The 112,774-nt window shown below is 45.4% G+C and carries 139 protein-coding genes and 4 pseudogenes (2 of these 143 cut by a window edge); 81 read left to right on the top strand and 62 right to left on the bottom strand.

Features of this window, described 5'->3' with window-relative positions; all coding sequences use genetic code 11:
• The 10 genes from RS881_RS38215 to RS881_RS38170 form a co-directional block, all read left to right on the top strand.
• Positions 1-606, top strand: the 3' end of a protein-coding gene (locus RS881_RS38215; protein ID WP_315815575.1) for a hypothetical protein. 924 nt of this gene lie to the left of the window's left edge; the window shows 606 of its 1,530 coding nt (coding positions 925-1,530); its start codon lies beyond the left edge, outside the window; the stop codon is at positions 604-606.
• Positions 596-1,189, top strand: coding sequence for a LolA3 family protein (locus RS881_RS38210; RefSeq protein WP_315815574.1), 594 nt, complete (start codon positions 596-598; stop codon positions 1,187-1,189). Before RS881_RS38215 ends, RS881_RS38210 begins: the two co-directional genes overlap by 11 nt.
• Before the next feature lie 207 nt (positions 1,190-1,396).
• Positions 1,397-1,588: a hypothetical protein gene (locus tag RS881_RS38205; protein WP_315815573.1), complete on the top strand. Its 192-nt coding sequence runs from the start codon at positions 1,397-1,399 to the stop codon at positions 1,586-1,588.
• A complete protein-coding gene (locus RS881_RS38200) occupies positions 1,582-2,658 on the top strand; it encodes a DUF6443 domain-containing protein (protein ID WP_315815572.1) in 1,077 nt (358 codons plus the stop codon). The genes RS881_RS38205 and RS881_RS38200 overlap by 7 nt, the downstream gene beginning before the upstream one ends.
• A complete protein-coding gene (locus RS881_RS38195) occupies positions 2,612-3,217 on the top strand; it encodes a hypothetical protein (protein ID WP_315815571.1) in 606 nt (201 codons plus the stop codon). The genes RS881_RS38200 and RS881_RS38195 overlap by 47 nt, the downstream gene beginning before the upstream one ends.
• Positions 3,109-3,477: a hypothetical protein gene (locus RS881_RS38190; RefSeq protein ID WP_315815570.1), complete on the top strand. Its 369-nt coding sequence runs from the start codon at positions 3,109-3,111 to the stop codon at positions 3,475-3,477. The genes RS881_RS38195 and RS881_RS38190 overlap by 109 nt, the downstream gene beginning before the upstream one ends.
• A gap of 16 nt (positions 3,478-3,493) precedes the next feature.
• Positions 3,494-11,548, top strand: a complete 8,055-nt coding sequence (locus RS881_RS38185; RefSeq protein ID WP_315815569.1) for an RHS repeat domain-containing protein — start codon at positions 3,494-3,496, stop codon at positions 11,546-11,548.
• A 289-nt stretch (positions 11,549-11,837) separates the two neighbouring features.
• Complete coding sequence (locus RS881_RS38180; RefSeq protein WP_315815568.1) at positions 11,838-12,629, top strand: RHS repeat-associated core domain-containing protein; 792 nt, start codon at positions 11,838-11,840, stop codon at positions 12,627-12,629.
• A complete protein-coding gene (locus RS881_RS38175) occupies positions 12,620-13,045 on the top strand; it encodes a hypothetical protein (RefSeq protein ID WP_315815567.1) in 426 nt (141 codons plus the stop codon). The genes RS881_RS38180 and RS881_RS38175 overlap by 10 nt, the downstream gene beginning before the upstream one ends.
• Positions 13,042-13,824, top strand: a complete 783-nt coding sequence (locus RS881_RS38170; RefSeq protein WP_315815566.1) for a toxin-antitoxin system YwqK family antitoxin — start codon at positions 13,042-13,044, stop codon at positions 13,822-13,824. The genes RS881_RS38175 and RS881_RS38170 overlap by 4 nt, the downstream gene beginning before the upstream one ends.
• Before the next feature lie 12 nt (positions 13,825-13,836).
• Here the strand turns inward: RS881_RS38170 and RS881_RS38165 are convergent, their stop codons facing one another.
• The gene (locus RS881_RS38165; protein ID WP_315815565.1) at positions 13,837-14,550 is read right to left on the bottom strand and encodes a 2OG-Fe(II) oxygenase; all 714 of its coding nucleotides are present in this window, start codon (positions 14,548-14,550) and stop codon (positions 13,837-13,839) included.
• A gap of 166 nt (positions 14,551-14,716) precedes the next feature.
• Here RS881_RS38165 and RS881_RS38160 point away from each other — a divergent pair, with 166 nt between their 5' ends.
• Both RS881_RS38160 and RS881_RS38155 read left to right on the top strand, forming a co-directional pair.
• Positions 14,717-14,863, top strand: a complete 147-nt coding sequence (locus RS881_RS38160; protein WP_315815564.1) for a hypothetical protein — start codon at positions 14,717-14,719, stop codon at positions 14,861-14,863.
• On the top strand, positions 14,854-15,021 hold the full coding sequence (locus tag RS881_RS38155; RefSeq protein ID WP_315815563.1) for a VOC family protein: 168 nt from the start codon (positions 14,854-14,856) through the stop codon (positions 15,019-15,021). Before RS881_RS38160 ends, RS881_RS38155 begins: the two co-directional genes overlap by 10 nt.
• A gap of 78 nt (positions 15,022-15,099) precedes the next feature.
• Here RS881_RS38155 and RS881_RS38150 read toward each other — a convergent pair whose 3' ends face one another.
• A complete protein-coding gene (locus RS881_RS38150; protein WP_315815562.1) occupies positions 15,100-15,531 on the bottom strand; it encodes a TfoX/Sxy family protein in 432 nt (143 codons plus the stop codon).
• Positions 15,532-16,789: 1,258 nt separating this feature from the next.
• On the opposite strand from RS881_RS38150, the gene RS881_RS38145 reads away from it, so the two are divergent.
• Together RS881_RS38145 and RS881_RS38140 are read left to right on the top strand one after the other, a co-directional pair.
• On the top strand, positions 16,790-17,773 hold the full coding sequence (locus RS881_RS38145) for a hypothetical protein (RefSeq protein WP_315815561.1): 984 nt from the start codon (positions 16,790-16,792) through the stop codon (positions 17,771-17,773).
• Between the two features lie 333 nt (positions 17,774-18,106).
• Entirely contained in the window at positions 18,107-18,313 is a 207-nt protein-coding gene (locus RS881_RS38140) for a hypothetical protein (protein ID WP_315815560.1), read from the top strand.
• A 182-nt stretch (positions 18,314-18,495) separates the two neighbouring features.
• Here RS881_RS38140 and RS881_RS61875 read toward each other — a convergent pair whose 3' ends face one another.
• The 4 genes from RS881_RS61875 to RS881_RS38125 are packed head-to-tail and all read right to left on the bottom strand — an operon-like array spanning position 18,496 to position 19,758.
• Positions 18,496-18,669 (bottom strand): hypothetical protein, encoded by a 174-nt coding sequence (locus RS881_RS61875; protein ID WP_425476305.1) that lies wholly within the window; start codon positions 18,667-18,669, stop codon positions 18,496-18,498.
• Positions 18,645-18,992: a hypothetical protein gene (locus RS881_RS38135; protein WP_315815559.1), complete on the bottom strand. Its 348-nt coding sequence runs from the start codon at positions 18,990-18,992 to the stop codon at positions 18,645-18,647. Before RS881_RS38135 ends, RS881_RS61875 begins: the two co-directional genes overlap by 25 nt.
• A gap of 35 nt (positions 18,993-19,027) precedes the next feature.
• Positions 19,028-19,210 carry a hypothetical protein gene (locus RS881_RS38130; protein WP_315815558.1) on the bottom strand — a complete coding sequence of 61 codons (183 nt, stop codon included), beginning with the start codon at positions 19,208-19,210 and terminating at the stop codon, positions 19,028-19,030.
• A gap of 5 nt (positions 19,211-19,215) precedes the next feature.
• Positions 19,216-19,758: a hypothetical protein gene (locus RS881_RS38125; RefSeq protein ID WP_315815557.1), complete on the bottom strand. Its 543-nt coding sequence runs from the start codon at positions 19,756-19,758 to the stop codon at positions 19,216-19,218.
• Positions 19,759-20,148: 390 nt separating this feature from the next.
• On the opposite strand from RS881_RS38125, the pseudogene RS881_RS38120 reads away from it, so the two are divergent.
• From RS881_RS38120 to RS881_RS38065, 13 genes and pseudogenes are all read left to right on the top strand, one after another.
• Positions 20,149-20,477: pseudogene (locus RS881_RS38120) on the top strand (hypothetical protein).
• 112 nt (positions 20,478-20,589) lie between these two features.
• Positions 20,590-21,189, top strand: a complete 600-nt coding sequence (locus RS881_RS38115; RefSeq protein WP_315815555.1) for an RNA polymerase sigma-70 factor — start codon at positions 20,590-20,592, stop codon at positions 21,187-21,189.
• Positions 21,190-21,226: 37 nt separating this feature from the next.
• Complete coding sequence (locus RS881_RS38110; protein WP_315815554.1) at positions 21,227-22,384, top strand: FecR family protein; 1,158 nt, start codon at positions 21,227-21,229, stop codon at positions 22,382-22,384.
• Positions 22,385-22,696: 312 nt separating this feature from the next.
• Complete coding sequence (locus tag RS881_RS38105; RefSeq protein WP_315824733.1) at positions 22,697-22,945, top strand: STN domain-containing protein; 249 nt, start codon at positions 22,697-22,699, stop codon at positions 22,943-22,945.
• A 159-nt stretch (positions 22,946-23,104) separates the two neighbouring features.
• Positions 23,105-23,854 (top strand): TonB-dependent receptor plug domain-containing protein, encoded by a 750-nt coding sequence (locus RS881_RS38100; protein ID WP_315815553.1) that lies wholly within the window; start codon positions 23,105-23,107, stop codon positions 23,852-23,854.
• A gap of 193 nt (positions 23,855-24,047) precedes the next feature.
• The gene (locus RS881_RS38095) at positions 24,048-25,877 is read left to right on the top strand and encodes a SusC/RagA family TonB-linked outer membrane protein (protein WP_315815552.1); all 1,830 of its coding nucleotides are present in this window, start codon (positions 24,048-24,050) and stop codon (positions 25,875-25,877) included.
• Positions 25,878-25,996: 119 nt separating this feature from the next.
• The gene (locus RS881_RS38090) at positions 25,997-26,215 is read left to right on the top strand and encodes a hypothetical protein (RefSeq protein WP_315815551.1); all 219 of its coding nucleotides are present in this window, start codon (positions 25,997-25,999) and stop codon (positions 26,213-26,215) included.
• A gap of 14 nt (positions 26,216-26,229) precedes the next feature.
• Positions 26,230-26,559 (top strand): RagB/SusD family nutrient uptake outer membrane protein, encoded by a 330-nt coding sequence (locus RS881_RS60475; RefSeq protein WP_350340291.1) that lies wholly within the window; start codon positions 26,230-26,232, stop codon positions 26,557-26,559.
• A 41-nt stretch (positions 26,560-26,600) separates the two neighbouring features.
• Positions 26,601-26,966 carry a hypothetical protein gene (locus RS881_RS38085; protein WP_315815550.1) on the top strand — a complete coding sequence of 122 codons (366 nt, stop codon included), beginning with the start codon at positions 26,601-26,603 and terminating at the stop codon, positions 26,964-26,966.
• 73 nt (positions 26,967-27,039) lie between these two features.
• A pseudogene (locus RS881_RS38080) lies at positions 27,040-27,389 on the top strand (RagB/SusD family nutrient uptake outer membrane protein).
• An 85-nt stretch (positions 27,390-27,474) separates the two neighbouring features.
• On the top strand, positions 27,475-28,488 hold the full coding sequence (locus tag RS881_RS38075; protein ID WP_315815548.1) for a hypothetical protein: 1,014 nt from the start codon (positions 27,475-27,477) through the stop codon (positions 28,486-28,488).
• 469 nt (positions 28,489-28,957) lie between these two features.
• Positions 28,958-30,835, top strand: a complete 1,878-nt coding sequence (locus RS881_RS38070; RefSeq protein ID WP_315815547.1) for a beta-L-arabinofuranosidase domain-containing protein — start codon at positions 28,958-28,960, stop codon at positions 30,833-30,835.
• Between the two features lie 321 nt (positions 30,836-31,156).
• Positions 31,157-31,306: a hypothetical protein gene (locus tag RS881_RS38065; RefSeq protein WP_315815546.1), complete on the top strand. Its 150-nt coding sequence runs from the start codon at positions 31,157-31,159 to the stop codon at positions 31,304-31,306.
• A 507-nt stretch (positions 31,307-31,813) separates the two neighbouring features.
• Here the strand turns inward: RS881_RS38065 and RS881_RS38060 are convergent.
• Together RS881_RS38060 and RS881_RS38055 are read right to left on the bottom strand one after the other, a co-directional pair.
• The gene (locus RS881_RS38060; protein ID WP_315815545.1) at positions 31,814-32,098 is read right to left on the bottom strand and encodes an SRPBCC domain-containing protein; all 285 of its coding nucleotides are present in this window, start codon (positions 32,096-32,098) and stop codon (positions 31,814-31,816) included.
• Between the two features lie 596 nt (positions 32,099-32,694).
• Positions 32,695-32,976 carry a hypothetical protein gene (locus RS881_RS38055; protein ID WP_315815544.1) on the bottom strand — a complete coding sequence of 94 codons (282 nt, stop codon included), beginning with the start codon at positions 32,974-32,976 and terminating at the stop codon, positions 32,695-32,697.
• Positions 32,977-33,866: 890 nt separating this feature from the next.
• On the opposite strand from RS881_RS38055, the gene RS881_RS38050 reads away from it, so the two are divergent.
• From RS881_RS38050 to RS881_RS38010, 9 genes are all read left to right on the top strand, one after another.
• Positions 33,867-34,250 (top strand): hypothetical protein, encoded by a 384-nt coding sequence (locus tag RS881_RS38050; protein WP_315815543.1) that lies wholly within the window; start codon positions 33,867-33,869, stop codon positions 34,248-34,250.
• 787 nt (positions 34,251-35,037) lie between these two features.
• Positions 35,038-35,865: an AAA family ATPase gene (locus RS881_RS38045; protein WP_315815542.1), complete on the top strand. Its 828-nt coding sequence runs from the start codon at positions 35,038-35,040 to the stop codon at positions 35,863-35,865.
• Between the two features lie 68 nt (positions 35,866-35,933).
• The gene (locus tag RS881_RS38040; RefSeq protein ID WP_315815541.1) at positions 35,934-36,407 is read left to right on the top strand and encodes a hypothetical protein; all 474 of its coding nucleotides are present in this window, start codon (positions 35,934-35,936) and stop codon (positions 36,405-36,407) included.
• A gap of 400 nt (positions 36,408-36,807) precedes the next feature.
• A complete protein-coding gene (locus RS881_RS38035; protein ID WP_315815540.1) occupies positions 36,808-37,194 on the top strand; it encodes a hypothetical protein in 387 nt (128 codons plus the stop codon).
• A gap of 317 nt (positions 37,195-37,511) precedes the next feature.
• The gene (locus RS881_RS38030; protein ID WP_315815539.1) at positions 37,512-38,348 is read left to right on the top strand and encodes a hypothetical protein; all 837 of its coding nucleotides are present in this window, start codon (positions 37,512-37,514) and stop codon (positions 38,346-38,348) included.
• A gap of 516 nt (positions 38,349-38,864) precedes the next feature.
• The gene (locus RS881_RS38025) at positions 38,865-39,314 is read left to right on the top strand and encodes a hypothetical protein (RefSeq protein ID WP_315815538.1); all 450 of its coding nucleotides are present in this window, start codon (positions 38,865-38,867) and stop codon (positions 39,312-39,314) included.
• Between the two features lie 283 nt (positions 39,315-39,597).
• Positions 39,598-40,077 (top strand): M13 family metallopeptidase, encoded by a 480-nt coding sequence (locus RS881_RS38020; RefSeq protein WP_315815537.1) that lies wholly within the window; start codon positions 39,598-39,600, stop codon positions 40,075-40,077.
• A 130-nt stretch (positions 40,078-40,207) separates the two neighbouring features.
• Positions 40,208-41,314, top strand: coding sequence for a M13-type metalloendopeptidase (locus RS881_RS38015; protein WP_315815536.1), 1,107 nt, complete (start codon positions 40,208-40,210; stop codon positions 41,312-41,314).
• A 46-nt stretch (positions 41,315-41,360) separates the two neighbouring features.
• Complete coding sequence (locus RS881_RS38010; RefSeq protein ID WP_315824732.1) at positions 41,361-41,591, top strand: M13-type metalloendopeptidase; 231 nt, start codon at positions 41,361-41,363, stop codon at positions 41,589-41,591.
• Positions 41,592-41,800: 209 nt separating this feature from the next.
• Here the strand turns inward: RS881_RS38010 and RS881_RS38005 are convergent, their stop codons facing one another.
• Positions 41,801-42,844, bottom strand: coding sequence for an NAD(P)-dependent alcohol dehydrogenase (locus RS881_RS38005; protein ID WP_315815535.1), 1,044 nt, complete (start codon positions 42,842-42,844; stop codon positions 41,801-41,803).
• 229 nt (positions 42,845-43,073) lie between these two features.
• On the opposite strand from RS881_RS38005, the gene RS881_RS38000 reads away from it, so the two are divergent.
• Together RS881_RS38000 and RS881_RS37995 are read left to right on the top strand one after the other, a co-directional pair.
• Positions 43,074-43,466 (top strand): DOMON domain-containing protein, encoded by a 393-nt coding sequence (locus tag RS881_RS38000; protein WP_315815534.1) that lies wholly within the window; start codon positions 43,074-43,076, stop codon positions 43,464-43,466.
• Positions 43,467-43,589: 123 nt separating this feature from the next.
• Entirely contained in the window at positions 43,590-44,126 is a 537-nt protein-coding gene (locus RS881_RS37995) for a serine hydrolase domain-containing protein (RefSeq protein ID WP_315815533.1), read from the top strand.
• Here the strand turns inward: RS881_RS37995 and RS881_RS37990 are convergent.
• Complete coding sequence (locus tag RS881_RS37990) at positions 44,062-44,547, bottom strand: serine hydrolase (protein WP_315815532.1); 486 nt, start codon at positions 44,545-44,547, stop codon at positions 44,062-44,064. The two genes, RS881_RS37995 and RS881_RS37990, sit on opposite strands and share 65 nt — an antisense overlap.
• Positions 44,548-44,656: 109 nt before the next feature.
• Between RS881_RS37990 and RS881_RS37985 the strand changes: the two genes are divergently transcribed.
• From RS881_RS37985 to RS881_RS37950, 8 genes are all read left to right on the top strand, one after another.
• Complete coding sequence (locus tag RS881_RS37985) at positions 44,657-45,220, top strand: helix-turn-helix domain-containing protein (protein ID WP_315815531.1); 564 nt, start codon at positions 44,657-44,659, stop codon at positions 45,218-45,220.
• Positions 45,221-45,602: 382 nt separating this feature from the next.
• On the top strand, positions 45,603-46,232 hold the full coding sequence (locus RS881_RS37980; RefSeq protein WP_315815530.1) for a succinate dehydrogenase cytochrome b subunit: 630 nt from the start codon (positions 45,603-45,605) through the stop codon (positions 46,230-46,232).
• 2 nt (positions 46,233-46,234) lie between these two features.
• Complete coding sequence (locus RS881_RS37975; protein WP_315815529.1) at positions 46,235-46,732, top strand: FAD-binding protein; 498 nt, start codon at positions 46,235-46,237, stop codon at positions 46,730-46,732.
• Positions 46,726-46,998 (top strand): FAD-binding protein, encoded by a 273-nt coding sequence (locus RS881_RS37970; RefSeq protein WP_350339992.1) that lies wholly within the window; start codon positions 46,726-46,728, stop codon positions 46,996-46,998. The genes RS881_RS37975 and RS881_RS37970 overlap by 7 nt, the downstream gene beginning before the upstream one ends.
• 73 nt (positions 46,999-47,071) lie before the next feature.
• Positions 47,072-47,335, top strand: a complete 264-nt coding sequence (locus tag RS881_RS37965) for a hypothetical protein (protein WP_315815527.1) — start codon at positions 47,072-47,074, stop codon at positions 47,333-47,335.
• Positions 47,336-47,361: 26 nt separating this feature from the next.
• Positions 47,362-47,655 carry an FAD-binding protein gene (locus RS881_RS37960; protein ID WP_315815526.1) on the top strand — a complete coding sequence of 98 codons (294 nt, stop codon included), beginning with the start codon at positions 47,362-47,364 and terminating at the stop codon, positions 47,653-47,655.
• Complete coding sequence (locus RS881_RS37955; RefSeq protein ID WP_315824731.1) at positions 47,613-48,137, top strand: hypothetical protein; 525 nt, start codon at positions 47,613-47,615, stop codon at positions 48,135-48,137. Before RS881_RS37960 ends, RS881_RS37955 begins: the two co-directional genes overlap by 43 nt.
• A 188-nt stretch (positions 48,138-48,325) precedes the next feature.
• Positions 48,326-49,066, top strand: coding sequence for a succinate dehydrogenase/fumarate reductase iron-sulfur subunit (locus tag RS881_RS37950; protein ID WP_315815525.1), 741 nt, complete (start codon positions 48,326-48,328; stop codon positions 49,064-49,066).
• 40 nt (positions 49,067-49,106) lie between these two features.
• Here RS881_RS37950 and RS881_RS37945 read toward each other — a convergent pair whose 3' ends face one another.
• Both RS881_RS37945 and RS881_RS37940 read right to left on the bottom strand, forming a co-directional pair.
• Complete coding sequence (locus RS881_RS37945) at positions 49,107-49,499, bottom strand: LuxR C-terminal-related transcriptional regulator (protein ID WP_315824730.1); 393 nt, start codon at positions 49,497-49,499, stop codon at positions 49,107-49,109.
• Positions 49,477-49,764: a response regulator gene (locus RS881_RS37940; protein ID WP_315815524.1), complete on the bottom strand. Its 288-nt coding sequence runs from the start codon at positions 49,762-49,764 to the stop codon at positions 49,477-49,479. Before RS881_RS37940 ends, RS881_RS37945 begins: the two co-directional genes overlap by 23 nt.
• Before the next feature lie 142 nt (positions 49,765-49,906).
• Between RS881_RS37940 and RS881_RS37935 the strand changes: the two genes are divergently transcribed.
• The 3 genes from RS881_RS37935 to RS881_RS37925 all read left to right on the top strand — a co-directional run bounded on the left by RS881_RS37935 (position 49,907) and on the right by RS881_RS37925 (position 52,210).
• On the top strand, positions 49,907-50,881 hold the full coding sequence (locus tag RS881_RS37935) for an SMP-30/gluconolactonase/LRE family protein (protein ID WP_315815523.1): 975 nt from the start codon (positions 49,907-49,909) through the stop codon (positions 50,879-50,881).
• Between the two features lie 177 nt (positions 50,882-51,058).
• Entirely contained in the window at positions 51,059-51,733 is a 675-nt protein-coding gene (locus tag RS881_RS37930) for a Crp/Fnr family transcriptional regulator (protein ID WP_315815522.1), read from the top strand.
• A gap of 63 nt (positions 51,734-51,796) precedes the next feature.
• On the top strand, positions 51,797-52,210 hold the full coding sequence (locus RS881_RS37925) for a RidA family protein (RefSeq protein ID WP_315815521.1): 414 nt from the start codon (positions 51,797-51,799) through the stop codon (positions 52,208-52,210).
• 171 nt (positions 52,211-52,381) lie between these two features.
• Here the strand turns inward: RS881_RS37925 and RS881_RS37920 are convergent, their stop codons facing one another.
• From RS881_RS37920 to RS881_RS37910, 3 genes and pseudogenes are all read right to left on the bottom strand, one after another.
• A complete protein-coding gene (locus RS881_RS37920) occupies positions 52,382-53,122 on the bottom strand; it encodes a formylglycine-generating enzyme family protein (protein WP_315815520.1) in 741 nt (246 codons plus the stop codon).
• Positions 53,123-53,219: 97 nt separating this feature from the next.
• Positions 53,220-53,345 (bottom strand): hypothetical protein, encoded by a 126-nt coding sequence (locus tag RS881_RS37915; RefSeq protein ID WP_315815519.1) that lies wholly within the window; start codon positions 53,343-53,345, stop codon positions 53,220-53,222.
• A 101-nt stretch (positions 53,346-53,446) separates the two neighbouring features.
• Positions 53,447-53,868 (bottom strand): annotated as a pseudogene (locus RS881_RS37910) (glycoside hydrolase family 11 protein); the annotation flags it as partial.
• 338 nt (positions 53,869-54,206) lie between these two features.
• On the opposite strand from RS881_RS37910, the gene RS881_RS37905 reads away from it, so the two are divergent.
• From RS881_RS37905 to RS881_RS37865, 9 genes are all read left to right on the top strand, one after another.
• Positions 54,207-54,755, top strand: coding sequence for a sigma-70 family RNA polymerase sigma factor (locus RS881_RS37905; RefSeq protein WP_315815517.1), 549 nt, complete (start codon positions 54,207-54,209; stop codon positions 54,753-54,755).
• 84 nt (positions 54,756-54,839) lie between these two features.
• Positions 54,840-55,511, top strand: a complete 672-nt coding sequence (locus RS881_RS37900; RefSeq protein ID WP_315815516.1) for a FecR domain-containing protein — start codon at positions 54,840-54,842, stop codon at positions 55,509-55,511.
• On the top strand, positions 55,475-55,903 hold the full coding sequence (locus RS881_RS37895; protein WP_315815515.1) for a FecR domain-containing protein: 429 nt from the start codon (positions 55,475-55,477) through the stop codon (positions 55,901-55,903). The genes RS881_RS37900 and RS881_RS37895 overlap by 37 nt, the downstream gene beginning before the upstream one ends.
• A gap of 89 nt (positions 55,904-55,992) precedes the next feature.
• A complete protein-coding gene (locus RS881_RS37890; protein WP_315815514.1) occupies positions 55,993-56,247 on the top strand; it encodes a carboxypeptidase-like regulatory domain-containing protein in 255 nt (84 codons plus the stop codon).
• Positions 56,244-57,008 carry a TonB-dependent receptor plug domain-containing protein gene (locus RS881_RS37885; protein WP_315815513.1) on the top strand — a complete coding sequence of 255 codons (765 nt, stop codon included), beginning with the start codon at positions 56,244-56,246 and terminating at the stop codon, positions 57,006-57,008. Before RS881_RS37890 ends, RS881_RS37885 begins: the two co-directional genes overlap by 4 nt.
• Positions 56,900-58,927, top strand: coding sequence for a TonB-dependent receptor domain-containing protein (locus RS881_RS37880; protein WP_315815512.1), 2,028 nt, complete (start codon positions 56,900-56,902; stop codon positions 58,925-58,927). The genes RS881_RS37885 and RS881_RS37880 overlap by 109 nt, the downstream gene beginning before the upstream one ends.
• 30 nt (positions 58,928-58,957) lie before the next feature.
• A complete protein-coding gene (locus RS881_RS37875) occupies positions 58,958-59,362 on the top strand; it encodes a hypothetical protein (protein WP_315815511.1) in 405 nt (134 codons plus the stop codon).
• Positions 59,356-60,372 carry a hypothetical protein gene (locus RS881_RS37870; RefSeq protein ID WP_315815510.1) on the top strand — a complete coding sequence of 339 codons (1,017 nt, stop codon included), beginning with the start codon at positions 59,356-59,358 and terminating at the stop codon, positions 60,370-60,372. Before RS881_RS37875 ends, RS881_RS37870 begins: the two co-directional genes overlap by 7 nt.
• Positions 60,373-60,375: 3 nt before the next feature.
• Positions 60,376-61,728, top strand: a complete 1,353-nt coding sequence (locus tag RS881_RS37865; RefSeq protein WP_315815509.1) for an alkaline phosphatase family protein — start codon at positions 60,376-60,378, stop codon at positions 61,726-61,728.
• A gap of 171 nt (positions 61,729-61,899) precedes the next feature.
• Here the strand turns inward: RS881_RS37865 and RS881_RS37860 are convergent, their stop codons facing one another.
• The gene (locus RS881_RS37860; RefSeq protein WP_315815508.1) at positions 61,900-62,607 is read right to left on the bottom strand and encodes a hypothetical protein; all 708 of its coding nucleotides are present in this window, start codon (positions 62,605-62,607) and stop codon (positions 61,900-61,902) included.
• Between the two features lie 120 nt (positions 62,608-62,727).
• On the opposite strand from RS881_RS37860, the gene RS881_RS37855 reads away from it, so the two are divergent.
• From RS881_RS37855 to RS881_RS37840, 4 genes are all read left to right on the top strand, one after another.
• Positions 62,728-63,372 (top strand): NAD(P)H-dependent oxidoreductase, encoded by a 645-nt coding sequence (locus tag RS881_RS37855; RefSeq protein WP_315815507.1) that lies wholly within the window; start codon positions 62,728-62,730, stop codon positions 63,370-63,372.
• Between the two features lie 120 nt (positions 63,373-63,492).
• Entirely contained in the window at positions 63,493-63,843 is a 351-nt protein-coding gene (locus tag RS881_RS37850) for a hypothetical protein (RefSeq protein WP_315815506.1), read from the top strand.
• Positions 63,844-64,082: 239 nt separating this feature from the next.
• The gene (locus RS881_RS37845) at positions 64,083-64,379 is read left to right on the top strand and encodes a hypothetical protein (RefSeq protein WP_315815505.1); all 297 of its coding nucleotides are present in this window, start codon (positions 64,083-64,085) and stop codon (positions 64,377-64,379) included.
• Positions 64,367-65,317 (top strand): spore maturation protein, encoded by a 951-nt coding sequence (locus RS881_RS37840; RefSeq protein WP_315815504.1) that lies wholly within the window; start codon positions 64,367-64,369, stop codon positions 65,315-65,317. Before RS881_RS37845 ends, RS881_RS37840 begins: the two co-directional genes overlap by 13 nt.
• A gap of 168 nt (positions 65,318-65,485) precedes the next feature.
• Here the strand turns inward: RS881_RS37840 and RS881_RS37835 are convergent, their stop codons facing one another.
• The 19 genes from RS881_RS37835 to RS881_RS37750 all read right to left on the bottom strand — a co-directional run bounded on the left by RS881_RS37835 (position 65,486) and on the right by RS881_RS37750 (position 77,355).
• Positions 65,486-66,040, bottom strand: a complete 555-nt coding sequence (locus tag RS881_RS37835) for a hypothetical protein (protein WP_315815503.1) — start codon at positions 66,038-66,040, stop codon at positions 65,486-65,488.
• Between the two features lie 370 nt (positions 66,041-66,410).
• Positions 66,411-67,037: a hypothetical protein gene (locus RS881_RS37830; protein WP_315815502.1), complete on the bottom strand. Its 627-nt coding sequence runs from the start codon at positions 67,035-67,037 to the stop codon at positions 66,411-66,413.
• The gene (locus RS881_RS37825; RefSeq protein WP_315815501.1) at positions 66,998-67,552 is read right to left on the bottom strand and encodes a hypothetical protein; all 555 of its coding nucleotides are present in this window, start codon (positions 67,550-67,552) and stop codon (positions 66,998-67,000) included. Before RS881_RS37825 ends, RS881_RS37830 begins: the two co-directional genes overlap by 40 nt.
• Positions 67,537-67,701: a hypothetical protein gene (locus tag RS881_RS37820; RefSeq protein ID WP_315815500.1), complete on the bottom strand. Its 165-nt coding sequence runs from the start codon at positions 67,699-67,701 to the stop codon at positions 67,537-67,539. The genes RS881_RS37825 and RS881_RS37820 overlap by 16 nt, the downstream gene beginning before the upstream one ends.
• Positions 67,689-67,994 (bottom strand): hypothetical protein, encoded by a 306-nt coding sequence (locus RS881_RS37815; RefSeq protein WP_315815499.1) that lies wholly within the window; start codon positions 67,992-67,994, stop codon positions 67,689-67,691. The genes RS881_RS37820 and RS881_RS37815 overlap by 13 nt, the downstream gene beginning before the upstream one ends.
• Positions 67,995-68,059: 65 nt before the next feature.
• Positions 68,060-68,875, bottom strand: coding sequence for a DUF4397 domain-containing protein (locus RS881_RS37810; protein WP_315815498.1), 816 nt, complete (start codon positions 68,873-68,875; stop codon positions 68,060-68,062).
• Positions 68,876-68,905: 30 nt separating this feature from the next.
• On the bottom strand, positions 68,906-69,958 hold the full coding sequence (locus RS881_RS37805; protein WP_350340290.1) for a SusD/RagB family nutrient-binding outer membrane lipoprotein: 1,053 nt from the start codon (positions 69,956-69,958) through the stop codon (positions 68,906-68,908).
• A 26-nt stretch (positions 69,959-69,984) separates the two neighbouring features.
• Positions 69,985-70,587 (bottom strand): SusD/RagB family nutrient-binding outer membrane lipoprotein, encoded by a 603-nt coding sequence (locus tag RS881_RS37800; RefSeq protein WP_315815496.1) that lies wholly within the window; start codon positions 70,585-70,587, stop codon positions 69,985-69,987.
• A gap of 22 nt (positions 70,588-70,609) precedes the next feature.
• Positions 70,610-70,852, bottom strand: coding sequence for a hypothetical protein (locus tag RS881_RS37795; RefSeq protein WP_315815495.1), 243 nt, complete (start codon positions 70,850-70,852; stop codon positions 70,610-70,612).
• Between the two features lie 11 nt (positions 70,853-70,863).
• Positions 70,864-71,229, bottom strand: a complete 366-nt coding sequence (locus tag RS881_RS37790) for a hypothetical protein (protein WP_315815494.1) — start codon at positions 71,227-71,229, stop codon at positions 70,864-70,866.
• The gene (locus tag RS881_RS37785) at positions 71,223-72,782 is read right to left on the bottom strand and encodes a TonB-dependent receptor (RefSeq protein WP_315815493.1); all 1,560 of its coding nucleotides are present in this window, start codon (positions 72,780-72,782) and stop codon (positions 71,223-71,225) included. Before RS881_RS37785 ends, RS881_RS37790 begins: the two co-directional genes overlap by 7 nt.
• Positions 72,742-73,662, bottom strand: coding sequence for a TonB-dependent receptor plug domain-containing protein (locus RS881_RS37780; RefSeq protein WP_315815492.1), 921 nt, complete (start codon positions 73,660-73,662; stop codon positions 72,742-72,744). Before RS881_RS37780 ends, RS881_RS37785 begins: the two co-directional genes overlap by 41 nt.
• A gap of 194 nt (positions 73,663-73,856) precedes the next feature.
• Positions 73,857-74,297 (bottom strand): DeoR/GlpR family DNA-binding transcription regulator, encoded by a 441-nt coding sequence (locus tag RS881_RS37775; protein ID WP_315815491.1) that lies wholly within the window; start codon positions 74,295-74,297, stop codon positions 73,857-73,859.
• A 42-nt stretch (positions 74,298-74,339) separates the two neighbouring features.
• Positions 74,340-74,603 (bottom strand): DeoR family transcriptional regulator, encoded by a 264-nt coding sequence (locus tag RS881_RS37770; protein ID WP_315815490.1) that lies wholly within the window; start codon positions 74,601-74,603, stop codon positions 74,340-74,342.
• Between the two features lie 1,194 nt (positions 74,604-75,797).
• Positions 75,798-75,953: a hypothetical protein gene (locus RS881_RS37765; protein WP_315815489.1), complete on the bottom strand. Its 156-nt coding sequence runs from the start codon at positions 75,951-75,953 to the stop codon at positions 75,798-75,800.
• Between the two features lie 221 nt (positions 75,954-76,174).
• Positions 76,175-76,384, bottom strand: a complete 210-nt coding sequence (locus RS881_RS37760; protein ID WP_315815488.1) for an IS3 family transposase — start codon at positions 76,382-76,384, stop codon at positions 76,175-76,177.
• A 23-nt stretch (positions 76,385-76,407) separates the two neighbouring features.
• A complete protein-coding gene (locus tag RS881_RS60470) occupies positions 76,408-76,581 on the bottom strand; it encodes a DDE-type integrase/transposase/recombinase (RefSeq protein WP_350339991.1) in 174 nt (57 codons plus the stop codon).
• Entirely contained in the window at positions 76,530-77,024 is a 495-nt protein-coding gene (locus tag RS881_RS37755; protein ID WP_315815487.1) for an IS3 family transposase, read from the bottom strand. Before RS881_RS37755 ends, RS881_RS60470 begins: the two co-directional genes overlap by 52 nt.
• Before the next feature lie 25 nt (positions 77,025-77,049).
• Positions 77,050-77,355: a transposase gene (locus RS881_RS37750; protein WP_315815486.1), complete on the bottom strand. Its 306-nt coding sequence runs from the start codon at positions 77,353-77,355 to the stop codon at positions 77,050-77,052.
• Between the two features lie 27 nt (positions 77,356-77,382).
• Between RS881_RS37750 and RS881_RS37745 the strand changes: the two genes are divergently transcribed.
• The 3 genes from RS881_RS37745 (at position 77,383) to RS881_RS37735 (ending at position 80,003) form a co-directional block, all read left to right on the top strand.
• Positions 77,383-78,138 (top strand): RHS repeat domain-containing protein, encoded by a 756-nt coding sequence (locus RS881_RS37745; RefSeq protein ID WP_315815485.1) that lies wholly within the window; start codon positions 77,383-77,385, stop codon positions 78,136-78,138.
• Between the two features lie 448 nt (positions 78,139-78,586).
• Positions 78,587-79,306, top strand: a complete 720-nt coding sequence (locus tag RS881_RS37740) for a hypothetical protein (RefSeq protein WP_315815484.1) — start codon at positions 78,587-78,589, stop codon at positions 79,304-79,306.
• A 481-nt stretch (positions 79,307-79,787) separates the two neighbouring features.
• Positions 79,788-80,003 (top strand): hypothetical protein, encoded by a 216-nt coding sequence (locus RS881_RS37735; protein WP_315815483.1) that lies wholly within the window; start codon positions 79,788-79,790, stop codon positions 80,001-80,003.
• Between the two features lie 1,179 nt (positions 80,004-81,182).
• Here RS881_RS37735 and RS881_RS37730 read toward each other — a convergent pair.
• The 3 genes from RS881_RS37730 to RS881_RS37720 all read right to left on the bottom strand — a co-directional run bounded on the left by RS881_RS37730 (position 81,183) and on the right by RS881_RS37720 (position 82,526).
• On the bottom strand, positions 81,183-81,377 hold the full coding sequence (locus tag RS881_RS37730; protein ID WP_315815482.1) for a hypothetical protein: 195 nt from the start codon (positions 81,375-81,377) through the stop codon (positions 81,183-81,185).
• A 232-nt stretch (positions 81,378-81,609) separates the two neighbouring features.
• Entirely contained in the window at positions 81,610-81,849 is a 240-nt protein-coding gene (locus tag RS881_RS37725; RefSeq protein ID WP_315815481.1) for a hypothetical protein, read from the bottom strand.
• Between the two features lie 89 nt (positions 81,850-81,938).
• Positions 81,939-82,526, bottom strand: coding sequence for an RHS repeat-associated core domain-containing protein (locus RS881_RS37720; protein ID WP_315815480.1), 588 nt, complete (start codon positions 82,524-82,526; stop codon positions 81,939-81,941).
• A 1,141-nt stretch (positions 82,527-83,667) separates the two neighbouring features.
• On the opposite strand from RS881_RS37720, the gene RS881_RS37715 reads away from it, so the two are divergent.
• Positions 83,668-83,919 carry a hypothetical protein gene (locus tag RS881_RS37715; protein ID WP_315815479.1) on the top strand — a complete coding sequence of 84 codons (252 nt, stop codon included), beginning with the start codon at positions 83,668-83,670 and terminating at the stop codon, positions 83,917-83,919.
• A 483-nt stretch (positions 83,920-84,402) separates the two neighbouring features.
• Here the strand turns inward: RS881_RS37715 and RS881_RS37710 are convergent.
• From RS881_RS37710 to RS881_RS37630, 17 genes and pseudogenes are all read right to left on the bottom strand, one after another.
• A pseudogene (locus RS881_RS37710) lies at positions 84,403-85,748 on the bottom strand (ISNCY family transposase).
• A 499-nt stretch (positions 85,749-86,247) separates the two neighbouring features.
• Positions 86,248-86,763 (bottom strand): RagB/SusD family nutrient uptake outer membrane protein, encoded by a 516-nt coding sequence (locus RS881_RS37705; RefSeq protein WP_315815478.1) that lies wholly within the window; start codon positions 86,761-86,763, stop codon positions 86,248-86,250.
• Positions 86,764-86,949: 186 nt separating this feature from the next.
• Complete coding sequence (locus tag RS881_RS37700; RefSeq protein WP_315815477.1) at positions 86,950-87,840, bottom strand: RagB/SusD family nutrient uptake outer membrane protein; 891 nt, start codon at positions 87,838-87,840, stop codon at positions 86,950-86,952.
• Positions 87,841-87,934: 94 nt separating this feature from the next.
• Entirely contained in the window at positions 87,935-89,176 is a 1,242-nt protein-coding gene (locus RS881_RS37695) for a TonB-dependent receptor domain-containing protein (RefSeq protein WP_350339990.1), read from the bottom strand.
• Positions 89,164-89,916: a SusC/RagA family TonB-linked outer membrane protein gene (locus tag RS881_RS37690; protein WP_315815476.1), complete on the bottom strand. Its 753-nt coding sequence runs from the start codon at positions 89,914-89,916 to the stop codon at positions 89,164-89,166. Before RS881_RS37690 ends, RS881_RS37695 begins: the two co-directional genes overlap by 13 nt.
• Before the next feature lie 38 nt (positions 89,917-89,954).
• Positions 89,955-90,722 carry a TonB-dependent receptor plug domain-containing protein gene (locus RS881_RS37685; RefSeq protein WP_315815475.1) on the bottom strand — a complete coding sequence of 256 codons (768 nt, stop codon included), beginning with the start codon at positions 90,720-90,722 and terminating at the stop codon, positions 89,955-89,957.
• Positions 90,723-90,735: 13 nt separating this feature from the next.
• Complete coding sequence (locus tag RS881_RS37680) at positions 90,736-91,104, bottom strand: carboxypeptidase-like regulatory domain-containing protein (RefSeq protein ID WP_315815474.1); 369 nt, start codon at positions 91,102-91,104, stop codon at positions 90,736-90,738.
• Between the two features lie 105 nt (positions 91,105-91,209).
• Positions 91,210-91,380 carry a DeoR/GlpR family DNA-binding transcription regulator gene (locus tag RS881_RS37675; protein WP_315815473.1) on the bottom strand — a complete coding sequence of 57 codons (171 nt, stop codon included), beginning with the start codon at positions 91,378-91,380 and terminating at the stop codon, positions 91,210-91,212.
• A complete protein-coding gene (locus RS881_RS37670; protein ID WP_315815472.1) occupies positions 91,377-91,898 on the bottom strand; it encodes a DeoR/GlpR family DNA-binding transcription regulator in 522 nt (173 codons plus the stop codon). Before RS881_RS37670 ends, RS881_RS37675 begins: the two co-directional genes overlap by 4 nt.
• A gap of 413 nt (positions 91,899-92,311) precedes the next feature.
• The gene (locus RS881_RS37665; RefSeq protein WP_315815471.1) at positions 92,312-92,767 is read right to left on the bottom strand and encodes a hypothetical protein; all 456 of its coding nucleotides are present in this window, start codon (positions 92,765-92,767) and stop codon (positions 92,312-92,314) included.
• A 351-nt stretch (positions 92,768-93,118) separates the two neighbouring features.
• On the bottom strand, positions 93,119-93,526 hold the full coding sequence (locus RS881_RS37660; protein ID WP_315815470.1) for a hypothetical protein: 408 nt from the start codon (positions 93,524-93,526) through the stop codon (positions 93,119-93,121).
• 11 nt (positions 93,527-93,537) lie between these two features.
• Positions 93,538-94,719 (bottom strand): OstA-like protein, encoded by a 1,182-nt coding sequence (locus RS881_RS37655; protein WP_315815469.1) that lies wholly within the window; start codon positions 94,717-94,719, stop codon positions 93,538-93,540.
• A gap of 90 nt (positions 94,720-94,809) precedes the next feature.
• Entirely contained in the window at positions 94,810-95,757 is a 948-nt protein-coding gene (locus RS881_RS37650; protein ID WP_315815468.1) for an MlaD family protein, read from the bottom strand.
• Between the two features lie 279 nt (positions 95,758-96,036).
• The gene (locus tag RS881_RS37645) at positions 96,037-96,963 is read right to left on the bottom strand and encodes an N-acetylmuramoyl-L-alanine amidase family protein (RefSeq protein WP_315815467.1); all 927 of its coding nucleotides are present in this window, start codon (positions 96,961-96,963) and stop codon (positions 96,037-96,039) included.
• A 396-nt stretch (positions 96,964-97,359) separates the two neighbouring features.
• Positions 97,360-97,926, bottom strand: coding sequence for an N-acetylmuramoyl-L-alanine amidase family protein (locus tag RS881_RS37640; RefSeq protein WP_315815466.1), 567 nt, complete (start codon positions 97,924-97,926; stop codon positions 97,360-97,362).
• Positions 97,895-98,290 (bottom strand): N-acetylmuramoyl-L-alanine amidase family protein, encoded by a 396-nt coding sequence (locus RS881_RS37635; RefSeq protein ID WP_315815465.1) that lies wholly within the window; start codon positions 98,288-98,290, stop codon positions 97,895-97,897. Before RS881_RS37635 ends, RS881_RS37640 begins: the two co-directional genes overlap by 32 nt.
• A gap of 108 nt (positions 98,291-98,398) precedes the next feature.
• Positions 98,399-98,524: a hypothetical protein gene (locus RS881_RS37630; RefSeq protein ID WP_315815464.1), complete on the bottom strand. Its 126-nt coding sequence runs from the start codon at positions 98,522-98,524 to the stop codon at positions 98,399-98,401.
• A gap of 188 nt (positions 98,525-98,712) precedes the next feature.
• On the opposite strand from RS881_RS37630, the gene RS881_RS37625 reads away from it, so the two are divergent.
• Genes RS881_RS37625 through RS881_RS37610 form a run of 4 tightly spaced genes read left to right on the top strand, consistent with a single transcriptional unit; the run spans position 98,713 to position 101,067 of the window.
• Complete coding sequence (locus tag RS881_RS37625; RefSeq protein ID WP_315815463.1) at positions 98,713-99,048, top strand: hypothetical protein; 336 nt, start codon at positions 98,713-98,715, stop codon at positions 99,046-99,048.
• A gap of 2 nt (positions 99,049-99,050) precedes the next feature.
• Positions 99,051-100,343, top strand: coding sequence for a putative LPS assembly protein LptD (locus RS881_RS37620; RefSeq protein ID WP_315815462.1), 1,293 nt, complete (start codon positions 99,051-99,053; stop codon positions 100,341-100,343).
• Positions 100,340-100,870, top strand: a complete 531-nt coding sequence (locus RS881_RS37615) for a putative LPS assembly protein LptD (RefSeq protein WP_315815461.1) — start codon at positions 100,340-100,342, stop codon at positions 100,868-100,870. Before RS881_RS37620 ends, RS881_RS37615 begins: the two co-directional genes overlap by 4 nt.
• Positions 100,867-101,067, top strand: coding sequence for a hypothetical protein (locus RS881_RS37610; RefSeq protein ID WP_315815460.1), 201 nt, complete (start codon positions 100,867-100,869; stop codon positions 101,065-101,067). The genes RS881_RS37615 and RS881_RS37610 overlap by 4 nt, the downstream gene beginning before the upstream one ends.
• Before the next feature lie 106 nt (positions 101,068-101,173).
• Here RS881_RS37610 and RS881_RS37605 read toward each other — a convergent pair whose 3' ends face one another.
• The 7 genes from RS881_RS37605 to RS881_RS37575 form a co-directional block, all read right to left on the bottom strand.
• A complete protein-coding gene (locus RS881_RS37605; RefSeq protein ID WP_315815459.1) occupies positions 101,174-101,440 on the bottom strand; it encodes a 1-acyl-sn-glycerol-3-phosphate acyltransferase in 267 nt (88 codons plus the stop codon).
• 2 nt (positions 101,441-101,442) lie between these two features.
• Positions 101,443-101,883: a lysophospholipid acyltransferase family protein gene (locus RS881_RS37600; RefSeq protein WP_315815458.1), complete on the bottom strand. Its 441-nt coding sequence runs from the start codon at positions 101,881-101,883 to the stop codon at positions 101,443-101,445.
• A gap of 129 nt (positions 101,884-102,012) precedes the next feature.
• The gene (gene ung, locus RS881_RS37595) at positions 102,013-102,684 is read right to left on the bottom strand and encodes a uracil-DNA glycosylase (RefSeq protein WP_315815457.1); all 672 of its coding nucleotides are present in this window, start codon (positions 102,682-102,684) and stop codon (positions 102,013-102,015) included.
• A 166-nt stretch (positions 102,685-102,850) separates the two neighbouring features.
• Positions 102,851-103,309, bottom strand: a complete 459-nt coding sequence (locus RS881_RS37590; RefSeq protein ID WP_315815456.1) for a T9SS type A sorting domain-containing protein — start codon at positions 103,307-103,309, stop codon at positions 102,851-102,853.
• A 175-nt stretch (positions 103,310-103,484) separates the two neighbouring features.
• On the bottom strand, positions 103,485-104,021 hold the full coding sequence (locus RS881_RS37585; RefSeq protein ID WP_315815455.1) for a hypothetical protein: 537 nt from the start codon (positions 104,019-104,021) through the stop codon (positions 103,485-103,487).
• Positions 103,970-104,389, bottom strand: coding sequence for a hypothetical protein (locus RS881_RS37580; RefSeq protein ID WP_315815454.1), 420 nt, complete (start codon positions 104,387-104,389; stop codon positions 103,970-103,972). The genes RS881_RS37585 and RS881_RS37580 overlap by 52 nt, the downstream gene beginning before the upstream one ends.
• 64 nt (positions 104,390-104,453) lie before the next feature.
• On the bottom strand, positions 104,454-105,578 hold the full coding sequence (locus RS881_RS37575) for a phage tail-like protein (protein WP_315815453.1): 1,125 nt from the start codon (positions 105,576-105,578) through the stop codon (positions 104,454-104,456).
• Positions 105,579-105,942: 364 nt separating this feature from the next.
• Here RS881_RS37575 and RS881_RS37570 point away from each other — a divergent pair, with 364 nt between their 5' ends.
• The 11 genes from RS881_RS37570 to RS881_RS37525 all read left to right on the top strand — a co-directional run.
• Positions 105,943-106,314, top strand: coding sequence for an RNA polymerase sigma factor (locus RS881_RS37570; protein ID WP_315815452.1), 372 nt, complete (start codon positions 105,943-105,945; stop codon positions 106,312-106,314).
• Positions 106,269-106,451, top strand: a complete 183-nt coding sequence (locus tag RS881_RS60465; protein WP_350340289.1) for a sigma factor-like helix-turn-helix DNA-binding protein — start codon at positions 106,269-106,271, stop codon at positions 106,449-106,451. The genes RS881_RS37570 and RS881_RS60465 overlap by 46 nt, the downstream gene beginning before the upstream one ends.
• A gap of 102 nt (positions 106,452-106,553) precedes the next feature.
• Positions 106,554-107,717, top strand: coding sequence for a FecR family protein (locus RS881_RS37565; RefSeq protein WP_315815451.1), 1,164 nt, complete (start codon positions 106,554-106,556; stop codon positions 107,715-107,717).
• A 494-nt stretch (positions 107,718-108,211) separates the two neighbouring features.
• A complete protein-coding gene (locus RS881_RS37560; protein WP_315815450.1) occupies positions 108,212-109,258 on the top strand; it encodes a carboxypeptidase-like regulatory domain-containing protein in 1,047 nt (348 codons plus the stop codon).
• A 217-nt stretch (positions 109,259-109,475) separates the two neighbouring features.
• Positions 109,476-109,655: a hypothetical protein gene (locus RS881_RS37555; RefSeq protein ID WP_315815449.1), complete on the top strand. Its 180-nt coding sequence runs from the start codon at positions 109,476-109,478 to the stop codon at positions 109,653-109,655.
• The gene (locus RS881_RS37550; RefSeq protein ID WP_315815448.1) at positions 109,652-110,839 is read left to right on the top strand and encodes a SusC/RagA family TonB-linked outer membrane protein; all 1,188 of its coding nucleotides are present in this window, start codon (positions 109,652-109,654) and stop codon (positions 110,837-110,839) included. Before RS881_RS37555 ends, RS881_RS37550 begins: the two co-directional genes overlap by 4 nt.
• Positions 110,812-111,237 (top strand): hypothetical protein, encoded by a 426-nt coding sequence (locus tag RS881_RS37545; protein WP_315815447.1) that lies wholly within the window; start codon positions 110,812-110,814, stop codon positions 111,235-111,237. Before RS881_RS37550 ends, RS881_RS37545 begins: the two co-directional genes overlap by 28 nt.
• Positions 111,238-111,255: 18 nt before the next feature.
• Positions 111,256-111,963, top strand: coding sequence for a RagB/SusD family nutrient uptake outer membrane protein (locus tag RS881_RS37540; RefSeq protein WP_315815446.1), 708 nt, complete (start codon positions 111,256-111,258; stop codon positions 111,961-111,963).
• Positions 111,960-112,493 carry a hypothetical protein gene (locus tag RS881_RS37535; RefSeq protein WP_315825034.1) on the top strand — a complete coding sequence of 178 codons (534 nt, stop codon included), beginning with the start codon at positions 111,960-111,962 and terminating at the stop codon, positions 112,491-112,493. The genes RS881_RS37540 and RS881_RS37535 overlap by 4 nt, the downstream gene beginning before the upstream one ends.
• The gene (locus RS881_RS37530) at positions 112,382-112,696 is read left to right on the top strand and encodes a RagB/SusD family nutrient uptake outer membrane protein (RefSeq protein ID WP_315815445.1); all 315 of its coding nucleotides are present in this window, start codon (positions 112,382-112,384) and stop codon (positions 112,694-112,696) included. Before RS881_RS37535 ends, RS881_RS37530 begins: the two co-directional genes overlap by 112 nt.
• A 17-nt stretch (positions 112,697-112,713) precedes the next feature.
• Positions 112,714-112,774, top strand: partial view of a hypothetical protein gene (locus tag RS881_RS37525; protein ID WP_315815444.1) — the 5' end (the start) only. 134 nt of this gene lie beyond the right edge of the window; 61 of the gene's 195 nt are visible here — the first part of the coding sequence; it begins with the start codon at positions 112,714-112,716; the stop codon falls past the right edge of the window.

The following is a 112,774-nucleotide window of genomic DNA, read 5'->3' as shown; positions in this document are numbered from 1 at the left end:
ATTGGTTTCAACCTGGTGCCTGCTGCTGACGATACCATTCAGCCCAGGCTGAATATAAGCGTTAAGCAGGTTTGCGCTAATACGGTACTGGATAAAATAAAAACATCTGACCGGGTATTGCTGCCGGTATTTAAGCCCGTACCGGGCCGGCGCATGTTGATCAGTGCTTGGGTAAAGGAAGCTGAAGCCTGTGCTGGTACTTCCTACGTCAATAACCGAATACGGGTTGTATTTGGGCAAGGCAGCAGTTCTATCGAATTTAAGCCCACCGGCAATATCATAGAAGGCTGGCAACGGTACGAAGGTGTATTTGTTATTCCTCAAAACGTTACCACCCTTAGCGTAAGCCTGGAAGCTACTGCTGCCTCTGCAGCCTATTTTGACGACCTGCGGATTCATCCGTTCAATGCCAATATGAAGTCTTTTGTTTTCCATCCCGTTAATATGCGATTGATGGCAGAACTGGATGAAAACAATTATACCACACTTTATGAATACGATGATGAGGGTACCCTCATCAGAACCAAAAAGAAACACAGCGTGGTATCAAGACCATACAGGAAACAAGAACTGCGATGCAAAAACCATAAACTGATTGGTATATGAGAACGATCGTTTTATTAACTTTTTGGTTATTGGTCTGCAGCCGGTAGGGGCACAGGTGAAGCCGGAGCAGGCTGTTGCAGAAGCCATGTACAAGTTGCTGGGTACTTATAGCCGGGCACCGCAACTCAGTTTTGTAGTGCACTATAAGTATGCTGCGGAAGACAAGCCGGGCCTGTACCTTGATTCGATGCGTGGAGAAGTAAAGCTCCATGGAAGCAAATCCTGGTACAATCTTGCCTTGACAGAGTATATTCTTAATGAGGATTACCAGATCATGTTATTCAAAGAAGATCAACTGATTTACCTGGTAAAACCCTCAAAAGTGCATATTTCTCCTTTGGACATGCATATGTTGGGGTCTAATAGCCTGGCAACATTCGATAGCCTGATCACCAATGACAAGGATATTAGTTGCAGCTACACGGGCAATGCAAGTGAAGAAAATATACAGATCGTTTTTGCCAGGCATCCCGTGTACCGGAAAATTTCCTGGAGTATTGATCGGTCAACCGGGTATATCAAAAGATCACCTCACTGGTTAAGGCTGGTGCTTTGTACGATCCATCAATACAATCGCAAGTAGATGACAAGGATACGTACGCTATTGTAGAAGCCTCCTTTTCAAATTATAGTGAAGGTACTGTAGATGAAACACTGTTCAGTAGCAGGCGGTATTTCACCAAGGAAGCGCAGGAGTATAAACCAACAGCACAATACAGCGGGTACAAAATATTTTTAGGAAGCCCAGGTCTCTAACGAAACCAGGGTTAATAATATTGAAGAACTATCTATGAGAAAGTTATTGTCAATTAGACGGCTAAGCGGCATTATATTGATCATTTTATCAGCGTTGACCGTACAGGCAGGCACTGATCTGCCTGTCATGAAGGTGCTGGATGGGAGCACGGGCCAGCTAAAGGTCGACTCTACGGTAATGGTAGAAGATGCCAAGTTTTTAATAGCGCCTACAATGCCATGCTGATTAAACCGTATGCCGTGAAGAACCTGGTATCCCTGGAGATCAATGAGGGGTTGCCGGTTTACTTGCGTACCAGCTTTACGGCTACTGCCCGTCTGCGTATCTATATTACGCATGCCAATAATGCTATTGATTCCGTGGACCGGGATCTTACCATTACTTATGATTCAACCGGCGCTTATAAAGCCCGTAGTTCCTATGTGTTCAATGATGCCTACCGCGTGCGTGTAAAGGTGCTACAGCTTACCAAAAATGTGAGCTGGGATGTGTGGAGCGCCTTAAAAGTGGTGAACCAGCTGCAAAGTTATCCTCAATACCAGTTTTCCTGTTCAGAACAGGCCATACAACAAATCAACGATTCGGCATTGGCGGCTAATACAGAACTCGATGAACTGCCCGTTTGGTGGCAGCCTGTTATCGGCGCCGATGTATATGACCTGGAGTGGGCCTATATAGATTCGGCTGCCCTGGCAGCTCAATTATTTGGTAACTCATCATCGCCTGATGCGGCACTTATCTTTGAAAACAATGCCACCCGGGTTACCATTTCAGGTTCCAGCTACCGGATCCCCCTCTTTTATGACAGTCGTGGACACCTTTTTTTCCGGGTTAGAGCTGTGCAGGAACAAGCCGACGGGGCCAGAAAAGAAACTTACTGGAGTTCAGGATATACCAACGGTTTAGGGCGTTTTGATTATAATGGACATCAACAAAACCTGAACTGGCAGGCCACCACCACCTATGCAGAAGAAGGTAAACGTAAAACACTTGTTCAATACTTCGATGGCAGCTTGAGGAACCGTCAAATTGTTACCAAGGACAATACGACCAACCGGACCATCGTAGCAGAAAACCTGTATGATTACCAGGGCCGGCCGGTGATCAAGGTATTACCCGCCCCTACACTGAATACGGTTATTAGCTATACGAAAAACCTTAACAGGGGGTTGAATGGCGTATCCTATGAAAAGAGCTTGTATGATACCCTTGCCAGTCCGGATCTTTATTGCACCCTGCAAGGTGCCCATGGACACTACTTCGGGCGCTTCCAGGTATTATTCTCCTGCCAATGAGTTGCGTGATTCCAGCTTTAACCAGTTTATACCAGATGCCAAAGGGTTTCCTTATACGGAAACAGAATATTTGCCCGACAATACTGGCCGTATCAGTCGCCAGGGTGGAGTAGGGGAAACATTTCGCTTAGGTAGTGATCATGAGTCAAGGTATTATTATGGAACACCTGATCAACGTGAATTGGATGCTTTATTTGGTACCGAAGTGGGCGATTATACGCATTACTTTAAGAACATGGCGCGTGATGCCAACGGACAGTATTCGGTTACGTACGTTGATATGAAAGGCCGTACCATTGCTACTGCATTGGCTGGTACACCACCCGATAGTATCAAACTGGACAAACTGCCTTCCAATACCGGAACCGTGCGTACGGAAAACCTGTCGAGCCCTGGTGCTGCTGTTATTAAAGGCATGGTGATGGAAAGTAAAAGGGGTTATTGGTTCCCATGGCGGGCGATCACACTTTCTCCTATCGACTCGATCCCCAAACATTACAACTTGAAGGAGCAAACCCTACTATATTTTGTTATGATTGCCTGTACGACCTGCAAATAACCATTACAGACGACTGTAATAACCAGAAGCTGGGCGGCAAGGCTTTTGATACCCTGGTGCGTAACTTTTCCTTGAACCAGTTTGACACAACCTGTGCAAAAGATAGTGGTTTCCAGGTGAGCTTTACCAAATGGCTGCCTGAAGGAAGTTATCAGATCACCAAGAAATTATCTGTTAGTAAATCAGCCCTGGACTATTATCGCGATACGGCATTCAAAAAAGAACAACCAGGTAAAAAGCCTGGCCTCCTTTATTGCTGAACAAAGGGCGCTAGTAGTGGGCTTGTTGCAATGTAAACCTACTTGTGCCAGTTGTGAAGACAGTGTAGGTACCTGGGATCAATTCTGGCTTCGTTTTAAAGATCGTTCGGGAGTGGGAGCAGATTCGGCCGTTTACCGTGATCAGGCCGAGTTGGCCTACTTTAAAGCCAGGCAGGATTGCAAAGAATTGTGTGATTCTCTGAACGAGGCTGGCGAATTGCGCAAAACGATGTTGATGGATATGATGCCTTCGTCTGGCCAATATGCGGATGTGAGCAATGATCAGGATTTCTATTCAGTATTTTTCAATAGCCAGGATGGAGTATTGCCCGATACCGTGGCTACTTATACCACGGTAACTGATTTCCGTGACGAGAATGGTAACCTGGACTTGGTATATGATGAAGGCGCAGGTAAAATGGTTTCCCCGGGTCAATTAAGTCCCGAATTGTTTGCGCAGAAATTTAAAACCTCCTGGGCAGAAGCGCTGCTGGTCAAACACCCTGAATATACAAAACTGCAAAAGTATGAACTGCTCAATGCCAGCCATACCTGGGACCGTCGGTTTGAAGCGGTAGAAACGTATGCAGAAGCAAAAAAGCGTGGCTACCTGAACCCTACCAATAACAATGCACTTCCATTTAACCAATTTGCCGGCACACCTGGATTTATAGAACGTGATCCGCTGGATACTTTCCGGCTGGGTATATTTCATGCACAATTAGAGGATTCGCTCACCGAATTCAGGAAGAAGGGAAGTACGCTAATAAGTATGTGGAGTGTAGCAACGGCCGCTGCTATGTGTGAAGGAACAGATGGAACCTGCTATAATACTTACCTGAATCCTACTAATGCCTTTAATCCTTCCACCATGTGCGTGGGAGAATTGAACATGGCCTGGCTTTCCTACCGCCAGATGTACCTGGACATCAAACGTAACCTGATCAATGCCTGGATCAAATCGGAATGCCCGTCTTGTATTACTCCTGCTACGATCATTGCAGCTGGTCACCAACCTCACTTTAGTGATGCCTGGGAGGCGTTGGCTGCCAATGATGTTGACTTGCCGGCTGACGAGGCCGCTGCCACAGCCTGGAAGCAAAAGAACCAGGACAAGTTGAATACTTATTATGACGACAATTGTCGCTCGTATGTAACCCATTGGGTAGAGCAATTGTCCAAATGCGTGCTCTATCATCCTGATAGTCTCAATAATGTGATCATTCCCCGGCTTATACAAGTCTGTAAGGAAGGGGCCGATGCCGATCACCCCTATGGAGCCAGCTCTGTAAAACCAGCCAGTGGTTACCAGTTCCGCAGTTTTGAAGAGGTGATCACCAGTTACAACCAATCTCATGGCATCACCGACCGTGAGTATTGCCATCCTTACGGCATTGTTGCTCCCAAACCTTATGATCAGCAGCAGGCAGCCGGTAATAAGCCTTTAATGGGCAAGCCAACAGATTGTGAGTGCAGCAATATTTCCCGTATTTACCAGAAGTACCAGCCCGTAGCAGCTTTATTCCCTTCCTTTTCCAATTATATGAAGCGGGTGTATAAGACAGAGGTAAGTGATGCGGTGCTCAATATGCTGTTGAGCATGTGTAATATAGCAGGCGGACCTGCCGGTTGTAAATTTCCGGAATCGCCCATTGTGCTGCCCCCGGTATTTCAATGTTATACGGGAGACGTGTGTATCAGCTGCGACCAGTTTAAAATTTTTGATGCCGACTATCGTGCCAAATTCCCCAATGAACTTCCTTCGGCAGATTCTGCTGCGACTGACTCAGTTCAGTTGGCCAAAAACCAGCGTTATGAACAATTTCTCAATTATAAATTAGGTTTCACCAAGACGACACATGATTACCTGGAATTTGCTGATGCCTGTGGCGTATACTATGGTAATAGCCTTAAGAAAGAATTGGAAGACCTGGTAACGGATTTCAGGGCATACTACAACGTACAGCATGATAAATACATGAATACTTACAGAGTAGGTGGCCCCATTTGGCGGCTCAGGTATTTTACCCTGCCTGATGGAACATTACAAGCGAGGGACGACCTGGCACGCCTGGTCGATACACCGGGAGTACTTAGAATGAAGCCGTCGGATTTTAATGGCCCGGCTACCGGAGATATTGAATTCTTTTCTCAAAGGGATATCTGTGTTGACAATGAATACAGATGGGAGACCCGCATCCGGAGAACAGAGCCCGAAGTGGGCAATGGGGGTGTACACATGGGAAGGGTTGGTTTTGCCGTTAATCTGAGGAGCGCCAATAATTATTTTCAAACGGAAAGCTTTGCCTTTGAGATCATGCCGGGCGAAGGCTATTGGATTTACCATTGGAATGAGCCCTATGAATATGAATACGTTCCAGATACACGCATCAAGGCTGATTTTTTTAATCAATGGAGAACCATAAAATATGTAGTAACGCCTCAGAAGTTTCAAGCCTTTTATGAGGATACCTTGTTGGTTGAACTGGATAGAACAGGCATGCCATTGGTCAACTACCTGCAGGGCATTAGGATAACTCCTTTTTCGCAGTTTCAAAGAGGGATTGAAATAGACTGGGTAAAGATCTACGATAAGAACAACAACCTGCTATTGGATGAAAGTTTCAACAATGGTCCCAATCTGGCCACACCAAATGTTGCCGGATTATGTCCTTACGATTGCCAGAAAACGTTCAGGGATTTCTACAATATGCATTTCAACCAGTATGCAGAACGGGGAGCGGTGAGTTTTGAGGTGGTGAATGATGATTATATCCGGGAAACCGGCCGCCCTGCCCCGGTATGTGGCGCCGATACCTGTTATGCCGAACCCGGTTATTTAAGCAGTTATATGCCGGGAGGCACCGAGTACCTCTATTATCCGCATGATATAGCGGCCACCTTTGATGGCGGCACCATCGTAGCTGGTGGACAAGCGCCTTATTACCTGCCTGGCAATAATGAATCAAATATGGCCTGGCTGATGCGTATGGATCACAGGGGCAAGGTATTGTGGCAAAAGAACTATGGCGATAGCATTACGCATTTTAAGAAAGTAAAAGCTGCCAGCGATGGAGGTTTCATTACCGTAGGCACCAGGGGCGAACGTGGCTGGTGGAAGACGACGGTGATGAAGACCAATAAAAATGGCAATATTCAGTGGGTGCATACCATTGACGATGTGGAAGCCATTGATGTAATACAATTGACAAACAGTAATTATGCCGTACTGGTAAGCGGGGTATATGAATGCCGTGACGGGTTTGCCGTATATTATTATACCGAAACCGGCCAGTATCTTACCCATGTATTCATTACTACAAATGCCTGTGCCGATTTTGCGGCCTTGAGTGCTGCAACATGGGACGATGTGCAGGTTTCGTCCCTGGTTGAATCGGGAGACTCCATATTGGTATTCGGTACGAAAACAACCAGCAATATACCTGGCGAAGCGGGTTATAGCGGGTGCATCTACAAAGTACCCCAAAAACCTGTTTATGATGGGGGAGGGTTTTTAGTAGGTACCAATGTTCCGAAAGTATATAAAGTGGGCAACGAAACCCGCTTTACGGCTGCCTACAAGAGCAGTACAGGTTACCTGGTCAATGCATTGTATACCGATCCCGTTTCTTTACTAGAGCAGCCCTGTATCATTGAATTGGATGCCCTGGGCAATGTAATACAGGCCAACAAACCAGTATTGACCGATACAGCCTTCTCCAGCCAGCAACTGGTGCCGCTGCGCGATGGCGGCTTTGCTGCAGCCTGGCAAGCCGATATCAGGTGGGATTGGAAAAAGTACCTGGTCGTATATAAAAATGGTATTCAACGCAAACGCAAATTCACCATCACCAAACCCTACCTCTTGGGTGGTTTGGTACAGGACATTACAGGCAATTTTACGTTATTGAACCGTAGTCCGGAGGGAGAAGATGAGCCGGATGATTTTTGGCTTACCCATACCGACTCTACTGGTAAGGTAAGTTGTGATACCGCCAATACCAATATCAGTCTCACGACGGTTACAGTTAGAAACCTGGCTGATGTTGAGGCTTCCTATAGCCAGATCGTTACCTCTGTGCCTGCGGTGCGGACTGCTACCGCACAATTACCTGTTGTTGATCAGAAATGCCCGCAGAACCGCTGCAACGATCAGTACTTAACCCTTACACTTTGCGGCCGTTCGGAACCCGTGTTCCCTCCAATGGCGTTGGACCCGGTTGATAATTGTAGCGATTCTACATTTTACATCATGAGTGCTGCGCAGGAATTGTTCCAGGTATATGCCGATTCGCTGAAAGGAAAGTTCGACAGTAGTTACCTCGCTAAATGCCTCAACGCTTACCAATATGAAAGCTTTACCGTACGCCATACGGTGAGTGAATACCACTACACCTTGTTCTATTATGACCAGGCCGGTAACCTGGTGAAAACGGTACCTCCTGCAGGTGTACGCGCCAATTATGATTCCTTGTGGTTAAACAGTGTACAGGCAGCCAGGAAGACCGGACAGGAGGTTGTGCCTGCCCACGAGCTGGCCAGTCAATACCGGTTTAATACGTTGAACCAGGTCATATCCCGTCAAACGCCGGATGGAGGTGCTACTGATTTTTGGTATGACAGGCTGGGGCGTCTGGTAGTGAGCCGGAATGCCTACCAGCAGGCCATCAGTAGTTCGGGTAAGCGTTTCCTGAGCTATACGCGTTACGATGATTTGGGACGTATTACGGAAGTGGGGCAGGTGCGGGACACTTCTACGCGTGCCTTCAATGATACACTCGCCCGCAACGAACCTTTCCTAACTGCCTGGTTTAATAGCCTGGCTAAATACCGTGGACAGGTTATACAAACTGTTTATGATACTGCTTATATTGGTTTTGCCGCTGGCGACGAACGGCTGGTTGTGCAGCAAAAGCATGTACGGAACCGGGTAAGTTATATTATCTATGCCGATTCGCCGGGCGTTTCTACCGGGTATGACCACGGCACATTTTATAGTTATGATAGCCATGGTAATGTGGATACCTTGTTGCAGGATTATGGCCAGGCAGGCGGTACACCCAATATGATGAATAAGAACGGCAACCGGTGGAAAAAGATGGTGTACAAGTATGACCTCATCAGTGGCAAGGTGAATGAGATGCATTATCAACCGGGTTGGGCCGACCAGTGGATACACCGGTATACCTATGATGCAGGCAATAAATTAATTGCAGCAGAAACCAGTACCGACGGTATCGTTTGGGAACGGGAAGCCAAATATGAATACTACCTGCACGGTCCCCTGGCCCGTACCATCATCGGTGCACAGCAGGTTCAGGGCATCGATTATGCATATACCTTACAAGGATGGCTTAAAGGAGTGAATGGTATTGGCATGAGACCGCATTTAGAAATGGGTAAAGATGGTTTGCCCGGAGATCTGATGCAATACGTGGCGAGAGATGTATATGGCTTTGGGCTGAATTATTTTGGAGGCGATTACTTTCCCATTGGTCAGCAGGCGCAGCCATTCCCGGGGCACCTGGCCTTCCTTCCCGGAAACGCTTACCGCCCATTGTACAATGGCAATATCAGCAGCATGGCCGAAAGTCTTGATTCCATCCATATTCCTGGTCTTACCCATGGTAGCACCTTGCTCTATAACTACAAATACGATCAGTTAAATCGCTTAAAGGAAATGGATACCTACAAAGGATTCACTGCCATTTCCAATAGCTGGAGTGGCCTTAAACTGATGGGCCAATACAAAGAGCGGCTGTCATACGATGCCAATGGAAATATATTGCAATACAAGCGGTATGGCGATAAATCGGGTACGGAAGCTTTAATGGATAATATGCAATACAGTTATTATCCACAAACCAACAAATTGCAGGGCATTGCAGATAATGTTTCTCCTGCTTTATATACCATGGATTTGGATAATCAACCGGCCGCGAGTAACTATTTATATGATCCTATTGGTAACCTGGTGAAAGACAGTGCAGAGGGGATTAAGGAGATCAGGTGGACCATGTATGGTAAAATAAAACAGATCATCCGCAATCCCAGCCCGCTCAATAAAGTATCCAGCATTACCTATGCTTATGATGGGCAGGGCAACCGGATAGGAAAAACAGTTGAGCGGCAAGGTACTTCTGTTAAGCAATATACCTGGTACGTACTCGATGCCCAAGGCAATACCCTGGCTGTGTATTCGGATAGCAGTAATGCTACGGATCTGGCAGGCTTATCACCTTCTGTATCTGAGCGTGCTATATATGGCAGCAGCAGACTGGGCACCTATACGGCTGTACAAAATGTAGACAATGGTCCGGCTGATATAACACACCGGGATACCTCCAATGCAAGAAGAGGGTTACGCAATTATGAGCTTACCAATCACCTCAGTAGTGTGCTGGCTACCATCACAGATAGAAAATATGGTGTGCTGGTGAATGCGGGTGATACAGTGGTACATTATTATTATGCCGATGTAAGCAGTGCACAGTCCTATTATCCCTTTGGTATGGTAATGCCAGGCAGAAGTGTTACGAATACCGACTGCCGCGAAGAGTTGAAGAACGTGGTAACCTATTTGTCTTCCAGTGACCTGAATAGCGGAGCAACCGTGAATGGGGCAGATATCAACCACAATGGCGTGCGCTGGGCGCCTTTGGAAAGTACCACCATTGCGTTGTACAACCAGGCAGTGAAGGTGACTAATGGGGGCAACTCCAGCGATGGAGTAGTGGCTTACCTGCCTACTTCCGCCGTAGAAGCCAATACCACCTATGTAATTGAGTTTGATATTACAGAAAAATCGGCGGGTATTAGCTATTTCAATGTGCAGGCACACACCCCCACGGATGATGTATACCGGGTAAGGGCCCGTAAAACAGGGGTAGGCCACCATTCCATCCTGTTTACCACACCAGAGGCCTTACCATCCTATATCCGGTTAAGAATTACTTCCAACATAATCAGTGCAGGAACCTATTTCGTGGTAGATAACTTTGTGGCCCGGAAATTTAAGGTTACCGATCAGGAATTGGAGGCGGGTACTGATTTCAATACGGCCACACAAAACGGTACCCAAATTACTGCTGATGGGCTTACCTGGTCTTCCCTCAATACCTCCATCAATAGCCTGAGCTTAATAGACGCAGCAGATAAGCAACTGAAGGTAACCTGTACAAATGTGGACCAGGCCTACCTGAAAACAGAAATGCCGCTGTCCGGAGGTAAGAATTATATCATGCGGTTTACACTTGGGCAGGACTCACTCGATAAAAGATTGGGTGTTCGGATGTATGCCCGTACCGGAGGTGTGTGGTCGCTGACCGAATCTGAAGGATTGTTTTTTATACGGTCAGGTCATTTCCTGTTCAACTTTACCCAACCTGCAGGGGCCGATTCCGCCCGGATAGAATTTATCCGCAGCAATGCCGGGAACACCTATGATGGATACAGGACCAACTATACCATCGATGATTTTAGTATCAATAGGCTGGATACGGCGGCCATGAAGCCGGTAATGGTATGTGCCGGTTGTCATGAAGAAGAAGTAAGTCTTGTAACACCCCTTGTTTACAGTGATCTGGAAAGTGGTGTAACACAAACCCCCGATAATAAATACGTTCACCAGGGCGTTACCTGGCAACAACAGGCCAATGGCATTGTTTCGTTATCAAGTGGAACATTCCGGGTAGAAAATAGCGGCACCTCGGGTAGTGATGGTATGCTGGTGGTAGTACCCAAAGCCATGATAGAGCCCTTCACGACGTATATTATGGAGGCTGATATCGTTTCACAGTCGCCGGGTATTACGGAATATAATATTCAGGCTATTTCACAAACCCTCGATAGTTACCGGGCTACTTATGTAATGGCGGGCACAGGGCATCGTTCTATCATCTTTACCACAGGCGCTACCGTGGGCAATTATGTGGCCTTCCGTATTTCGGCGCGGCCAGCTACTGCCGGTTTGTATTTCTTTGTAGATAATTTCTCGATCAAAAGTATACGGTTGCCAACGCAAACCAACAGTATGCTTCCAACTTTAATGCAGCCGTTAAGACGGGGGTGAATATCAATGATAATGGACAAATTTGGAAACCGCTGAATCAAACCATTAATAAATTCAGTTTGACGGGCACTACCGATAAGAAGGTGGAGGTTAACTGTACCAATCTGAATGAAAGTTATCTGACCACCGTTTATCCCATCGTTGGCGGTGTTAATTACCTGCTTAAATTCAGAGTAGACCAGGTACCAACGGATAAGCGATTGTTTTTACAGATCAGGTCAAAAACAGGAAGCAATTCCTGGGCATTTACTGATTACAGGGGCTGTTCTATACGGGATCAGGTGATTACATGGTTAACTTTACAATGGCGGCCGGGGTGGATTCTATTAGTGTGGAATTTTTACGCTCTAATGGAGGTACAACTGCCGATGGACCGGATGTGCCTTATAGTATTGATAATTTCAGTATCAGTCGCCTGGATATTGTTACCAGTCAAACTGTTACCTTATGTGACAGTGCCAATGCAACAGGACAAGGTTTGTATCGTTATGGATTTAATGGCAAGGAGAATGATAATGAGGCGAAGGGTCCTGGTAATAGTATTGATTTTGGGGCTAGGATACATGATCCGCGGGTGGGAAGATGGTTAAGTTTAGATCCATTGCAAAAGAAATACCCGAATGAAAGTAATTATGTTTATACGGGGAACAATCCTATATTGTTTGTGGATCCGGATGGAAAGGATAAGATCGTTACCCATTACATGGTCGATGTCAAAACGGGGAAAGTGACAGGAATAGCAAAGGTGACGGAATATGGTACTTTGCGGTCGCGGGCAATTCAGGTACCCAACCGCATTGATAAGCATGATTGGCATTATGAATATACCTGGCATGATGTGAAACAGGTAGTATATGATTACTATGAAAATGGAAAAAGATCAAAACCGTGGAACAGAAGGAGGAACTGGATAGCCGGGTTAAAACCCAAACCAATTATAACTGGAATTGGCTGGCCCAGGCTAAAGTATCGCAAAAGAGTAATTCCTGGGGAGGTATTGAGTTTTATTCCACCAATCCTACTACCGGACAAGGGCAAGAGACTAAACTGGCAAGTGGTCCGGTTGAACGGGTGGAATTAGATCAGATTCTGGCGATGGGTTCAGCTGCCTCAAGTTTTGATCCTAAAATATTAAGATCGGGAGAAATGATCCAGGAGATCCTGAATATGAAAGACCCTGCTAAAAAGATGGAAAAGATCGAGGACGCGGTCAAGTTTCTGTTGACCCTTCGTGAAAAATCTGAAACAGCAGCGGGCATCATTCCAGGTCAAAAGACACTGCCGGATGATGGTACCAGTGGCAACGCGCCAACTCCAAGCCAGGATAAAAAGGTGGATACGATTATCCAGACTATTTATAACCGGTATGGAAATGATGTTGACTTGCCTTGGCCTCCTGGAGGTAGCCGGGCAGTTGGGATTGGAAAAGATTCTGTGGGTGATGACGGCAAAACATACCATGTCAAAAAAGTGTATAAAACAAAAAATAATTCATGAGGTTAGTATGCTTTGTTTTCATTGTTGTAGTGATAATTACTGGCTGTAAAAATGATCCACCTGATCCCAATAAAACCTATCAGAAGTTTTATTATGATAATGGAGTGATCATGAAAGAGGGGTATTTTGATAAACAAGCACGACCTGTTGATACGTTAAAAAGTTATTCAGTTGATGGTAAACTAAAATGGCTGGAGGTATATGATACTTCCAGCCATTTAAATGGCCTAAGCCTGCTATATTACCCCAATGGCGTGGTGGAGCAAAAGAAATCCTATCATAATAATGTTTTAAATGGGGAGGTATTCAATTATTATGAAAGCGGCAAGCTTAAGTCTGTTGGTTATGCTGCAGGCGGATTGTTGCAAGGAGACCGGTACCATTATTATGAAAATGGAAATTACAAAGCCTATAATTTCCTGGATTTCTCGGAGCACAATGCGATGGTGCATTTATTTGATTCTGCTTCTAAAGAAAGAGTTGACAGAAAAGGTGATCACCTGGTGATTGATTCCGTTTTATTTCAAGGCGATTCCATTCAGTTGGAATTTTTATTGGCCCATCCGCCTTATTCGGTGAATGAAATACAGTTGGTAAAAATGGGTGCTGATAACAAGCCTGTACAAACAATGGCCATCCCCGACAGTGCAAGACACTTCAAGATCAACCTGCTTAAAGACCCCTCTTTTAAATCATTAATTTTAAGTGTGGCTCAGTTTGATTCAATTACCGGTAAAAAGTTGATTTCAACAACCGGTATGATCTTTATGAATAAATGATAAGGAGCGAGATCAACTTTGTGCATCATGAAATATAATGCCCAGGGTATGGCGTTGTCCGCTGTGGACCTCACTCACCCCATGTTTCATATTCACCCGGTAATAACCTTTACTGCCTTTAACAGGGCGGAAATTGGTGGTAAACAATAGGAGGTCGCCCTTGCGTGGGGTAAGTACAATGGCTTTGGATTGCGCCCTGGGCACTTGTTGGGTCAGCACAAACTCGCCGCCGGTATAATCGTCGCCCGGTTCATTAAGGAATAGCACCAATTGGATGGGGAAAAAGAGATCGCCGTAGAGGTCCTGGTGCAAGGTATTGTGCCCACCCTGGCCATATTGCAGGATCAATACCGTGGGGTGTATTTGCCCTTGCTCCCGGCAAAGTGCCTGTAAAGCGGTATGGGTAGGCGGGTACTGGCGGTCGATTTGTAAGGCTTTCATCCAGGCATTGGCCACAACGGCCAGTTTTGCATACACCGTTTGCCGGATATCCTGCAATAGATCGGGTAGGGGATATTTGAAATATTTGTATTCACCCAGCCCAAAACGGTAGCGCTCCATTACAATGGTTTTGCGGTACAGGTTGGCCTGATCGTATTGTTTTACCAGGTGATCGCAGGTGGCAGCATCCAATACACGGGGCAATAGGGCGTAGCCGGTGGTATGCAGACTTTCTTCTGCTGTTGTCCAATCCAGTGCATTGATCTGGTCAATCATATTTTCCATGCCTGCAAAACTATCCGGAGTAAAGAGGGCCGGAAACCTGATTCTTGCGGAATTAATAAGTTGTTGGGTTAATTTTACCACACAATAAATCCAGGGTCATGCGTACTTCATTTTTAGGATTAAGGACCACTATTTACCGCGTAACGGATATTGATAAAGCCAAGGCATGGTACAGCCAGGTTTTGATACGGCTCCTTATTTTGATGAGCCATTTTATGTGGGGTTTAATATCGGAGGGTATGAATTGGGGTTGCAGCCGGTAGAAGCGGGTGCGGCAACCGGGCAAGGCGGCGTTGAAACCTATTGGGGGTAGCAGATATTGAAGGTGTTTACCAGCATTTATTAACCTTGGGGGCTACGGCACATGAAGCGCCGCTTAATGTGGGGGGAGATATTGTGGTGGCCATGGTAAAAGATCCATGGAGTAATATCGTGGGTATTATTTACAACCCTCATTTTAAATTGGGATAGCCACTATCCTGCTTGCCCTGGCCGGGTAATGGCATTTGCTTTAAGCCGCCTATTTCTTCTTCTTTTTGGCGGCTTTTGCTATTTTATTAAAATCAATGCTTTTTTGATCCACCAGGAAAGTTGTTTATTGGTGGCCAGTACATCGCGGTCTACAAAAACGTACCCCTTCATGATTTTGCCGGTAAAGTCCATGGGCGTGCAGCCTTCTTTTTCGAGGGCTTCTTCGTAGCCATTGGGTCCAATGCGCAGCATCAACCTTTCTTCCTCCACACCTACACACATTTTATCATTGACCATGAAGCAAAGGCCGCCAAACATTTTCTTTTCTTCAATTTTCCTTTCTGTAGCGGCAATGAGTTCCCTTACCCGGTCGGCCAGTTGTTCGTTGTAAGACATATGATCAATTGGGATGTTTGAAATGGTTATTTCCATAAAAATAGGAAAATAAATAAGTGGAAAGGCAGGCAGGGAGCACTGGCTTACCAGGAATAAGCTTTGTGTGGCATTCACACAAAACATGGGTTTCATCCGGGTCTTATTCGGATCTGCATATTACCAAGACCGTACCTTGACCTGGTCTTTTTCGGGTTTCTTCGGAACTTGACGAAGCCACCCCAAACGAATACCGAATGAGACCCGAACAAGACCGGAAGGAAATGTGAGTATGACCCCTTGATGGACATTTTGCGACATGATATTGAGGCCAGGTGGCAGGGGGGACTGTCAACTGGCGACATCAGTATAGGTAGGTAGGGGGCACAAAAGCCTGGTGTTATAGGCCCGGACTTGCCTGAACATGGCCTACGTATTGCCTGCCAATAGCCTTAGTAAAATAGGGTGTTTAGGCAATACCCTGCCAATCTGCAGGCAATACCCCTGCGGGTTGACACGTATTACAGGGCGGATACACTACCATGTGGCGGCCATATAGACCGGCTTTTTGAATACCTTCGCTTCTAACTCAATTAGCGGCGATTGGCGGGCTGCTTTGTTGTGAGTGGGAATAACTTTGTATGATTTAAGATGAGCGATTGTTGAGTCTATAATGGGGTTTAAAAGACGGATAGCTTAACGGGGGCAGTGTCTGACCAGGGCCTGATGAGGAGTTGATCACAGTATGGACAGGACTTACCCAGGGCTTAGGTGGGGCTTGACCAGGACTTGACCAGGGAATGACCAGGGAATGACCAGGGAATGACCAGGGAAACACCACGGATTTTGTCTCTCCTTGAAATTGGAGTGCCTCGGGGGAAGTGTTCCGGATGCTATTGTACTCCAGGATTATATGCTGGCGGGGATGTTTTGCTCAAGGTGGGAATAAACAGGTTATTAAACGTTGCTGAGCAAATAGTGCATGATATTTTTTTGCATCCTAGTTACCCATTCGGGATGTAACGCAGCCCGGTAGCCCCTCTCGACCACAGGTCGGGAGGGGTGCAGGTTAGAATCCTGTCACCCCGACCAGAAAAAATGAACCCTTCAGATCGTTGGATTTGAAGGGTTTGTAGTTTAAAGAGATTTGTATTGCATTTGCGTCCCAATGACAATCTATTGTGCCAGAATTCCTTACGAGGTTCGAAAAGAGATGAGCAGGATTCAAAAAGGTTCAAGTAATATGGAAAATATTAATGGCTTCTGGACCAAAAACAACGGAGCTTACAGGCAGTGGCCAGGAAGGTATTGTAATAGGTAAAAACATCTATCATGCAATAGCCATTTATCCCCTGCGTTAAACATATACCTAACAACCCTTAAACCTATTTGTCGTATGAAAGAATTTTACACTATTGTAACGCTTCTATGCTCTCTTACTTCTATCAGCCAGGTGCCGGAACCAATTATAGTCACTACTCAAAGCATTAATATTACTGGTTCATTGGTGGTTGGCAGTTGGATGAGTGAACACCCTAAACAAACATACCCTGACTACCCAAAAATGTACTACGGATTTGCGGAAGGCGATGAGATTGTAATTGATATTGCTACCGAAAACAAAAAAGGAACTCAGGGAATTGAAGTGACAGAATTTGAATCCAAATCAGTTGTTTACTCCAACCACCAGTTTAAAACGCTTGACGGCATAAGAATAAAGGTTCCTAAAACATCCGTGTACAAATTTGAGTTTGGAACAAACCACGTATTCGACCGGCAAGCTAAGGTAACCATTAAGCGTATTCCTGCGTCCGATGTTACTAAGAGTTTTAATTGTAATGTAACCTGGGAAACTATAAATGACACCACTTTTACAGTGGTTGAGGAAAAGAAGAAACTAAGCAGCTCCTATGAGGCTCTAACCTTGCAAACACCAATTGACCAATATGTCAATAGCGGAAGAAATGCCCTGCTCCAGGGAGGTAAGTCAAGAATCATTTGCCCGATAACGTTGCCTGAAAATACGGTTGAATGGTATTACACCTTTGCCACTTCCAGAAGCAAAAATGATGTAGCTTCTACAAAAGCCAGTATGAAACTGTTCAGTGAGCTTGCAGGTTTATTAGATCGTACAGGTATTCTATCGCTTGGGGTTAATGCGCTTACACAACCGCCGGGGGCTGATTATTGCGATGTTTACCTACTGAAACCTGAACACTTTCAGGCATTCCTGAATAAAGATGACGGTAAATGGGGTTATATTGCTGAAGGAACAAAGGAGAACTTAAAATTGGGTATTGTTAGAATAAAGAACTGTTGCACAAATAATACCTACTACCTGGGCTTTAAAACCCTGATTCGGGTGTGGGTGTTAGTGTAATGTATGAAATTGTGGCTGTAGTAGAAAAGGCAAAATATGAAATTGTACAGGTGAAAAAGCCAGTTTCTTATGTTGTAAAAAAAGTGCCGGTATTTGGGAATTAGTAATTTGCTTGGTTATAATAAAGCAATGTTACACCCTGTTATCGTATTTAGTAATATGTTTAAGCCGTTGAATTTCTATCAAATCGTCTAAATACTGGTTCGAAATTGGTCCAGTCACCCCGACCAGAAATTAAAAGAGCCTTCAAGTCGTTGGATTTGGAGGCTCTTGTAAGTTTGAAGTATTCATGTTTATTACTGATTAGTTTTCATCACCCGGACGGTTAAGGCATTGGTGGTACAGGCCTGCCATGGCTTTCAGGTTCATTCGGCGCATTTTTCTACTGTGCTGTTTTCATTCATATTGTATGGTTTATTGTTCTTGTTGATGAAGCGGGTAGCTTTACTGGTACTCACCGGCGCCACGGATATTGGTATGCTCGGGGATGCGAGGCTCCTCAAAAGGCAGTTCTTCCAGTTGATCAAGCCCTGCCTTTAAGATCCGCTCTATGGTATGGTACCCTGCTTTATTATGGTCAAGAGCGCGCTGGCAGCCTTTTTCCAGGCGCTGGGGCGTGTAGTCACGGCTAAGCGATAAAATACCCTGGCATTGCTTATAAGCTATCTCGGGGTAACTATACTGTAATAGCAGTTTCTGTATATAAGCGAGCGTATTGGCGCCTACGTTGGCAGCCTTATCTTCAAAAATTTAGGACTCCATGAGTTATAAGCCTGATGGGAAGAGGGCATATGATCTGACACAGAAGTGTAGTGGCCTGGCTTAAAGGAGCGTTTGTGGCCGGCAATACGGGTATGATTGTAAAAGATCTCTACATTGTCCTGGTTGTACTGCACTTCCACACGTAAGCCCTGATAGCGATAAGGAACGCTATAATAGTTGCGGCTTCACTAAGGTATATATGGCAGGTCTTTTTAACCTTGGCCCTTTTATACTGACGCAGATGATAACGGCCTTGCGGTAAAGGCTGCAGCCACTGTTTTTCAGTATCAATAAACTGCTGGCGACGGGTAGTGCCGCCATGTGCAAACAGGTAGTCGTTGTATTGTTCCAGTAAATACGCTATGTGTTGGTTTAGTTCTTCGATGGAGAAGAAGGTATGTCGGGACAAAGGATAATAGATGCGTTGGTACACCAGGCTTACAGCCCGTTCCACCAAAGCCTTATCCTGCGGATGGTACGGACATGCAGGATCTATTGCGCAGTCATAAAAAGGGCAAAATCGGCAAGGGTTTTATTGATCAGCGGAGCATACCTATGACCTTTACTGACGGCTGACTTTAAGTTATCTGATACAATGGCCTGGGGTACGCCACCCATCCAGTGGAGGCAATCACTCAAACATTTGATCAGGTCTTCCCGTTTTTGGGAAGACACCGCTTTTACGAAGGTGTATTGACTACAGGGAAGGACCGCAATAAAAACTTCCGCTTCCACAACTTCGCCACTGGCCTTATCAAAGTAGGAGAGTTTTTACCACAGAAATCTATAAACAGCTTTTCGCCGGCTTTATGCAGCAACTTGCCACGTGGCTCCGTTCTTCGTTTCCATTGCCGTATATGCCAGCAGAACTGCGTATAGCGATATCCATCAGGATGCTTTAAGTAATATTCCTGGTGCAGAACAGCCAGGGTACAACCTGGTTTGAGTAACTCCTTTTCAAAATAGCTGAAGTAGCCGGCTAATGTTTCATAACGCTCTTTTTCGGTCTGACTATCCTCAGTGAACAGTTCCAGCAGTTCAACATCTTCCAATTGCAGCAGTTCTTCACAAGACAGCTCCAGCGCTTTAAAACGGCTAATATAACTGTCTACCGTTTTACGATTGACTTTGATGTGGGCAGCGATTTTACGATTGCTCCATCCCATTTGTTTCAGACTGATTAACGTACGTACTTCCATGATGTTGATTCTTTGGCCTGCCATGTACCGTTGTTTTTGGTACAAGACTATTGCAATCATGGAAAGTGGCCCAATGACCTCCGTTTTTTGTCGCCGCCTGCTGATCTTTTTGGCCCAATAGCCTCCGTTATTGGCAGGGGCTGCTTAACCAAAATGGCCCAACGACCTCCGTATTAAAATCTTTTAAGCCTGGCCCAGCATGCGCCGTTTTGGCTGGCCCGGTATACTCCGTAATGGGTGGCCCATTGACTTCCGTATTAGACATCCATTACACAGATACGCTGATTTGTTTGAAATGTTTGTATTGCTTTGAGCTCATTCCCATCATGTCTTGCGGATCCAACAAGAGCTTGATTTTGTCACGCAAAATGATGTGTTATGCAAACTGCCAATTCTTTTGGTCTATAATTCTTCCTGCGAAACAATAAGCCTCGACAGGAGAAATATCCAGTCTATGCCAAGATCACGCTGAACAAAACTAAGACTGAACTTTCATTAAAAAGTACCTTCTTCCCCATTTGTGGAACAAAGGTAAAGGTGTAGCAAAACCATTGGACCAATTGGCAAAGGACTTAAATACTTACCTGGAAAAAGTACGCTCAAAAACGACTTCTATCTTTCAAGATATGGAATTGAAAAGTGAACTATTAACCGCAAAAACAGTAAAATTAAAATACCTCAGCGCATTGCATGGACTGGCGTTTTGGGTTAGAGCAAAAACAACATCAGCGGCAGAAGTATAAGATAGTAGTCTGTAAACCATATACTTGTATTGTAAAGCCAAGTCGCATTCCGTCACTCCTTTGACGTATATTCCTTTTGACTTAATTTGTCTTACAACTCGATTGGATTAAATTGACCGATTATTCTACATATACCGACAGTGAGTTATTGCGCTTGTTATCTGAAAGCAATCACGACGCTTTTGATGCACTCTATCGCAGGTACTGGGAGGAACTTTATATTAGCGCATTCTATATTTTGAAGGACCCAAATGCATGTAGGGACGTTCTCCAGGATGTTTTTACCTGGTTGTGGGAAAAGAGAGCCGTATTAGAAATAACATCGCTAAGGTCATATTTAAAAGCTGCCGTCAGGTTTAAATTGGCCAACTTTATCCGGGGCGTTCATACACGCGAAAACTTTTATCAACAACTTTCGGGTTTTAGTAATCCGTCATTTCCTACGCCCGGGGAGCTAATTGAAGCAAGGCAAATGGAGAAGATAATACAAGATGCCATTGAGCAATTGCCGCTTCAATGTAAAACGATATATAATCTTAAAAGGAAGGAAAACCTGAACAATCAGCAAATAGCCGAACGACTGAGGGTTTCCATAAAAACCGTAGAGAACCAAATAACTATCGCCCAAAACCGCCTACGCCAGTATTTGCCATTGTGTATCACTTGGTTCACCCTCCTGCCTTTCGATATTTTTAGGTTTCTTTTGGGGTAACTATCCTTTCAACTGCCTAATACTACACCTTATTATTATGACAAAAGAAGAAATCAATTATTTAGCCGAAAAGATCGCTTCAGGTCTGGCAACTAAAGAAGAAGTGCTGCTTTATAACCAGGCTTTGAGTTACCTGGAAAAATGGGCAGCTGACACCGATTTGAATGTCATTGGTGATAAGTCAGCAATAGAAAGCGAAATAAAAAACAGTATTTTGACCCGGGTCAAACGGCAGAAGCCGGTTATTCAATTCGCCTGGGCAAAATGGGCGGCAGTTGCATCATTTTTGATTATACTGGGAGCTGCCTTCTACTTACTCCTGGCTCCTGGGATGAAAAAGCAGAACATTGCTGCGAATAGACCAAAGACCATTCCTTCAAACAGTATACTACCCGGCGGCAATAAAGCGGTCCTTACCCTGGCAGACGGTAGCAGGATCATATTGGACAGTACTGAAAATGGCACCATTACGCAACAGGACGGTATCTGCGTCACTAAGCTTTCAGACGGGCAGTTATCATATAACGTAAAGAACAGGGGTCCGGGCAAAGCAGAATACAACACTATCACCACACCTGCTGGAGGACAATACCAGTTGTTGCTGGCCGATGGTTCCAAAGTGTGGTTAAATGCTGCTTCGAGCATACGCTTCCCTTCTTTTTTCTCAGGTAATGAACGTAGTGTAGAATTGTCAGGCGAAGGATATTTTGAAATTGTTCATAATGCTTCCATGCCTTTTCGTGTGATTGTGAATGACATGAAAGTGGAAGTACTGGGTACGCAGTTCAATATAAACTCATACCAGGATGAGCGGTCTATTAAGACCACCTTGTTACAAGGAAGCGTAAAGGTGGATCGCCTCGGCAGGGGTGAAATACTCAAGCCAAAGGAACAGTTGATGTTCGATGTCTCCACAAATATCATGGAGAAAAAGAAGAATGTTGACGTCGATGAAGTGGTTGCCTGGAAGGAAGGACGTTTCAAATTTAAACAAATGCCCATTGAAAGTATTATGCGTCAATTGGCCAGGTGGTATAATGTGAAGGTCGAGTATAAAGGTAAAATCGCAACGGAGCTCTATTCAGGAGATATTTCACGCCAGGAAGATGTAACACAGCTCCTCGACGTACTGGAAGCGACCAATACCGTATCATTTAAACTGGAAGGAAAGAAAATTATTATTTATTCTAAATAGTATGCCTATGATGAGTTAACGAAGTTAATATCGGGTAGGAAACAAAACAGGTTCCGGATGGTACCCGAAACCTGCTAAATGGATTCTATCGTAAGACACGAGTTTACTATGTATTACAATTAAAACCCAAAACAAATTTATGCAATTGCTTGCCATTGGCAAAGTGCCTGTGAAAACGGGTATTCGCTGCCGCCATCAAATATTGATGATCATGAAATTAACTGCGATTTTCCTGATTCTCTCATTACACCTGAGCGCCGGTGTTCTCTCACAAAAATAACAATACAGGGAAAGAATCTCTCTTTGCCGGACGTGTTCAGTGTTATTCAAAAACAAACGGGCTATTCCTTTCTTTATAACGACGCACTTTTATCCAAAACAAAACCTGTAACACTTAATCTGCACAACGTTTCTTTAACGGAAACGCTGGGCCTTTGTTTTTCCGGGCAATCCATTTCTTATGTCATTGTCAATAAAACGATTGTCTTAAGGGAAAAAGAAGAAGAAAGGATTGAAGATAAGAAGGATATCCAAATGCCCCCCGGTCATTGTCGAAGGTAAGGTTACGGATACAAAAGGGATGCCGCTGGAGGGCGTAACCATATCTGTAAAAGGAGGGCAGTTGACAACAATCACCGACAAAAAGGTAACTATTCAATTGATGTCGGTGAACCAGGCTCAACACTTGTGTTTAGCTCCGTTGGCTTTAGGACGCAGGAGGTGAATGTTGGCACAAATCGAAAGCTGAACATTGAGCTAGAAGAAGACATTAAAGACCTGAACCAGATAGTGGTTGTGGGATATGGTACCCGGAGTAAACGATCAGTTACAGGATCAATATCTTCGGTAAAAGGGGAAGACCTTAAAGCAACACCGGTAGCCAACCTGGCGCAGGGCCTTCAAGGCCGCGTCGCCGGATTGGAAATGCGCCAGAATTCGGGTATTCCTGGAGGCAATATTAGCATCCGTATCAGAGGTACAAATTCGATTAATGGAACATCGGAACCATTATATGTTATTGACGGTATCCAGATATCTGCCACTTCCACGATTAATACCGCAAATCCCCTTTCGCAGATCAATCCCTCAGACATCGAATCGGTCGAAATACTGAAGGATGCCGCAGCAACCGCAATTTATGGTGCAAGAGCAGCGAACGGCGTAGTCCTGATCACAACAAAGCGTGGTAAAAATGGCGTGACCAATATAACATATGATGGGTACTTTGGTCAGCAGGAAACAACAAAACAAATGGGTATACTCAGCGCATCAGAATTTGCCCAATTGGAGAACGACACGTATGCGCCGAATATTATATATGCCGACCCAAAAAGCATGGGCGAAGGAACCAATTACCTGGACTTGATACTGCGCAAAGGCAATATACAGAATCACCAGCTAAGCTTAACCAGCGGGAATGAAAAACCCAGGTTGCACTTGGCCTTAACTACTTTAATCAGGAAGGCGTGATCAGGTCTAGCGACTATAAAAGATATGCGCTGAGATTAAACCTGGACCAAAAGATCAGTAGTCGTTTTAAAGCAGGTACAAGTTTATATTACACCAACACTAAAGAAAACAAAGTAAGAGCGGGGGCACCGGTGTAAATGTAACAAGTGCAAGAGAAGGAATCTTAGGAAGAGCTGTTGCCGCACCACCAACGTTGTTGCCTTTCCGTTCAAATGGATTAGCATATCCTTTCGCGGATCAATTCAATGGTCGATATCGGGAAACAGTTAATCCTATGGCGGAACTGGCAAAGAAAGATCTGACTACAACAAATCGTTTCCTTGTTAACGCCTACCTGGAAATCCTGATTGGAAAAGGATTGACTTACAGAGCCAGTTTTAACGCCGACATTGCTTCAGGCCTCAATGAACTGTACTCTCCAAGGTACATCATTGATTCACTTACGCTGGCAAACCCAAGCGCCATAAATGGAATAGCAAGTAATAATAGCAGCTACTTTACATCGCTTTTGCATGAAAGTATTCTTACGTATCGAAAGACCTTTAGCCATCATGCGATTAATGCAACTGCGGTATTTGCTACCCAAACGGATAAAATTCAGAGTAACAATCAAACAGCTTCCGGATTCGGAAATGATTATACACAAAACTGGGCAACCGGTTCGGCATCATCTTATATCGTGTCCAGTAGTCGTGCGAAAAGTGATTTAGAATCTTATATGGCCAGGATTGGTTATGGTTACAAAGATCGATATTTTTTGGATTTTACCGCGCGATTAGATGGATCAAGCAAGTTTGGAGCTAATAATAAATTCGGCTTTTTCCCCGCTGTTTCTGCAGCCTGGAGAATAATCGATGAAGGTTTTATGCAAACTGCAGAGGTATTCAATGATCTGAAATTAAGAGCTAGTTACGGCATCACTGGCAACGCTGGTGCTATTGGCCCGTATGGTTCGCTTGCTACAGTAACTTCCGGCGCTTATAATTATAATTTCAATAATGCGACCTTTATTGGTACATATCCCAGTGGAATCGCGAACCCTGATCTTCGGTGGGAACAAGCCACACAGTTCGATATAGGTTTGGACTTCACGGTATTCAATAACCGGATAAGTGGAGTTGTTGATTACTACCATAAGCAAACAGAGGATCTCCTGTTTTCCAAGACCATCCCGTTGTCATCAGGCTATACCAGTATAACCGGCAATTATGGGTCCATTCAGAATAAAGGCTGGGAATTCGCTTTGAATGGAAAGATTCTGACCGGAGTTGTAAAATGGGATGCATCCGCGAACTTCACGTTCAACAGAAACAAGGTATTAAAGTTAGACGGTGTTAGAGATGAGATCCAGCAATCCCCCTATTCTATTTTGAAAGTAGGCAATCCCCTCGGATTATATCGTGTCTATATTATTGATGGCATTAATCAAACAGGTGATACGTTTTTGCCAGGATATGATGCAAGAACAGGCGGCTTCAAAATAAAAGACGTCAACAAAGATGGAAAAATAAGCAATGATGATCTGGTAGTGGTAGGCAATGCACAACCAAAATATTTATTTGGGTTCTCAACATCCTTAGCATATCAAAACTTTGATCTTAGTGCATTCGTTCAGGGCGTCCAGGGCAGCAAGCTCTTCAATGCCTTCCGGTTCACTTTTGAAACCCCTTCCGGACAGGTGAACTTGCTTAAAGGAATGGTGAACAGGTGGTCGCCGACTAATCCTAGTAATGACTATGTAAAGGGAGCGCAGGGAACCAATTTGCCGATAGGTGACAAATGGGTAGAAGACAACTCCTATATACGGGTGAAAAATATTACGTTGGGCTACTCCATCCAGCACGTTAAGTTTACCAAGGGATTAAGAGCATATGTAGCTGCCAACAACATTTTCACATTGACTGATTATAAGGGATGGGACCCGGAATCAAATAGCTACGGAAGTTCCAACGCCTTGTTTTACGATAATGGGACCTACCCTGCGGCCAAATCATTTGTTTTAGGAATACAAGTACATTTCTAACCATTAACTTTTATTTTATGAAGAGATATTTTTCTAATTATTGCTTGCCTGTTTTGATCGTCACGTTGGTCGCCCAGTCTTGCGAAAAGAAATTAGAGGAGACTGTTTATTCCTCCGTTATGACAGACAATTTTTACAAGAGTGCACAAGATGCTGAAGCTGCATTAACAGCAACATACGGGTCATTTGGCGATCTGTATGCATTATCCACCAACTTATGCTCCAGTGATTTCCAGGACGATCAGACCTGGGCCAAACCGGTTGTAGGAAGAAATGTTTATCCCTTGTTTAATTATGATCCCGATTACTCGGCACAAAAAGCTTTGGCCGTGAATTAGAAGGGCCCTATGGGATTTGGCGATACGCGTATAAGGGGATTGAACACGCGAACTGGGTAATTGAGAAGGTACCCTTAATCAATATGAATACGGAAAGAAGAGATGTCATCTTAGGCGAAGCACTCTTCCTCCGTTCATTTTTCCATTTCACACTTGCAAGAAATTTTGGAGATATAATTATCCGTACCACTCCAAGCAGGCAGGAATCCGATACGTATATGCCAAAGAGCCCTAAAGCAGACGTTTATAGACAGATTTTTAAAGACCTGGATGAAGCCGTCGCGAAGCTCCCATCTTATGGGCCTTCAACGACTAAAGGACGCCCCGCAAAGAAGCGGCAATAGCGCTTTATGCCAAGGCTGCGCTATATGCCGAAAACTGGGCGTTGGCTAAGGAAAAAGCGCTACAGGTCGTCAATGCAGGGAAATATATGATGTTGAGTAATGTAGTTGACGTTTACGACGTGGAAAAAGAAGATTTCGCCAGGCAGGAAATCATTTTTGCATTCGAAAGCGACAATGGGATAACGTCGAGGTTCACCAATATGATGGGACTATGTGGGCCGGCTAACAGTGCGGGAAAATTTTATGGCAACTCAACTTTTGGTTCCATCTTCGCTTACCAGAAATTTTTTAATTCCTTTGATCCGGTTGATAAAAGAAGGCTCTTGCTGGATACTTTTTTATTAATACGACCGGGAATGTTGTGCATCAAAAGGACATCATCCCGTTTTCCCCGAATGCAGTACTAATTAAAAAGTATATGGACCCTAAATCAATAGGGGACGCTGCCGTATTAACGTTCCGATTTTAAGGCTATCCGATATGTACCTGATAGCGGCGGAAGCTGAAGCACGACTAAATGGACCAACACAAATCGCGCATGACAATATTAATATGGTCCGGGGGAGGGCAGGTATTCCCAATCTTGCAACATCGCTCACAAAGGAGCAGTTTGTCGATGCCGTATTACAGGAAAGAGGTTGGGAGTTTTTGCCGAAGGCGATAGGTGGTATGATCTTACAAGAACAAATACATTTCTTAGTAAAATTCCTTCTGCAACGGATGTGGTTTATCCTGTAAGATCTCCACAGGCTAAACACAGGTATTTCCCTATTCCACTTGATGAGATAAGGGCCAATCCTCAACTGGTTCAGAATCCTGATTGGGATTAACTTTTTCTGCCAACAATTAATTGTCAGCTTGTCAACAGAGCGATGAGCTGATAATTAATCATATTTTCATTTTTATACACTTATCATGAAGACAATTAATCTTTTTGTTGCCAGTCTATTCCTGTTGGCGTTCTTAGGCCAGGATCCAATAGCAGAGGCTTCTCATTCCGATATCAGTCAGGCAAAAAACAGTGTGGAAGAGGCGCATCGTCAAATCTGGCTTCGTTTTATTGATCAATACTCGATATTGATAGATTATGCAGATTTTTCCGGCAATTATCCCCGGCCAACCGCAGAGGAATACAAAACTAATAAGCCAAATGCATTGGCGTGGTGGACGCCTACAGAGAACGGCTCTATGTTTAACGGCCTGTATATGGACGGAATGTGCAGGAGATGGCTTTCAACACGTAACGATAATGACAAAGAGAAAGCGAAAACATTGGCGAAGGGCTTGTTGTTCCTTGCATCTATTGGAGATACACCGGGGTTTATCGGCCGCAGTGTTGCAACGGATGGAAGAACGCCACCAGCCATGGGATCAAATGACCAGTCTTCTCCATGGTTTTATGGTTTATGGCGTTATCTGGAAACAGGTATCCCGGATCAAAAGGAAAGAAGAAAGATCATTAGTAAGATGGTGGAAGTGGCGAATGTCTATTTAACCACCAACTGGAAAATCCCTGCAACTTCATATTCTCCTGCAAAATTCAGGAACTCTTTTGCAAGTTTTGATTGGGAAGGCGCACCAAGAATATTATTTATATCAAAGGCGCTTTACTCCCTTACCAAAGATGAAAAATGGAATACGATTTATTTAAACGCTGCTCGGGAACGTAGCGGATCTGAAAATAAAAGCCGCCTGGATATATGCGGAGCAGGAATGCATTTCGAAAAAATAAAGTTAATCGCTGGACTGGCGTTTCAGGGGTTGTTGATCTGCTGGCATTGTATGAGATGGAAAAGGATTCCGCGATCAGAAAAGTATACGAAGAAGGACTCAATGCAAGCGCCAAAAGTGCTGCTGAGTCAATTTCGCTCTGGAAGCAATTCGACAATAATGATACTAAGATCTTTCTCAGTGATTGGCGTATATTAAATCAATGGTGGAGGCCGCAATTTAGCGAACAGGACGCACTCGACGTGGCAAGGGTTCAACATGATGAGCTGGTGAAGCTATCTCCCAGGAGAGTTCAGGAGTTAAGTCATATGAGAGAACCAATATGGATGTCATGGATTGTAACCATGGCCGTTGATCAATCCATTGTTGAAGCATCGCGTACTGAAATTTTGAACATGCTTCAACACTTTCAATATCAAAAACTTTATTATTCACAGTTTTTCCCGTAGAATCGGTCTGGTTCAGACTGAACAAGAACTAGTGCCAAGTTAACTTTACTTTGACGGGTGGTTTAAGGTTTTTCAAATCAGTATTTGCTCTCCAGTTTGGAAAACCTTAAACTATTAAACTTTAAACGGAAAGCGCCACTTCGCACTTAACATAACACTAGTATGCTTTCACAGATCAGGAGTATATCGAAAAGTAGTTCCTACATAAAATTTTTCCAATGAATAACAACCTTCGGCTTTTCAGCACCACAACTTTGATTTTTGCCTTTTTATTGCAATCGCGATTGGCGGCACAAAGCAAGACCGTTGAAGATGTACTGTGGAACGTTAATAAAGTTCAGTTGAATGGCTATATCGGAAGAAAATTAGACCTGGCTTATCAAAACAGAATCCTTGCGCAAGATGCCAAAAGATTGAGCGATGTTTTCAAAACAAAGAAAGAAACATGGTGCTGGCAATCGGAGTTCTGGGGCAAATGGTTTACATCTGCAGTCCTTGCTTATAAGTATATGCCTGTTGAACAATTAAAATCGCTGCTTGACCATTCTGTCCAATCATTACTTGTGAACCAAACGGCTGATGGATATATAGGAAATTACAGCGAAGAGAAAAGGTTGGAACAATGGGACATTTGGGGAATGAAGTATTCTATGCTTGGATTACTATCATATTTTGAACTTACCGCAGACAAAATGAGTTTGCTGGCCGCATCAAAGCTCGCAGATTACCTCATTAATGAATTGCAAAGAAAGCATGCCTTAATCGTCAAAAAAGGGAATCATCGCGGTATGGCGGCCTCTTCTGTTCTGGAGCCGACCATTTTGTTATATAACATTACTAAAAATATAAAGTACCTGGAATTCGCCGGAGAGATGGTAAAACAATGGGAAACCGAAGAAGGTCCGCAACTTATTTCAAAGTCATCAATTCCTGTCGCGCAAAGATTTCCAAAACCGGAAAGCTGGTTTGGATGGGAACAAGGACAGAAGGCCTATGAAATGATGTCGTGTTACGAAGGGCTATTGGAACTGTATCGTGTCACCGGGAACGAAAAGTATAAAAGGGCTGTTGAAAATACATGGCAAAGTATAATGAACTCCGAGATTAATATTGCCGGATCAGGGTCCAGCATCGAATGCTGGTTTGGCGGTAAAAACTTGCAGGCCTTTCCGGCAAAGCATTACCAGGAAACCTGTGTTACTGCGACTTGGATTAAATTGAGTATCCAATTGCTGCGGCTTACTGGCGAAGCGAAATATGCAGATGCAATAGAGATTAGTTTTTACAATGCATTATTGGGATCAATGACTGAAGATGGTTCAAAATGGTCAAAGTATACACCGCTTGAGGGCCACAGGCTCGAAGGCGAAGATCAATGCGGTATGGGAATTAATTGTTGTATCGCTAGCGGGCCACGCGGCTTGTTTTCAATACCTTTCATTGCGGTAATGAGTAAGCAGGCTGGTCTAAATGTAAATCTGTATATCGATGGAGCATTTCAATTAAAAAGCCCTGGTGGACAAGATTTGAATGTTTTGATTCGTACCGAATACCCTGCTGTGGGAGACGTCTTGATTCAGCCGGGAGTTTCAAAACCTGAGACTTTTGAAATTTCCCTGCGTGTGCCCGAATGGAGCTTAAGAAGCCTTGTAGTTGTCAACAACGATACTATCCAAAACATTGGCCCGGGAAGATTTATATCATTAAAAAGAAACTGGAAAGCGACTGATAGAATTAAATTAATGTTCGATATGCGGGGACGAATTTATAGAACTGGACAATTGCCTGAATACATGGCGATAATGAGCGGGCCCGTTGTTTTAGCAACGGATAAACGATTGCATGAGTCGGACCTAAGTAGTATCATAAGACCGGTGACAGATTCAGAAGGATATATTGAACTTCGTAAAGTAAAATCTAAGGTTCCTCATATTTGGATTGAATATTTTGCAGAGTTTGCCATGGAGACTACGAAAGCCAACCTTGATACCACAAAACATATCGCATTATGTGATTATGCTTCCGCTGGAAAGACATATAATGACAGTTCTTCATTTAGGGTGTGGTTTGAGCAATTTGTTAACGCCAAAGAATAGGAGCAATGGTTATAGGGTTTCCACATCCGTTTTAAACAAGAAGAACTGAACATCACCTGTCAACTCGAAAATTATGCCGGAGAGATTTCAGGCAATCGCTGACCCGAACAGCAGCTCATCAGAAAATTCAATACCCCTTACCCGGTTACTGATATGGCTGTGGCTGATACCCGTTTTTGGGCAGCGATAGCAATACTTGGATAAGTGCTGATCCTCCTGCCTTGCATACTGTACTGCGATACCTGTTTGTTGTTAACCAATCTCGATTTTAATATGGCCCTTTTTTTGCTTCTTTATCAATAATGTCGAAAAAAGGAAGCGGTGAGCCTGTTTAACTTTATCAACCAGATTTATGAAAGAACATCCTTTATCATCACCACCAATAAAAACGGGCTGAGTGGGCGCAAATGCTCGGAGATGAAGTACTGGCAACGGCATGACTGGACCGCTTACTGTTCCAATGTGAAGTGATTAACCTGTCTGGTAAAAGCTACCGGCTGGAAAACAGGAAAACAATTTTTGAAGACTAAATCAATGCTCTTATTTTTGACACCGCTCTGCACTCTTGTTGCCATTTTCTATGTACTGATTGTTGCCAAAAGTTCTGCACTTCTAATTGCCAAAAACTTTGCATTGTTGCTTACCTACTACACGCGGAAGGTGAATGGCATTTAGCTGGAGATAGCGGGTCAAAATTATCAAGGTCAGTCGGAGCAAGAGGTTTTAATTGCTGCTTACGGTCTGCGGCTTTGCGTTGTGGGGATTTTTAGCACTACTGTTCATACGAAGCACAAATGCTGAACCTTGCACAAATGCTTCTTTAAAGCATGTCAGTCCCCATAACGCAAAACCGCTGTTAGCGGTTCGTTGTTTTGTTGCTTAGTTTAAAACTGTTCATTTATCTGTCTTTTGTTTGTGAATGTGCCGTTTGTTACAATGTTACCACACATTTTTATTTTTCAACAAGTTGTTTAATCTTTAAGAGAACTTCCTCCAAAATTCATCTGAGCGATTTTTTTGTTTTTCAGTCGGGATATTGTCCTCGCTAATGATTAAGAAAGTGGCTCCGTTCTTTTCAGTTATATCAAAAGTCCAAGTTCGATAATTTTCTGGCGTATCAGGAAGTCCATCGAAATGGCTCCAATGAGAATATTGAAGTTGAGTATTTGGTTCAACATTAAAAAGTATCCCTTTTTCCTCATATTTTTTTCCGTTGTATTCTCCTTTGAATAGGATTGGACTTCCCTCTTTCCAATTTGTCACGATTTCAGCTCCGAAGAAATATTTTTAGCTATTTCAGGTCTAATCAAAGCTTCCCATATTCTTGTTGGTGCAGCGTTTATGTCGATTGAAGATTCAGATATTAATTCTTTATTCATTTTATTTATGATTTGTCTTTTGGTTTCCTGTCCGTAACAAAGTTGTCCGAAGAGAATGGGTAAAATTATGCTCAATGTCGTTACTTTCAACTTGTGCAGAGTGTCGGTTTGCAATTACCGCTAACGAGCAGGGCTTTCTGCAGGTTGGGATTATTGTTGTGTTTGCCTGGGCTGCTGATAATTATTTTATTTGGTAGAAGTTAAGTACTAAAGTTCATTATTTAACGTCAAGCCGGAACTGAAGCTGGAATTTTCAATTTGCTGATGTTACGATGTCAAGCCCAACTTGCATAAAACCCAATGTTGTGCATTCGTTTTTTACATATTATGGTTTATGTAAATTATAATTTTTAGCTCCAGTGAAATTAAATACAGGTCAGTTCCGTGGGACTGTCTAACTGCATAATATGAACCTTTGTCTTTTGCAACTTGTCTTACTATGATTTGCTTTTCTTTAATTTCCTTCTGTAAACTTTGCGACTAATTTCCATATATCGGTGTAACGAAGTCTAAAAGTACTGTGTCTAATATTGGTGTTTCTTTCCATTTTGTTGTCTCAAATATTTCACTTGGAAACTTTTCAAAAAAATCTTTGTCTGGATTAATGAAATATTTTGCTGCTTCGTCATTTAGGTTATAGATTTCAAATGTAAGGCCTTCTCCTCTTATCCCAATTTCGTCATATCTATAATCATTCCACGACCAAAATTGTTTTCCCGTTAAATCTTTTGTTTTATTTCTGAAGTCCCAATCTGCTGACAATGGAATTATTCTTAATACCCAGCAAATTACCAAAGTTAGCAGTCCAAAGAGTACAGAGTTTAATACTGCTACTTTTGTTTCTCTTTTGTCTATAAAACTTAAAAATCTTTATCAACCAAAATATAAGTCCTACTGTGACTAATATAAGTAAGAGAAATAGTAAAATGTAAAATCCCATTTGAAAATTATGATGTGTCTGTAAAATGACGTACAACACATAGAAAAGTATCCCCAAGGCTCCCTGACAAAGTCCCGCTATGGATGCAGACTGCGGGGCTTTGCGGTATACTTTTGAGTTGGCCGACTTCGCCGTAAGTTTGCTAGTAGGCAGAAAGTATCGGCTCTAGTGCTTCTATTTACGGTTTTATAATATTGTTTTGTTTTTCTAACCTCTTCTGTGGGCGGTTTTCAGCCGGCCAGGTGAAGATTAGGGTTATAAAATAAGGATTTTCATCCTTTATTTGACATTTTGGCCCCTGTTTTTCCTGTCCGGGCATAGCAATACCTTACGTACGTCTACCAACGTTATCTGTACTTATGTTTGTCAAACCCGTCAATCCACCAGTTTTTTTAGCTATCATCCACCTGCTTCCGGGGACTGTATATCCATACCAACCGAAGGGTTGGGCTATTGCAGCAAGGACAGTGGTGGATGTTTATCCCATATTGTTCCACCATGCGCAGTTGCACCAGTATTTTGACCAGCCTGGCGGAATAGGGAATATTGATCTTTTCTCTGCTGAACCGCTGTTATTGGCGGGGCAAAGGACACGCTAGTTAGGGCGTTTTTTTATAACCTGTTGCAAAAATAAATTTCCACCCACTGGGTACGATATGGGTAAATCGGTCCTGGCAGATGTAGCAGCTTTGTGATATCAAAATTGATGTATATGACAACAACTATCAACTTACTTGTAACCAACTTTAGCGCGATGATGCCGATGCTGGCAGGCATCGGCGGCCTGCTGGCCTGGTTGCTGCCTACACATTGCCTGCACTCTTTAGTAAATCTGCTGCCTTTACAGAGAGCGTTCAGGCCATGTGCAGGCGATGTGCAGGCCATGGACACCCTTTATCGGGAACGCCCGGACCATTACGGGTTTTCCGGTAAGCCCGGCTTCAGGTCTTTTTATAAAGATTTTCTCAGTTGGACCAGCCAAGCATTTTTATCACCATCAAAACAAATCGAAATGGCAACATCAACCGGAGTAAGCTCCGACAAGATCATGAACGATCGGGCCTATGAACGTACACGGGAGGCAACATCAGTATAGCTAAGAGGGCGCAAAAGCCTGGTGTTATGGGCCCGGACTTGCCTTAGCATGGTCCACGTATTGCCTGCCAATAGCCTTAGTAAAATAGGGTGTTTAGGCAATACCCAGGCAATATAGAGGCAATGCTTAGGCAATACCTTGCCAATCCGCAGGCAATACCCCGGCGGATTGACACGTATTACAGGGCGGATACACTACTACCAAAAAAATGAACCCTTCAGATCGTTGGATTTGTAAACCCCTAAGGAACCCCATGGCTGAACCATTTACTTGAACGCTTAGATTTGTCGTTTTCTTAAAAACATACATTTATGGAGCCAAAGAATGAAGGCAAAGGGAAACGACGCAGTAAGCAGCAAATGCTTAATCTGTTAAGAGCGTTTAATAACAGCCAGGGTATTACGGTAAAATCTTTTGTAAGCAACACCAGGTCAGCGAAGGGACCTGTTACAGTGCCCGCAAGCGCAATAGTTCATCAACCCAACAACCAACCGGTTTTATTGCCTTGCCGGTACCTGTATCTACAGAAACCCAGGCAATACTGTTTGCTGAAGTAGGCAAGATCCGGTTATATCAGCAAGTGCCGGCCGATTATCTTAAAGCGCTGGCCCGATGGCTTCAGAAGCTTAGTGTGGGTTATGTTTTCGCTGACTAGTTACCTGCCCCCAAACTTTAAATTTTTGCCGTTATTGCTTGTTTTAATAGCGGCCAAAAATGATTTAATTTTGTTTATATTGGCCGCGATTACCTGCCTTTATCAGCGGCCAAAAATGCCTTTTATTTGATTTTGGCCGGGAATATAAATTCCATGCAACAATTAATTGGTAGAACAGTAGAGAAACAATTGCTGGATGAAGCGATGCAGTCAGGAGCACCTGAGTTGATCGCATTATTTGGACGCCGCCGTGTAGGTAAAACATTTTTGATTCGTCAATACCTTGCCCAATCGATTGTCTTTGAGTTCATGGGGAGCCGAGATGCCAAGTTAGGGGCACAGTTGTCGAATTTCGCCAAAGCACTCGGGAAGGCGGCGGGCAATCCCAAATGGTACAAGACGCCGGATAACTGGTCAGATGCTTTTGACCTGCTCAACCATTACCTGGCTCCCAAACCTCAGGCAGGCAGATGTGTTGTATTCCTGGACGAGTTTCCCTGGCTTTGTACCCACAGGTCTGGTTTTCTGCCTGCCTTCGATCACTGGTGGAACAGTTGGGGGAATCAGCAAGCGAATCTCGTCGTCGTTATCTGTGGTTCGGCAGCGTCTTGGATGATCCAGCATATTGTCAATAACAAAGGAGGGCTGCATAACCGGATCACGCGGCGCATCAGGCTTTTACCTTTTACGCTTGCCGAAACCGAAACCTTTCTGCATGTACGGTATATCAACATGGACCGGTACCAGATCCTGCAGTTGTACATGGCTATGGGTGGTATACCCCATTACCTCCATGAAGTTAAAAAGGAGAAAGCGCCACGCAGACGATCGACCGGACCTGTTTTGAGAAGGATGGTTTGCTGGCTGGCGAATTCACCAATCTTTATCATTCTTTATTCGATGATGCTACCCGACACCTGGCCGTTGTTCGTGCCCTGGCTGCCAATCATTCAGGATTGACTCGAAAAGAGATCATTCGAGAGGCAGGTTTCAGTTCCGGTGGTAGATTAAATATACTCCTTGCCGAATTGATAGAGTCTGGGTTTATTACACCCTGGCCATCCTATGGCAATAAGTCCAAAGATATCATTTATAAATTGGCAGATGAATTCACGCATTTCTACTTTAAGTTTATGGAACATAACAGAGCATACGGGGATGGGGTCTGGCAAAGTTTTACTACAGGGCAGTCTTGGAAAAGTTGGAGTGGCGTGGCTTTTGGGCGTGTTTGCCTGAAACATATTCAGCCCATCAAAAAAGCATTGGGCATCGCCAGCACCTATACTGAAGTAACGGCCTGGCGTCATTTTCCGGCTACCGGCAAAGGCGCCCAGATCGATCTTCTGATCGACCGGAATGATCATGTCATCAACCTCTGTGAGATGAAATATTCTGCGTCCGAATTCACTATTGATAAAAGCTATGCGGACGATTTGGACAATAAAAAAACTGCTTTTCAAAACCATACAAAAGCAAAAAGTCCATTTACCTCACCCTTGTGACAACTTTTGGCGTCAAAGACAATGATTACGCGAAACGACTGGTGCAAAACTCTATTACCATGGATGCCTTGTTTGTAGGATAAAATTGAACCCGGACATCGATAATAGCTAAACAATTATACCTCGTCCGAAGAATAGGAACTGACAACTTATAGTACAGGAATTGCATGTCTAAGGTTTTGAATTTCAGATTTGTTATTTAAAAACCAGTTCGACATTTGTCCTGTCCACCCGGCTTTTATCGATTTTGTTCGATTGCGGGCGAATATGATCAATTGTTGTCGATTTCATTCATTATATTGAGCATGTATGGGGAAATAGTTCATATGAATGACCTGTTCCTTTTTTCTCACATGATATTTTTAAAAAGGGATATGGAGTATTAAACATAATATAAGCAATGAATAGTAAGGAAAAATTAAAAATCGGATCAACTATACTAACAGTGGGTTACACAGGCCTATCATCGATATCTTTTATAATTGCTAAAGATGCAGATTTGGATACGGCAACAGGCAGACATCTTTTAGCCGGGGCATTGGCTAATATTGCATTTTCATTCGTGCAAATAATGATTACAAATTTCGCTTTAAGAAAAGGCGAAAAGTGGGCGTGGTGGTCGAACTTAATTCCTGCTTTTGGTTATGGAGTAACAATGCTGATTATTGACGCTACTCATGTTCAACCGACAAATTTATTTGCTACATTAATGCCGCAAGTTGGAGGACTAATTGTTTTGGGTATAGGCCTTATTATTTCTTGGATGGGACTATTCAAAAATAGATAAATTCTTAGGTATTCAGGTAATGACACGATTTGACATAAAAGTAAAGCAGTTCATAACATAGGTGACTGAAAACATTCAAATGGGGCAAACCGTATTACCCTAGGATCCCTATATCTTTATTATTGGCCTTCAATTGCTCTGCAACAGGAAGGCTGGAATAGAATCCGGTTATTTTGTTTGAAGGAACAAATACAAAAGGTTCATGTATCATTGTCGAACGGTTTTATGAGTAGCTTGGAGTACCGGTCGAATAATAAACCGAAAGCCTGCGCCTGATCTTACCAAAGAAACGCGGTAAGGGCCAGCCCAATCGTAATATGATTGACTTTTACCCTTTCCTGCTCACTTGGTTATTGTTGACAGGCATTAGCCTCCAGGTATTCAATAACTGTGCAGCCCAGTCAGTTCCTGCCGATACGGGCTTTACCGCCTTCTCCGACTTGCACATCCATACTTCCCTGAAAAAATATTACCACTATGTGGAGGCTCCCGACAGTATTCTGTTACATGTGAATGATCCCGTTTTCCTGCGTAACAAAAATGGTCGTATGGGTTGGCTATCCTACGATAAAAAGCCCAAAGCGCGACACAAAGGCGATGAATCCAATATGGTCAATTACGATCAGGCCAACTACAGTAACCTCGCCGGTCTTGCCGGTTCTGTACTTTGCCTGTCAATTACACCGCCCGAAAAAGTATTTGTGGTAACGGGGACGGACCGCTGGCTCAACAAAAACCTCGTTACGCATATTTCATTGAAACGGCAGGAAGCGATTGCCGAAGCACACAACCCCCTTCAAAGAATTTATGGGAGCATACCAGTTTGTGACGCACCAGGATTCGGTGATGAACAATACCAAAATACTCCTGGCAAAAAACAATGCCGATCTCCGCCGTATCATACAGGAAGGCGGCATTGGCCTTGTCATGACGATCGAAGGAGGACATGCCTTACTCGGCCCTGCAGGCGCGGGCGACGAAAAAAGCGTGCGCCGGAAAGATTGCGACAGCGCCTGCCAGGTGGAAGTGCTCAACAACATCCGGCAACTACACCAACTACCCCACAAGTTCGCCAGGGAACAGATTTTGATGGCTTTATACATCCCATCGCATTGTGTCCTACAGCCAATGACATTCCTCTTTTCCACAAATAAATGGTGGCATTCACCAAAGCCTTTGTGGAAGTTCACAATCAGCACAGGTTGATATATAGTCCTACAGCAGAGGCAGCCATGCGGAAATTTTTCTATACCAATGGACAGCAATTTATTTTTAAATACTTCCAGGATTAAAGAAATGATATGAGGAAAAACTGAACTGCATACTGTTATTTTTGGCTGCCTGTTGCTAACGGCTAGCTGCCTGGCTCAACAGCCAACTACGTCAGCCTATTACTTTATACGACCTGTATACGCATTTGCAGGCAATCCTGCCAAGTTGAGTGAGAACACGGCAACATTGCTTTACTTACACCAAAGGCGTTTACGGCTCGTATGGCCGTGGCTGGGCCATACAGGCGGGGGTAGGCAAGATGATTAACTCTAATATAGGCTTTGAACTGGCAGGAGAATATTTCGACGGGAATAAACTGAAGGAAACCTACACGGCGGATGCTTTTAATGTGGAAGGCAGTTCTAGTAAATGCAACACTGGTAAAGCCGCTTCTTGTATTGAGAAACAGCGGCGACATCCTCTCGATATACTCCAAACTTGGCCTGGCCATTTCAGTATGGAGCCGAAGGCACCTGGAAACCAACCTGATCCTGAATGCAGGCAGCCAGGATCAGGTATTGGAGCTGAAAGAACGTCATAAAATAAAAGGCAAGGTTGGCTTTGCCGCTGCCTTTGGCCTCTCGTTCAGAATAAAAGAGGCCCTTGCCATCATTACCGAACTCAATGGCCAGATGATATCCCTTCCGGTGTCTTCGGGCCGCTACACAAAATACAGGCTCAACGGGCGTGATCAATTGCCCGCGATGACCACGAGTGAAAGATCGTGGACCTATGCGCGGTCCATTTCCACTGCTGCAGGTAATCCCGATCGCCCCTCCACAAGGTTATACGAACCGGCTAACTTCTCCTATATCGGGCTTTCGGTAGGCATTGTTCAGAACTTTTAATTGGAGGCAGCTACTCGATAATTCAAGCTATTAAAAATTGACCCAGTGTTCGTCAAGTGTGCTGCAACTCAGCACGTGAACCGATCTTTCACTGGGTATATCCCTGAATTCCGGAAGTACAGAAGGGTTTGGAGGATTAGCGTTGGGTTTTCAATTCTTGCTTAACCTATTTAATAGGGGTTGAGCCTAAGTCCATGTAATTACATGTATGGCGATACTGTTATGAATAAAAATTATTAATATTGAATAAACATAACACATGAGGAAATTGGTCTATTCATGTTTGGCTGCAGGGGTTTTGGGTGCTTGCAACAATTCCAATCCTACCACCGGTAATACTTTTGTTGATGTAAGTGGAATCGACACTTCGATTAAACCTGGCGACAATTTCTTTCGCTATGTGAATGGGAAATGGTTCGACACGGTGAAGATTGCGGATGACCAAAGAGGGGTGGGGTCTTATTCCTTCCTGAATATTCCACAAAAACAACTGCTGCAGCATATCCTGGATAGTGTTTCTAAATCGCAGTCCACGGCTGGGAGCATTGAACAGCAGGTAGGGGATTTCTACGCTTCGGGCATGGATACGGCTACCATCAACCAACGCGGATATGAACCCATTCAGCCCATTCTTGCACGTATTGATGCTATCAGGGATGTTCCCTCATTGATGGATTTTGTAGCAGCCGAACTGAAAACAGGCAATTCGTCCATCATCAATTTTTACATTTATTCTGACCAAAAAACAGTGGCATCAATATAGCGCATGTTGTTCAGACCGGCATCGGCTTGCCTGACCGCGATTACTATTTTAAGACTGATTCCTCTACCCTCAACATACAGGAAGTCTATAAAAATACATTGCCACCCTGTTTCAACTGGCGGGCAGCGATTTGACCAGTGCCTCGAAACAGGCAGGTATTGTGTATGATATGGAAAAGCAAATAGCCACCTCGCATAAAACGAATGTGGAACTCAGGGATATCAATGCCAATTACAATAAAGTCCCGGTAGCCTCAATCAACAAGTCGCAACCTAATATCGGATGGGAAGCATTGCTTACACAGTTGGATGCAAAGACTGATTCCCTTGATATGAGTCAGCTCCCGTATTATGTCAAGCTAAATGCACTATTGAAATCCGTTTCTATAGAGGATTGGAAGGTGTATTTAAAAGCAACGACCCTGAAAAGTTATGCCGATGACCTGAGCAAGCCATTCATAGATGCATCATTTGGATTTACTAAAGTATTGTCTGGTCAGGCCACACAGAAAAAGCGCAGCCAGATACTGACCGAGAAAGTGGATGGCCTGCTGGGGCAGGCGTTGGCGCAGATCTATGTGAAGCGGTATTTCAATGAAGATGCCAAAAAACGGGTGCTCGACCTGGTCAATAATTTGCAAAAAGCATTTGAAAACAGGATCAACCAACTGGATTGGATGAGTGATAGTACTAAACAAAAGGCGAAAGAAAAATTGTATGCGATCACCAAAAAGATAGGGTACCCGGATAAATGGCGTAGTTACGATAAAGTACAGATCAACAGGGGTAAATACTTTGAAAATCTACTTTCGCTCAATCAAAACGAGTATCAATTTCAATTGGCAAAGTTGAACAAGCCGGTTGACAGAAGCGAATGGGCCACTACACCGCCTACAGTTACGGCCTACTACAACCCTTCTTTTAATGAAATTGTCTTCCCGGCCGGTATTTTACAATTTCCCTATTTTGATTTTGCGGCAGATGACGCCCTTAATTATGGAGGGATCGGTATGGTGATCGGGCATGAGCTCACGCATGCTTTTGATGACCAGGGTGCCCAGTTTGATAAGGAGGGTAATGTAAAGAATTGGTGGACGAAAGAAGATTACGAGCGATTCAAGGCAAAAACAAAAGGGGTTATTGATCTCTACAGTTCCTTTACTGTTTTAGATACTGTTCATATCAATGGGGCGCTGACGGTGGGCGAAAATACAGCCGATAATGGGGGATTGCCATAGCTTATGATGCTTTTAAGATGACCCCCAAGGAAAGGATTCCGTTAAGATCGATGGTTTTACACCCGATCAACGGTTCTATCTATCCATTGGCAGGATATGGCGGGTGAAAACCAGGGATGCATTTTTACGCAACTATGTAAATACTGATCCGCATTCACCAGCTATGTGGCGGGTAAATGGCCCTCTGATGAGCGCTACGCCTTTTTATAAAGCATTTAATGTACAGCCCGGGAATAAAAACTACAAAGCAGAAAACGAAAGAATAAAGATCTGGTAGCTGTTTATAGCATTACCAAATTGAACAAGGCGGCAGCAATGCTGCCTTGTTCGTTTTTGTCAACACACTTCTTGATCGCATAAATCCGGTAATTCACTTTGCCAGCAGCAGGAAAACGAAAGCGGTTAATTTTTCCGTTCAACGGTGGCTTGGTAAAAGCGAGAACTCTCAAGCCCGGGGATTTGTTGTTATGCCGTGTCATGAATTCTTTATAAGGTAGCCATATCGATCACAAACCTGTAACGGACATCGCCTTTCAGCATCCGGTCGTAGGCGTTCTGAATATCTTTCATATCGATCATTTCAATATCGGAAACAATATTATTGGCTGCGCAGTAATCGAGCATTTCCTGGGTTTCTTTGATGCCCCCGATACCGGAACCAGCCAGGCTTTTTCTTCCATCGAGCAAGCTTAATGCAGCAATTTCGGCTGGTTTGGAAGGTATACCTACACAAATATGGGTGCCATTGGTTTTAAGCATGGACAGGTACAGGTTGATATCGTGCTCGGCTGAAACGGTATCGAGAATAAAATCGAAGCTACCCCGGGCTGCTTTTACCTGGGCAGGATCGGTAGTGACCACAAAATGGTGGGCGCCGAGTTTCTTTGCATCCTGTTCTTTTTTAGGAGAAGTGCTTAATACGGTCACTTCTGCGCCGAATGCAACACCAAACTTTACACCCATGTGACCAAGGCCACCCAGGCCCAATACAGCCAGTTTGTGACCCTTGCCTACTTTCCAATGGCGGAGTGGTGAATAGGTAGTAATGCCAGCGCACAGCAAGGGGGCCACGGCTGCCAGGTTTAACTTATCAGAGATCTGCAATACAAATTCCTCGCGTACAACAATGGTATTGGAATAACCGCCATAGGTAGGTGTTTTACCATCCCGCTCCAAACCGTTATAGGTTTGGGAATTTCCTTCAAGGCAGTATTGTTCCAGGTCCTGCTTACAGTTTTCGCAAACCTGGCAGGAATCTACCATACAGCCGGTACCTGCCAGATCGCCAATTTTGAATTTCTTTACCTGATCACCCACTTTTACTACGCGGCCTACGATCTCATGTCCCGGAACCATGGGGAAAATGCCGGGAAACCAGTCGTTTTTGATCTGGTGAAGATCGGAATGGCATACGCCACAAAATAGTATCTCAAATTGCACATCATGGGGGCCTACTTCGCGGCGCTCAAAATTCCAGGGAGCCAGGTCTGTTGTAGGACTTTGGGCTGCGTATCCTTTAGCGGCTATCATAGTTTCAAATTTTTGTGTATGAATTAGTGTCAAAGGTAGGCTGGAAGGTAGATATTAAAGTTGTCTAATTCAAACAAATGGTTATGAAATTCAAACAGGGAGACGTAGGCCGGCAGGTTGCGAAGTAGTTTAAAAGAAGGGTAGGAGAAGTGATAGTAAGCAACATTTATACAACTGATTGTACCTTTCTACAAGCTTATTCCTTTCTGAAAATTATAAATCTTTTTATATGACGTGGAGTGCGCCAAAACCATTCTTTAAGTTAGTAGGTCTTTTTGCGGGCTGCCTGCTGTTTAGCCAGCTATTGTTAGCCCACAATGGTAAAGTGGCTTATGCGTATCTACTTCGGACCATTAAGGTGGATGGGGATCTTTCGGATTGGCCTTCTACGGCCGTCAAATACGCCATGCAAAGGCTGTCGGAGAAAAGCCCTGTGAATGCAGGTGACTTCAGCGGCTTCTTCCAGGTGGGCTACCGGGCAGTGAACCGTAGCCTGTATCTTGCTTTTACGGTAACGGATGATGAATTCCTGGAAGACACTTCTCAAAATGCACGTTGGAATACGCAGGATGGCCTGGAATTGAGCATTGATGCCCGGCACTTACCTGGCCGTTCGGGGTAGCTTCTTTTATGTATAGTAAAAAGCTAGGTAATACTAATAACTCGTATTATGATCCCTTTGCCAAAAATGCCAACTGGAATATTATGGAGGTAGCGATGGTGCGGAAGGGAAATACACGATATTATGAATGGCGCATTAGCCCGGATGATCAGTTTGCCCTTGGGAAGTCAATTGGTATTTCTTATTCCTGGTAAAGGGGTATTACATCAATTTACCCTGGCAGACAGTGGCCGGATCGATCAATTTATAAAAACTTACCAGCAATACTACAAGATTCCCGGTGCTTCCCTTGCGCTGATTAAAGATGGACGTGTGGTGTACCATAAGGTATACGGTGTTAAAAACGCCTTTACGGGTGAGGCAGTGGACAGTCTCACGCTTTTTGAAGCAGCATCGGTAACCAAACCGGTATTTGCCTTTGCTGTTCTAAGGCTGGCAGAGCGGGGTCTTATCGACCTCGACAAACCGTTGTATCTCTATCTCCCCTATAAGGATATAGAAGACGATGAGCGTTATAAACTGATGACAGTAAGGCATGTATTAACGCATCGAACGGGTTTTCCCAATTGGCGGGATGGTAAACTAACGCTGTTGTTTACGCCCGGGGAAAAGTATAATTATTCAGGCGAAGGATTTGAGTACCTGAATATTTGTTGGTAATAGCTCCAATGGGGGTAGCAAATTCTTGTGTATAGAACAGGGCGATCAGGTCTTCCTGGGGATCAACCCAATAGTAAGTAGCAACAGCTCCTTCCCAGCTAAAGCTACCTTGGTGTAAGGGCTGCAGGTAATCGTTGCGTTCGGTTTCGAGGGCAAAACCCAGGCCGAATTGAAAATCCGCTGGCATGGGTGGCCAGGGAGTGGTTCCCACGGTATTGCCTAATTGATTGGTCAGCATCATGGCTACTGTAGTGGGACTGATGATTTGTTTTTCTTTATACTTTCCCTTGAGTAATATCATCTGCAAAAATTTAGCATAATCGGCTGTGGTGGAGCTTAAGCCACCGCCACCGGAAAGATAGGTGTGGGCAATGGCCGGATAATTGCCGGGGCCACATACTACTTCAGGCTTCCTGTTCATTCGGTTTAATAATATATAACTGCAGGCGCAGCTGGCATCGGGCAAGGAGTACAGCGACCTGGGTGATTGGATAATAAAGCTGGAGTATATTTTTCAAAATGGCCATCATTTGCGTGGCCAGGTTCTTCTTCACGCCAGCGATCAGCCGTTGGTGAGGGCGATATGCGAGGCCATCCTGCAAGGGATGCGAGCGCAGCAGGTGTTGCAAAAGGAGCTGATACAACAACTGATCAACACGCTCATAACAGTAGTGGCGGGTAATGTGGCCATGCACAACCAGCAGCAGGCAGAAGGTCAGCCACAGGCAAGGCGGGATATCTTGCTCTACATCCACCAGCATATATACGAACCGGAAAAGCTCAAAGCGGAAAGTATTGCCGCGCATTTCAATATCTCTCTTAATTACATCAGTGAATATTTAAAAAAGCATACTCAGGATGGGATGCAACAGTATATCATCAACTATAAATTGTCACTGATCGAGATCCGCCTGCGCCAAAGTGATCTGCGGTTGAATGAAATTGCTGCTGAATTTGGGTTTACCGATGAAAGCCATTTCACCAAAACCTTCAAAAAGCACAGGGGAATCAACCCCCGGCTTTCCGTAAAAATTGGAAAAAGAAATGACGGAGCATTGACCAGGTTGAGCAAGGTTATGAAATCAGGGAATTAATTGTTATTTTACCGGGACAATTATTGATGAATGACCCTATTGCTCCAATATGCTTTGACCCGAAAGAGATTATTTCAAATGATCCTTTTAACTGCTTTAATCCTGTTACTTATGGCCTGTAATGGGGATAATAGTCCACCGGCTGAGGAAGTAAAAGGGAACTGATGGAAAATACGGCGGGATAATGCTACAGCTATGCTGCAAGATATCTGTTGATAAATGGCACCTTGTGGTGGTCGAAATGTTTAAACAAAGCAGTAGGCATGCTTTTTATCGGTAAATTTAAATACCGATAACTGATCTCATGCTGCGAAGTTGTTGGGTATAGGCACACCATTAAACAAGGGAGTTTATGCGATCAATGCAAGTTCAAAAAATATGGATGGCGCTAACGGGGTTCTTTCTTTGCGTATTCCTCATCATCCATTTGCTAGGTAACCTGCAATTACTATTGCCCGTGGAAAAGGCCAGCGTGGCTTTTAACTGGTATTCGCATTTCTTGTCGGAAAATATACTGATCAAGCTCATCGAAGTGGTATTGCTGGTAAGTATACTGGGGCATTTGTTTTTCGCGCTGGCGCTTACGATGCACAGCCGGAAAGCCAACGGTCGTAAATATGTGTATGACCGGCGTGGTGTATCGAGTAAATGGTATAGCCGGAATATGGGATTGCTCGGTACGATCATTTTGTTATTCCTCATCATTCACTTAAAGGATTTTTGGTACAAATACAAGTTTACTACGCTGCCGCTTGATGAAAAGGGGCATAAAGACCTGTATTCAATTGTGGTGGCTGCTTATCAGGAATGGTGGTATGTGTTGCTTTACGTGGTAGGTATAGTGGCAGTAGGTTTTCATTTGCTGCACGGTTTTTTTAGTGCTGCCCGCACGCTTGGCTTGTATCATCCTGGTTATGTGCGGCTGGTTCGTGTGGTAGGATGGGTTTATACGGGCATCATGACGGTGGGGTTCATGGTGATACCCATTTACATTCATTTAATAAATGCTTAATTATGGACGCCCATATACCTGAGGGGCCGCTTGCCGAAAAATGGAGCCGCTTCAAATCGAAGGCCAGGTTGGTAAACCCTGCCAACCGGAAGAAGATGACGGTCTTGGTGGTGGGTACTGGATTGGCCGGGGCGTCGTGTGCCAGTTCATTGGCCGAGCAGGGTTATCATGTACAATGCTTCTGCTTTCAGGACACACCGCGCAGGGCGCACTCGGTAGCGGCACAGGGCGGGGTGAATGCCTGTAAGAATTATAAGAATGATGGTGACAATGTTTACCGGATGTTTTATGATACGATCAAAGGTGGGGATTTCCGGTCGCGGGAAGCCAATGTATACCGGCTGGCCGAATGTTCGGCTGACCTGATCGACCAGGCGGTAGCGCAAGGAGTGCCTTTGCCCGGGAATATGGGGGCTACCTCAATAACCGGTCATTTGGCGGGGTGCAGGTATCACGTACTTTTTATGCGCGGGGGCAAACGGGTCAGCAGTTATTGTTAGGAGCTTACCAGGCGTTGATGCGGCAAGCGCAGGCAGGAAAAGTTTCGTTACATACACGTCATGAAATGCTGGACCTGGTGGTGATTGATGGTAAGGCAAAGGGGATTATTGTGCGGGACCTGGAAACAGGTGATTTGGAAAGGTATGCAGGGGATGCAGTGGTACTGGCCACCGGTGGCTATGGTAAAATATTCTATTTATCTACTTTGGCTATGGGTTGCAATGCTTCGGCCATTTGGCGGGCGCATAAGAAGGAGCGTATATAGCCGGGGTGAGTTGGGTGCAGGTACATCCCACTTCGTTGCCGCAATCGGGGACCATCAATCAAAGCTTACGCTGATGTCGGAATCATTGCGCAACGACGGGCGCATCTGGGTTTCTTCAAAGGTGGGCGATGAACGTGCGCCGAATGATATTCCAGAAAACGAAAGGGATTACTATTTGGAGCGTCGTTATCCATCATTTGGTAACCTGGCGCCCAGGGATATTGCTTCGCGGGCGGCTAAAGAAAGGATTGATGCGGGACATGGCATGGGACCTATGAAAATGCGGTCTGTCTCGACTTCTCCAAAGCGATCCAGGAACAGGGAAAGTCAAAAATAGAGGAGAAGTATGGTAATCTTTTCCGCATGTATGAAAAGATCACAGGTATTAATGCTTACGGGCAACCGATGTTGATATCACCTGCTGCCCATTTTACGATGGGGGGACTTTGGGTTGATTATTCGTTGATGAGTACGGTACCGGGCTTATTTGTGTTGGGGGAAGCGAATTTTGCTGATCATGGCGCCAACCGGCTTGGAGCCAACTCACTGTTACAGGCATGTGTGGATGGGTATTTTGTAGCGCCTTATACGATCCCTGATTACCTGGCCGGAGAATTGAAGGCCCCCAGGTATCTACAGATCATCCTGCCTTTTTAGCATCGGAAGAAGGGATCAAAGAGCAACTGGATCATTTTTTACGTATCAAGGGCACATTATCAGCCGATCATTTTCACAAAGCACTGGGCAAGCTGCTATATGACAAATGTGGATTAGCAAGGAATAAACAAGGGCTGGAAGAGGCGATTGCAGGGATCAGGCAACTGCGGGAACAGTTTTACCGGGAACTTAGAATAACGGGTGATCAACATGTCAATACTGAATTAGAAAAAGCTGGCCGGGTGGCGGATTACCTGGAATTGGGCGAACTGATGTGTTATGATGCCTTATCGAGGGAGGAAAGTTGTGGGGCGCATTTCAGGGAAGAGCACCAGACGGCTGATGGAGAAGCGGTGCGCAATGACCAGGATTTTTGTTATGTATCGGCCTGGGAATGGAAGGGCAGCGGTGGTGAACCTGTATTGCATAAGGAACCCCTGTTGTTTGAAAATGTGGAGTTGTCGGTGAGGAGTTATAAATAGGATAGGGAGTTTGAAAGACGAGAAGTCAGAAAGACAGAAAGAAAAACTTTTTGGAGTCTTGTGAGACTGGCTCCATAAGACCAGGATGAGCCGCTCTCGGAGAGTGACACACTCTTCAGACGGCTTCAACAGGTTCATTTAGGAAGGCAACATGGCATCGGGTGGGAACAATATAAAATTTACAGTGTATGAAAATTCACTTGAAAGTTTGGCGGCAGGAGGGGCGGCAAAGGCCGGGCAGTTTGGTAAGTTATGAGCTGGAGGATGTTGCTGCCGGCATGTCGTTTCTGGAAATGCTGGATATGCTCAATGAAAAGCTGATCGGATTGGGAGAAAGGGTTATTGAATTTGACCATGATTGCCGGGAAGGTATTTGCGGGCAATGTGGTGTGATGATCAATGGGCGGGCACATGGCCCGCTGGATCATGTTACTACCTGCCAGTTGCACATGCGCAGTTTTCGTGATGGCGATACGGTGGTGGTGGAGCCATTCCGTGCACAGGCGTTTCCTGTGATCCGGGATCTTAAGATTGACCGCTCAGCATTTGACAGGATCATACAGGCGGGTGGTTATATATCGGCCAATACGGGGCAGGCGCCGGAATCCAATAGTATCCTGGTGGGCCACGGTACTGCCGAAGGAGCTTTTGATGCTGCTGCCTGCATTGGTTGTGGCGCATGTGTAGCTACCTGTAAGAATTCCAGTGCGGCTTTGTTTACAGCCGCCAAAATATCGCACCTGGCATTGCTGCCACAAGGTAAGATAGAGGCGAAGAAACGGGCCACAACAATGATAGCACAAATGAACGCGGAAGATTTTGGACATTGCTCCAATACGGAGGCCTGTGAAGTAGAGTGCCCTCAGCAAATATCGGTGCTGCATATAGCCCGTATGAACTGGGAGTTTAATAAGGGTAAATTGATCTGAAACGGATTGTTGTAGTTGTCCGCCGGCTTCTCTACGGCAATTATTTTTCTTTCTTGTATTTGCCCAATATCAGGGCATGCCGGCTGGTAACCTCCAGCTTTTGGTATATATGCTTGATATGTGATTTAACGGTTTCGAGGGTAATACCCAGGCGGATGGCTACTTCCTTATTGGTAAGCCCTTCTTCCACCGCCTGCAGGATCTGCATTTCACGGGGCGTTATTTTTTGATCCAGGTCTGCTGCTGATTCAGGATTAAAGTAAGCTACTACTTTACGGGCAATGCCAGGCGACATGGGGGCACCGCCTTCATAGAGGGCTGTTACGGCTTCTTTTATTTTGGCCAGGGGTGTTTGTTTGATCAGGTAACCGGTGGCGCCGGCACAAAGGGCCTGGAAAATCTTTTCGGCATCATCGTATACGGTGAGCATCATCACCTGGCATCGGGGGCCTTCTTTTGATCAAAGGAACGCCCTTGATACCCGATTGCCCTGGCAATCCTATATCGGATAATACCATATCCAGGTAAACATCATTGGGCCACTGTTGCAGGAATGCTTCTACCGAACCGGCCTGCAGGGCGCAGGAAAAACCTGGCTGTTGATTAAAGTAATCGGTCAGGGTTTGCCTTATTTCTGCGTCATCTTCAATAATTCCAAGTCGTATCATGGTAATGGCAAAGGTGCTTTTTTGATACAATTTCTTTTCCCTATTTCGGGGATGGATCAGCGGGGCACCTGCAGGCTTACCACAAACACGTCATTATGTTGTGTAGCCTCCAGCGATCCTTTCATCTTGTGGGTACGCAGTTGCATGTACTCAATCCGCGCCCGCCCTGGTATTGTTTGATGCGGTCGTTCAAACCGGTACAGGGAATGGGCGATTTGCTGAATATACTGCCACCTTCCGGAAAAACCGGGCGGTACTGGATAATAGCGGCGTTTCGTTTATGATCAATGATTCGCTGTTGATACCGGAAGGGATAGCTTATGATGCCAGGCAGCAAACATTTTATGTAGGCAGCCTGGCCAAACATAAAGTGATCAGGTGTTCTGGCAATGGGAACTGTTCGGACTTTGCAGATGGTAAACAGCTTGGTTTCTGGATGGCGCTGGGCATGAAGGTAAGTGTAGACGCTAAAAGTTTGTGGTTATGCAGTGCTTCTGAAACTGGTAGTCCCGATGGTTATTCGGGCTTGTTCCAAATTGAAATACCCTCGGGAAAACAGTTATGGAAATTTATTATAGATAATAAGCAGGGACCGCATTTATTCAATGACCTGGTGATAGCAGCCAGCGGAGCCGTTTATTTTACTGATAGCAAGGGTGGAAAATTGTGGAGCCTGCAGCCAGGAAATGATACGTTGACTGAATATGCCGCTGACCTGGTTTATCCGAATGGTATTGCTTTGGATGAAGAAAACAAAGCACTCTTTGTGGCTGATTTTATGGGGTTGTACGTGATAGACCTGGTAAGCGGAAAACGAACAAAACTCGATCACCAGGGGAAAACTTATCTGAATGGAATAGAGGGGCTTTACTATTATAAAGGTTCGCTGATTGCCATACAGGATTCGGGGAATCAAGATGACCGGGTAGTTCGGTTGTATTATGATCTAACAAAAAATACAATCACGAATAAGGCAACCTTGCAAACCTTCCGAACGGATTTTATTATTCCTACTACAGGTGCCCTTGCAAACGGTCAATTGCATTATATAGCCAATGCTCAACTACGGAGCCTGCAACCTGATGGCAGCCTCACGAATCCGGAGAAACTGGTAAAGCCGGTTATCCTGAAACTGAAGCTGGATTAAGGGCTGGCGACTAAAGAGACGAGGGTGAGCCGCCCTTGGAGGGCGACCCACCCTAAAGCCGATTTCGACAAGCCCAACCTGACAGATTGAGTATCATTCATGGTTGCATAATGGCAGCCAGGTATAGCTTTTATGTGTAATAGAATATGTACTACCTTGCCGGCTTAATCCGCACAGATGCCAGCACCCAGAAAAGATTGTCATTCCTTACTCATTAAGCATATTGGAAAGCGGGTGAAGCTTGGTCCGCAGCAGGAGGAGCAATTGCGCGATGCGTTTACCAGCAAAGAAATACCCGCCCGGCAGTATTTGTTGCAGCATGGAGAGGTATGCCGGTATGAAAGTTTTGTGTGTGAAGGATTATTGCGTTCTTTCCATGTTGATGGGCAAGGCAATGAGCATACTTTACATTTTGCGGTGGAAGACTGGTGGATCACGGACTTACCCAGTTTCCTGCAACAAAAACCTGCTACCCGTAATATTGTAGCGATGGAACCAGTACAAGTGCTACAGGTTTCGTATCGCCGCCGGGAAGAGTTGTTGCAAGACCCGGTATTTGAACGGTTTTGGCGCATCCTCAATGAACGGGCCAGCGCTGCCCAGGAAGAGCGTATCCTTTTGATATTATGCTTACGGGTGCGGAAAAATATACGGCATTATTGGAAAAATATCCTGGCATCGATCAGCGGATCCCGCAGAAATTTATCGCCTCCTATCTCGGTATTACGCCTGTTTTCCTCAGCAAGATCCGGAAGCAACGCAGCAGGGCTAAAAAATAATACCCGGAATTACTACTGTTTACCAAGGTTGTCACCCTGGGCCTGGTCGAAGGGCCAGTTGTTGATTTATTAAACTAGTTGTACGTGCACCGGTATGGGGGCGGTAGCTTTGCTATTCAAATAAACACACACAATTATGAATATCGCACAGATCCGCATCCAACCCGATCCTTATGCTCCTTTTCGCCTGGCCCAAGGTTATCGCGCCGGCGACCTGCTTTTTATCTCCGGTCAGACAGCTATTGACGATAATGGTAATCTTACAGGCATCGGTGATTTCGATGTACAGGCTGCCAAAGCCTTTGAGAACCTGGATAAAGTGTTGCGTGCCGGCGGCTCCAGTCTGGCCAATGTGATCAAGGTAACGATCCTCTTAAAAGACATGGGTAATTTCTCCAAGATCGTGGAGTTGCGCGGCAAGTATTTTACGGCTCCTTACCCAGCGGATACGATCCTGGAAGTGAGTTCGCTCTATTCGCGCGACGCACTGATAGAAATTGAGGCGATTGCAGTAGCCAATGAGGCAGCAGAATGGGAGGGGCGGGCTTAATACAAGTTGCGAGCTAGGAGCATGATATTTTTGAAGATTACAACAAAGCCAGAGGCTTTGAAATAGTCGTCACCAGCCAGAGGCTGGCGACTGGGGAGAGCAACGAGGCAATGTAGCAATGAGTCAATGAGAAAATTAGGAAAGATGGTAACGAGGCTTCGGGTGAGGTTGCTAGAATGAGTTGCGGCAAATGCGAAAGCCCTGGTCGGGGCCTTTGCCATTGGCTTCATGGCTGGCCTGGAAGGTAGTTTCGCAGCAAAAGTCGGCGCCAATCCATCCGCCACCTTTCCAAATACGTCCCTGGGGCGCTTCGGTGGGAGTTGGGGTATTCCAATCCCAGCACCATTCACGTACATTGCCCGACATATCGTAGAGCCCTAATTCGTTGGGTGGCTTGCTGCCCACGGGTTGGGGTTTATTGTTGTTCTTTTGCAAGGCAGGCCATGACCAAACGCCGGTTAAGTAGGTATCGCCGGCATTTTTCCAATACCAGGCTACTTTATCCAGCTTATCGCTGCCACTGTAGGTATAGGAGTTGCTTAGCTGACCACCTCCGGCTGCATATTCCCATTCGGCCGCTGTGGGCAAGCGATAACCATTGGCATAGGCATTGATGGTGACTATCCATTTGATATTATCCAGTACATTGTTGTTAGTAGGGTCGATCGCTTCCTTATTTATCTGGTAATAGGGTGCCAGGTGTTCTTTTGTACTTCTTTTATTGCAATACTCCACACAGTTGTACCAGCTCACGCTTTCTACGGGCAGGTTGTTGCCTTTGAAACTGGAGGGATTGGCGCCCATTATTTCCTGCCACTCTTTTTTGGGTGACCTCGTATTTACCGATGTAAAAGCTAGAGATGGTGGTGGGATGGCGATACCAGGCAGATTTTGTGTTTCTGACAGGGCCACCTTCTACAAATACAAAGTTATCGGGTAGGGCAGGTGAACAAGCGCCGGCAAAGAGAAGTATTGCCAGCGCTTGAAGAATGATGGTTCTGTTCATAGTTTACCAAACGGTTGCATTGATGTAACCACTTTTATTGCCCCAGGCTTCCAGGGCCAGTATCTGGTAATTATAGCTGCCAAAACCTTGTCCGCCAGTGTTGCGCCAGTTGTTGATGTGGTTTGCCATGTTGACAGATCGGTTTTGAGCAGTGGGGCGCCACCCCAGGTGTCTTTGTATTGCCAAAAAGTGGCGGTACCAATGATGGAGGGAGCGTTGACACGCTGTGATTTGTAAAAGCTGTAGGAGTGACCATCGCTGCTTACGTTATTTACAAAAGTGCCTCCTGTTACAGAGCCTTTTTCGGCCACGTAATATTCTATCAGGGGCTGGTGGTCCACCCATAGACTCCCACAAAGTTATAGCTGCCGCTCAGGGCGCCTACATTGTAACCGATGGTGCGGGCTGATCCGGGATTCCAGCCTTTGCCGCCTACCACATCATTGACATTGCTGTAACTAATGGCGAAATTACCTGCAGCGCCATGGGTAATGCTGGCTGACCCGCCTTCGCGGTACAGGGACCAGAAAAAGCCGTTGTTGGTACCCTGGTCATCGGTGGTAACATCTTCCTGTACATACCCGGTGAGGCGTTCGCTGTCGGTCGTTGGGGCCGAAGCGGTTTGTTTGTTGCAGGCCGTTACAAGGGACATACTTGTAAGGAAAATAATCATTGCTGCCTGGGAAATGGGTTTCCCGGCCAATTTGGATAGGAGAAGGTTTGATTTCATGATGGCAATATTTGATGGTGATTGTGAACCTGTTAAAATGATGCGAACAGTGAAACCGATTGTAAAAGTAGAAAGGGAGATGATGTAAAATGGATTGTGGCAGGATTGAGAAAAATGGAACAAAATGGGATAAGAAAGTGCAACTATTGCAAGGACTGATAAGGTGGCTTAACATAGAAATAATGTATTTCCTTTTCATATAATCGCCAATTTGCGCCCCGAAAGGTTAAGGCAATCATTCTACCACCTATCTGATAGTCATGAATGAGATCACGGGCACCCGGCAATTCGATGCAGGCTCGTTCCGGGAAGTGTATGAGCAGTTCCACACCAAGGTATTCCGGTATTATCTTAAACGAGCCGCTGTGCATGAAACAGCCACTGAACTTACGCAACAAGTGTTTGTGAAGCTATGGCAATCCCGCCATACGCTCTCGGCTGATCTGAGTTTTGAAATACAATTGTTTACTATGGCCAATAGTGTGTGGATCGATCATTTGCGGAAGGAGGCCCGGAACAGGAAATACATTCGTTCTGTCGATGAGTTTGGATCACTGGCTGATCATTATCAGGATCAACCTGGCATGTATGCACTGGAGGTGCGTGATGATGTAAGGTTGGCTATGCAACAATTGCCTCCTGTACGCAAGAAGGTGTTTGTACTAAAAATGTTTCATGGTTATTCCAACCAGGAAATTGCCGGTATGTTATCGGTATCTGTAAAAACTGTTGAAGACCATCTTTGGAAAGCGATGCGTTTTATCCGTTCGTTGCTCACGATGCTATCATACCTGTTGTTGTGGCTATAATTGGTGTAAGATTAACTTAATGTTACCAGCAGGGAATTCTTTTTTACTACACGTATTTAGTTTCAACCTTATTACATAGTTCAGATGGAGATGGATCAATCGCTTATTGATAAATTCCTGGAAAACGGTTGTAGTGCCGGGGAGGCCAGGCTGGTACATGACTACCTGACGCATCACCCGGAAGTATTGAAAAGGCTTTATGGGGCCGACTGGGAGGCTGCAGGTACAGGAGAGCAACTGGATGGTGATGAAGCGGAACAGCTTTACGAGGAGATCAGTAAAAGGATTGGAAAGCATAAAGGGGCCCGCATACGGTATATGGGCTGGGCAACGGCGGCGGCGGCAGCGATTGTGTTGATGGTATGGAGCAGCTGGCATCTATGGCCTGGCCGGCCGGTAGTTGGTGCGCCGGTGAAAGCAGTTGTTAGTAAAGAAAAGGTAGCGCCACAAAAAGAAGTGATCCCTTGGCAGGTACAACAAAACATGACAAAGAAGTTGATGAAAATAAAGCTGCCGGATGGATCGGTAGTATCCTTGTGGCCGGCTGGGGTGATCAAATACGAAACGGCTTTTGCGCCGGGAAAACGAACGATCCTGCTGGAAGGAGAAGCGTTGTTTGAAGTGGTGAAGGATAAAGCAAGGCCTTTTACGGTGTCTACGGGGGCTTGTCGACTACAGCATTGGGTACTACATTCCGGGTTAAGCATACGGCGGCAGCTGTGGGTGTGCAATTGCTTACTGGTAAGGTGGTGGTGAGGGCTGTGCAAGGGGTATTGCCTGGATGGAAAAAGGATGTATACCTATTGCCTGGGCAGCAAATGCAGTATGATGGGGCTGCCAGGCTGGTAAAGGTTGCTGCCATAGAAGCTGGCCAGGCGGCGGCCAGGGCACCAGTGGTGGGGCGTGATGTGGAGGAAGGAATGGTGTTTGAGGATAGGCCGCTACAGGAGGTATTGGACAAGTTGGCCAAACGATATCAAGTATCTATTACCTATTCATCCGAAGAATTGAAAGGACTTCATTTTTCGGGCAAGGTGCTCCATAACGATTCATTGCCTGTGTTATTACAAATTATTGGCCGTATGAATGACCTGTCTGTGGCCAGTGTGCCCGATGGTTTCTCGATCCGCAAAGTGCGCGATCAATAAAAATCCGATACATATTAATTCCTGGTTCATCCGTAGCAGCGGCATGAGTAGACCTGTATTGCTTAACTGTTCAATTAAAATAGACAATTATGAAAGGGAAGGCTCAAATTATTAAGCGACGATTACGGATGTTGGTTTGTTATTGCCTGTTGCTGCTGCTGGTGCAGCACAGCATGGGGCAACAGGCGGATGGGGTGGAGGTGACTGGCACGGTGCTATCTGAGAAGGGAGACCTGTTGGAGGGTGTAACTGTACAGGCGCGTCGCAACGGAGGTACTGAATCGTTTACAGCGGTTACGAATGAGAAAGGTATTTTCCTGTTCAAAAGTTGGTGCCGGGAATGAAGTATGATTTCAGTTTTTCGTTTGTAGGGTATGAACATGCCGCTTACAAAGGCTACCTGATCAAGAAGGTGGGGGAAAAGAATACGTTGTTGATCAGGCTGGCGCGTAAGGACAATCAATTGGATGAAGTAGTGGTAACAGGGCAGGGTATTGACATCAGTAAGAGAAGGTTATCATCGAATGTAACGAGTATCAAGTCAAGTGAGCTGGAAAATATTCCTTCCAGTCGTTTTGATCAGTTGCTGCAATCGAAATTACCCAATGCGCAGATCAGGCTTACGGGCGGGCAATCGGGCGCTACTTCGATCATCCGGGCCAGGGGAGTTACCTCGGCTTTTGTAAACTCAACGCCGATCATTTATGTAGATGGGGTACGTATGGATAACCTCAATACGGTAGCAGCTTTGGGTGGCGGAAGTACGCAGGGGGCAGCTATCAGCTCTATTGCCGATATACCCATGGATAATATAGACCGGGTGGAATACATTAATGGTGGTGCTGCCACTACTTTGTATGGATCGGATGCGGCGAATGGGGTGATCCAGATATTTACCAAAAAGGCAGCCGCAATGGTACCAGCATTACGGCCGAGGTGCAACTGGGGGTGGAGAAATCAACGAATGATTTCCTGTATTTCAAACGTACGAAGGACTTGCTCTTTGAATCAGGGCTTTTCCAGAAGTATCACCTGGCCATCAATGGGGGCAGTGATAAGTTTGGCTATAGTTTTTCGGGCAACTACCTCAACAGCAGTGGTGTGATGCTGCACAACCAGAACCGCAACCGCAAGATCGATTTCAGCAGCGGATTCAAGGCGCCACTGGGTAAGAACGTTACCTATGAAAGCTCGTTTATGTTTGTGAACAATCAATACAAAAGGAACCGCAATGGCAACCAGGGTGGATATACAGGGCTTTGGTTTGCGGAGAGTGGCGCTTCTGCCATTACGGGGCCCAGGTTTAATAACAAGATCGATGAGTTGACAGACTCTGCTTTCCAGGTAATGAAGGCTTATGTAGATGAAGCGGAAAGGTTGCAGGATGACCAGATCCGGGTGAACCGTTTCACTACTTCTCAAACATTTAAGTATACGCCTTTTAAGAACCTGGTGATCAAGGCTGCGGGCGGTATTGACTACCGGGTAATGCGGGACCAGGTGATTCAAACGAACCAATATCTTACGCATACGACGGGCAAACCGGTGACGGACCAGGGTAATATTTCGAATAATGAGCGCAAGTACATGGGTATTACGCTGGAGTTGAATGGTCAACATACCTGGAATACAGGTGACTTTTCGCTGGTAACTACGGTAGGTGGACAATTCTTCCGTACGGATGATCGGCAGGTGGCTTATACGGGTACGAATATCCGTGATGGGGCACGCATTATCCGGGATGCGGCGGTGCGCACGGGCAATGAGTTTTATGGGGAGATCGTGAACTATGGTATTTATGTGCAGGAGAATATTGGATATAAGAACAAGTTATTCCTGGATCTGGGTGTACGTGGTGATGGCAATCCGGCTTTTGGTAAGAATATCGGCATCCAGTATTATCCCAAGGCGGGGCTGTCGTACATGATCAGTGAAGAGCCTTGGTTTGAAAAGCTGTCGGGCATCGTGTCTTCTGCACGTTTGCGGGGAAGTTTTGGTATTGCGGGCAACCTGCCTCCATCCTGGGCCAATGAAAGAACGATCACGTTTTTGGGTTTTCTCAATGACCAGGCAGCTTTCTTTGGTCAGCCGGGTAATGATAACCTGAAACCGGAGAAAACGCATACGTTGGAAGGAGGCATTGACCTGGCTTTCCTGCAAGATCGTATCCGCTTTTCGGCAGGTTACTATCGCTCTGTTACGCGTGATGCCTTATTCTTTGTACCGGCTACGCCCTCAACAGGGCAAACGCAAAGTCAGTTGTACAATGTGGGTGAGATATTGAACCGGGGCTGGGAATTCAATACGGTGCTGGTGCCGGTGAAATCGAAAGACTGGACAGCCACGGTAAACCTGTCGGTCAATACGCTGTACAACCGGGTGCTTAGTGCGGGTGTTGTAGCTCCTTTCAATATCAATGGTTTTAGTGCACGTACCATTCAAACGGTGGTACAGGAAGGTTTCCCGGTAGGTTTTATCCGGGGTAACTATGGAACGTTCAGTAAGGAAGGGGTATTGGAAAATACGGTGGCTCAATCGTACCTGGGTACTACGATACCGGACTTGTTTGGCAGTATGGGGCTGACTATTCAATACCGCAACTTCCAGCTTTTTGCGAATGCGGATTACCAGGCAGGTGCTGCTGCCAATAACTGGGATGCGCAGTTCAGGTACAATTACGGGGCTTCCAATTCGGGTATCCCACAAGCAGAGATTGACAAGAATGGCCGCTTGAACTGGTTAAGTTTTACGCATAAGTTTATTGAGAAAACAGATTTCATTAAAGTGCGCACAATTGGCTTGTTGTATACTGTTAAATCGGCTTCCAAAAACAGAACGATCAAGGGACTTACCGTGGGATTGTCGGCGGTAAACCCATTGAACTTTGCCTCTTCTTCCTTTGATCCGGAAGCTACGATCAGTGGTGCGGCACAAGGGCAAGGTGGTGCTACTACCGGTGGTATTTCTTATGCTACGTATTCGGCTCCACGGCAGTTCATCGGTTCGGTACGGTTTAATTTTTAAGGTGATCCTATTCATTTCAAATCTTTTTATATGCAACGATATTTGTTGAGTTTAGGCCTGGCAGCTTCTTTGGTACTGCCTTCCTGTGTTAAGAATCCCAATGTAACGGAAGATGTGTATGTAAATACGCCCAATGCTGCCAGGAGCTGGGCCAATGGGGTGAGGCGGCAACTGGCGCTTACGCTGAATGCGGTGGTGGTTAATGCAGAGCTTATTTCAGATAATTACTATAATAACTATACGCAGAACAGTAAGGTATTTGATATTCCACAGATCGATTATTTTGATGTGGATGTGAATGCTACTCAGGCGGAAGTGCAAAAGCTGCGGGAGATGGCCTTGTATGGCTTGACGAAGGTGGTGCCAGGGGATGCCAGCACCACGGCGGCGGATAAGGCCAGCTTGCTTTTAGTCAGGCTTTTGCTTATTTGTTGAGTGGGGAAGTATTTGTGGCATTGCCTGGCAGCAGCCAGGGTGAAGTACTGAGCCCAACGCAACACCTGCAAAAAGCGCTGGGGCTTTGGGATGAAGCGATTGCGGTTGAACCGGATGCTGCTAAAAAAGTAGCGTATACTTTGTTGAAAGCACGTACTTATTATGCGTTGGGTGATGCTGGGAATGCGAGCAAGTTGGCAAATGAGGTATTGGTACAAAAAAATGTATTGCTGCAGGTGGCTTATGATGGATTGAATAATGTGTCGAATGAAATGCAGACAGCCACTTTTGTGGCGCAGCCCAATCGCTTTGCGCCGCTGCCGCGACTTGATTTCCTGGACCCCAAGTATTTCAACGTGGGTGTTGCTGCACAAGAGCAAAAGGGAATTGCAATTGCTAAAGGTGAAGAAGCTTACCTGATCCTGGCAGAAGCGCAATTGGCGGGCAATGACCTGATCGCTGCGCGCACAACATTGCAACGGCTGTTGGCAGAAGTAGTGAGTCTTAGGGCGGTAACAGCAGTTGACGATAGCAAGGAAACACGTAATGGGGGCAACCGGAAGGACTATCCGCTTACTGCAATGAAGGTAAAGTTCGACGTTGCTGATAGCCCAAGGGATGGTTATGTATTGAACCGGCAAGGGGGCAAAGTAAATGTGTATGGGGTATCAGGCACGCGGGTTACGGCTGCGGATCTTACGGCTGCCACTACTGCGGATGCCTTATTGTACCTGTTGTACCGTATGCGGCAGGAGATCTTTATGGGTGAAGGGCGGCGCATGTTGGACCTGGGTATTAAATTCCCGGTATCGCAAACAGAGCAGTTGAACAATCCCCATGTGAAGGCAGAACATACCAAGGGGCAATTGCCTTCCTTTATTCCGTTGAACCGGGGTATGGATGATTTTACGGTGGATGCGGTAAATGGTATTGTGACCATGAAATATGATATGAACAAGGTTTTGGTACAAAACAAAACGGCTAAAGAAATTTTTCCTTTTATAAACTAATGGATGATGAACAATAAATTGATTGGGCTGCTGATGGCTGTTGTACTATTGAGCAGTAGTATACAAGCGCAAAAAGTTAAGTATGTAGTATTGGTTAGTATTGATGGTTTCCGTCCGGATTTTTACAAGGATGCTTCCTGGGCTACGCCGCATTTGCAGCAAATGGCCAGGCAGGGGGTGTATGCACAGGGGGTGAATGGGGTATTTCCTACGGTTACGTATCCTTCGCATACCACGCTGATCACGGGGGTGAAACCTGGCCGCCATGGCATATTGTACAATACGCAGTTTGAGGCGGGTGGAGAAGGAGGAAGCTGGTATACGGAGTCGAAACAGATCCAGGCAGAGACCTTGTGGGATGCCGTGCGTAAGGCGGGATTGAAATCGGCATCGGTATCCTGGCCTGTATCGGTAGGGGTGCCGGTGGATTATAATATCCCGGAAATATGGGCAAAAGAAAATCCGATGGACCGGCGTGGAGCCACGGCGGAATATGCTACGCCAAAGGGCTTGTTTGAAGAAGTGGTGGCCAATGCTACGGGGCAGTTGCAGATGAGTGATTATAACTTGTCGTCACCCAGCATGGATCAAAACCTGGCGCGCATAGCGGGTTATATCATCCGCACGTACAAACCCAACCTGCTGACGATCCACCTGCCTTGTACGGATGGAGCGCAACATGCAGAGGGGCGTGAAAGTGATCTGTTGCGGCGTACGATTGCCGGAGCGGATAATGCCATCGGCATTTTGATAGATGCCTTGCAAAAAGCAGGTATCAAGGATAGTACGGCGATCATTGTTTCGGGTGACCATGGTTTTGTAAATACCCATTCGGCGCTGGCGCCCAATGTGTGGCTGGCAAAGAAAGGACTTACGGGCAAGGCAGGTAAGGACGATTGGAAGGCCTGGTTTGTATCCACAGGCGGAGCTGCTTTTCTGCGCCTGAAGAACAGTCAGGATATGGCCACGTTGCAACAGGTAAGGCAGCTATTGGAAGAGCTGCCGGAAGGACAAAGAAAACTGTTTCGCATTATAGAAAGGTCTGAGCTGGTGAAGGCGGGTGGTGATCCGGAAGCGGTGTTGGCACTGGCAGCCGTGCAGGGCATTGCTTTCAATGGGGCAGCTACAGGTGAAGAGTTTCGCGCTACTAAAGGTGGAACGCATGGTTACTTCCCCGACTTCAGTGAAATACAAACGGGTTTTGTAGCCAGTGGAGCGGGCATTAAAAGAGGGGGTGTATTACCCGTGATGTCGCTCACAGATGTAGCGCCCACCATTGCGCAGTTGTTGGGTATTGAGCTGAAGCAGGCGAGTGGTACGGTGTATCCTGGGATGTTGGAAGTGAGGGGGAAGTAGTGTAGCCGGAACTACAAGAACAAAGCCAGAGGCTTTGAAATAGGCGTCACCAGCCAGAGGCTGGCGACTGAGGCGAGCGAGCGTAAGAATTTAAAACACTGAGTTAGTCTTTATAGAAGTGACACCTTTCGCTTTCGATGCAAGCGAAAGGTGTCACTTCTTTCGTTTAGTTTAAATGTTTGAGTAGCTGGTGTTCTTTAGCTTGCTGGGTTTTAAGTACACATAATTTCTTTGGGCGTCAATGATCCAATTGAACCGTTTGAGGATATCACCGCCTATAATGCTCATCTTTTGCCTGCCGATAGCGCCTTCAAAAAAGCCTACGGGTACTTCGCTCAATTTTACCTTACCTATGGTAAAGGCGGGCAGGATGGCTTTGCGGGTTTTTAATACATTGCCATAGGAGTCTTTCAATTCTTTGGTGCTGGTGATCGTCAATTTTTCACTGATCTTGTGATCGTTGGTGAATTGATCATCCAACAATACGGCGCCTGCATACCCGGAGTTTTTGTTTTCCCATATGGCTACGTCTTTCCATTGCTGGTTGCCTATTTGCAACAGGTTGCCCTTGCTGAAGCGCGCGGTATTATCGGCGCCTCCCCAGCTTTTAACGCTGTCGGCCCCTTCAAAGTGGAGGCTTTTCAATTTTTGGGTAGCGGCTTCGGTGAGGGTCATGGAATTGGCCACGGTATGGAACATCAGGACCACAGTATCCTGGTTATTGAGGATGGCCTGTACAGCGATGTTGTTGTAATTTGTTAAGCGAAAGGGAATGGTATGGGTTGGTTGCAGGTGTGCATTGGGTTGTTTTTGTTGTGCTGAGCTCATTTGAACACAAACAACGAGGAAGAACAGGAGGGCGGATGGTAATAAACGCATGTTGAGGTAATTAAGTGCTCAAAGAAAAGGGTTCTTCGTGTTTTTGGGGAGAATCAATTTTTAAGGGTTTTAATACATGATAAGCGCCTAATTTTATCTGGTAACAGGAAGTGTCATATTATGGAAAGCATACAAAAGAAGATATTGATCCTCAATGGATCGATCAGGGGACAGGCGGGCAATTCATGGGCGCTTGCAAGGAAGGCGGCTGGGTATTTGGAAACGGAGCTGGCCACGAATGCTACTGTTCTTACGCTTACTGATCCTATGCCCTCCATTCGCAGGGTGTATGAAATGCTGGTGGGGTGTGACGGGTTGCTGGTGGTATCGGGTGTATACTGGAATAGCTGGAGCTCGCCGTTGCAGCGGTTTATTGAAGTGTCCACGGCTTTTGAAAATACGGCGGCTTTTTGGGGTAAGCCGGTAGCCTGCGGGGTCAGTATGGATTCGGTAGGCGGATTGGAAGTAGCCAGCAGGCTACATGGGGTATTTTCGGGGCTGGGCTGCTGGAGCCCGCCTTGTAGTACGCTGGTGCTGTCGCGGGTGGGGCAGGAGGCCATTGCTGCTTCGTCAGGACAGGTTGGTGATGCCAATGAAGATGTGTGGCGGCCGGCCGATATGGAGGTGGTATTGAAAAACCTGGTCAGGGGCACGCATATCAGCCGGGAGGGGTGGCTTGCCTGGCCGCATGTGGAACTACCATTGCCGGATGGACCCTGGCCGGTGAGCGGTTCGCTGGATATGGGGACGGCGCGGTTTCTTTGAGGGAAGGCGGGCATTCATTTATCGGGGATAATTGCTTTTTATCGGGTGTATTGCCGGCTGGCAGGTTGGAGCAATTGGGCAAAGGTAGGCTGGTTAGTTTTATAGGTAAAACAACACCAGATGAAAAAGATGCTACCAGTATTAGTGCTAACAGTCATTGGCTGTATGGGTGTGCCGGGGGCTTTTGCCCGCCCTCAACATCAGTTTTCAGTGAATGGACTTTCTCCTACTTCTTCGCAGCAGGAAGGGTATCAATACAAGATATATCGTGATAATGGACAGTATGCAGGTAGCTGTACGGTGCAGCATCCGGCAGAACTGGACATGGTGGCCCGCCAACTAGGTAAGGGCAAATACCTGTTTGTGGGTGTGGGTAATAGCCTGGCATCGGCCGACCGGCGCATCATTGTATACCTGGACGGCGGCCCCGCTAATACAGCTATTGCCGACAGGCGTATTATTGTTTATTAAACAGTGCTTTTGTTTTCATAGTGGCCCGTTCAAAAGGGTTACGGCTTTTGCGGGCATATCCATCATGGGCTCCAGGTGTACCAACCAGGGGCCCTTTGTTTTTGGTGGTAGAAGGGATCCCGGAATAATAGCTGTCAGTAGCCTGTTTGAGAGGGTGTAATGGCCCAAAGTGGTTAAATTAATTTATCTTCAACGCTTTAACGGGTACTGTCCCTTCAACAACTTTTAACCATCTCAATATGGTATTGAACTTTCTGTGGATCGCTTTTTTCCTGATAGCATTTATAGTGGCGGTGATAAGGCTCTGTATGGGGGATGTGGTGGTGTTTAAAACCATCATTGACGGGGTGTTTGAAACGGCTCAGACGGGGGTTACTATTTCCATAGGGCTTATTGGTGTGATGTCGTTGTTCCTGGGGTTTATGCAAATAGGGGAAAGGGCAGGGGCCATCAATGTATTGTCGCGTATTGTAGGGCCTTTTTTAATAAGTTGTTTCCCGGGGTGCCGCGAAACCACCCTGCGATGGGGCATATGATGATGAATTTTTCGGCCAACCTGCTGCAGCTGGACAATGCCGCTACGCCTTTTGGATTGAAGGCGATGGAAAGCCTGCAGGAATTGAACAAGGATAAGGAAACGGCTTCGGATGCACAGATCATGTTTATGGTACTGCATGCTTCGGGGTTGAGTATTATTCCGGTGAGTGTGATCGCGCAACGGGTGATCCTGAAATCGGCGAATGCTACGGATATTTTCATTCCCTGTGTGATCTGTACGTTTGTAGCTACGATGGTGGCGATGATCATTACGGCTTTCAAACAACATTTCAGCGGACATCAATGGAAGGCCATTATTATTTTCAGCCTGGTGGGTTCGGCCTGTTTGGGTGGACTGGCGGTATTCCTGCGGCACCTGAGTACTGAAAATGCCACGATCTTTTCAAATGTATTGAGTACAGGGCTTATTTTCCTGCTCTTTGTGGTGTTTATCCTGGGAGGCATGTATAAGAAGATAGCGGTGTATGATGCGTTTATTGATGGGGCCAAGCAGGGATTTGATGTGGCGGTGCGGATCATTCCCTACCTGGTGGGGATGCTGGTGGCCATCAGTGTACTGCGCAATAGCGGGGTATTTGAATATATTATGCAGGGGGCGGAATGGTTCTTTGCGCAACTGGGTATCGATACGCAGTTTGTAAAAGCGCTGCCCACCGCTTTGATGCGGCCTTTCAGTGGCAGTGGTTCCCGTGCGATGATGATCGATGCCATGAATGCAAACGGTCCTGATTCTTTTGTGGGCCGGTTGAGTTGTATGTTCCAGGGATCATCGGAAACTACTTTTTATGTGGTGGCTTTGTATTTTGGTTCGGTGGGCATTAAAAGAACACGATATGCCATTCCGGCCTCTTTATTGGCCGACCTGGCGGGTATCATTACGGCGATCATTGTGGCGTATAACTGGCCTTGGGGGTAGGGAAGCAAGCTGTGAGAAGTGAAATGTGAGAGGTGAGAACTGAAACGTGAGCGGTAAAAAAAAAAAGGAAAGACAATTTACAAAAATAAAAGCCGGCTGTTGGTGCAGCCGGCTTTTGCATTATTCTGAGTCGGTAGAAAGTAAGGCTTCGACTAGCTCCTGACAAGGTTATTCGAGGATCTGTTCTTTGTAAATGAATCTTCCGTCGGCATCGAGGCCCTGTATCAATACTTTTACTTTGGTAGCCTTGTCGTTGTTAAAGAATTTGATATTGGCCTTGCCTTGTTTGTCGGTCCTTAGCAAGGGGCTCCAGAGTAAGGTGATGCGGTTATCGGGCATGGATTGGAGGGCGGGATTGAGTGAATAATCGGGTGAAAAGTATTCACGTACGGGTGAGTAGCCTCCCATCCTTGAACTGGCGAATGTTTTATCATAAATGCTTTTGCCGATTGAAACACCTTTGTGGGTGTATACTGCGATAACGCCGTTGAAGGGTCCCACAGCAAAGGACTCGGCGCCTACATAGGTTTTCACAAAAGCAACATCGATCATGGACAGGTTGTCGAGGGTTTCACGGCTTACGGGCACTTCATTCAGGTAGAAGGCAATTCCATTCTGTACATAATCCGGAGCGCCTGCCGAAGGGCCATTGCCTTCTCCATCGGTGAAGGTAGCGCCTGCCATGGAGGCATTGTTATCGCTGAATGTATTGATGCCTGCCATACGGGAAAGGGTAACAGTGGGGTTTTTACATCGCCTTCTACGACGAAGCCAGGTACTGTACGAATAAATTGCCATAAGCTGAAATAACCTTGTTTACCCGGCATGAGTTTACGACCGCCAAACATAAACTGACCAGTAGCATAGGCATTGTTCAAGGAGTCGACGGGTGAAAGTTTACGGCCGGTAACGGTGACAGACTTCAGGTATTCGGGCCCCTTCATAAAGGTATCGACCGTATGCACCTGGTTCAGGAGGCTTTCGTTTAAACGGTCGTTGCCTTTTATGGGGTCGTAATCGAAGATGCCGGTAGTTGGCAGGATGGCCTTCCTGAGGGAATCATAGTAGTTGGGATAGATGGTTACATCTATGATCATCGCTTCCTTTTTTCATTGGTGGCCTGGTAGGATACGACAGCTTCTTTTCTAAACAGGAGGTTATCTACAATAAACTCTCCCTTATCGGTCAATTTTGCTTTTGACAGGAGGGTGGTAGAATCCTGTGCTTTCAATATCAAGCTCACATGGCCTTCTTTGATAATATTGCTGGTGCCGGGCCTGGTGGCTTTACCCTTGATAGCGATGGATGACTCAACGGGGTATTTCAGTTCAGGGAAATTACTGGCCAGCATCTCTTTCCATACAAACCTGCGCCAGCCATGGGTCATCATCAATACATCAAGGTGCTTATTGGTGGCGGTATCGTTGTTGGCAAAATAATAGTTGGGGTTATTTACGATGCCTCTAAGGTCGGAGGTGAGTAGGGAAGAGGCAATGATGTTTACCGGGGCCGACAGGTTATCGGTTGACACATCGGTAATGCACACTGAAAGGTTGGGGCGTTTGATATCTTTCAGGTCAATGCTGAGGGTGTTCCTGGCCTTACGGGTGAGGGCAATGTTTTCTTTCACCAGGTCGGGGGTGAAGGCATTGGTATTTTTGATAAAGGCGAGTCGTTCGGTCAATGGATTGCCGAGGCTATCAAAAACAGTGACCTGCACAATGCCTGGGGAAGGCTCTTTTTTGGAATGGAGGCTGCGGAAGCTCCTTCGGCAAAATTTACTTCGCCCTGAAAAACGATGGTATTGTGCATTTGGGCCACAATTAGGAGTCGGTTGTATAGTGATTCCTGCGCAGCTTTTCGTTGCAGGATGACGGTTAAGCGGGCTGCAGCATTGTTGTTGATGCGCATAACGATGCCTTCGGTCCTGGCAGCAGGTAATTTAACCTTGGTGGTTTTACCATTGGCGGTGGTAACGGTTGCTGTATAGGCTTTGGCTGCTGCCGGCGTAAGCCTGAATAAACCCATGCCGTCGTGATCGCTGCTGAAGGTGGTAATAGCAGCGCCGCTTGCATCGGTAATGGAACCAGTCACGGTGAGTGGTTCGCCATATTGATCATAGGATTTGAAGGCTACTACTGATTCCAGGTCGTTGACCAGGTCGCCCCCTTCGGGAAAGAATTGTACGTTGACCTGGGGAGTTATTTTAGCGGCGCTGGTTACTTTCCTGTCCATGCCCAGGATGTATATTTCTGAAGAAAAACATAGTCACGGAAGTTAAGCATCCATAAGGTATAGGCGCGCAGGGTATAGTTGCCCGTTTCCAGGTGGGGTTTTAACTGTAATTCGCAAGCAATGGAGCCTGCACTATCTAATTGGTACATCTTTTGTCTATCACCAGGCCGTCGCTATTGACGAGGTCAACATATAGGATGCGACTGAGGTAAGTGGGTTTGCCATCGAGGGTAGCCCAGGCTTTCATCCAAATGGTTTCGCCTACGGCATAGTAGTGCCTATCGGTTTGAAGGTATACTTTTTCCTGTGGGTAGCTTTCATGAAATTTTGACAATCCCTGTTCTGTTTTTTGGGCGAGGCCGGTGAGGGCCTGGGTTTGGGCCTGTAAGGAAGGGATGGTAAAAATGAATAATACAAGGGGAATAAAGTAGTTGCATTTCATGGTAGTGATTTAACAAAAAAAACACCTTGGGTTGCAAGGTGTTTTTTAATTAACTATAGTTTTTCTTATTTATTAAATACGATGGAAATAGATGGTTGCCTTATACCTGTTGCTCCCAGATATCCCCTGCCTACTACGGTAAAACAGCGTTTGTTGGTTACGCCGCCGGTACCATAGGTGGCACCTATGATGGCGGTAGTGCCTGTTTTCCTAAGTTTGAAAGTATTGGTACCAGTTACCAGGGGCAAGGTGATAAAACCGGTAGAGGTTTTATACTGTACGTTGGTGGCCAGTACCATATCTGTTCCAGTGGAGTTGGTTACCAGGAAGTCCAAACCTGCTCCTAAATTAGGAATGGCATTGGTAAAGTTGAGGCGGATAAAACCGGAATCAGCGTATTCTGTATCATCGTTCTGGACATAGGAGGCTGCAGCGGGAAATGAATCGGTTACCAGGAGGCTATAGTATTTACCTTTCGATATGTTCATAGTAGTAGTATGTACCAATATGGAGTCTTCGTTGGTGCCTTTCTTGGGAACAGACAGTGAAATTTCAATTTTACCGGTATCTACAGCCAGGTAATCGTTCTTGTTATTACCACCCGTATTGAGACCGCCACCTGGAAAGGGCATGGCATAGGCGGCAGTGGTATTGGTGGAGGTGAACATGTAACCCAATTGGTTGCTTACGCGAACGCCATTGATCTTTAATTGAACGCCTTGGGTATTTAATCCCGGGCTGAACCAACCCAGTTTAAAATAACCGCCGTTGGAGGGGTCGATGTTTTCACTAAGCTCCAATTTATTCTTTTCGCAGGCCATCAGCAGCAAACAGCCGAAGAGGATGGCCGAGGAAAGTTTGCCGATATTGTTATATTTCATGATCGCAGATTAATAAGTTATAAAATACTATCAGGGCAGGGTGAACCACATGGGTAAAGTATGATAATTATTGGCAAGGGCTCCAATACGTCTCAGTTCGTTAATGTTCCAGACATACTCTGAATTAAACCGGGGGCGAACACGTTGCACCGGTTGTCCACCATTTACACTGGTATAACTGGGCGGCAGTACAAAGTTTTTGTATACGGGCAAACCGGTTTGCTGGTCGAGATCAACGTTATAGTGAAAGCGACGCAGATCGCACCAGGTTTCTACAAATCCCCATCCCCAGAGGGCGATGTATTTCTGCAGCATGATATCGGTCATGGTAAGGGTAGCATCTGTGGTTTTGATGGCGCCGGAAGTATTCATGTAATTGTTCATTTCGGCATCAGAGATCTTTTGGCCATTGAAAAGGGCGACATTCTGAAGGGGATACACATCGCGGTTGATCATGCGCATATGACCTCTTACGCCATTGCGGTAGGCATCGAGTGCCATGGCTTTGTCGTTTTTCCTGAAGGCGGCTTCTGCTTTGATGAACTGTATCTCGGAGTAGGTCATTACGGGATGTACTACTTTATCGCGGAAGAGGTATTTACCTACATTGGTGGTAAAGTTGCCAGAGCTGGGATTGGCATAGGTGCTATCTCCCCAGAGGCTGGTTACGCGCCTGCGTGCAGCTGCACCTGTAGTGCTACCAGAGTTTGGATCACCCAATCCTGGGTCTACACCACGATAGCCGCCATTGCCATTGGTGGTATCGGCCGATGTGCCGAGCATGTGACGCAAGCGGGGATCGCGGGAGGGGCCGGTGGTATTGCCCAGGAAAGTAGTTCCATCCAACAGGCGTACGATGAAATTGCTTTGACGCATGGGGTGAACTACAGACGTTACTGTTTCGGACAAATTGTTGCGATAAGTACCAAAGAAGTTGGCATCATCATTCTTGCTGGCAGTGAAGGGGATCACAAAATCGTCAGCACCGCCTTGATCGGCGAGGGAGTTGTCGCAGTACTTGATCACTGAATCGGCATTGTAACTGGCTTTATTGGACAAATGGCTCCAGTTGCGGGCCAAAATACCATAGGCAAATCTTTTCCATTTGGCTACATCGCCGCCGTAGGCAAAGTCACCCCGGAAAGGGCGGGTTTACCGGTTGTTTCGAGGGTGCGGCTCAGGTAGTCGATGGCTTTTCGGCAGATGGAATCCACTCCTTTGTATACGGTATCCTGGCTTGAATATTTATAGAATACTTTATCGTCTTTATACAAATCATAAAAGCCAATTTCGCCGTGGTAATCGGTAGTCATCTGGAACATCATGGCCTGGAGGGCCAGTCCGGCGCCTGCTACATCCCAGCGTTGGTCCTTTTCGCTTACTTCAATGATGTATACGAGGTTTTTACCGAGGCCATAATAACATTGGCGCCAGATATCACCGGCCGCATCTGATCCGGATGCGTAACCGTGGAGGTCCCAGGTATTGGCATTGGCATTATTGCCGGTAAGCCAGTTTTGGATATAACGTGCCAGGTAACGGCCATCATATTGGGTTCCACGTGGGATGGCTGCTAATTGGGTGGGGAATACACTGGTAGGATCTGGATTTTGTGGTGTATCCTCATCGGTATTGATATCCAGGTATTTTTTACAACTGATGGCAGAAGCCAGTGTTGCAAAAAGGAAGGTATATAAGAATATCTTTTTCATAATTCACTTAGTTTTAAAATGGTTAGAGTTGGAAGCGGACACCAAAGTTGAACCGGCGTGGGTTAGACAGGGCTCCATAGTCAATGCCTGCGCCACCAAAGCCGCGACTGGTAGCGTTCAGGCTGTTAACGTTGGGATCGGCACCGGTGTAATTGGTGATCATAAATAAGTCTTGTGCCGAAATAGAGATGGCCAGAGACTTAAATATCCTCAACCTTTTTAGCATATTGTTTGGTAAACGATAAGCAAGAGTGATGTCGCGCATCCTTAACCAATTCACATCTTCAATAAAATCGGCTTCAGAAGTAGAGGCATTGTAATAGGCCGGTGTATAAAGGGTATCACCGCAATAGTATTGGGTGAAGGGTTGGCGGTATTTTCCAAACCATCTTTCAGTACACCTTTGATCACGCGGGGCTGTTCACGGTCCAATGTACGTTTGCTGAGGCCGGTAGTGTACAAGTACATTTCGTTGGCATTAAATACATCACCGCCTTTGCGTATATCAATATTGAAGTTGAGGTTAAAGCCTTTCCAGGAAAAGTTATTGATGATACCCAGTTTAAAATCGGGTTGGCGATTGGCAATGTTCTCAAAGGTATTTTGGTTGATGGGGTATCCGGTAGCCGGATCGATCAGCAATTCGCCGTTGTTATTCTTTTGGAAGGTATAACCAGCCAGGTTGCCGGTGAATGCTCCTTTAAAGGCTTGTGAACGAACGTTGCCATATAACCAGGTATCTGAATCATAATAAAAGGCAGGTCTTTGGGCATTTCTTTGATCTCGCCTATGTTGCGGTCGAAGTTGAGGGTGATATCCCAATTAAAATCTTTGGTTTGAATGGGGGTACCTGTTAACTGTATTTCAAGGCCGCGGTTCTCTACTAAACCACCGTTGATGAACTTCAGTACATAACCGGTGAGGTAGCTACTCCGGGCAGCGAGGATCTGATCACTACTTCTGAGGCTATAATAGGTGAAATCGATACCCAACCTGTTTTTCAGGAACTTCATTTCAAGCCCCATATCCTGTTGCTTGGTATGTTCGGGACGGAGGTTCTGGTTGCCACCAGTTACCCCCAGGGCATAACCACCACCCGTGGTGATGTTGGATACAAATGAAAAGTCAATGGCATAAGGCATGAACACGCTTTTACCGGTAGTGGCATAGTTGTAGCGCAGTTTGGCAAAGGTGAGCCAGGGTAAGGCATCGGCCACCTGGGGAATATCGGTCAATACGACATTGGCGCCAACTGATCCGTAATCAAACCAAGGTGTTTTATTGGTGTAGAATTTAGAGGTAAGTCTTGAATCTCCCTCGGTGGTATATCCCAATGACAGGTTCAGGTATTTATAATTGAGGTTATAGTTGCTGAAGAACCTTACGTTGCGTGAATGATAAAAACTGGTCCGTGCATCCCTTGTTTCGGGTTTGGTATTGTTGATGTTCAGGAATTCGGACTCATAAAATTGCTCTCCCTTAAAGGCATCGACCTTGGTTCTGTAATCGTCGATGTTGAAACCTGCCAGTAAGGTATTGCTGAAATCGCCCCATTTTTTACGCAGGGTAATACGACCCTGGTAATTGAGGTTGCTGACCATTTGATCGTAGAGGGAGATGAAGCCATTGGTATAAGAGCCAAAAAGTGATTGGGGGTTGGAGGCAAAGTACCCTTCTGTAGTATAACCGTCATACCCTGCAATGGCATTGAGGGTGACCCATTTGGCGGGTTCATACGACAGGTTTACGCTACCCTGCAACCTGTTGGTCTTATCTTCTCCATTGTTCTTATTAACATCCCAGAAGGGATTGTCCGACTCACTGGTGTAGGAGCCTCCGCGCAGGGTTTTACGGGAACCGTTGGGTTGAAGGTAATCGCTTACATCGCTGTCTTTAGGCCAGTACATAAGGGTAACGAAGTAACTGCCAGCTCCTTTGGATACCTTATCGGTGAGTGAGTTGGTGTAAGTGGCAGCGGCTTGCAGGTTCAGCTTCGATGATATTTTGGTGCTGCTGGACAAGCGCATGGTGGTACGGGTGAAGGAAGAAGAAGGTACCACGCCTTCGTTTTTCAGGTAGCTTCCGGAAAGGCGGAAAGTAGTCCCTGCATTTCCACCTTCAAAACTGAGTGAGTGTTGTTGTTGGAAACCTGTTTTAAAAAAAGGCGCCGAAGTTATCATAGAACTTAGTGCCATCGGGATACTTTTCGCCGAAATAGCTACCTACGGTATAGTCTTTTACACCATTATTACCGCGGCCATAGGTAGTTTGCACTTCGGGAAAACGATAGAGTTTGGAAAAACCAAAGTTATTGTCATAGGTAATGGTTCCTTTACCCTGTTTACCTTTTTTGGTAGTGATCAATACCACACCGGCGGCACCTTGTGAGCCATATAAGGCAGCGGCTTCAGGGCCTTTGAGGATGGTAACGGTTTCAATGTCTTCGGGGTTGATGTCCATGGCCCTGTTACCATAATCGGAATTCCTGTTGGCGAAGCCCACACCACTGGGGTTGGATGCTGCCACGAGGTTTTCCTGGTTGAGGGTTTGGTTGTCGTAAGGAACACCATCCACTACAAACAAGGGCTGGTTGTTTCCTCCGATAGAGGTGGCTCCACGCAATACGATGGTAGAGGAGGCGCCAGGCACACCGGAGGTGGAGGTGATGGTAGCACCGGGAACGCGGCCTGCGAGGGCATTGAGGAAATTGTCGCGGCGGGTTTGAGCAATCTCCTCACCGTCTACTTCCGTAACGGAATAGGGGAGTTGCTTTCTTTCGCGCTTTACGCCGTAGGCCGTTACCACCACATCCTGCATGGTGCCTTTAGCGGCTTTCAGTTTAATGGAAATCGTAGCATCATCACCTACCGTAACCTGTGTTTTGTTGTACCCTACATAGGTAAATACAATCACATCACCTTTTTGGGCCAGTAAAATGAATGTTCCGTTGGAGGCGGTAGTCACTTGTTTTTTGGTGCGTTGGTTGGCTACAGTTACGCCTTCCAGGGGAGAGTCGTCATCATCGGCCAGGATGGTGCCCGAGATGTTTTTTCCTGAGCCAATAACCAGGTGCATTGCAGCAGCAACAGGCTTGCCAGGAGCAGCCGAAGGGTCTTTCTCATAAGCTGTGGGTGTTTTTAGCTTTTAGTTATAAACAGTCGTTCGTGTACTCAATGAATCACACAGGGATAAGGTTCGTTTGGTTACAGCAACGATTCTTCAAAGGGTAGTGGCACCTTTTGATGTAGGAATATTGTATTCAGGAAAGATCAGCGTACTTCAATGCCTGCGTCACGATAGGGCTTTAACATCGGATCGTCCGGTGATAATTCAGTGATCAGCGTATGGATTTTATTCACTTCACAGATATGGATGGGCTGAAGAGAATTGATCTTTTCAGCGATGGAAAGGCAAACCACTTTGCGGGAGGACTCGATCATGGCCTTTTTGAGGTGTACTACATCCCAATCACTATCGGTGATGCCATCCTTAATGCTGATGGCATTCACGCCCAGGAAACACACATCGGCCCGGATACGTTTTATTTGGGCAATGGCTTCACTGCCCACGGTTATTTTGGAGTTCTTGGAAACTTTATCACCAATCAGGATCACTTCGATGGTAGGGTGGTGCATGTATTCGAGTACAGCGGGAATGCTGCCCGAAATAAAGGTGGCCCTTAACTGGGGGCAGGGCCCGCGCCAGTTCAATAATAGTAGTGCCACCGGTAGTCAGCACAAACATGCCGTCTTCTACAAGTGCTGCGGCTTTTGCGCTATTATCTTCTTATGATCGTGCGAATAAACGTTGTTGGAGGGATAGTAGACCTGGTTGAAGGAGTGGGACAGGGCCCCGCCGTGTACTTTGATGATCTTGCCTTCATCGGCCAATTCCTGGAGATCGCGCCTAATAGTATCTTCTGAAACACTGATTTCCAGGCTAAGACTGGAAGACAACACTTTGTTGTGTAAGTTGACCTGATGTAGTATATATGCCTGGCGTTCCTTCTTTAGCATCGGTTAGGTGGTTACACGCACAAATTAGGTAAATTACCGCATAAAATGGCAGTATGCGGAAATTAAATTTGCAGGATACGGAAGGAATCCTGCAAACAGTTGAAACGGAGGTGGGTTAATGTGGGTTATTTGTCGACGGATGGGCGTATTTGCCGGATTGTGCGGAATCGCAGATTGAATTGCTGATTAGGCAGATTTTGTGGATTGCGCAGATGGAGCACTGGTAATTACCAGTAAGGTGTCTACAATGACCTACAATGCCCTATTATGACTACTTTTTGTCTGTCTGACATGGTTCCCTATTTAAGGAAATGCGCCTTTAATACGGGAGCGGTACCCTTCAGCTACCCTGCCGATACCCTGGAACTGCCCTTGGGAATCACTGATTGTGCAGATTTGGAGGGATTTCGCTGATTTAGGAGAATAATTTGTATATTGAATGAAGAGACAATACTTATGTTTTACGAGTCTATTTTTAAAACTTCCATTTCGATCAAACGCGCCAGGGGACTGGGTTTGCCAATCGAAAACAATACAAATCCGCGCTCCTTCTGCATTTGAGCGTTCTTCCCTTACTATTGCTTTACGGTTCCTTTACTGTTGCTTTACTACTCGCCTGGACCTGACCAGGGAGAACCCAGGACTTACCCAGGGACTACTATGGCAGTGCTATGGCGTATACCACAAGGTGATCAGAGAATGATAGGGGAGAATGAAGCTTGTCTTATGTACAACGTTGCCGCTCATCAAGCGCTGTCCTTAATCTTGCGCCAGCCCAGGATATTTTATGCTACTTGCTCTTTGGGCTGCTTTGTGGGTGGGCATGCCCCTGTTGTAGAGCCTTTTGATGTTTTAATAGGAGGGAGTTCCCTGTCCGACTAGATGGATGGGTAGGAGCAGGAATTAAGTAAAATCGGACTGCACACTTTTAGTCCAAAACTGCACACTTATTGCCTAATTAAGCACACTTATTGGTTTCCCCTTTGTGAGTTTGTTACTTTTAACTAGCTTCATTCCTGTAATTAACAGTAACTGTATGATGGTTTTGTTACCTGTTAATATAACCTGAAACCATTAAGTAAACCCTAAACTAACACAAACCATGTCTTTGATGAACAGAGGAGCATTGAAGTGGGTCGATTTAGCCGGACAGTTGAGTCTCTTAGGTTAATAGATATGTTTCAGTTGTAGAACTCATGTTATCAGATCAGGATATATGCTTTGATCCAATGCCTGCACAAACCTAATAAAATAATCCATGGGCGAAGCCCATTCCTTTTCTTTTTCTTTTTTTTGGTTCTTTTTTTCTTTAAAAATCGAACCTTTCATTCCGGCCAAAAACTTGTCCACATTGAGTTGTAAAGGGTTTCAATTTTATTCGCATACACTAAATATTCATACATTTGTTTTACCGGAAAGAAGCGGAAACTGGCTCTGCTGAGGAGCAACCAGTGAGGAATATTTCCGGTATCGGAGCATTCAAAGTTCTTTGATAAAAATGTCTCAGGTACTCATTTGGTGGACTCAGACAGCCTTGTGATATGAGCCGGCGTTGGATTATTTGCATATCGCTACAGTGTGTTTTCATATGCGTTAGGTGATAAATAACCAATTGATGAATGCAATCTTTTAGGATTGTAATACATTTCGATATATTCAAAAATTTCGGTCTGGGAATCTTCGGCATTCTCGAACGCGCCGCCTTCCAGTAGTTCAGCTTTAAACCGGCTGAAGCAGGACTCCATGTGGGCGTTGTCGTAAGGATTATCTGCATCGCTCATGCTCTGCGTTAGCTGATACCTGGCTATAAGCCTGCGCAACCTTTGCCCGCATACTGGCCACCCCGGTCTGAGTGTACTAGCAGATGCAGCGGTGGTCTACGCAACGCTAATGCCTTTCGCAAGGAGGCCAGGACCAAAGACTCTTTCATATGATCCTGCAGGTCCCATCCCACAATTCTGCGGGAATACAAATCCATCCATACAGACAGGTAACGGAACGTTCCCCGGCCATGGGTATATAGGTTATATCGCCAACCCATACCTCGTTTATGGAGCCAGGTAGGCCTTTTTCCTTGAGCACATTAGGGCTTATTGGGTATGGATGGCGGCTGTTGGTCGTTTTGGGTACAAATGAGCGTGGTTGAATAGCTTTTAATCCATTTCGGTAAAGGGCCTTGCGGACCTTGTAGCGGCTCGTTTGTACATCCTGGTGGCGCAACTCCGCCACGATCCTTCTGGTGTCGTAGCGGCGCTTATGGGCTTTAAAAACGGTTATTACCTGGTCTTCCATTGATTGGCTGGCAGGATTGATCCGGTGTGTTTTTGCATTGCGCCAATCATAATAGCTGCTTCTGCTGATTGACAGTACCTGGCATAACTGCTGAATGGGGTATTCACCTTGCAATTTGTCGATGGTCATATACACGGCTTTTATATCCCGCGGCCTAAGATTCCCAAGGCTTTTTTAAAATATCCCGTTCCTGCTCCGTACGACGCAGCTCCGCCTTAAGGCGTTCTATTTCAGCAGTGGCATCCGGGAGATTATTAGAAGCATTAGTACCAGCGTTGCCCTTGTTTGCGTTTTGGGTTCCGCTTTTCCATCGGTATATCAAATTCTCGCCTACGCCCAGTGCCTGGGCTATTTCAGATATAGGGCGGCCAGAGGCCACCATTTTAAGAACCTCTTCCTTGAAGGTAGCATCGTACTTTCTGCGCGTCTGTTTTGTCTTTTGCCAGTCATTGATTTGCAAATTTAAGCAATTCAACTGTCCGGATTTTTGGACCATCTCAATCTTAACTATATCGTTTTTGATGAACAATTCAAGGCCGTTGCCAAAGGCGCCAGACAGGTGGAAATAAATGGTCCTTTGCAAGCTCCTCTTGCACTTACCGATATTCATGTGGAGAAAAATGGCTGGATTTATGTATTTTTAAATAATGAGAGTCAGCAGGCTGTTTATTTTGACAATTTCCAGGTAACTCATAAAAGGGGCAATATCCTGGAAGAGACGCACTATTATCCCTTTGGCCTGACCATGAAGGCTATTTCGCCTAGATCGCTTGGAACCACCCCGGTCAATCGCTCAAAATATAATGGCAAAGAGCTGCAGTCTGAAGAGTTTTCCGATGGCACGGGGCTGGAGGAATATGATTATGGGGCAAGGTATTATGATCCACAGATTGGCAGGTGGCATGCGATTGATCCGATGGCTGAAGAAATGCGCAGATTTTCTCCCTATAATTATGCGTTTGATAATCCTATGAGGTTTATAGATCCGGATGGAATGTATCCTACTGATATTTTTAAGATTTATAGGGATGGAAGAATTGAGCGTACAGTTACAAATGACACATATGATAGATTTTACTTGGTGGAACAAACTTCAACAGTTGCTGCTGTTGATGGAGGGCCACCAGAAGTTGCAACTTCATCAACATTTGTAGGGCAGTTTGATAAAAATGCAAAAGGTTTAATTCAATTGCCCTCAAGTTTAGAGGGTAGCGCTTGGGGGAAGTTTTGGTTTCTCTGTTAAAGCAGGTAACGAACCTAATGCTTATATTGCGGGAAATTCATTTGCATCCTTGCTTGGGGCTCTGGCCGACTCCCACGTTTCAGATCTTACAATTAATGGCTTTAGTAAAGCTGATGGAAGCTCCCTAAACCAAGCGTTTCGCATAAACTAGGCCAACGCGGGGATCTAAGGTATTTAAGGACAGATGCAACCGGCGGACCAGCAATCTTGGGAAATAAAATTGTCGATGTTACAAGACAATCGGGGCTTAATAATTCATTATTTAAGTTTGGCTGGAAAGATATGATCTCGGAGAAGTTTAAACTTACGGCAACATCAATTCCTGGATTACTTCCCCATACAAGTTCTGCAAAAGCCAAGGGTATTCGTACTGATCACACGAATCATTTGCATTTGCAGGGGTATGCCCCAAGGGTAAATACACAATATGTGGTCTATTAAAAAGAATATGAAATATATTATTAATAATCTGGTTTTGTTTTTAGTAATACAGTTACAATATGCGAATGCTCAAAACACTCTGCAAGGGAAGGGAGTGCTGCGTATTAACTTACTAAAATTTACGCATGCGGATAAGTTAAATATCTATGATGCTAAAGGGCAAGTATTTGCAGCTGTATATAAAGACCCCAAGGATGATGAATACAAGATTAGCGGGCCAGGAAAAAATGCAATTACCCAAGCCAGGGCTTTTTATCCAGATTACGGTATTCTGATTTTTGATTCGGAAAATGGAGAAAAGGAGGGGCGTTACAAAGTTTTCCTAGACAATCAAGTCAAATTTATCTATCTAAAAGAACTTAAACAGTATTCAAAATTTCAGTACTGGGCAACCTTTATCAAGGATGTATTTATACAAGTAGATGCCTCAAACACCGTATACAGTGATACTATAAAACTTAAAAAGATTGCTGGCTCTGAAGAATACGGATATAAGGTAGTCAGGGTAGTCGGGGACTGGATCTATGTTGAATGTCTGAAAACATGTGAAAGCTGTCCGCCTAATAAAATGATATCCGGCTGGGTAAGATGGAAAAGGAACAATATGCTTCTTGTTGAGCTTTTTATTTCTGTTAGAAAAACGCAGATAAAGTCAGGCTTAAGGAGCGACGATGTAAAAGAAAAAGGGCCCTTCACTGGCGCAAGATTGAGGGGTGGGTTTGTGTGATGGCATCTTGTGCCTGTATGATGGCTTTGTCATATTCAGGAAGCATAGGCCTGCTTGGATTTGTAATCCCGCAAATAAGCTGATATGTTTTTTTCAATATGCCTTATGGCCCTGTATTGTAAATATCGCTCCAAACGGATATTTTTATGTATACCTCAGCAATGAAACCCAGAACTGGGATAGCTTGTCCCGACAGGAACTGTCGGTATGGTCTTTGATAACCTGAGTATACAGCATATTACTTCCCTTACTATTGCTTTACGGTTCCTTTACTGTTGCCTTACTACTCGCCTGGACCTGACCAGGGAGAACCCAGGGCTTAGCCAGGAGTAAGGCAGCGATGGACCAAGATTTGTTCAGGACCTGACCAGGCCATTACCAGAAAAATACCAAGTGGTGCATGGTGTTTTGGTGAGCAAACTTTCTATACGAATGGGTATGGTAAGCGGGAAAAGGTAAAAGAGGGACCAACGCACATGCCATGAAGCATGGAGACAACTTCTTCAATAGCTGGTTCAATGCAGCTGAATTCAAACGTGCCACTGGGGCTGGTAAACTTTTTCGCCTGGCGATGGGGCCTGTACTGGCTGGTATTAGGAATATGCGGCCGAGTGGCCGCATGACAGGGTGGCTGCACCCGGTGATCCAGGGTGATCGGATCCATAATAGAGGGAGCGCATACAATGAAGGCGGTTGATTTTTCGAGGCTGGGGATTTGAATTCAGCCCGGACGATGGGAAGGGAAATAAAAAGCCCTAAGGATCTCCCGGGGCTTTGCTTCTATTTATCCTGTAGTGGAAAACTGGATTTCACCAGGGTGTCGGAACGGATTTCTTTTCTTAATGGCTGCGGGATTTTTTCCATTAAAATTATTGTATCCTTTTAATTATTCCTTCTCTTGTTTCATATCGGCCACCTTCGCCGGGTAAAAACATTCCAACTTAATTGTATTTCCGTTAGTGGTATAGTAGCCGATGGAGGACGCGGTATTAAATGAGTTCCTTTCATTTAATGTCTGATTCATCTCTTTTTCCAGGTGTTATCAATGATCATTCTTCCATCAGAATAAAACCCCATATAGCCGATTACTATGTTGCCATCGTAATTAACAAACTTTTTGTAGAAACGTAAAGCGAATGGTTATTGATTGATTCATTCGCTTTAAACGGCTCCTTCGGTATTGAGAATTTTGGATGCTTGGGACGATAAGCATTTTTAGTGACCCACATACCTTTATTGCATGCAAATAAAAAGAGAAGTGATATGAAGATAGTTGTCCTTCTCATATTAATTCCTCTTGCCTGCTCCCCCGCTTGCAGTAACACCTCTTTAATTGTAATCATAAGTGGATTCATGGGAGACATTGTTATTCTTCTACAAATTATAGGAAAAAAATAAATTGCTACGGTTCAATCAGTATGTGTGCAGTTTTGGCCAAAAATCGTGTTAATTTGGTCAATAAGTGTGTTTGACTGTAGATTCCGGGTCAGATACACCGGAATTTACAGGGAGGCCTTTTGATAGAGGGTGAAGGAAGTGATGGGAAGGGCCTGGTCCCTGGAAGAAACCATAAGAATGCGGCCCGCAAACTCCTTTTCAAAAGCTGGCTGGAGAGACGGCCCCACGATGTAACCGCGGCACTGTTCAATCCCGATAGCTATCTGGACCATACAGCAGGTAGTACGGACAACGAGGTAACCCTCAGAACTGATAGAACGCTTTAAAGAGGTAGACGCCCTGCCCGAAGAAGAACAGGGCGTACTGATAAAAATTATCTCGGCTTATGTGAGGGATTACAAAGCCAGGCAGGCCTATGCTTCCTGAATATGATAAAGCCATCATACAGGCACAAGATACCATCACACAAACCCACCCCTCAATCTTGCGCCAGTGAAGGGAAAATCAAAGCTGGTAGAATTAGCAAAATGTATTTGTAATAGGTTCTTGCCAATCGAATATTCAGCAGGGTAATCTTCATACTTAACCATTCAAGGATAAAACTTAGTGTTGTATCACGGTGAGGATGCAAAAATTCATTCATTCTTTCTTTTTTTTCTTCGTTTTGACCCATTTTATTGTCCTGTATACAATAAAAGTCAACAAGCAAAATAGTATGATACAAATAGAAAGCCCGGCCCAAAATGGGCCGAGTATTGATTTTTCTGTCCTTTCCAAAATACTATATTACTTAGGAGCAACATGACTACGCCAATGTAATACAAGACATCCAGGATTTTACCTATAATTAAAATAGTCTTTTTCATAACTCAATTTTTTTTTTATATCTGGAGGATTGTCAATGCTTACTTGTTTTTGCTTTTTAATTCCACGCTGATTTTGAAGTCGCTTGCTGTCCTATTGTCTATTCCATGTAACCCCATCATTATAACTGATGGGTCTTTTTCATTATCTGCAAGTATCTGGACATTATAACCAACAGGGTCCCAGCCAGTACTAAAAGAAAAGTTATTATATCCAATTAGCAGAGAGGCATCCATGCTAATGTTGGTATTAAGGTATGTCACCCCTTGCCTGTCATCCATTCGTGATTGCTTTGAATATTCTCTGGGATTTCTACTTGCTAAGTCTCTGAACCCACTAATTCCGTCAGCATTAAAAGATATTGTACTTTCTAAAATCTTAATATCGGTGGTCGTGACAGTCTCTGTAATAGTCTTCTTGTTTTTCCTTCACCAACTTCATATGTACTAACTGTTGAATTTACTGTTACTTCGAAATCGAACGAAAACACAGCGTCAGCAGTTCCTTGGAACGATGTTTTAGCCTTATATGTCCACAATTGCGTATCCTGATGGATTTCTTGTTTAAGTAATTTCTTTTTCTCCTCTACAGCTCTGTCTTTATCATTTTTAATTAAGTCTTCAGCTAGCATTCCGTCCGGATCAATAAACCGCATTGGGTTGTTAAATGCATAATTGTAGGGGGAATGCCTACGCATTTTTTCCGATAAAGGATCTATCACCATCCACCTGCCAATCTGTACATCATACATTCTGGCACCATAGTCGTACCATTCCAGTCCATCACCATCACTAAATTCTTTCTCCTGTTTTTCTTTTCCGTTGTATTCATACTTATTATCCAATTTCCCGATGGCTTTGGAACTGATACCCGCCATGGTGAGCCCAAAAGGATAATAATGGGTTTCTTCGATGATAGGACCTGTAATATGTTGTACACTCAGGTTATCAAAGTACATCCCGACAGTTACTGTCGGGACAAGCTATCCCAATTCTGGGTTTCATTGCTGACGTAAACATAAAAATATCCGTTTTGGGCGATATTTACAATACAGGGCCATAAGGCATATTGAAAAAAACATATCAGCTTATTTGCGGGATTACAAATCCAAGCAGGCCTATGCTTCCTGAATATGACAAAGCCATCATACAGGCACAAGATACCATCACACAAACCCACCCCTCAATCTTGCGCCAGTGAAGGGGCCAACCTTGGGGGATATAATTCTACTTACTATTCCTTATCAAGGTAACGTGTTGGTTAAAATCAATAATTTTATTGTTTCTACTTATCACTACGAGAATATATTTGTTGTATTCCTCTTCACTCAGTTTTCCAATAAAATCACCTTTTTTTATTTTCGCACCTTTTTTAGGGAAGTACTATTTAACCCTCCATAGGTATAAGTTGTATGTGAAATTTGAATTGTGCAAATGAGCTCATCTTCAATTTTAGTAATGCCTAATACTTTCCCTTTGGATAGGGAAAATATAGAGTCACTTTTTTCACAAGGAAAAATTTTTATGCCTTTTATCGGGTCTATGTAGGAAGAAATTGTCGTGTATTTGATTTCTTTAGTATATCCGCACTTCAATGGCCTATTTTTGGGCAAGAAGATCACTTCAGATTGTTGACCACACGTAATTGTACTTAAACTAACCGGAAATTCCCCATATCGACCAAGCGACGCAGCTGTAGGCGAGGGGGAATGACTCTATTAGTTTCTGGCCTGGTTAATTCCTGGGGGTAGATCATTAAGCATTTAAGTAAACAGCAAATAGCTCCAATAAATATTTTCGTATTAAATTTCATTTTCGGATAAGTTAGAGTTTTGGGGTTTATATGGTGAGTTGAGCTCTTCAAGTATAGTTCTTTTACTAAACAGCCAAATTGCCGGCGGTATATCATAAATAATAATAAGATGAAAAGAGGTTTTCATTTTTGATTGGGAGGGGTTAACAATCAAGAATTATTAAACGTCGACCATAGATTATATGGAAGCGTTTCTTCTACAAATTATAGGAAAAAAATAAATTGCTACGGTTCAATTAGTAACTGTGCAGTTTTGGCCAAAAATCGTGTTAATTTGGTCAATAAGTGTGTATGAACGAATTATCAATATCCTGGTGTTGTTTTTATCAGTACAGGTACAATATGCGAATGCTCAAAACTTCCTGAAAGGTGGTGGTGTGCTACGTATTAATTTGCTAAAGTTTACACATTCAGATAAGTTAAATGTTTATGATGCGAGTGGGCAAGTATTTTCCATAGTGTACAAGGATCCAAAGGATGATGAATATAAGGTCAGCGGACCAGGGAAAAATGAAATTGCCAAAGCCAGGGCTTTTTAGCTGGATTACGGCATACTTATTTTTGATTCGGAAAATGTGGAAAAGGAAGGCCGTTATAAGGAGGGGTTTTTCGGAAATAAAAAGTGAGATGGAAAATGCGGGAAGGGGATTCACAAAACCAATTAACAGAAACAATATTTCTAACGGTATTCTCATTAGAGTATGGTAAAGGATAGGTTATTTCAACTGGCAGTTAAAGTCAATCCTATTGGGAAGATAGTGTTTATTTTATTGGGCTTCTTGCTATGGGGGTGCATTGATAAAAAAAAGTAAAAGGAATTATTTAGTGTCTGTCCATAAAGTCTCAATTTCTATTGTCTAACCAAACAGTCTATAAATAATGTAGACATTATGGATATTATTTTAAATGACTTTTCAGGTATTTTCAGGGTTTATCATTTTTTGAGGCATGATAAGCGTTTTTACCATTTTCTTTTACTCCAGGACATGCCTTTCCCTGTACTGCTTTATAAGTAGGCGGTATCAGGCTGTTTTTAGTAAAGACAGCATGGCCGCCGTCATTACCCGTATGTTATACCCAATAACGCTCCACATTACTTTGGCCTCAAAATGTTCAAATCCTTTCCAATTACAACGGAACAATCCAAACCCTCTTTTTATGTTGGAGATATTGGCTTCTATGCCGCTTCTCCATTTCTTTAATCTGGTTGCCCGGTTCTTACTGCTTACTTTATTTTGAAGACTGCCTACTATCTTATTGAATACAATATTCACAATACCCTTTTTCTCTGCATACTTCAGGTTATCTTTAGAAGCGTAGCCACCATCGGTTACAATATCACGGGGAACGACCCCATATGTCTTCTTAATTTTATCAATGGTTCCCGCGTACAGCGATTTATCTGATGGGTTGCCCCTTAACACTTCGCAGCTTACAATCAGATTGCTTTTACCTGTCACCAGATTGATCTTATGACCAAATGCAGCTTCCCGCTGACCTTTAACAATGATATCTGTATGCTGCTCATAGATTGAAAATATTTTCTCTTCATTCGGTACTTTCAAGCCCATAAGCTCTTTACGCTCAGCAATACTATATACATGCTCCATTACGGGCAGCAATTGTTCCAGGGATAGTTCGATGCACATTCCTCTAAAACTAAAGCTTGACTTTTTTTACTGCATTGGCTACCTGGTTAATGCTATTGGTGAAAATATTCAATTGCTTTTGAATAGGTCTGCCCGCTTGTCTGCGCTTCGTGTATTATTAATCTTAAAAATAACCGCTTGGCTCGTTTGCGATAATCCTGCCATTCAAGCTGGCTCGCTTCTTCCTGCAACTGCTCCAGCAACCGGTGACTATCTTTAATACAATCCCACACCAGGGAATTGTTTGTAGGGTAGTGAATATTAGTTTCTACTACCGTACTGTCCTGGCGCAATTGATTGATGTCTTCCAGCCCTTCGTGAATGGCTATCTTGTTTAGTTCTACCAGCAACCGTTCCAGATTTTCTGCTTTGATTCGTGAGATGTATTTGTGGTACACCTGGAAACTGTATGGACGCAGATCATCAATTTTTACAAACCGGGCGCAAATACGGGAATCACCCTGATGGTATTCCAACTCCCGGTAATCCAATTGCTTCAACTCTTTATAAATTGCCGCCCTCACGATCTGTTCTACACTGGGAACGTCTTGTCTGCCAAAATCACTGCGTTTGTTGCCTTCCGTAATATCTTCTGCCACATAATTCAACAACCTCGGGTGATGATCAAGGATGGTATCCATCAATCCAAATTCCGGATTGTTGGCCCAGTCAGCTTGCTGAAACTTCAATTGCAAGGGTTCAAATAATTTCATGCGCATGACACAAAATTGCAAAAATATCTTTTCAAAGATCAACTCAACTAATTACTAATCAAAATTTTATGACTTTATGGACAGACTCTATTTAATACAAAAACGGTGTGTGGGAGCCTTTACCGCGAGAAATATACGCTTTATTCTGGTGGCGCATATTCGGCAGAATTGTATTCAGATTATTTGACAGATTATACAAATTTCAGGGTATACATAGGCACTCATGATGAACATGAAAATTTCGATTATGAGTGTTTGGGTGACAGTATTCTTGTGCAGAAATTTACTTTTAAGGAAGATACGGTAAGCACTATTTTACTTAGATTGAAATTTAGTATATCAGACCTGAAAAAGAAACAAAAATTTGAATGAATGGAAAAACTATTAGAAACATTCCATTTTATAAATATACTACCCGTGTTGCCATAGGGATGGAAAACGAAAAAGGATGTCGCTTACGGCATCCTTTTTCTTTGACAGTAAAGCTCGTTATCATTTATCTCTTCTACTCCCAACCCGGGTTTTGTTTGAGCACACCTGCAGGATACAGGGATATTTGTCCGGTTGGTACGGCTGACAGGTAGTGCTTGGGATCGATAAAGGTTCTCTTCGCGGTAGCTGCATAGGTCATAATGTAACCAGCTGCGTTGCGCAATACCTTGCCATTATCTGGTACTTTGGCACCCAGGAAGATATCGGGGTTTTTGGCATTGTCCATGTATTCGCCTTTCTTCCAGCGCATGAGATCCTGGTAACGGAAACCATCCATCATCAGCTCCACGCGCCTTTCGCGACGTATTTCCCATACCAGGGAAGTAACCGTGGGATCTTTTTTAGTATCAACGAAAGTTGTTCCGCCTACTGCTACAGCTTGACCACCAGGAGCTTCCAGTTTAGCAATGCCGGCGCGTGTACGCAACAGGTTCACTGACTTGTCGAGGTCGGCCGTTGAAATGGCGTATTTGCCCAGTTGATCCAGTTCGGCTACTGCTTCGGCATAGTTCAACAGGATTTCACTCAAATAAAAGATGGGTGCATCTGTTTCGTTGTTGGGCGCCAGCTGGTAGCAGCGGCGTTCAGAAACTTAGCAGGACGATAGCCAGTACTAGAGCTAAGACCACCTACAAGGGTTCCATTGTAACAGAGGAAGGTGTCGATGGTTGCCAACAGACGTTTATCACGATTGGTTCTAACTTTCTTCACATCATCATCGCCTGCATAGAGGGGCGAGAGAGATGGGCAGTCCATCGGTAGCAGCATACGATTCAACAGCCGATTTGGTAAGACCATGCATTTGGGTGGTGCTATTGGTATAGCCAATCACGGAATGGGTCATGGCGCCAGGAACATAGGCTTTGTATAAAATGGCTTCCTTATTACCTGCCAGGTCTAAGGAACTGTACAGGTCTTTGTAACTGCCTAATATGAATCCTGCAGCCATCACCTTTTCTGATGCATCTTTAGCGGCCAATAACCATTTGTCAGCATCATTAAGGCCCAACTCGGTATGGTATTTACGGTAAGTACCTTCAAAAAGACATACCCGGGATTTGAATGCCAGGGCCACATTCTTATTTACTGTGTTGGGCTGATCGGTTGCGCGAAGATTCTTAATAGCGTAATCAATATCATCCAGTACGCTGTCCATGATGAGCTTACGGGGATCACGGGGTTTGTAGATAACAGCGGTATCGCTGATATCGAGCGGCGTACCAATCCAGGGTATATCGCCAAAGGTCTTTACCTTATCGAAATAATCGAAAGCACGGAAGAAACGGGCAATGCCTTTCCAATGATTCTTAGCTTCATCACTCATGGGTACGGTTTCAACGCGCCTGATCATGATATTGGCTTTGCGGATGAGTGTCCAGCTCCAGGTGCCATTGGTAGCAGGCGCCGACACTGCATATAAGCCCAGGCCTGTAGAAGCCTGGTCATCGGAAAAGGTTGAGAAATAGAAATCGGCGGTAGTACCTGTACCAAAACCGGTGAACGAGTTATAAAATTCCCAGTTATAGGCTCTTACATTGGCCTCGCTGGTCCAATAGGAACCATCAATAAACTGGTTGGGGTTTCGGTTTCCAGGTATTTTGAACATCCTGTAAGAGACAGAACGGTTGCGGAAAGTGCGAATATTTTATGTGTAAGTTTCATAATTCAAATTTTAAATACTGCAGGAATTGGTTAAAGTGTTACCTGTAATCCAAAGGAGAAATTCCGCTCGAAGGGGAATGTACGTCCCAGGAAGTTGAAATCGCCACCATCGGTAATTTCCGGATCGAGGGAAGGCCTACATTGGAAATTTCAGCAAGGTTTTGACCGCTCAGGTAAATACGTACTTTTTGGACCTTGTACTTTGAAAGCAATGCCGCAGGTAATGTATAACCCAGGGTAATGTTCTTCAAACGGCAATAAGCCAGGTTCTGGAGGTATTTAGTTTGAGGATAGAAGTTATTGCCTGTGGTTGGTAAGCCGGCCAGTTTAGTACCATTGTTACCAATGTACGGGCGGGGGTATTTCGCATCAGTGTTGGTGGGTGTCCAGTAATCCAATTGGTGAGCATAGAGGATGTCGGCACCCTGGTACAAGGGAATGGCAATATTACCGATACCCCAATAATCACGCTTGCCAACGCCCTGGATAAAGATATCGAGGTCAAATCCTTTATAGGTACCACCGAGCCTTGCGCTGTACTGATAGCGGGGCTGGCTGTTGCCAATCACTTTCAGGTCACCTGGATCATTAGTACTCAGTTTACCGCCATTGATTACATTATCACCATTGCGGTCTTTGTATTTTACGTCACCTGCTCCATATACAAAGTTGCCGTTTTGGATGGCTACCTGACTGGGCGATTTGGTCACATCTTCGGCTGAGGCGAAATATCCATCTGTTTCAAAACCCCAGATCTCACCCCATACTTTACCTACATAGTTTTGGGTGATCAGGTTGGAAGGGTTGTCCCATTTGGTGATCACGGCTTTGTTGTCGGCCAGGGTGATCAGGCCATAGAGGTTGAGGTCTTTTGTAACGTTATAGTTTCCATCGATGCTTAATTCCCAACCACGGTTGCGCATATTGCCGGAGTTAATGCGGGGACCGCTGGTGCCGAATGTTGCTGGAACAGAAGAAGGCATCAACATGCCTTCGGTACTACGCTCGTAGTAATCGAAAGTGATACCCAGTTTACTTTCAAATAAACGGATATCTGTACCCAGATCGAGCGTTTTTACCTTTTCCCATGTAAGTGCCTGAGGAATGGCAATGGGAGCATTGATTGTTTGTGTGCGAACGCTACTGCCTGGTGGAATCCAGTTAACGGCTGAGTTGCTCATGGTAGGCAGATAGTAGTTGCCACCCACGTTCTGATTACCCACAGAACCATAAGATACCCTGAATTTCATGTCAGAGAGGTAAGGCTTCAGTGGGTCCATAAATTTTTCTTCGCTGATGCGGTAACCGGCAGAAGCAGAAGAGAACCATGCCCAACGGTCGTTAGGAGAAAAGCGGATGAACCGTCATAACGGCCATTCAGTTCAAGCAGGTATTTGCCCTGGTAATCGTAGTTCAAACGACCGAAATAACCAGCGTAGGAGTTTTTGCCATGTGAACCGGAAACCAGTTGATCGCCGGTAGCGAGTGACAATTCTCCTTTATTGGGATCGAGTAAGGATCTTCTCTCGGCAGCAAAGTTCAGGTCTTCGTTATCTTCCATGTTTGCACCCACAGTCAATTTCAGATTGTGGTCAGTGAAGAGGGTTTTATTATAAGTAGCGTATGCATTGAGGGTGTTGACAATGTACCGACCGCTGCTATAGGAAGTTCTGTCTTGTGAAACGGTAGCAATGTTGGCAATCTTTGGATAACCAGCAGACCAGAAGTCGTAGGCATTGATGTAACCACCTACTTCATGGCGCATCACGTTGTCGCGGCCAATGGTATAGTCAATACGAACGTTCAGTTCTTTGGAGAGCTTAATAGTAGCGCCCAGGTCAATACGGCTGTAGTTGTCGGTTACGTCATTCGTCCTGGCTTGTGCGAGGTAAGCAGGTGTGTGGCGGAAATAGTTTCCGTTGTAAGTACCATAAGGGAAATAGGAACCCCAACGCCAGAAATAATACCAATAGTCCTGGTACTGATAGGGGTATTCGTATTTGAAGTTACGGTACATCATTTTCGCATCAGCATCCAGCCAGGGGGTTACAGATGCATTTACTGCGGCGGTGATATTGTATTTTTAACATCATCGGGGTTCATTTTCAGGATACCGCCTTCGTGGCTGTAGCCGGCAGACATATAATAGCCTACTTTCTCACTACCACCACGGATGCTGAGGTTCTGCTGCATTTCATTAGTATAGTCTTTCAGCATGATGTCTTTAGCATCCCATTCACGGTAGAAATACATACGGCCTTCTGCAGTATTGAATTCAAAGTCTTCACCTTCCACCATTTCATTGCTCTTCCTGTTGTTGGCATATTTTTGTTGCCAGTTGGCAATCCCATCTCTAAGAGTGGTCAGCTTCATACCAAAGATCTCGGGATTGGTGATGCCAGATCGCTGAGAAGCTTCATTGAGGGCTGTGAGTTCCGGAACAGGATTGGCAAAGTCGGGTAGTACTGTGGGTTTGTTCCAGGAAAAGTTATTGGAATAAGTTATTGCTGTTTTCTGATTCTTGCGACCTGATTTGGTTTTGATCAGGACTACACCAAAAGCGGCACGAGCTCCATAAATTGAGGTGGAGGCTGCGTCTTTCAGTACGGATATGCTTTCAATATCATTCGGGTTAATGATAGAAAGGTCGGCAGTCTCAACATTGTCGACCATGATGAGTGGTCTGCTAGGTCCATTTACAGAACCAATACCACGGATATTGATGCCGGGGCCGGCGGTGAGTCCACCATTGCTATAAGTGATGGTAAGACCAGGCACCACACCCTGCAAGGCTTTAGCAGGATCATTTACAGGCCTGCTTTGCATGGTTTTGGATACATCAACGGTGGTTACGGCACCTGTAAGATTCGCTTTTCTGAGAACCATAAGCAACCACTACTACCTGGTCAAGTGAAGTGTTGGACGGTTCCAGTTCAATGGAATAATTAGTTGCTGGCGTAACGGGTACGAATTGGGTGGTATACCCTACATAGGATATTTCAATGGTTTTGTCGCCATCGAGGGTGATGGTAAATTTTCCATTGGCATCTGATACGGCTGTTTTTTTGCTTTTGCTACCAATAATGGTGGCAGCAGCCACAGGTGTCCGGCTGGATTTGTCGATGATCTCACCGGTAATGGTCTGCCCATAAGCAAAGCCCGTGAGGCAAAGCAATACAAGCAGGAATAGTGGTTTAGTCGTTCTCATAAAATGTTATTTAGTGTGTATGGAGCCTCGTTTGTGTTTTGCGAACCGGATGGATAAGGAAAAAGGGTACGGATTAGCTATACTGCTTATGAAATGGCTGTGGTATCAAATAACCTCAATGCCGGCATTGACATAGGGTTGTAACAAGGGATCGCCCGGCGGTAATTCAGTGATCAGTGTATGGATGCTGCTTACGGGGCATACGTGAACAGGTTTAATGGCATTGGTCTTTTCGGCAATGCTGAGGCAAACGACCTTTTGTGAAGACTCGATCATGGCTTTTTTAATTGTACTACATCCCAATCATGGTCGGTTACCCCCTGTTGTACATGGATGGCATCCACGCCCAGGAAACAGAGGTCGGCCCGGATATGGCCAATCTTGGCAATGGCATCGCCACCGACGGTGATGCGGCTGTTCTTGGATATTTTATCGCCAATGACAATGACCTCAATATTGGGATGGTGGAGGTACTCTACGATGGCGGGCAGGCTGCCGGATACGAAAGTGGCCCTGAGCTGGGGTGGTAATACACGGGCCAGTTCAAGGATGGTGGTGCCGCCACTGGTCAACACATACATCCCATCTTCAATAAGGGCTGCTGCTTTTTCGGCAATGACCTTCTTGTGATCATGGAGGTAGATATTGCCTGAAGGATTGTATACGTCATGAAAAGAGTGGGAGAGGGCGCCGCCATGTACCTTGATGATCCTGCCATCTTCTGCTAGTTCGTGCAGGTCTCTGCGAATTGTATCTTCCGAAACGTTGATCTCACTGCTCAGACTGGAAGACAATACTTTGTTATGCAGGTTTACCTGCCGGAGTATGTAAGCTTGTCGTTCTTTTTAAGCATATTAGCCTGGTTGACGCCCCAAATTAGGGAGATTGTCGCATAAAATGGCAAATAATGGAGAAAAAGATATTAAGAGGTGATTAATCCTGCTTAAATCAGCATAAATCGGCAGATGCAAACGATTGCGGATCACAGATTTCGCTGATTAATACATGGATTTTGCAAAGGGAGGAATCGCAGATTGCACTGATTGGAATCGCCGGTTGCGCGGATCAGGACGGATTATGCTGAAGACGGAGTTGATATGTTGAAGGGTAAGGTGCCCAGGGGAGGGCAAAGGAACACCTGCGTGGCTTACCGGTTGAATAGTGGTGGCAAGGCAGGCAGGTGTTGAAGTATATAAAGGGGATGATCTTATTTCAAGGTAAAACGGATGGTCAGGGCAAATGCGTCGGGAACAAAGTTGATATCGGGCATGATGTCGAGTTCGGGTTTCCAATCGAGCGACAGGTTGATGGGAGCATTCTCAAACTTATAATCCAGGCCCAGGGCGCCGGTGGGTCCGAAGTAGGTATCGCCATATTGCCAACCCACATAAGCACCCGCTCCATAGAACCAGCGCAGGTTGGGGGCTATTGGCTGGTGGATCTCCAACAAAGCACCCATCCCAAAACGGCTGCCAAAGGAAACCAATCCCTCCACAGCACTGCGTTCAGTAATAAAATACTTTCCGCTAACGGAACTATTCAGGGTAGGAGTTGAATTGCTGAGGCGCACACCCAGTCCAAACCGGTAATCCTGGGCAGCTGATCGTTGGCTCATGAAAGCAAACAGGCAGGTAATGGAAAAGAGAAGAGCAATCCGTTTCATATTGTTGAGTTATGATTTAAGGGCAGTTTGCAGTCGGCAGTCGTGAATCGGCAATCCTTTGCTTCGAGGACACAAGTGCACTTACGCGCTTGGCCTGGCTACCTACGCGCCAGGGGCCAAGAGGTGACACCTTTTCGTTTTCGTGGTAAGGGAAAGGTGTCACCTCTTTCCTGATGAAGGTGAGCCGCTCTACAACGCTGCATTTGCCAGTCTGCAGAGCGACCCACCTTTCGCCAGGGGCAAACAAATAAAATTTGGATGACAATTCCTTGCGCCAATATTATGAACGAAAATGGTGCCGGAGTATTAAAATGTGCTTGTTAAAGTTGCGTGAAGGTGTGGGTATGAATACTAATCTTCAAAGAGTTCGAACTTGGTCTTGGGTCTTCTTGCTTCGAGCCACTTGAAATTGCGCAGGAGCTTATCCTGTTCGGTGGCTTGCTTGGCAGGGAACATGGTTCCTTTGGGTTCACTGATCACCACCACCTTATTGAGCTCTTTATTGGCAAAGCGCAGGTCTATGATATCTCCTTCTGCCTTATTAATACCCACCAGGGCGCTGTCCTCATCCATCACATAAAATATACTTTCGGCATTGCCCCTGGAACGCATATAGTCTATATTCCCATCTATAAAGTAACCATTCAGGCGGTTGCCCCTGAGCTGGTTGTACATATCCTTGCCTGCTTTATTCACGGCAAAGCCATTTTCAAAAACATAGAGCCTGGCCGGCTTTTTATCTTTTGTATACAGGTACATGGTATCCCCGGTTATCTGGCTATTGCTGGCCCAGGCAACGGATCGGTAAACAACTGAAATACTGAGTCGATGCCGGAATAGAACATGCTATCAGCCACGGCTTGCAGGGAATCGGAATAAATGCGCACATGGTGATACCCCTGGAAGTACCGGTCCGCACTATCGTTCTTTTGCTTGTCTTTTGTGTTAATGGTAATGGCCCCTTTGATGGTATCTGTTTTACCGGTCAGGGAATCGGTCTTTGTGAGCAATTTCATTTTACTAAGTCTGCCCGAAAACAGGGTATCAGCTGTGACATAGATGGAATCCTTGTCCTGCTTGATGATCATCAGTGGCTTTTGGGTGGCAAAGAGGGTTTCCTCTTTTCGGTTGGTACGGATGAAATTGGCCAGCAGGGATACACCCTGGGCGCTATCGATGTGCACAGCCCGGCCAATGAGGGTAGTAATGCCTGTTGAATCGTCTGTTTCCACAATGTCGGCAATGGTCTTGGTCCTCGCTTTGAGATCTTCTATAATGGGGCGTTTGCCAAAACTGGCATTGCGGTTCTTCAGGTCATAAAATCCTTCGCGGGTAGAGATCTTTCGTTGGGCGCTGTCTTCAATATGGGTAAGGGTAATGAAGGTGGCTGTTTCGGTGCTGGTATTGTATAGCAGGGAATCTGATCGCAGGTTGTACTTGGGATCTTTCAATACGACTTCCTTCTTGAAGTAAATATCCTTCAGTTCACCGTAATAGGTGGCTTCTTTGCTGGTAAGTACGGACTGGTTATTCAATACCCTGCCTCCATTAAAGTATTCGCCTATTTTCTGGTTGGCATCATAATGCAGTTCATCAGTAAGGAGGGTAGTTTTCCCGTCGGTGAGCTTGGCATTTTTGGTCAGGGTAGCCAGTTTGGTATCTACGTGGTACAGGAGGTAATCGCTGTAGGTGTGGATGCTATCGGCATCATTGATATGTACATGGCCAAAAGCTTCTACAATCTTGGTAAACTTGTTGTAGATGGCGCTATCGCAATAGAATTGTGTTTTGCCTTGTTTCAGGTGCACCTTGCCGGCCAGCGTCTGCACTTCGGTTACAGAGTCTCTTTGTTCGGTACGTAAGCGGTCGGCATAGATCAGTTCCACCACCTTCATGGTATCGGCACCCGGTTGTGGGGTAGCAGTTACCTGTGCTGCGGCACCGGAAATCATCAACGCAAAAAAAACAATTAGTAAGAATGGCTTTTGCATCTTACAATGTTCAAGGTTTCGATGTAGAAGTGGAATCATATATGGGAGACTTCAGGGGACCACTTTTGTCTTTTTACCAAAAACAGATATGTTAACATATCGTTTGGGGTGTACCCTGAAATCGTCGAGCAAGGTAGTCAAACTGCGATTGGTTTGTAAAAGCTGGTCGTACAATTTGCGATCATTTAACAGGGCTCCCAGTGATGATTGGCTGCTGTTTATTTTATCTACGGTAGCTCCTAATTTGTTAAGGGTATTTTGCATACTGGCAACTGCTTCATCGAGTTTTACGTTGGCCAGTTTGCCGGTTGCTTTTTCGAGGTTGTCTACGGTAGCATTGATCTTATCATTGTTCTTAGCCAGGTTGCCGGTGATGGACTCGGTATTGGTCAGTGTTTTGGCCAACATACCTGTTTGGGCATCGAGCAGTTTCTCCAATGATTTGGAGGAGGTAGTGAGATTTTTAACGATGGATTGCAGGTTGTTCTTGGTATTGGGGTCGAGTATGCTGTTTAAATTTTGCAATACTTGTTCGAGTGAGGCGAGGGTTTTATTGACGCTGGCCAGGGTGGGGTCGAGGCTGTTTTGAATCTGTTCCTTAAAACCCAGGGTTTTCATGGTATGTAAGGTGTCGCCATCCTGTATATAATCGGTACCATTGCCCAACTTGATCTTTACAGAGGTAGTACCCAACAACTCGCTGCCAATACTGGCCAGGGAGGTACGGGGAATATTAATGTCTTTGGTAAGGCTGATGGTAACCACTACGGCGCTCATGTTCTTGTCTTTTTCCTTCATCCCATATACTTTACCAACCTGGAGACCATTGATCAAAACGGGATTGGAGACCTGCAGACCTTCCACGGTGGGGAATTCTGCATATATTTTATCGCTCCGGTCGGCGAGGTTTCTACCTTTCAAGAAGTTAAAGCCCAAAATCAAGATTACGATCGCTATTGCTGTGAGTGCACCTACCTTGGTTTCATTCGAAATTTTCATTACCGGCTATTTTGTATGCAAATAATACTTTTTGGGGGTGGTTTACTGATCGGCCCTCAAAAAAGCATATGATCAACAAAAATAGGGAATTACGAGGAGGAGAATACAGAATAGAGATTACAGAATACAGGAGACAGAATACAGAATTCAGAATCCGAGCCTTGGAAACCTGGATGGGGAGAAAAGCGGGTACACAAGCCGGCCCTTGGGAACTTGATAAGGGGGTAGGTTTGCGATCTAAAAGCTTCTGTATACTGTATTCTGTGTGCTGTATTCTTTTCAAAAGCCCTGCTTGGGGGCAGGAGCGGTTGTTTCTGTAGCTATTTTATAGCGTTTGATGGCGGCCAGTATATGATCTGCTACCTCTTCCTGTCCTTTATTGCTGTTGAGGTAATCTTCATCGGGGCGATGGGAAATAAAGCCGGTTTCTACCAGTATACTGGGCATGGCGGTGGCCTGGAGCACCCAGATGCCTTTTTCATTTCTTTGTTTTACGCCCCTGCTTACACGCCCGCCGTTCACAAATTCTTCTTCTATCATGGTGGCCAACTGAAGGCTTCTGTCGAAATAGCGTTTGGTCCAGAGCAATGATTTGGCCTTGAATTCGGGATCATTGATATCGGGGGCATATTCGGTAGAGTCATTCACCTCTTCGGACATGCGTTCGGTGACATATTCACCTTTTGCATCGGCACGGTCGGCAGCCCAGATATAAGTTTCCGTGCCATTGGAGGGATTGTCGGTATAATAGATATTGTATTTGGGCACTTTGCGGGTTCTTTTTTTGCGGTTCTTGCCCTTGCCGGTATAATAGGTTTCTGTTCGGTAGCCGGCGAAATCGGAGTGGCGAATTTTGGGTCCTGCATTCACGTGAATGGATACAAACAGATCGCCTTTATTGGTATTGGCAAAATCGGCCCTTGATTTAATAGAAGGATAATCGTCTTTGGTGCGGGTATACAAGACCTTGACATTGGGAAATTCCTGCTCCATTTTTTTACCCAGCTTCAGGGCAATGCCCAGGCAAATGTCTTTCTCAAAGGAATAATCGCCGCGGGCGCCATTATCCGATCCGCCATGACCTGCATCGATGATAATGGTTTTGATCACTGGTTTTTGCATTGGCCTGGCTGGTTCCCTATAAAAAGAGGCCAGTACTGTACCTACGGTCGCCATGAGCAAATAACAAATGATCTTTTTAATCATATTATAATCCGGGTTTATTTATTGACGGGTGAATATAAAGACAAGATGCAAAAATAACGGATGAAGATGCTTATTAATACGTTAATTATTGCCGGAATTGGGAAATCCAGACCGGAAAGTCGGAAAAGTCCGAAAGTCGGGAAGACGGAAAGTCCGGAAGTAGGGAAGTCGGGAAGTCGGAAAGACGGAAAGACGGGAAGTTGGGAAGTCGGGAAGACGGGAAGTAGGGAAGTCCGGAAAAAAAACGTCAAGGCCACAATTGTATTACTTACCAACTTTCGGACTCTTCCAACTTTCGGACTCTTCCGACTTTCGGACTTTACCGACTTTCCGACTTTACTGACTTTCCGACTCTTTCGACTTTACCGACTTTACCGACTTTCCGACTTTACTGACTTACTTAGTGTTTTCCAGGGTGGTTTTATACTTTTTGAGGGCGGTAATAATGGCGGCTACTACTTCATGCTGGCCTTTTTCGCTGTTGAGGTATTTTTCTTCCTCGGTATTGGAAAGAAAGCCGCTTTCTACCAGGATGCTGGGCATACCGGTGGCCTGGAGCACCCAAATACCTTCTGCATTGCGTTGTTTAACACCATAACTTTTACGTCCTCCCTTTTCAAATGCATCTTCCACCAGGTTGCCCAGCAGGAGGCTTTTGGCAAAGTACTTTTTTTCATACAACTGGGCTCTGATGCGGGCTTCGGGTGAGCTCATATCGAAAGTAAGGGTGCTGTCGGTCTTCTCGCCACTATCTTCCTGTCGTTGGTTGATGGCATCGCCTTTAAAGCCTACCCGGTCGGCGGCCCAGATATAGGTTTCGGTACCTTTGTGGGTATTTTTAACGTAATAAGATTTATATACGGGTACTTTTTTGGTCTTTTTCTTTTTGCCTTTGCCGGTAGTGACATTTTTATAGGATACGATCTTTTTTTCATACCAGCCCCTGGTTTTTGCCGATGGCATTGCAGTGTATGCTGATGAACAGGTCGCCATTGGATTCATTGGCAAAGTCGGATCTATAATAATAAGATTCTTTCAAGGTTCTTTGTCCGGGCAAAATATCGGTAGTGCGTGTATACAGCACCTTGGTATCGGGGAAGGCAGTTTTGATGGCTTTGCCCAGTTTCAAGGAAATGGCCAGTGCTACCCTCGATTCGCGTGAAAAGCTGCCCAGGGTGCCGGGGTCCATGCCGCCATGACCGGGATCGATAATAATGGTGCCCAGTACGGGTTTTTGTTTATGGGGGCCGGGTTTCCTGACGGTGAAAGCGATCAACGTAGTGAGGGAAGCAGCGAGGAATATTATGCCTGTAATCCTTTTGAACATATTTTGTTATGATTTTATGGGCTATCCAATCTTCACATAATCTTAATGCATTAATAACTATTTTTGCCCACCACTGCATATGATTAACGGACGCAAAAATAGCCTAAATCAACCTTCATTGCCGATATTCCTGGTTTCATTGTTATTAATAACGATGAATATGCTGGGTAATATTTCTGCATCTACTGGTTTTGACAATACATTAACGGCTTTCCAGGATACAACGAAACCCAAAAAGGATACAATACCTGTTGTGAAGGACTCAGCTTCGCTGAAGGCCGGGGATACTACCAGGCAAAAACAGATACGTTTGAGGTGAAGATGTCGAAAGACTCATTGGATGCGCCGGTGCATTATTCCGCTTCGGATTCGATGGTGCTGGACGTACCCAATAAACGGATCATTTTATTTAGTAAGGGAATGTGAAGTATAAGGATATGGACCTTACGGCGGACAGTATTGAAATGGACCAGCAGAAAAATGAGATCATTGCTACCTATCGCAGGGATTCGGCCGGGAATATTATCGGGCGGCCCAAAATGATACAAGCGGATACGAAGATGGATGCTGATTTTATGCGTTTCAATACGAAAACGCAGAAAGGTATTACGCAATCTACGATCACGGCTCAGGGGAAATGTTTGTGCAGGGTGGCAAGATCAAGAAGATATCACCCACGGAATATTTTGCTGCGCAGGGTATTATTACGACGTGTAATCTTGACACGCCCCACTTTGCTTTCCGTACGCCACGTATGAAGATGGTGAGCCAGAAGCTGGCGGTAACGGGACCGATACATCCTGAATTTGAAGGGGTGCCTGTACCGGTATACCTTCCTTTCGGGTTTTTCCCACTTTCGCAGGGCCGGCATTCGGGTATGCTGCCTCCGCAGTTTACAGCCAGCGACCAGTTTGGATTGGGGCTGGAAGGGCTGGGTTATTATAAGGTATTGAATGATTATTTTGATGTGACCTTGCGTACGAATATCTATTCTTATGGAGGCTGGGCAGCTTTTGTAACGCCTACTTATCGCAAACGGTACCGGTACAGTGGTTCGATGAACTTATCGTATCAAAGTACACGGTTGTTGAGTAATGATCCAAAGCAGGAGTTTACCACGGCACAAACCTTTAATATTGCGTGGAGCCATACGGTAGATAGCCGGGCCAGGCCGGGGCAAACTTTTTCGGCCAATGTGAATGCAGGTAGTTCCAAATACAACCAGTATGTGACGAATAACCCGATGCGGAATTTTCAGAATAACCTGAACTCTTCGATCACGTATTCCAAAACCTGGGGTAGTAAGTTCAACCTTACAGCGAGTGCCAACCACAACCAGAACAATACGACGCAGCTGATCAATATGAACTTGCCCAATGTGGCCTTTACGGTGAATACTTTTTACCCGCTGCAGCGTAAAGAAGTGATCGGAGAATCGAAGTGGTATGAAAAACTGGGTATTGGATTGAATACGAACCTGGCCAACCAGATCAGCATCTACGAGAAAGATTTCAGTTTGAGCAAGCTCATTGATACGATGCAATGGGGTGCTCAGCACAATATACCGATCCAGCTTTCTTTGCCTTCCCTGGGTCCGCTGCAGGTATCGCCGGGCGTCAGCTACCAGGAAAAATGGTATTCACGGCGTTTTACGCGTCATTGGAATGAGACTGCCAGAAAAATAGATACTACTATTGAGCGGGGATTTTATACTGCACGGGATATCTCTTTTAGCCTGGGGTTGAGTACCGCACTCTTTGGAAAGTTTGAAAATTTTGGTCCTAATAGTCCTATCACGGCTATTCGGCACGTAATACGGCCTACTTTTTCGATCAGTTATAAACCTGATATGGCAAAAAGGGATTACTACACTACTCAGGTAGATACTAATAAGAACAAATATCGCTTCTCTTATTATGATGGTACCATTTTCGGACCCTTTGGCGAAGGGGAGTTTGGCGGTATCAGTTTTGGGATTGACAATAATCTGGAAGCCAAAGCGCGGTCTAAAAAAAAGATACGAGTGAAGGGGGCATTAAGAAGATCCGGTTGATTGATGGTTTTGGTTTTAACGGCGGTTATAACTTCCTGGCAGATTCTTTTAAGTTATCTACTATCAGTTTGTATTTACGAAGTACTTTGTTTGAGAAGATCAATATTACGGCAGGGGCCAACCTGGACCCATATAAGGTGAATAAGATGGGATACCGTATCAATGAATATGCCTGGAAAGGGGGAAGGTTTTCGCCCGGTCGTATTACGAATGGTAATATTGCTGTGTCTACCTCTTTCCAAAGTAAACCCAAGGACGAGAAAAAGGCGAAAGAAAATGAGGGGCAGTTTGGTGATAGGAACCAGCGGCCCATGACGCCCGAGGAACAGATGGAGCAATTGCAGTATGCGCGACAAAACCCGGCTGAGTTTGCTGATTTTAATATTGCCTGGTCGGTGAATTTATCGTACTCTTTTAATTTCACCCGTACTTTTAAACCTAACTATTCGGGTTTTGAAACGAAGACGAACTCGAATGTGAGTATTAATGGTGATTTTAACCTCACCCCAAATGGAAGATGGGAATGAATACTTATTACGATTTTAATTCTTCTGCTATACAAACGCTTACAATGTTTATTTCGCGTGAAATGCATTGCTGGCAGTTATCGATCAATGTAACACCGGTGGGCCCCATGCGTTCATTTAACTTCACGATCAATCCCAAGTCGGGCATACTCCGTGACCTGCGCATTAACAGAACGCGGTATTTCTATGGGCAGTAGGAGAGAATACAGGAGGCTGCATATAGGATAGAGAAGCAATACAACCTTTTGTGTGGAGGGGATGGTATAAATGTTTATTTCCGGTGTAGTTCGTAGTAATCGCTCATTATTTTATGCACCCTGTTTTTGAGGGATTCGGCGGTATCGGTTGGCTCAATGTGAACGGGGGCAGGAAATGTATTTGGAGTGGATGGGGCATCAGGTAAAAGGGTTTGCTGGCAGGTAATACTTTACGGGTATTGAAGATCACGCCGGGAATCACGGCTTTGCAGGTATCGATGGCGAGGCGAAAAGCGCCATCGTGAAATGATTTGAGGGGTTGATCTGATTTATTGCGGGTGCCTTCGGGGTAGATACACATGTGCAATCCCATACTTAATACTTTTTCATTCTGCTAAAACTGTCTTTTCTGCTTTTCTCACTTTTCCTGTCGACCAGGACGCTGCCGGTTTGATAAATAATACCAAATACGGGTATTTGGGCCATTTCAATTTTGGCAATGGTTTTATTGCCGCCTGGAATAGCAGGGGAGGAAATGGGCACATCCATCAGTGAGTTGTGGTTGCATACGACGACATAGTTTTGGCCAGGTGCAAAATTTTCCTTGCCACGTACGCGCAATGGGCAACCGATGAGGGGCAGGTAAATACCCATCCATATCCTGGACTGGGCTATGAAGCGGAATGTTTTTTTAGGATCGGTCAGGCGATAGGTAAACAATAGGAAGGGGATCATGAATAGGAGCAGGGTGATAGCAAATACCAGGATAGCCCAGAGGGCAAAAATGCGGCCCAGGATCTCTTTGATGAACTTCATGGGCGCAAGATACGGAAAACAGCTGCGAGCCTTGGGTTGTTGATTTTGCTAATTGGGTGTGTTTCTTGCTAACTTTAAAGCTTCTTGTCTTTAAGCTCGCAGCTCATACCTCGCGGCTCGAAGCTATTCTTATAGCGACCAGTCAATGGGATCAAGGCCTTCTTGTACGAGGTATTCATTGGTACGGGAGAAATGGCGGCAGCCAAAGAAACCTGCGTCGGCAGAAAAAGGGGAGGGGTGGGCTGCTTTTAATACCCGGTGTTTGGTTGCGTCAATGAGTTCCTGTTTGGCCTGGGCAAATTTACCCCAGAGGAGGAATACGACGCCCTTCTTTTGATCGGATATTTTACGAATGACGGCATCGGTAAAATCGGCCCATCCAATTTTGGCATGGCTCATAGGTTCTCCCGCTCTTACAGTGAGGGAGGCATTTAACATCAATACACCTTGTTGGGCCCATTTGGTGAGGTTGCCATGGTTTGGAATGGGAAGCCCAACATCGTTGTGTATTTCTTTATAAATATTGACCAGGGAAGGAGGCGGTTTGATGCCATCCTGCACTGAGAAACAAAGGCCATGGGCTTGTCCTTGTCCATGGTAGGGATCCTGGCCCAGCAATACCACTTTAACCTGGTCGAAGGGGGTAAGGTTAAAGGCATTGAAAATAAGGCTGCCGGGTGGATAAATGGTTTTGGCAGCGGCTTTTTCTATGCGAAGGTGCCCCACGATCTGGCTAAAATACGCTTTATTGAATTCGTCTTTTAGTGGCTTCTTCCAGCTTTCATCTATTTTAACGTCCATACCCGGATTTTGGGTAAAAGTAGGGAAAGGACGGCAATCGGTAGTCGGCAATCTTTAGCGTCAACAGGAAGCGAGTGGCTTGTGGTAAATGGAAAGAACGGCAAGTCACCTGAAATTACATAATGACCTGTACAGTTCCCTTTATCTGGTGGTTTATTGATGGATCTTATGGAATTACCAACACTTTTTCCCGGAATGCTTCTCCATTGGCAAAAGCATCGGGTATACTTACGATATAGGTACCTGCAGTAAGTCCGGTAACATTTACCGGGGTGTTCTGATAGATGGTTATTTGTTGAACTATCCTGCCATTGATATCTGTAATGAAAGCGGGTAGTTTTTTGGTATTGCCTTCCAGGCGGATGCTGAACTGGCCTTTATTGGGGTTGGGCCACATCAATACGGTGACGGTCGTTTCGCCTGTCCCCTTTACTGCCCTGATGAGGGTATAGGTACCGCGGTTGTCGAGATCCACCTGTTTTAACCGGTAGTAGGTAATGCCTTTGTATGCATTGGGATCATTGAATTGATAGTGCAGCAATTGATTGCTATGGCCACCTGTGGCCAGGGAAGGTGTAAACCCGATTGTCTTGAACAGGGTTTCATCCTGCCACCTTCTTTCCACCTCGAAGCCACGGTTGTTTTGTTCGGTGGCTGTTTCCCAGGATAGATGAACCAGTGCGGGAGGATGCGTTGCGCCCGAAAATCGACCAGGGTAACGGGTAATGCGGTGGAGGAGGCAAGACCAATTCCAAATTGTCCGAAAGAAGTAATACCATTCCTGGCGGCAAAACCATTGGCTACGGTTCTGCCGGGGGTATTGGCAGGCTGCAGGAACTACCGGCGGGGCGTACCCAGTCGGCCGCATTGGTACTGGTCGAGGGGCGCTGCAAAATGCCGAAAGTGTTATCCATTAAACCGGAGAAGCCGTTGAAGTAAAGGAGTAGATCATATTTGCCATTGGTAGGAATGCCATCGGCGCTGATGTTCCATACGCCTTCGGAAGCGACGGATACATAGGCAGCACCTCCTTCCGAAACCATCAGGCCGGCGTCGGTACCAGGTTTGGGTATAAACCGTGCCTCTATATAGCTGATCCCGGTAATGGGGGTGTTACTCATATTGCTTAAGGTGGCCAGGTTGGAACGGCTGGTATTACCTACGGGGAATTGGTACGCGGTTACAGTTGCTGGTATTATATACCGGCGCAGGGCGCCATTGATCCAGCTTTGGTTGAAGCCGGGATTGGATGGATCGGCTTCTACCGCGGCAGCCGAAGGATCGGTTACAATGGCTGTGTACACGCCGGTGGTAACAGTTCCTTTTGCAGGTACCATTTTTGCGCATGGATATTACTCTGGAGTTCCAGGTTGTTGCCATTTATTTCCAGTCGTGAAAAAGTATGGGGCGTTTTGATCACCTGGCTGCCGGTACCATTGAATATAAATTTACCTGTACCATAGTTGGCAGGTGTTGTGGAAAGATCGGTCCAGTGGCCGGTGCCCAGGGTAGGGCTGGCGCCTATATAGATGATGCCCTGATTGGCGAGTGTGCTGCCATTTTCGAGGGTAATATTTCCTTTCACAGTTATAATGGCGCCGTTTTGGAGTGTGATAGCCGTTCCATTTTTTACATAGAGGGCATCTTGTGCTTGCAGGCCGGTAGTCAAAAGCAAGAGAAGGCTATGGAGGATAATTCGTGGCATAAAATTATTTATTTAAGGCAACCAGGCATGGAGGTAATGAGGGGATAAGGGCATCCTATTGGTATTATTGTACTTTGGCACAGATGGCATATACACGGACTGCCCTTGAACTGCCGGATGAATTGGTGACAATAACACGCCATATTGTATGGGGGTTTTCGGTGCTGGGGGCGCTGTAGTTGACTGTGATATCCCGTGCCGCACCGTTCGAGTCCCGGTGACCACCTCCTCCGCCGATAAGCCTGGTGCCTGCGGGGCATTGGCAGGGAATGGTGGTCCTGGAATTGCCACTCACGGAGTAATCGACCCAAACGGTTTGTACACCCATGTTCAGGGTGCCTGAATAGGTAATATTACCGGCCACATCCAGTTTTTCGGTTGGGTTATCTTTACCAATGCCTATCCTGCCGGTGTTGTCAACAGCCATAGATGCTGTATTGGTTTGGGAGCCTGCATAAAAGCGGTATCCGTTGGTAAAGCGCATGAGCATCTGATTGGAGGTTGTATTGGTATAGGGGCCAGTGCTGGCGCCATCGCCAAAGATAAAGGAGCCGAATTGCCCTTGGGTAGATACATTGTTCCCTATCGCTACAGAGTTGTGCCCGGTGGCCATTGCACTAAAACCCAGCGCAACGGACGCTTCGCCGGCGGCGAAAGAATTCCATCCCATGGCAACGGACCATTTACCTATGTTCACATCATTCCATTGGGCTCCTGTGATCACGCCTGCCCTGAAAGCGCCTTTGTGCGGGGCCCAGATCAGTTTAGAGCCGGGGCTGAGGGTACCGTTGTTACTGGTACCCGTGAAAGTACCCGTACCAATGACCAGTCCACCTTCCGACACCTGGAGCCCTGTATTGGTACCATCGCCTGAAATGAATTTTCCATTGGTATTGATGTTCTGCTGCAGCTTATAAGCGCTCAGATTGAGCCAATTGGGCGCAGCGGGCGTACCGGCATTGTAATAAAACCCTTTGTCCAGATCCGTTTGGATCACCAGCAGACCGGTGGCCGGATTGGTAATGGCGGTACGTTGGGCGGCGGTCATTTGGGGTATCAGCAAACCTTTATCCGTGGCTGCAATTTCAACAGCGGCACTGGCATGGGGAGTGGTTGTACCGATGCCTACCTGTGCCTGTAAGGCTGCTTGTGCAATGACCAGGAGGCAGGTGATGATTGTCTTGCTCATAAAGTTTGGCTTGTACCTGCTAAAGTACTGTGCTGCCGGGGGCCAGGGGAGGTTTGTATGTGAACGACGCGATTTTGTATGTGGGAATGGTGACAGCAGCAATTGACAGTCGCGAATCGGCAAGGGTGCATTCCTTCGCTTAGGTAGGGGCTTTTTCCTGGTAGGCAGGTTACGCAAACGATTGATTGGGTTGATACTGTGTCATTAGACTTTTATCCTATCTATTTTTGATTAATTTTAGCCTTTTCGCAATGGAAGAGGCAGTCACATCCCCGAACATACCAATGATATCGTACCGGATACCTCCCTTTTTACCCGCATAGCTGCCGGTGATGAAGCGGCGTTTGCGCTCTTTTACAGGCAGATGGTGCCCCAGTTACGCCCTTTTATTTATAGTATTACCCATGCCGATCAACTGGTGGAGGAAGTGATCCAGGAAGCCTTTCTGCGCTGCTGGCTCAACCGCGATAAATTACCAGGTTTTACCAATCCCCGGGCCTGGCTGTTCAGGATCACGGGTAATATTTGTTATTCGTTGTTCCAGCGGTCATTGGTGGAGAAAAAGGCGTTGGATGTGGTTGGTGAACAAGCGGGGGAAATGCACACAGAAACAACGGATCTCATACAGGTTAAGTTTTTGAAAGCTGCTTTGCAAGAAGCGATCCAACAGCTCTCTCCTCAAAGAAAAAGATCTATCTACTCAATCGTGAACAGGGGTTTACAGCCGATGAAATAGCTGCCCAATTGGGGCTTTCGGTGCAAACGGTTCGCAATACGCTCACAGCTTCGCTGGAATTCCTGCGTGGCCATCTGGCAAAACAGGGCTATACTATCTCCATTTCCATTCTTTCGCTGCTGTTATTCAAGTGGTAATTTATTTTTTAAAGTGCATTGGTATAAGTCAGTACTCCGCTGGTCTTATTGGTATAAATGTGTTCCATGCAACCGATGCAACCGGATCTATTACGTTCGTTAGTGAAAAAACAACTGGAAGGAAAGATCAGTGTCGAAGAGAGGCAACAATTAGCCATGTATGTGGAGCAGGAAGCCCATAAGGAACAGGTAATCGCTGTGCTGGCAGAACTGCTGGAGCAGCAGGTGCCAGATAGTACGTATGATAACCTCCGGTTCGATCCGCTATTGTATACTGTATTACAAGCAGATAAGCCTGGGGCTATGGTTGTGAGTATGAGAAGGCGTGTTTACAAATGGCTGGCCATAGCGGCTGTATTGATTGTAATAGCGGGTGGAGGCTTGTTTTATTGGTATCGTACCCAATCGCCACCGGCAGGTAAACCGCTGGTCACCTCGCTTACCAATGATGCTTTGCCGGGAGGAGATGGGGCTATCCTGACGCTGGCGAATGGGAAAGCAATTTTATTGGACAGTACGCAAACAGGGATAGTAGAAGAGCTGGGCATGAAAGCAGTGGTCAGGGATGGTATGCTGGTATATGAAGTACAAGCAAGTGCTGCTGTGGGGTATCATACAATGGCCACTCCACGGGGAAGGCAGTTCCAGGTGGTATTGCCCGATGGAACACGGGTATGGTTGAATGCGGCCTCTTCTATTACTTATCCCACCCGGTTTGTGGAAAGTACCAGGCCCGTCAGTGTGACCGGGGAAGTTTATTTTGAAGTGGCCAAAGATACTGCAAAGCCTTTTGTAGTAAAGATGAAAGAAGGCATGGAGGTGGAGGTGTTGGGTACACATTTCAATATCAATGCTTATGGGGATGAAGGGGGAGTGAAGACGACTTTATTGGAAGGGAAGGTGAAGGTCATGAATCGGTCCCGCCATGCGGCGGGAGCAATCGGCAATGGGGACGCTACAACATCAACAGTAACCTTACAACCGGGCCAGCAAGCGCAAATCATCAATCATCAATTGTCAATAATCAAAAAACCGGACATAGACCAGGTGATGGCCTGGAAGGAAGGGTTATTCCATTTTAATAATACGCGATTTTCGGTGGTGATGGGTGAATTGGAGCGCTGGTATGATGTGGAGGTTGTTTATGAAGGACCTGTACCTGCAGGTTCGCTTAGTGGAGAGTTCCCACGTACTTTATTGCTGTCGGAAGTGTTGCGCATCCTGGAGTTAAGTGGATTGCATTATTCAATCAAGGACAAAAACTAATGATATCGGCTAAATGAGAAAACGACTATAGTGATCGCAAAAAAAAACCGGGAGTGCTGTAACACTACCGGTTGGAAGGCGATAACTAACAATTTTTTGACAGACTGTTATTGATCACCAAAACCTAACCAAAACTATGCATTTAATTGCGCATGGCAAAGCCATGTCTGTACTTCTGTACAGGCAGGTTTTGTGCAGCCGCTCCAAAATTGGGTTGGCTATGAGAATGACTGCTATTTTGTTACTCGGTGTCTGCCTTCATGTAAGTGCAGAAACCATGTCGCAGCAAGTGACATTGTCCGAAAAGAACATTCCGCCCAATCGGTCTTCAAAAAGATCAGGGAGCAAACGGGGTATACTTTTGTGTATCGAAGTGATTGGTTGCAAGAGGCCAATACGGTTACTATTGAGGTAAAGGAAGCCAGCTTGTGGGCTGTGCTGGACCTTTGCTTCAAAAGTCAGCCTTTTCCTGGGAGGCGATACGCAGAACGATCGTGCTCCGCCGAAAAGAACCCGACCCTGTTTCAACAACTATTACTTCCCCGGTTCTCTTACCGATCATTAAAGGAAAGGTAGTAGATGAAAAAGGGGCGCCCATTGCCGGCGCCAGTGTAGTGGTGCGGGGTACAAAGATTGGGGTGGTGACGAAGCCGGATGGCAGTTTTGAAATAGATGCAGGCAGCGAGAACGTAACACTCACCATCAGTTATGTAGGTTTTGTAGCAAGATCAGTAAAAGTAAAAGACGGGCAGGAGCTGACGATCTCATTGGCCGCAGCCGACAATAACCTGCAGGATATGGTGATCACCGGTATGGTAAACAGGCGCAAAGAAAGTTTTACAGGCGCTTCCGTCTCTTTCTCCAATACCCAGCTCAAAGCGATCGGTAACCAGAATGTGATCCAAAGCCTGCGCTCGCTGGATCCCTCCTTTATCGTGTCAGAAAATAATATCCTCGGTTCCAATCCCAATCAATTGCCGCAGATTGAGCTTAGGGGTAAGACAGCGATCTCTTCAAAAGCATTGCAGAATGAATTTGCAGCCGATCCCAATCAGCCCTTGTTTATCATGGATGGGTTTGAAACGACCTTACGATCGGTAGTTGACCTGGATATCAATCGCATCGAATCGGTCACCTTACTGAAAGATGCAGCTTCTACTGCTATTTATGGGGCCAGGGCTGCAAATGGCGTGGTGGTGATCGAAACGAAAAGACCCAAATCGGGCGCGTTGCAATTGTATTATACCGGCGATTTTAAACTGGATATGCCCGATCTAAGCGGGTACAACCTGATGAATGGAGAAGAAAAGCTGGAGTTTGAACGACTCTCCGGCCGGTACAAGATCTACGAACCAGCGTTGATCGAAGATCAACTGTACCTGGACAGTCTTTATTCATCGAGGCTGGAAAGGGTGCGTAGGAAAGTGAATACGTATTGGCTCAATGAACCGGTACAAATGGGTTTTTCACAAGGGCATTCGATCCGTGCAGAAGGGGAGATAATGTATACAGTTATGCTGCAGGGCTACAATATAAAATAAATGATGGGGTGATGAAAGGATCGGGACGTAAGACCTGGCAGGGCAATATAGACCTTACTTACCGGAAGAACAGGTTGAACGTATTGAATAAGTTTTTGTAAATGGGTATACGGCCAATGAATCGCCCTATGGCAGTTACCAGGAATTTGCCAAGGCCAATCCTTATTATGAAAAATACAATGGGGATGGGGGCGTTGATAAATACCTCGAAGTGTCGTTGAAACGTACCATGCGGGAGGAATATGTAGTGAATCCGCTGTACAATGCGCGGCTCAACAATATATTTGAAACTAAGAATTTCTCGTTTCAGAATAACCTGCAATTGACCTATCAGCTTAGTGCCGACCTGGACCTGCGCGGCGCCATACAGGTATCAAAGGGGCTGGCGACCAGGTGATCTTCTATGCGCCGGAACACAGCATGTTTGACAAATCAGGGCTCTTTGAAAGAGGTAGTTATGAAAGTAAAGGGGTCAACACTTTTGCTTACCAGGCGAATGCGATGGTCACCTATGGCCGTTTATTCAATGGTTTACATAATGTATCAGCCAATGCACGCGTGGAAATACAGGAAGAGAAGAATGAGGCCGTTTCTTCCAAGGTAGTGGGTTTTCCTCACGGTACCAATGGCAATCCTGCCTTTGCGTATAGTTATAGTCCCAACGACCGGCCAAAGACCTTGTACAGTCAGTTCAGGCGGAATAATTTCCTGGTATCGGGCAGTTATACTTATGACAAGCGATGGGTGGCTGATTTTTCTTACCGCATGGACGGGTCCACATCTTTTGGCTCCAATAAGAAATACAGCCCATTCTGGTCGGTAGGAGTGGCGTGGAACCTGCACAATGAGGCTGCTTTTAAAGACAAGGACTGGATCAAGATGCTGCGGGTGAAAATGAATACGGGTGCTACAGGCAATCAAAACTTTTCGCAGGTCACTTCTGTTTCGGTGTATACTTATGAACCATCGCTCAATTTATTCGGACAGGGCTTAACGCTTACCACGCTGGGCAATCCCAACCTTGCCTGGCAAAATACTCAGCAAACGAATATAGGGGTTGATTTTTCGCTGTTTGACGGCCGTTTAGGCGGCTTTGTGAACGTGTATCAGAAATATACAGATCCGCTGATTGTGCCGCTTGATCTGCCTTCTTCAACAGGGCTTTATGCTTATCCTAAAAATGTAGGGCACCTTAATAATAAGGGCATTGAAGCCAATGTCAGGTATTCCCCCATTTATAAACCCAACGGGGGCATGGTGTGGAGTATTGGGGTGACCGGTATTGTACAAAAAGCCACGTATAGCGGGTTGAATGCCGAGCTGAAAGGACTTGATAAAACAGAGGAGATGGGGAAATCGTTAAGAAGGTACCAGGACGGATACAGTCCTGAGGATATGTGGACTGTTCCTTCGCAGGGTATTGATCCTGGTACAGGACGGGAAGTGTTTTTAAAACAGGATGGTACGGTATCCTTTGATTATGATCCACGGGATGTGCGTGTAATGGGTAGTGAACGGCCCATTGTAGAAGGGGTGGTCAATTCCAATTTTTCGTGGAAGGGGCTTTCTGTAGGGTGGTGATCCGCTACCGCTATGGAGGCGACGCTTACAATTATGCATTGTACCAGAAAGTGGAAAATATCAGTGATGATAATGTGTTTTTCAACCAGGATAAGCGGGCGCTTTACGACCGGTGGAAGAAGGTAGGGGATATTTCTAAATTCAAAGCCATTTCTATTACGGCTACTACACCCATTTCCTCGCGGTTTGTCCAGCCAGACAATACGATCACCGGCGAGTCGGTACGGATAGGCTATGAATTTGGCAAAGCCGGATGGCTTAAAAAGCTGGGCATGCGCTCACTGTCGGTGAATGGATACCTCAACGATATATTCCGTATTTCGACCATGAAGCGTGAACGGGGAACAGAGTATCCCTTTGCCCGTACGGTAGCTTTCACGATCAATACTTCATTTTAAACCAGGCAAATTACGATTATGCGTTCCAAACATACTATCATATTTCTATTGGTGTTGATGGGGTCTGTCCTAGGGGCCTGCAATAAATGGCTCGATGTGAAGCCTAAAGATAAGTTCACAGAGATCCAGTTGTTTAATGACCTGGACGGCGCAGCATTAACGATGAACGGTATATACCTGCAATTGGCGAACAGTAACCTATATGGCCGGCAGCTCTCTATGAGTACACTGGAGATATTGGCACAGCGCTACAATATTGGTTCCAGCCATGATGAGCTGACATTGCAGAACTATAACTACGATGACTCGAAGGCCAAAGGCAAAATGGCTGGTATTTGGCAATCAGGTTATGTCGTGATCGTTAATGCCAATGCATTTATACGTAATCTCGATGTGTATGCCGGACCCACGATTCCTGCCAGGTACGATTCTTTGTTGCGGGGTGAGGCCATCGGTATCCGGGCTATGATGCATTTTGACCTGTTGCGCATGTATGGTCCCATTTACAATACAAAGGATTCTACTGCTAAATCCATTCCTTACTACCGGAAGGCTGCCACGCAAATTGCGGAACTGCTGCCGGCCAACCAGGCTATTGACAGTATTTTGGCTGATCTGTTGACAGCAGAGCGATTGTTGCAGGCGGATCCCATTATTTCGGAAGGTGTTGTTAAGTATTTCAGGACAGATGAAAAAGCTGGCTTACCAACAGGAACCTGCGCATGAATTATTATGCTGTAAAAGCCTTACAGGCCCGGGTACACCTTTACCGGAATGACAAGGTAGCTGCTTTGGCAACGGCGAAGTCGGTAGTTGACAATGGCGGTAAGTGGTTTCCCTGGATCCAGGCACAAAGGATCGTTTCTGACCGTACGGACCCTGACCGGGTGTTCGCCAGCGAATTGCTTTTCGGCCTGTTCAATATTGATCTGTATAATACTTACAAGCTGATGTATGCACCAGAGCTTCCTGAAAAGTATATACTGGCGCCCAACGATAGCAGGCTGAAAACGGTATTTGAGAACAACGAAAATGATTACCGCTACAATTCGATGTGGATACTGCCTTCTACAGGTGGTAAGAACTACAAGACCTTTTTAAGTACGCGGATATACAGAACAAGGATAGTGCATTCCGTTACAAGATGCCCATGGTGCGGCTTAGTGAAATGTATTATATCATGGCAGAATGTGAACCAGATGCCACCAAGGCCAGGGAATATTTTAATACGGTACGTAAGAACCGCGGATTGGTAGATATTGCCCCTTCGGCCAACCTGAATACTGAATTGCAGAAGGAATACCAAAAAGAGTTCTGGGGCGAAGGACAGTTGTTTTACTATTATAAACGGAGGAATATTACGTCCATTCCCAATGGTGCAGCCGCTTCGGGAAATATAACGATGAATGCTGCGAAATATGTATTCCCCTTGCCATTGTCGGAAACCCAATACCGTTAACACCTAAACTAACAACCATGAAATACCTGTTTTCTCTATTGATGGTTACAGGATTACTGATGGGTTGCACCAAAGATA

The sequence above is a fragment of the Paraflavitalea speifideaquila genome (assembly GCF_032395985.1).
Lineage (GTDB): Bacteria > Bacteroidota > Bacteroidia > Chitinophagales > Chitinophagaceae > Paraflavitalea > Paraflavitalea speifideaquila.
Note: the sequence above shows the minus strand (reverse complement) of the source record. Positions and strands in the feature narration are given on the sequence as shown.

Excerpts from the sequence above, each read along its gene's own strand:
- RS881_RS38205 (WP_315815573.1), top strand. The coding sequence starts at position 1,397 with ATGAGAAAGTTATTGTCAATTAGACGGCTAAGCGGCATTATATTGATC.
- RS881_RS38200 (WP_315815572.1), top strand. The coding sequence starts at position 1,582 with ATGCTGATTAAACCGTATGCCGTGAAGAACCTGGTATCCCTGGAGATC.
- RS881_RS38195 (WP_315815571.1), top strand. The coding sequence starts at position 2,612 with ATGGACACTACTTCGGGCGCTTCCAGGTATTATTCTCCTGCCAATGAG.
- RS881_RS38190 (WP_315815570.1), top strand. The coding sequence starts at position 3,109 with ATGGCGGGCGATCACACTTTCTCCTATCGACTCGATCCCCAAACATTA.
- RS881_RS38180 (WP_315815568.1), top strand. The coding sequence starts at position 11,838 with ATGGTTAACTTTACAATGGCGGCCGGGGTGGATTCTATTAGTGTGGAA.
- RS881_RS38170 (WP_315815566.1), top strand. The coding sequence starts at position 13,042 with ATGAGGTTAGTATGCTTTGTTTTCATTGTTGTAGTGATAATTACTGGC.
- RS881_RS38165 (WP_315815565.1), bottom strand. The coding sequence starts at position 14,550 with ATGGAAAATATGATTGACCAGATCAATGCACTGGATTGGACAACAGCA.
- RS881_RS38160 (WP_315815564.1), top strand. The coding sequence starts at position 14,717 with ATGGTACAGCCAGGTTTTGATACGGCTCCTTATTTTGATGAGCCATTT.
- RS881_RS38145 (WP_315815561.1), top strand. The coding sequence starts at position 16,790 with ATGAAAGAATTTTACACTATTGTAACGCTTCTATGCTCTCTTACTTCT.
- RS881_RS38125 (WP_315815557.1), bottom strand. The coding sequence starts at position 19,758 with ATGGCAGGCCAAAGAATCAACATCATGGAAGTACGTACGTTAATCAGT.
- RS881_RS38110 (WP_315815554.1), top strand. The coding sequence starts at position 21,227 with ATGACAAAAGAAGAAATCAATTATTTAGCCGAAAAGATCGCTTCAGGT.
- RS881_RS38090 (WP_315815551.1), top strand. The coding sequence starts at position 25,997 with ATGACAGACAATTTTTACAAGAGTGCACAAGATGCTGAAGCTGCATTA.
- RS881_RS38075 (WP_315815548.1), top strand. The coding sequence starts at position 27,475 with ATGAAGACAATTAATCTTTTTGTTGCCAGTCTATTCCTGTTGGCGTTC.
- RS881_RS38070 (WP_315815547.1), top strand. The coding sequence starts at position 28,958 with ATGAATAACAACCTTCGGCTTTTCAGCACCACAACTTTGATTTTTGCC.
- RS881_RS38050 (WP_315815543.1), top strand. The coding sequence starts at position 33,867 with ATGACAACAACTATCAACTTACTTGTAACCAACTTTAGCGCGATGATG.
- RS881_RS38035 (WP_315815540.1), top strand. The coding sequence starts at position 36,808 with ATGAATAGTAAGGAAAAATTAAAAATCGGATCAACTATACTAACAGTG.
- RS881_RS38030 (WP_315815539.1), top strand. The coding sequence starts at position 37,512 with ATGATTGACTTTTACCCTTTCCTGCTCACTTGGTTATTGTTGACAGGC.
- RS881_RS38005 (WP_315815535.1), bottom strand. The coding sequence starts at position 42,844 with ATGATAGCCGCTAAAGGATACGCAGCCCAAAGTCCTACAACAGACCTG.
- RS881_RS38000 (WP_315815534.1), top strand. The coding sequence starts at position 43,074 with ATGACGTGGAGTGCGCCAAAACCATTCTTTAAGTTAGTAGGTCTTTTT.
- RS881_RS37995 (WP_315815533.1), top strand. The coding sequence starts at position 43,590 with ATGAATGGCGCATTAGCCCGGATGATCAGTTTGCCCTTGGGAAGTCAA.
- RS881_RS37990 (WP_315815532.1), bottom strand. The coding sequence starts at position 44,547 with ATGAACAGGAAGCCTGAAGTAGTATGTGGCCCCGGCAATTATCCGGCC.
- RS881_RS37980 (WP_315815530.1), top strand. The coding sequence starts at position 45,603 with ATGGCGCTAACGGGGTTCTTTCTTTGCGTATTCCTCATCATCCATTTG.
- RS881_RS37975 (WP_315815529.1), top strand. The coding sequence starts at position 46,235 with ATGGACGCCCATATACCTGAGGGGCCGCTTGCCGAAAAATGGAGCCGC.
- RS881_RS37965 (WP_315815527.1), top strand. The coding sequence starts at position 47,072 with ATGTCGGAATCATTGCGCAACGACGGGCGCATCTGGGTTTCTTCAAAG.
- RS881_RS37960 (WP_315815526.1), top strand. The coding sequence starts at position 47,362 with ATGTATGAAAAGATCACAGGTATTAATGCTTACGGGCAACCGATGTTG.
- RS881_RS37950 (WP_315815525.1), top strand. The coding sequence starts at position 48,326 with ATGAAAATTCACTTGAAAGTTTGGCGGCAGGAGGGGCGGCAAAGGCCG.
- RS881_RS37945 (WP_315824730.1), bottom strand. The coding sequence starts at position 49,499 with ATGATGCTCACCGTATACGATGATGCCGAAAAGATTTTCCAGGCCCTT.
- RS881_RS37930 (WP_315815522.1), top strand. The coding sequence starts at position 51,059 with ATGCCAGCACCCAGAAAAGATTGTCATTCCTTACTCATTAAGCATATT.
- RS881_RS37925 (WP_315815521.1), top strand. The coding sequence starts at position 51,797 with ATGAATATCGCACAGATCCGCATCCAACCCGATCCTTATGCTCCTTTT.
- RS881_RS37915 (WP_315815519.1), bottom strand. The coding sequence starts at position 53,345 with ATGGCAAACCACATCAACAACTGGCGCAACACTGGCGGACAAGGTTTT.
- RS881_RS37905 (WP_315815517.1), top strand. The coding sequence starts at position 54,207 with ATGAATGAGATCACGGGCACCCGGCAATTCGATGCAGGCTCGTTCCGG.
- RS881_RS37900 (WP_315815516.1), top strand. The coding sequence starts at position 54,840 with ATGGAGATGGATCAATCGCTTATTGATAAATTCCTGGAAAACGGTTGT.
- RS881_RS37890 (WP_315815514.1), top strand. The coding sequence starts at position 55,993 with ATGAAAGGGAAGGCTCAAATTATTAAGCGACGATTACGGATGTTGGTT.
- RS881_RS37885 (WP_315815513.1), top strand. The coding sequence starts at position 56,244 with ATGAAGTATGATTTCAGTTTTTCGTTTGTAGGGTATGAACATGCCGCT.
- RS881_RS37875 (WP_315815511.1), top strand. The coding sequence starts at position 58,958 with ATGCAACGATATTTGTTGAGTTTAGGCCTGGCAGCTTCTTTGGTACTG.
- RS881_RS37865 (WP_315815509.1), top strand. The coding sequence starts at position 60,376 with ATGATGAACAATAAATTGATTGGGCTGCTGATGGCTGTTGTACTATTG.
- RS881_RS37860 (WP_315815508.1), bottom strand. The coding sequence starts at position 62,607 with ATGCGTTTATTACCATCCGCCCTCCTGTTCTTCCTCGTTGTTTGTGTT.
- RS881_RS37855 (WP_315815507.1), top strand. The coding sequence starts at position 62,728 with ATGGAAAGCATACAAAAGAAGATATTGATCCTCAATGGATCGATCAGG.
- RS881_RS37850 (WP_315815506.1), top strand. The coding sequence starts at position 63,493 with ATGAAAAAGATGCTACCAGTATTAGTGCTAACAGTCATTGGCTGTATG.
- RS881_RS37845 (WP_315815505.1), top strand. The coding sequence starts at position 64,083 with ATGGTATTGAACTTTCTGTGGATCGCTTTTTTCCTGATAGCATTTATA.
- RS881_RS37840 (WP_315815504.1), top strand. The coding sequence starts at position 64,367 with ATGGGGCATATGATGATGAATTTTTCGGCCAACCTGCTGCAGCTGGAC.
- RS881_RS37835 (WP_315815503.1), bottom strand. The coding sequence starts at position 66,040 with ATGGCAGGCATCAATACATTCAGCGATAACAATGCCTCCATGGCAGGC.
- RS881_RS37825 (WP_315815501.1), bottom strand. The coding sequence starts at position 67,552 with ATGGACAGGAAAGTAACCAGCGCCGCTAAAATAACTCCCCAGGTCAAC.
- RS881_RS37820 (WP_315815500.1), bottom strand. The coding sequence starts at position 67,701 with ATGTACCAATTAGATAGTGCAGGCTCCATTGCTTGCGAATTACAGTTA.
- RS881_RS37815 (WP_315815499.1), bottom strand. The coding sequence starts at position 67,994 with ATGAAATGCAACTACTTTATTCCCCTTGTATTATTCATTTTTACCATC.
- RS881_RS37810 (WP_315815498.1), bottom strand. The coding sequence starts at position 68,875 with ATGAAATATAACAATATCGGCAAACTTTCCTCGGCCATCCTCTTCGGC.
- RS881_RS37800 (WP_315815496.1), bottom strand. The coding sequence starts at position 70,587 with ATGAAAAAGATATTCTTATATACCTTCCTTTTTGCAACACTGGCTTCT.
- RS881_RS37795 (WP_315815495.1), bottom strand. The coding sequence starts at position 70,852 with ATGCGCGACATCACTCTTGCTTATCGTTTACCAAACAATATGCTAAAA.
- RS881_RS37785 (WP_315815493.1), bottom strand. The coding sequence starts at position 72,782 with ATGGCACTAAGTTCTATGATAACTTCGGCGCCTTTTTTTAAAACAGGT.
- RS881_RS37780 (WP_315815492.1), bottom strand. The coding sequence starts at position 73,662 with ATGCACCTGGTTATTGGCTCAGGAAAAAACATCTCGGGCACCATCCTG.
- RS881_RS37770 (WP_315815490.1), bottom strand. The coding sequence starts at position 74,603 with ATGCTAAAGAAGGAACGCCAGGCATATATACTACATCAGGTCAACTTA.
- RS881_RS37760 (WP_315815488.1), bottom strand. The coding sequence starts at position 76,384 with ATGAGCGATGCAGATAATCCTTACGACAACGCCCACATGGAGTCCTGC.
- RS881_RS60470 (WP_350339991.1), bottom strand. The coding sequence starts at position 76,581 with ATGGATTTGTATTCCCGCAGAATTGTGGGATGGGACCTGCAGGATCAT.
- RS881_RS37755 (WP_315815487.1), bottom strand. The coding sequence starts at position 77,024 with ATGACCATCGACAAATTGCAAGGTGAATACCCCATTCAGCAGTTATGC.
- RS881_RS37740 (WP_315815484.1), top strand. The coding sequence starts at position 78,587 with ATGAAATATATTATTAATAATCTGGTTTTGTTTTTAGTAATACAGTTA.
- RS881_RS37735 (WP_315815483.1), top strand. The coding sequence starts at position 79,788 with ATGAAGCATGGAGACAACTTCTTCAATAGCTGGTTCAATGCAGCTGAA.
- RS881_RS37730 (WP_315815482.1), bottom strand. The coding sequence starts at position 81,377 with ATGGGTCAAAACGAAGAAAAAAAAGAAAGAATGAATGAATTTTTGCAT.
- RS881_RS37725 (WP_315815481.1), bottom strand. The coding sequence starts at position 81,849 with ATGGATGACAGGCAAGGGGTGACATACCTTAATACCAACATTAGCATG.
- RS881_RS37720 (WP_315815480.1), bottom strand. The coding sequence starts at position 82,526 with ATGTACTTTGATAACCTGAGTGTACAACATATTACAGGTCCTATCATC.
- RS881_RS37700 (WP_315815477.1), bottom strand. The coding sequence starts at position 87,840 with ATGTTCAAAATACCTGGAAACCGAAACCCCAACCAGTTTATTGATGGT.
- RS881_RS37695 (WP_350339990.1), bottom strand. The coding sequence starts at position 89,176 with ATGGACCCACTGAAGCCTTACCTCTCTGACATGAAATTCAGGGTATCT.
- RS881_RS37690 (WP_315815476.1), bottom strand. The coding sequence starts at position 89,916 with ATGATGTACCGTAACTTCAAATACGAATACCCCTATCAGTACCAGGAC.
- RS881_RS37685 (WP_315815475.1), bottom strand. The coding sequence starts at position 90,722 with ATGCAAAGCAGGCCTGTAAATGATCCTGCTAAAGCCTTGCAGGGTGTG.
- RS881_RS37680 (WP_315815474.1), bottom strand. The coding sequence starts at position 91,104 with ATGAGAACGACTAAACCACTATTCCTGCTTGTATTGCTTTGCCTCACG.
- RS881_RS37675 (WP_315815473.1), bottom strand. The coding sequence starts at position 91,380 with ATGATCGAGTCTTCACAAAAGGTCGTTTGCCTCAGCATTGCCGAAAAG.
- RS881_RS37665 (WP_315815471.1), bottom strand. The coding sequence starts at position 92,767 with ATGAAACGGATTGCTCTTCTCTTTTCCATTACCTGCCTGTTTGCTTTC.
- RS881_RS37660 (WP_315815470.1), bottom strand. The coding sequence starts at position 93,526 with ATGTACCTGTATACAAAAGATAAAAAGCCGGCCAGGCTCTATGTTTTT.
- RS881_RS37655 (WP_315815469.1), bottom strand. The coding sequence starts at position 94,719 with ATGATTTCCGGTGCCGCAGCACAGGTAACTGCTACCCCACAACCGGGT.
- RS881_RS37650 (WP_315815468.1), bottom strand. The coding sequence starts at position 95,757 with ATGAAAATTTCGAATGAAACCAAGGTAGGTGCACTCACAGCAATAGCG.
- RS881_RS37645 (WP_315815467.1), bottom strand. The coding sequence starts at position 96,963 with ATGATTAAAAAGATCATTTGTTATTTGCTCATGGCGACCGTAGGTACA.
- RS881_RS37640 (WP_315815466.1), bottom strand. The coding sequence starts at position 97,926 with ATGCCATCGGCAAAAACCAGGGGCTGGTATGAAAAAAAGATCGTATCC.
- RS881_RS37635 (WP_315815465.1), bottom strand. The coding sequence starts at position 98,290 with ATGTTCAAAAGGATTACAGGCATAATATTCCTCGCTGCTTCCCTCACT.
- RS881_RS37620 (WP_315815462.1), top strand. The coding sequence starts at position 99,051 with ATGGTGAGCCAGAAGCTGGCGGTAACGGGACCGATACATCCTGAATTT.
- RS881_RS37610 (WP_315815460.1), top strand. The coding sequence starts at position 100,867 with ATGAATACTTATTACGATTTTAATTCTTCTGCTATACAAACGCTTACA.
- RS881_RS37605 (WP_315815459.1), bottom strand. The coding sequence starts at position 101,440 with ATGGGATTGCACATGTGTATCTACCCCGAAGGCACCCGCAATAAATCA.
- RS881_RS37600 (WP_315815458.1), bottom strand. The coding sequence starts at position 101,883 with ATGAAGTTCATCAAAGAGATCCTGGGCCGCATTTTTGCCCTCTGGGCT.
- ung (WP_315815457.1), bottom strand. The coding sequence starts at position 102,684 with ATGGACGTTAAAATAGATGAAAGCTGGAAGAAGCCACTAAAAGACGAA.
- RS881_RS37585 (WP_315815455.1), bottom strand. The coding sequence starts at position 104,021 with ATGGTACCTGCAAAAGGAACTGTTACCACCGGCGTGTACACAGCCATT.
- RS881_RS37580 (WP_315815454.1), bottom strand. The coding sequence starts at position 104,389 with ATGCCACGAATTATCCTCCATAGCCTTCTCTTGCTTTTGACTACCGGC.
- RS881_RS37575 (WP_315815453.1), bottom strand. The coding sequence starts at position 105,578 with ATGAGCAAGACAATCATCACCTGCCTCCTGGTCATTGCACAAGCAGCC.
- RS881_RS37570 (WP_315815452.1), top strand. The coding sequence starts at position 105,943 with ATGGTGCCCCAGTTACGCCCTTTTATTTATAGTATTACCCATGCCGAT.
- RS881_RS37540 (WP_315815446.1), top strand. The coding sequence starts at position 111,256 with ATGCGTTCCAAACATACTATCATATTTCTATTGGTGTTGATGGGGTCT.
- RS881_RS37535 (WP_315825034.1), top strand. The coding sequence starts at position 111,960 with ATGAATTATTATGCTGTAAAAGCCTTACAGGCCCGGGTACACCTTTAC.
- RS881_RS37530 (WP_315815445.1), top strand. The coding sequence starts at position 112,382 with ATGCCCATGGTGCGGCTTAGTGAAATGTATTATATCATGGCAGAATGT.